At 36.4% G+C, this 113,856-nt stretch carries 108 protein-coding genes, 3 tRNA genes and 4 pseudogenes (1 of these 115 cut by a window edge); 57 read left to right on the plus strand and 58 right to left on the minus strand.

The window, feature by feature from the left end:
* The 7 genes from ccoN to CS842_RS05870 form a co-directional block, all read left to right on the plus strand.
* Positions 1 to 1,549 carry the 3' portion of a cytochrome-c oxidase, cbb3-type subunit I gene (ccoN, locus tag CS842_RS05835; protein WP_103328052.1) on the plus strand. The gene continues 674 nt to the left of window position 1, outside the view, so the window shows 1,549 of its 2,223 coding nt (coding positions 675–2,223); its start codon lies off the left edge, out of view; it ends in the stop codon at positions 1,547 to 1,549.
* A 184-nt stretch (positions 1,550 to 1,733) separates the two neighbouring features.
* Positions 1,734 to 2,612: a cbb3-type cytochrome c oxidase N-terminal domain-containing protein gene (locus CS842_RS05845; protein ID WP_103327899.1), complete on the plus strand. Its 879-nt coding sequence runs from the start codon at positions 1,734 to 1,736 to the stop codon at positions 2,610 to 2,612.
* A gap of 205 nt (positions 2,613 to 2,817) precedes the next feature.
* Positions 2,818 to 3,153: a hypothetical protein gene (locus CS842_RS05850; RefSeq protein WP_103327900.1), complete on the plus strand. Its 336-nt coding sequence runs from the start codon at positions 2,818 to 2,820 to the stop codon at positions 3,151 to 3,153.
* Positions 3,154 to 3,365: 212 nt separating this feature from the next.
* Positions 3,366 to 4,805 carry a cytochrome c oxidase accessory protein CcoG gene (gene ccoG / locus CS842_RS05855; protein ID WP_103327901.1) on the plus strand — a complete coding sequence of 480 codons (1,440 nt, stop codon included), beginning with the start codon at positions 3,366 to 3,368 and terminating at the stop codon, positions 4,803 to 4,805.
* Between the two features lie 5 nt (positions 4,806 to 4,810).
* The gene (locus tag CS842_RS05860; RefSeq protein ID WP_103327902.1) at positions 4,811 to 5,263 is read left to right on the plus strand and encodes a FixH family protein; all 453 of its coding nucleotides are present in this window, start codon (positions 4,811 to 4,813) and stop codon (positions 5,261 to 5,263) included.
* Positions 5,251 to 5,994 (plus strand): sulfite exporter TauE/SafE family protein, encoded by a 744-nt coding sequence (locus CS842_RS05865; protein ID WP_103327903.1) that lies wholly within the window; start codon positions 5,251 to 5,253, stop codon positions 5,992 to 5,994. Before CS842_RS05860 ends, CS842_RS05865 begins: the two co-directional genes overlap by 13 nt.
* A gap of 16 nt (positions 5,995 to 6,010) precedes the next feature.
* On the plus strand, positions 6,011 to 8,275 hold the full coding sequence (locus CS842_RS05870) for an NADP-dependent malic enzyme (protein ID WP_103327904.1): 2,265 nt from the start codon (positions 6,011 to 6,013) through the stop codon (positions 8,273 to 8,275).
* A 4-nt stretch (positions 8,276 to 8,279) separates the two neighbouring features.
* On the opposite strand, the gene CS842_RS05875 is transcribed toward CS842_RS05870, so the two are convergent.
* The 4 genes from CS842_RS05875 to CS842_RS05890 all read right to left on the minus strand — a co-directional run bounded on the left by CS842_RS05875 (position 8,280) and on the right by CS842_RS05890 (position 11,146).
* Complete coding sequence (locus CS842_RS05875) at positions 8,280 to 9,596, minus strand: polysaccharide deacetylase family protein (RefSeq protein ID WP_103327905.1); 1,317 nt, start codon at positions 9,594 to 9,596, stop codon at positions 8,280 to 8,282.
* Between the two features lie 9 nt (positions 9,597 to 9,605).
* Positions 9,606 to 9,746 (minus strand): JAB domain-containing protein, encoded by a 141-nt coding sequence (locus tag CS842_RS08060; protein WP_410468514.1) that lies wholly within the window; start codon positions 9,744 to 9,746, stop codon positions 9,606 to 9,608.
* A 142-nt stretch (positions 9,747 to 9,888) separates the two neighbouring features.
* Positions 9,889 to 10,485 carry a nicotinamide riboside transporter PnuC gene (gene pnuC, locus CS842_RS05885; protein ID WP_241518482.1) on the minus strand — a complete coding sequence of 199 codons (597 nt, stop codon included), beginning with the start codon at positions 10,483 to 10,485 and terminating at the stop codon, positions 9,889 to 9,891.
* Between the two features lie 28 nt (positions 10,486 to 10,513).
* On the minus strand, positions 10,514 to 11,146 hold the full coding sequence (locus tag CS842_RS05890) for a 4'-phosphopantetheinyl transferase family protein (protein ID WP_103327908.1): 633 nt from the start codon (positions 11,144 to 11,146) through the stop codon (positions 10,514 to 10,516).
* A 581-nt stretch (positions 11,147 to 11,727) separates the two neighbouring features.
* Here CS842_RS05890 and CS842_RS07640 point away from each other — a divergent pair.
* From CS842_RS07640 to pgi, 7 genes are all read left to right on the plus strand, one after another.
* Positions 11,728 to 11,907, plus strand: a complete 180-nt coding sequence (locus CS842_RS07640) for an MGMT family protein (protein ID WP_346962754.1) — start codon at positions 11,728 to 11,730, stop codon at positions 11,905 to 11,907.
* A gap of 290 nt (positions 11,908 to 12,197) precedes the next feature.
* The gene (locus CS842_RS05900; RefSeq protein WP_103327909.1) at positions 12,198 to 12,533 is read left to right on the plus strand and encodes a P-II family nitrogen regulator; all 336 of its coding nucleotides are present in this window, start codon (positions 12,198 to 12,200) and stop codon (positions 12,531 to 12,533) included.
* 19 nt (positions 12,534 to 12,552) lie between these two features.
* On the plus strand, positions 12,553 to 13,773 hold the full coding sequence (locus tag CS842_RS05905) for an ammonium transporter (RefSeq protein ID WP_103327910.1): 1,221 nt from the start codon (positions 12,553 to 12,555) through the stop codon (positions 13,771 to 13,773).
* A 1,485-nt stretch (positions 13,774 to 15,258) separates the two neighbouring features.
* A complete protein-coding gene (locus CS842_RS05910; protein WP_103327911.1) occupies positions 15,259 to 16,374 on the plus strand; it encodes an Mrp/NBP35 family ATP-binding protein in 1,116 nt (371 codons plus the stop codon).
* A 10-nt stretch (positions 16,375 to 16,384) separates the two neighbouring features.
* A complete protein-coding gene (locus CS842_RS05915) occupies positions 16,385 to 16,639 on the plus strand; it encodes a NifU family protein (protein WP_410468497.1) in 255 nt (84 codons plus the stop codon).
* A gap of 5 nt (positions 16,640 to 16,644) precedes the next feature.
* Positions 16,645 to 18,471: a 2-oxoacid:acceptor oxidoreductase subunit alpha gene (locus tag CS842_RS05920; RefSeq protein WP_103327912.1), complete on the plus strand. Its 1,827-nt coding sequence runs from the start codon at positions 16,645 to 16,647 to the stop codon at positions 18,469 to 18,471.
* Between the two features lie 33 nt (positions 18,472 to 18,504).
* Positions 18,505 to 20,178 (plus strand): glucose-6-phosphate isomerase, encoded by a 1,674-nt coding sequence (gene pgi / locus CS842_RS05925; RefSeq protein WP_103327913.1) that lies wholly within the window; start codon positions 18,505 to 18,507, stop codon positions 20,176 to 20,178.
* Positions 20,179 to 20,342: 164 nt separating this feature from the next.
* Here the strand turns inward: pgi and CS842_RS05930 are convergent, their stop codons facing one another.
* Positions 20,343 to 20,663 carry a DUF4136 domain-containing protein gene (locus tag CS842_RS05930; RefSeq protein WP_103327914.1) on the minus strand — a complete coding sequence of 107 codons (321 nt, stop codon included), beginning with the start codon at positions 20,661 to 20,663 and terminating at the stop codon, positions 20,343 to 20,345.
* Between the two features lie 3,225 nt (positions 20,664 to 23,888).
* Here CS842_RS05930 and CS842_RS05945 point away from each other — a divergent pair.
* The 5 genes from CS842_RS05945 (at position 23,889) to CS842_RS05965 (ending at position 29,271) form a co-directional block, all read left to right on the plus strand.
* Positions 23,889 to 24,152, plus strand: a complete 264-nt coding sequence (locus CS842_RS05945; protein WP_103327917.1) for an acyl carrier protein — start codon at positions 23,889 to 23,891, stop codon at positions 24,150 to 24,152.
* Positions 24,153 to 24,193: 41 nt separating this feature from the next.
* Complete coding sequence (gene fabF, locus CS842_RS05950) at positions 24,194 to 25,450, plus strand: beta-ketoacyl-ACP synthase II (protein WP_103327918.1); 1,257 nt, start codon at positions 24,194 to 24,196, stop codon at positions 25,448 to 25,450.
* A gap of 50 nt (positions 25,451 to 25,500) precedes the next feature.
* Entirely contained in the window at positions 25,501 to 26,010 is a 510-nt protein-coding gene (locus CS842_RS05955; protein ID WP_103327919.1) for an IPExxxVDY family protein, read from the plus strand.
* A complete protein-coding gene (pyk, locus tag CS842_RS05960) occupies positions 25,985 to 27,430 on the plus strand; it encodes a pyruvate kinase (protein ID WP_103327920.1) in 1,446 nt (481 codons plus the stop codon). Before CS842_RS05955 ends, pyk begins: the two co-directional genes overlap by 26 nt.
* 545 nt (positions 27,431 to 27,975) lie before the next feature.
* A complete protein-coding gene (locus tag CS842_RS05965; protein ID WP_103328054.1) occupies positions 27,976 to 29,271 on the plus strand; it encodes an aminopeptidase P family protein in 1,296 nt (431 codons plus the stop codon).
* A 4-nt stretch (positions 29,272 to 29,275) separates the two neighbouring features.
* Here CS842_RS05965 and gltX read toward each other — a convergent pair whose 3' ends face one another.
* Entirely contained in the window at positions 29,276 to 30,799 is a 1,524-nt protein-coding gene (gltX, locus tag CS842_RS05970) for a glutamate--tRNA ligase (protein WP_241518483.1), read from the minus strand.
* Positions 30,800 to 30,958: 159 nt separating this feature from the next.
* On the opposite strand from gltX, the gene CS842_RS05975 reads away from it, so the two are divergent.
* A complete protein-coding gene (locus CS842_RS05975) occupies positions 30,959 to 31,312 on the plus strand; it encodes a co-chaperone GroES (RefSeq protein ID WP_103327922.1) in 354 nt (117 codons plus the stop codon).
* 24 nt (positions 31,313 to 31,336) lie between these two features.
* Here CS842_RS05975 and coaD read toward each other — a convergent pair whose 3' ends face one another.
* A complete protein-coding gene (coaD, locus tag CS842_RS05980) occupies positions 31,337 to 31,807 on the minus strand; it encodes a pantetheine-phosphate adenylyltransferase (RefSeq protein ID WP_103327923.1) in 471 nt (156 codons plus the stop codon).
* A 90-nt stretch (positions 31,808 to 31,897) separates the two neighbouring features.
* Between coaD and CS842_RS05985 the strand changes: the two genes are divergently transcribed.
* The 5 genes from CS842_RS05985 (at position 31,898) to CS842_RS07005 (ending at position 36,741) form a co-directional block, all read left to right on the plus strand.
* Complete coding sequence (locus tag CS842_RS05985) at positions 31,898 to 33,007, plus strand: PSP1 domain-containing protein (RefSeq protein ID WP_195909916.1); 1,110 nt, start codon at positions 31,898 to 31,900, stop codon at positions 33,005 to 33,007.
* A gap of 119 nt (positions 33,008 to 33,126) precedes the next feature.
* Entirely contained in the window at positions 33,127 to 33,309 is a 183-nt protein-coding gene (locus CS842_RS08065) for a gliding motility lipoprotein GldH family protein (protein WP_430537310.1), read from the plus strand.
* A gap of 154 nt (positions 33,310 to 33,463) precedes the next feature.
* The gene (locus tag CS842_RS05990; protein WP_103327925.1) at positions 33,464 to 35,770 is read left to right on the plus strand and encodes a transglycosylase domain-containing protein; all 2,307 of its coding nucleotides are present in this window, start codon (positions 33,464 to 33,466) and stop codon (positions 35,768 to 35,770) included.
* A 75-nt stretch (positions 35,771 to 35,845) separates the two neighbouring features.
* Positions 35,846 to 35,929 (plus strand) — tRNA-Leu (locus CS842_RS05995).
* 617 nt (positions 35,930 to 36,546) lie between these two features.
* Complete coding sequence (locus CS842_RS07005) at positions 36,547 to 36,741, plus strand: hypothetical protein (protein ID WP_103327926.1); 195 nt, start codon at positions 36,547 to 36,549, stop codon at positions 36,739 to 36,741.
* 118 nt (positions 36,742 to 36,859) lie between these two features.
* Here the strand turns inward: CS842_RS07005 and CS842_RS07270 are convergent, their stop codons facing one another.
* Together CS842_RS07270 and CS842_RS06010 are read right to left on the minus strand one after the other, a co-directional pair.
* A complete protein-coding gene (locus tag CS842_RS07270; protein WP_241518484.1) occupies positions 36,860 to 36,982 on the minus strand; it encodes a septal ring lytic transglycosylase RlpA family protein in 123 nt (40 codons plus the stop codon).
* 1,346 nt (positions 36,983 to 38,328) lie between these two features.
* Entirely contained in the window at positions 38,329 to 38,850 is a 522-nt protein-coding gene (locus CS842_RS06010) for a DUF2480 family protein (RefSeq protein ID WP_103327927.1), read from the minus strand.
* A 32-nt stretch (positions 38,851 to 38,882) separates the two neighbouring features.
* Here CS842_RS06010 and lpxB point away from each other — a divergent pair, with 32 nt between their 5' ends.
* Positions 38,883 to 39,992 (plus strand): lipid-A-disaccharide synthase, encoded by a 1,110-nt coding sequence (gene lpxB / locus CS842_RS06015; RefSeq protein WP_103327928.1) that lies wholly within the window; start codon positions 38,883 to 38,885, stop codon positions 39,990 to 39,992.
* A 217-nt stretch (positions 39,993 to 40,209) separates the two neighbouring features.
* Here the strand turns inward: lpxB and xerD are convergent, their stop codons facing one another.
* The 5 genes from xerD to CS842_RS06045 all read right to left on the minus strand — a co-directional run bounded on the left by xerD (position 40,210) and on the right by CS842_RS06045 (position 43,146).
* Positions 40,210 to 41,148: a site-specific tyrosine recombinase XerD gene (gene xerD, locus CS842_RS06020; RefSeq protein ID WP_103327929.1), complete on the minus strand. Its 939-nt coding sequence runs from the start codon at positions 41,146 to 41,148 to the stop codon at positions 40,210 to 40,212.
* A 622-nt stretch (positions 41,149 to 41,770) separates the two neighbouring features.
* Positions 41,771 to 42,034, minus strand: a complete 264-nt coding sequence (locus CS842_RS06030; protein ID WP_103327931.1) for a S41 family peptidase — start codon at positions 42,032 to 42,034, stop codon at positions 41,771 to 41,773.
* A complete protein-coding gene (locus CS842_RS06035) occupies positions 42,031 to 42,285 on the minus strand; it encodes a hypothetical protein (RefSeq protein WP_103327932.1) in 255 nt (84 codons plus the stop codon). Before CS842_RS06035 ends, CS842_RS06030 begins: the two co-directional genes overlap by 4 nt.
* 114 nt (positions 42,286 to 42,399) lie before the next feature.
* Positions 42,400 to 42,720, minus strand: coding sequence for a hypothetical protein (locus CS842_RS06040; RefSeq protein WP_103327933.1), 321 nt, complete (start codon positions 42,718 to 42,720; stop codon positions 42,400 to 42,402).
* Between the two features lie 6 nt (positions 42,721 to 42,726).
* Positions 42,727 to 43,146: a deoxycytidylate deaminase gene (locus tag CS842_RS06045; RefSeq protein ID WP_103327934.1), complete on the minus strand. Its 420-nt coding sequence runs from the start codon at positions 43,144 to 43,146 to the stop codon at positions 42,727 to 42,729.
* Between the two features lie 237 nt (positions 43,147 to 43,383).
* Here CS842_RS06045 and lepA point away from each other — a divergent pair, with 237 nt between their 5' ends.
* A complete protein-coding gene (lepA, locus tag CS842_RS06050) occupies positions 43,384 to 45,180 on the plus strand; it encodes a translation elongation factor 4 (RefSeq protein ID WP_103327935.1) in 1,797 nt (598 codons plus the stop codon).
* A 1,114-nt stretch (positions 45,181 to 46,294) separates the two neighbouring features.
* Here lepA and CS842_RS08075 read toward each other — a convergent pair.
* The 7 genes and pseudogenes from CS842_RS08075 to CS842_RS06090 form a co-directional block, all read right to left on the minus strand.
* A complete protein-coding gene (locus CS842_RS08075; RefSeq protein ID WP_103327937.1) occupies positions 46,295 to 46,444 on the minus strand; it encodes a conjugal transfer protein TraO in 150 nt (49 codons plus the stop codon).
* 422 nt (positions 46,445 to 46,866) lie between these two features.
* Positions 46,867 to 47,253, minus strand: coding sequence for a DUF4138 domain-containing protein (locus CS842_RS06065; protein WP_103327938.1), 387 nt, complete (start codon positions 47,251 to 47,253; stop codon positions 46,867 to 46,869).
* A 49-nt stretch (positions 47,254 to 47,302) separates the two neighbouring features.
* Positions 47,303 to 47,401, minus strand: a pseudogene (locus CS842_RS08175) (conjugative transposon protein TraN); the annotation flags it as partial.
* 83 nt (positions 47,402 to 47,484) lie between these two features.
* Positions 47,485 to 47,748: a hypothetical protein gene (locus tag CS842_RS06075; RefSeq protein WP_146037475.1), complete on the minus strand. Its 264-nt coding sequence runs from the start codon at positions 47,746 to 47,748 to the stop codon at positions 47,485 to 47,487.
* Positions 47,742 to 48,032, minus strand: coding sequence for a conjugative transposon protein TraM (gene traM, locus CS842_RS06080; protein WP_103327940.1), 291 nt, complete (start codon positions 48,030 to 48,032; stop codon positions 47,742 to 47,744). Before traM ends, CS842_RS06075 begins: the two co-directional genes overlap by 7 nt.
* Positions 48,033 to 49,085: 1,053 nt before the next feature.
* Positions 49,086 to 49,268, minus strand: a complete 183-nt coding sequence (locus CS842_RS06085; protein WP_103327941.1) for a hypothetical protein — start codon at positions 49,266 to 49,268, stop codon at positions 49,086 to 49,088.
* A 91-nt stretch (positions 49,269 to 49,359) separates the two neighbouring features.
* Positions 49,360 to 49,542: a hypothetical protein gene (locus CS842_RS06090; protein WP_103327942.1), complete on the minus strand. Its 183-nt coding sequence runs from the start codon at positions 49,540 to 49,542 to the stop codon at positions 49,360 to 49,362.
* Here CS842_RS06090 and CS842_RS08080 point away from each other — a divergent pair.
* Positions 49,542 to 50,682 (plus strand): annotated as a pseudogene (locus CS842_RS08080) (type IV secretion system DNA-binding domain-containing protein); the annotation flags it as partial. The gene CS842_RS06090 and the pseudogene CS842_RS08080 overlap by 1 nt on opposite strands.
* A gap of 197 nt (positions 50,683 to 50,879) precedes the next feature.
* Here CS842_RS08080 and CS842_RS06655 read toward each other — a convergent pair.
* The 3 genes from CS842_RS06655 to CS842_RS06115 all read right to left on the minus strand — a co-directional run bounded on the left by CS842_RS06655 (position 50,880) and on the right by CS842_RS06115 (position 52,162).
* On the minus strand, positions 50,880 to 51,062 hold the full coding sequence (locus CS842_RS06655; RefSeq protein ID WP_146037478.1) for a hypothetical protein: 183 nt from the start codon (positions 51,060 to 51,062) through the stop codon (positions 50,880 to 50,882).
* Positions 51,005 to 51,256 (minus strand): RICIN domain-containing protein, encoded by a 252-nt coding sequence (locus CS842_RS08085; protein WP_103327945.1) that lies wholly within the window; start codon positions 51,254 to 51,256, stop codon positions 51,005 to 51,007. The genes CS842_RS06655 and CS842_RS08085 overlap by 58 nt, the downstream gene beginning before the upstream one ends.
* Before the next feature lie 591 nt (positions 51,257 to 51,847).
* A complete protein-coding gene (locus CS842_RS06115; protein ID WP_146037479.1) occupies positions 51,848 to 52,162 on the minus strand; it encodes a M23 family metallopeptidase in 315 nt (104 codons plus the stop codon).
* 338 nt (positions 52,163 to 52,500) lie between these two features.
* Between CS842_RS06115 and rplU the strand changes: the two genes are divergently transcribed.
* The 4 genes from rplU to CS842_RS06135 all read left to right on the plus strand — a co-directional run bounded on the left by rplU (position 52,501) and on the right by CS842_RS06135 (position 55,890).
* Positions 52,501 to 52,917, plus strand: coding sequence for a 50S ribosomal protein L21 (gene rplU, locus CS842_RS06120; RefSeq protein ID WP_103327948.1), 417 nt, complete (start codon positions 52,501 to 52,503; stop codon positions 52,915 to 52,917).
* A gap of 20 nt (positions 52,918 to 52,937) precedes the next feature.
* Entirely contained in the window at positions 52,938 to 53,195 is a 258-nt protein-coding gene (gene rpmA, locus CS842_RS06125; RefSeq protein WP_103327949.1) for a 50S ribosomal protein L27, read from the plus strand.
* An 83-nt stretch (positions 53,196 to 53,278) separates the two neighbouring features.
* Positions 53,279 to 53,353 (plus strand) — tRNA-Arg (locus tag CS842_RS06130).
* A 2,105-nt stretch (positions 53,354 to 55,458) separates the two neighbouring features.
* Positions 55,459 to 55,890: a hypothetical protein gene (locus tag CS842_RS06135; protein ID WP_103327950.1), complete on the plus strand. Its 432-nt coding sequence runs from the start codon at positions 55,459 to 55,461 to the stop codon at positions 55,888 to 55,890.
* Positions 55,891 to 56,466: 576 nt separating this feature from the next.
* Here CS842_RS06135 and CS842_RS06140 read toward each other — a convergent pair.
* The gene (locus CS842_RS06140) at positions 56,467 to 57,228 is read right to left on the minus strand and encodes an enoyl-CoA hydratase/isomerase family protein (protein WP_103327951.1); all 762 of its coding nucleotides are present in this window, start codon (positions 57,226 to 57,228) and stop codon (positions 56,467 to 56,469) included.
* A 136-nt stretch (positions 57,229 to 57,364) separates the two neighbouring features.
* Here CS842_RS06140 and CS842_RS07285 point away from each other — a divergent pair.
* From CS842_RS07285 to CS842_RS06155, 3 genes and pseudogenes are all read left to right on the plus strand, one after another.
* Positions 57,365 to 57,841, plus strand: a pseudogene (locus CS842_RS07285) (S46 family peptidase).
* 495 nt (positions 57,842 to 58,336) lie between these two features.
* Positions 58,337 to 58,522 (plus strand): hypothetical protein, encoded by a 186-nt coding sequence (locus CS842_RS07015; protein WP_195909920.1) that lies wholly within the window; start codon positions 58,337 to 58,339, stop codon positions 58,520 to 58,522.
* Positions 58,523 to 58,592: 70 nt separating this feature from the next.
* Positions 58,593 to 59,198, plus strand: a pseudogene (locus tag CS842_RS06155) (S46 family peptidase).
* A gap of 23 nt (positions 59,199 to 59,221) precedes the next feature.
* Here the strand turns inward: CS842_RS06155 and CS842_RS06160 are convergent.
* Together CS842_RS06160 and CS842_RS06165 are read right to left on the minus strand one after the other, a co-directional pair.
* Complete coding sequence (locus CS842_RS06160) at positions 59,222 to 61,078, minus strand: bifunctional lysophospholipid acyltransferase family protein/GNAT family N-acetyltransferase (RefSeq protein ID WP_103327955.1); 1,857 nt, start codon at positions 61,076 to 61,078, stop codon at positions 59,222 to 59,224.
* The gene (locus CS842_RS06165; protein ID WP_103327956.1) at positions 61,078 to 62,322 is read right to left on the minus strand and encodes an aspartate kinase; all 1,245 of its coding nucleotides are present in this window, start codon (positions 62,320 to 62,322) and stop codon (positions 61,078 to 61,080) included. Before CS842_RS06165 ends, CS842_RS06160 begins: the two co-directional genes overlap by 1 nt.
* Before the next feature lie 1,095 nt (positions 62,323 to 63,417).
* On the opposite strand from CS842_RS06165, the gene rnpA reads away from it, so the two are divergent.
* Positions 63,418 to 63,789 carry a ribonuclease P protein component gene (gene rnpA / locus CS842_RS06175; protein WP_103327958.1) on the plus strand — a complete coding sequence of 124 codons (372 nt, stop codon included), beginning with the start codon at positions 63,418 to 63,420 and terminating at the stop codon, positions 63,787 to 63,789.
* A 7-nt stretch (positions 63,790 to 63,796) separates the two neighbouring features.
* On the opposite strand, the gene CS842_RS06180 is transcribed toward rnpA, so the two are convergent.
* The 4 genes from CS842_RS06180 to CS842_RS08090 are packed head-to-tail and all read right to left on the minus strand — an operon-like array spanning position 63,797 to position 65,527.
* On the minus strand, positions 63,797 to 64,033 hold the full coding sequence (locus tag CS842_RS06180) for a hypothetical protein (protein ID WP_103327959.1): 237 nt from the start codon (positions 64,031 to 64,033) through the stop codon (positions 63,797 to 63,799).
* A 10-nt stretch (positions 64,034 to 64,043) separates the two neighbouring features.
* Positions 64,044 to 64,619, minus strand: a complete 576-nt coding sequence (locus tag CS842_RS06185) for a MarC family protein (protein ID WP_103328056.1) — start codon at positions 64,617 to 64,619, stop codon at positions 64,044 to 64,046.
* A 47-nt stretch (positions 64,620 to 64,666) separates the two neighbouring features.
* Positions 64,667 to 65,392 (minus strand): 3'-5' exonuclease family protein, encoded by a 726-nt coding sequence (locus CS842_RS06190; protein ID WP_103327960.1) that lies wholly within the window; start codon positions 65,390 to 65,392, stop codon positions 64,667 to 64,669.
* A 12-nt stretch (positions 65,393 to 65,404) separates the two neighbouring features.
* Positions 65,405 to 65,527 (minus strand): 30S ribosomal protein THX, encoded by a 123-nt coding sequence (locus tag CS842_RS08090; protein WP_103327961.1) that lies wholly within the window; start codon positions 65,525 to 65,527, stop codon positions 65,405 to 65,407.
* Between the two features lie 701 nt (positions 65,528 to 66,228).
* On the opposite strand from CS842_RS08090, the gene CS842_RS06200 reads away from it, so the two are divergent.
* Positions 66,229 to 66,492, plus strand: a complete 264-nt coding sequence (locus CS842_RS06200) for a hypothetical protein (protein WP_103327962.1) — start codon at positions 66,229 to 66,231, stop codon at positions 66,490 to 66,492.
* A gap of 12 nt (positions 66,493 to 66,504) precedes the next feature.
* Here CS842_RS06200 and CS842_RS06205 read toward each other — a convergent pair whose 3' ends face one another.
* The 10 genes from CS842_RS06205 to CS842_RS06250 form a co-directional block, all read right to left on the minus strand.
* Entirely contained in the window at positions 66,505 to 67,731 is a 1,227-nt protein-coding gene (locus tag CS842_RS06205; protein WP_103327963.1) for an aminotransferase class V-fold PLP-dependent enzyme, read from the minus strand.
* Between the two features lie 8 nt (positions 67,732 to 67,739).
* Positions 67,740 to 69,062, minus strand: a complete 1,323-nt coding sequence (gene sufD, locus CS842_RS06210; protein WP_103327964.1) for a Fe-S cluster assembly protein SufD — start codon at positions 69,060 to 69,062, stop codon at positions 67,740 to 67,742.
* A complete protein-coding gene (gene sufC, locus CS842_RS06215; RefSeq protein WP_103327965.1) occupies positions 69,062 to 69,820 on the minus strand; it encodes a Fe-S cluster assembly ATPase SufC in 759 nt (252 codons plus the stop codon). Before sufC ends, sufD begins: the two co-directional genes overlap by 1 nt.
* Positions 69,821 to 69,864: 44 nt before the next feature.
* A complete protein-coding gene (sufB, locus tag CS842_RS06220) occupies positions 69,865 to 71,307 on the minus strand; it encodes a Fe-S cluster assembly protein SufB (protein ID WP_103327966.1) in 1,443 nt (480 codons plus the stop codon).
* A 45-nt stretch (positions 71,308 to 71,352) separates the two neighbouring features.
* Complete coding sequence (locus CS842_RS06225; protein ID WP_103327967.1) at positions 71,353 to 71,682, minus strand: HesB/IscA family protein; 330 nt, start codon at positions 71,680 to 71,682, stop codon at positions 71,353 to 71,355.
* Between the two features lie 591 nt (positions 71,683 to 72,273).
* Positions 72,274 to 73,734, minus strand: a complete 1,461-nt coding sequence (gene rpoN, locus CS842_RS06230) for an RNA polymerase factor sigma-54 (protein ID WP_103327968.1) — start codon at positions 73,732 to 73,734, stop codon at positions 72,274 to 72,276.
* A 3-nt stretch (positions 73,735 to 73,737) separates the two neighbouring features.
* Positions 73,738 to 75,180, minus strand: a complete 1,443-nt coding sequence (asnS, locus tag CS842_RS06235) for an asparagine--tRNA ligase (protein WP_103328057.1) — start codon at positions 75,178 to 75,180, stop codon at positions 73,738 to 73,740.
* 72 nt (positions 75,181 to 75,252) lie between these two features.
* On the minus strand, positions 75,253 to 75,807 hold the full coding sequence (gene frr, locus CS842_RS06240) for a ribosome recycling factor (protein WP_103327969.1): 555 nt from the start codon (positions 75,805 to 75,807) through the stop codon (positions 75,253 to 75,255).
* Between the two features lie 8 nt (positions 75,808 to 75,815).
* Complete coding sequence (gene pyrH / locus CS842_RS06245; protein ID WP_103328058.1) at positions 75,816 to 76,523, minus strand: UMP kinase; 708 nt, start codon at positions 76,521 to 76,523, stop codon at positions 75,816 to 75,818.
* Between the two features lie 1,554 nt (positions 76,524 to 78,077).
* Entirely contained in the window at positions 78,078 to 78,851 is a 774-nt protein-coding gene (locus CS842_RS06250) for a TatD family hydrolase (protein ID WP_103327970.1), read from the minus strand.
* Between the two features lie 128 nt (positions 78,852 to 78,979).
* On the opposite strand from CS842_RS06250, the gene fabD reads away from it, so the two are divergent.
* Positions 78,980 to 79,861 carry an ACP S-malonyltransferase gene (gene fabD, locus CS842_RS06255; protein ID WP_103327971.1) on the plus strand — a complete coding sequence of 294 codons (882 nt, stop codon included), beginning with the start codon at positions 78,980 to 78,982 and terminating at the stop codon, positions 79,859 to 79,861.
* A complete protein-coding gene (locus CS842_RS06260; protein WP_103327972.1) occupies positions 79,862 to 80,779 on the plus strand; it encodes a GYDIA family GHMP kinase in 918 nt (305 codons plus the stop codon). It begins immediately after the preceding gene.
* A gap of 10 nt (positions 80,780 to 80,789) precedes the next feature.
* On the opposite strand, the gene CS842_RS06265 is transcribed toward CS842_RS06260, so the two are convergent.
* From CS842_RS06265 to CS842_RS06275, 3 genes are read right to left on the minus strand one after another with little or no spacing between them, the layout of a single operon-like run.
* Entirely contained in the window at positions 80,790 to 81,362 is a 573-nt protein-coding gene (locus tag CS842_RS06265) for a Crp/Fnr family transcriptional regulator (RefSeq protein ID WP_103327973.1), read from the minus strand.
* 44 nt (positions 81,363 to 81,406) lie between these two features.
* Positions 81,407 to 82,438, minus strand: a complete 1,032-nt coding sequence (gene galE / locus CS842_RS06270; RefSeq protein WP_103327974.1) for a UDP-glucose 4-epimerase GalE — start codon at positions 82,436 to 82,438, stop codon at positions 81,407 to 81,409.
* Between the two features lie 4 nt (positions 82,439 to 82,442).
* Entirely contained in the window at positions 82,443 to 83,555 is a 1,113-nt protein-coding gene (locus tag CS842_RS06275) for a DegT/DnrJ/EryC1/StrS family aminotransferase (protein WP_103328059.1), read from the minus strand.
* Between the two features lie 294 nt (positions 83,556 to 83,849).
* Between CS842_RS06275 and CS842_RS06280 the strand changes: the two genes are divergently transcribed.
* Positions 83,850 to 85,088: a 3-deoxy-D-manno-octulosonic acid transferase gene (locus CS842_RS06280; protein ID WP_103327975.1), complete on the plus strand. Its 1,239-nt coding sequence runs from the start codon at positions 83,850 to 83,852 to the stop codon at positions 85,086 to 85,088.
* A gap of 248 nt (positions 85,089 to 85,336) precedes the next feature.
* Here CS842_RS06280 and CS842_RS08095 read toward each other — a convergent pair whose 3' ends face one another.
* The 5 genes from CS842_RS08095 to serS form a co-directional block, all read right to left on the minus strand.
* A complete protein-coding gene (locus CS842_RS08095; RefSeq protein ID WP_410468495.1) occupies positions 85,337 to 85,450 on the minus strand; it encodes a hypothetical protein in 114 nt (37 codons plus the stop codon).
* On the minus strand, positions 85,399 to 85,623 hold the full coding sequence (locus tag CS842_RS07020; RefSeq protein ID WP_195909921.1) for a hypothetical protein: 225 nt from the start codon (positions 85,621 to 85,623) through the stop codon (positions 85,399 to 85,401). The genes CS842_RS08095 and CS842_RS07020 overlap by 52 nt, the downstream gene beginning before the upstream one ends.
* A gap of 394 nt (positions 85,624 to 86,017) precedes the next feature.
* Positions 86,018 to 86,119, minus strand: a complete 102-nt coding sequence (locus tag CS842_RS08100; protein ID WP_410468510.1) for a hypothetical protein — start codon at positions 86,117 to 86,119, stop codon at positions 86,018 to 86,020.
* An 8-nt stretch (positions 86,120 to 86,127) separates the two neighbouring features.
* Positions 86,128 to 86,367: a hypothetical protein gene (locus CS842_RS08105; RefSeq protein WP_410468533.1), complete on the minus strand. Its 240-nt coding sequence runs from the start codon at positions 86,365 to 86,367 to the stop codon at positions 86,128 to 86,130.
* The gene (gene serS / locus CS842_RS06290) at positions 86,364 to 87,647 is read right to left on the minus strand and encodes a serine--tRNA ligase (protein ID WP_103327976.1); all 1,284 of its coding nucleotides are present in this window, start codon (positions 87,645 to 87,647) and stop codon (positions 86,364 to 86,366) included. Before serS ends, CS842_RS08105 begins: the two co-directional genes overlap by 4 nt.
* Before the next feature lie 283 nt (positions 87,648 to 87,930).
* Between serS and CS842_RS06295 the strand changes: the two genes are divergently transcribed.
* Positions 87,931 to 88,305: a PEGA domain-containing protein gene (locus CS842_RS06295; protein WP_103327977.1), complete on the plus strand. Its 375-nt coding sequence runs from the start codon at positions 87,931 to 87,933 to the stop codon at positions 88,303 to 88,305.
* Between the two features lie 196 nt (positions 88,306 to 88,501).
* Here the strand turns inward: CS842_RS06295 and CS842_RS06300 are convergent, their stop codons facing one another.
* A complete protein-coding gene (locus CS842_RS06300) occupies positions 88,502 to 88,780 on the minus strand; it encodes a hypothetical protein (protein WP_103327978.1) in 279 nt (92 codons plus the stop codon).
* Positions 88,781 to 89,122: 342 nt separating this feature from the next.
* On the opposite strand from CS842_RS06300, the gene CS842_RS07025 reads away from it, so the two are divergent.
* Together CS842_RS07025 and CS842_RS08110 are read left to right on the plus strand one after the other, a co-directional pair.
* Complete coding sequence (locus CS842_RS07025) at positions 89,123 to 89,287, plus strand: hypothetical protein (RefSeq protein WP_195909922.1); 165 nt, start codon at positions 89,123 to 89,125, stop codon at positions 89,285 to 89,287.
* Between the two features lie 106 nt (positions 89,288 to 89,393).
* A complete protein-coding gene (locus tag CS842_RS08110) occupies positions 89,394 to 89,657 on the plus strand; it encodes a phage integrase SAM-like domain-containing protein (protein ID WP_195909927.1) in 264 nt (87 codons plus the stop codon).
* Between the two features lie 245 nt (positions 89,658 to 89,902).
* Here CS842_RS08110 and CS842_RS06305 read toward each other — a convergent pair whose 3' ends face one another.
* The 4 genes from CS842_RS06305 to CS842_RS06320 form a co-directional block, all read right to left on the minus strand.
* Complete coding sequence (locus CS842_RS06305; RefSeq protein ID WP_103327979.1) at positions 89,903 to 90,196, minus strand: phage antirepressor KilAC domain-containing protein; 294 nt, start codon at positions 90,194 to 90,196, stop codon at positions 89,903 to 89,905.
* 113 nt (positions 90,197 to 90,309) lie between these two features.
* Positions 90,310 to 90,564, minus strand: coding sequence for a KilA-N domain-containing protein (locus CS842_RS06310; protein WP_103327980.1), 255 nt, complete (start codon positions 90,562 to 90,564; stop codon positions 90,310 to 90,312).
* Positions 90,565 to 91,143: 579 nt separating this feature from the next.
* On the minus strand, positions 91,144 to 91,440 hold the full coding sequence (locus CS842_RS06315) for a hypothetical protein (protein ID WP_146037483.1): 297 nt from the start codon (positions 91,438 to 91,440) through the stop codon (positions 91,144 to 91,146).
* 35 nt (positions 91,441 to 91,475) lie between these two features.
* A complete protein-coding gene (locus CS842_RS06320; protein ID WP_103327982.1) occupies positions 91,476 to 91,745 on the minus strand; it encodes a hypothetical protein in 270 nt (89 codons plus the stop codon).
* A gap of 1,366 nt (positions 91,746 to 93,111) precedes the next feature.
* Between CS842_RS06320 and CS842_RS06325 the strand changes: the two genes are divergently transcribed.
* From CS842_RS06325 to CS842_RS06330, 5 genes are all read left to right on the plus strand, one after another.
* Positions 93,112 to 94,026: a helix-turn-helix domain-containing protein gene (locus CS842_RS06325; RefSeq protein ID WP_103327983.1), complete on the plus strand. Its 915-nt coding sequence runs from the start codon at positions 93,112 to 93,114 to the stop codon at positions 94,024 to 94,026.
* A gap of 424 nt (positions 94,027 to 94,450) precedes the next feature.
* A complete protein-coding gene (locus CS842_RS07035; protein WP_195909923.1) occupies positions 94,451 to 94,588 on the plus strand; it encodes a hypothetical protein in 138 nt (45 codons plus the stop codon).
* Positions 94,589 to 94,594: 6 nt separating this feature from the next.
* Positions 94,595 to 94,825, plus strand: a complete 231-nt coding sequence (locus tag CS842_RS08115; protein WP_430537319.1) for an ankyrin repeat domain-containing protein — start codon at positions 94,595 to 94,597, stop codon at positions 94,823 to 94,825.
* A 199-nt stretch (positions 94,826 to 95,024) separates the two neighbouring features.
* Positions 95,025 to 95,195, plus strand: a complete 171-nt coding sequence (locus CS842_RS07040; protein ID WP_195909924.1) for a hypothetical protein — start codon at positions 95,025 to 95,027, stop codon at positions 95,193 to 95,195.
* A 1,097-nt stretch (positions 95,196 to 96,292) separates the two neighbouring features.
* Positions 96,293 to 96,547 carry a hypothetical protein gene (locus CS842_RS06330; RefSeq protein WP_103327984.1) on the plus strand — a complete coding sequence of 85 codons (255 nt, stop codon included), beginning with the start codon at positions 96,293 to 96,295 and terminating at the stop codon, positions 96,545 to 96,547.
* Positions 96,548 to 96,711: 164 nt separating this feature from the next.
* Here CS842_RS06330 and CS842_RS06335 read toward each other — a convergent pair whose 3' ends face one another.
* Positions 96,712 to 96,918 (minus strand): hypothetical protein, encoded by a 207-nt coding sequence (locus CS842_RS06335; RefSeq protein ID WP_103327985.1) that lies wholly within the window; start codon positions 96,916 to 96,918, stop codon positions 96,712 to 96,714.
* 911 nt (positions 96,919 to 97,829) lie between these two features.
* Complete coding sequence (locus tag CS842_RS08120) at positions 97,830 to 98,015, minus strand: helix-turn-helix domain-containing protein (protein ID WP_103327987.1); 186 nt, start codon at positions 98,013 to 98,015, stop codon at positions 97,830 to 97,832.
* A gap of 1,787 nt (positions 98,016 to 99,802) precedes the next feature.
* On the opposite strand from CS842_RS08120, the gene CS842_RS06350 reads away from it, so the two are divergent.
* A tRNA-Met gene (locus CS842_RS06350) sits at positions 99,803 to 99,875 on the plus strand.
* A 730-nt stretch (positions 99,876 to 100,605) separates the two neighbouring features.
* Here CS842_RS06350 and CS842_RS06355 read toward each other — a convergent pair.
* Positions 100,606 to 100,995 (minus strand): MDR/zinc-dependent alcohol dehydrogenase-like family protein, encoded by a 390-nt coding sequence (locus tag CS842_RS06355; protein ID WP_146037484.1) that lies wholly within the window; start codon positions 100,993 to 100,995, stop codon positions 100,606 to 100,608.
* A 2,905-nt stretch (positions 100,996 to 103,900) separates the two neighbouring features.
* On the opposite strand from CS842_RS06355, the gene phrB reads away from it, so the two are divergent.
* The 8 genes from phrB to CS842_RS06395 all read left to right on the plus strand — a co-directional run bounded on the left by phrB (position 103,901) and on the right by CS842_RS06395 (position 112,587).
* Positions 103,901 to 105,322 (plus strand): deoxyribodipyrimidine photo-lyase, encoded by a 1,422-nt coding sequence (phrB, locus tag CS842_RS06360; protein WP_103327989.1) that lies wholly within the window; start codon positions 103,901 to 103,903, stop codon positions 105,320 to 105,322.
* A gap of 582 nt (positions 105,323 to 105,904) precedes the next feature.
* Positions 105,905 to 106,555 (plus strand): succinate dehydrogenase cytochrome b subunit, encoded by a 651-nt coding sequence (locus tag CS842_RS06365; protein ID WP_103327990.1) that lies wholly within the window; start codon positions 105,905 to 105,907, stop codon positions 106,553 to 106,555.
* Positions 106,556 to 106,585: 30 nt separating this feature from the next.
* A complete protein-coding gene (locus CS842_RS06370; RefSeq protein WP_103327991.1) occupies positions 106,586 to 108,598 on the plus strand; it encodes a fumarate reductase/succinate dehydrogenase flavoprotein subunit in 2,013 nt (670 codons plus the stop codon).
* 10 nt (positions 108,599 to 108,608) lie between these two features.
* The gene (locus tag CS842_RS06375) at positions 108,609 to 109,379 is read left to right on the plus strand and encodes a succinate dehydrogenase/fumarate reductase iron-sulfur subunit (RefSeq protein ID WP_103327992.1); all 771 of its coding nucleotides are present in this window, start codon (positions 108,609 to 108,611) and stop codon (positions 109,377 to 109,379) included.
* A gap of 452 nt (positions 109,380 to 109,831) precedes the next feature.
* Entirely contained in the window at positions 109,832 to 110,515 is a 684-nt protein-coding gene (gene trmD / locus CS842_RS06380) for a tRNA (guanosine(37)-N1)-methyltransferase TrmD (protein WP_103328060.1), read from the plus strand.
* The gene (locus CS842_RS06385) at positions 110,499 to 110,849 is read left to right on the plus strand and encodes a hypothetical protein (protein ID WP_103327993.1); all 351 of its coding nucleotides are present in this window, start codon (positions 110,499 to 110,501) and stop codon (positions 110,847 to 110,849) included. The genes trmD and CS842_RS06385 overlap by 17 nt, the downstream gene beginning before the upstream one ends.
* A 1,037-nt stretch (positions 110,850 to 111,886) precedes the next feature.
* Complete coding sequence (locus CS842_RS06390) at positions 111,887 to 112,171, plus strand: hypothetical protein (RefSeq protein WP_103327994.1); 285 nt, start codon at positions 111,887 to 111,889, stop codon at positions 112,169 to 112,171.
* Positions 112,172 to 112,377: 206 nt separating this feature from the next.
* Positions 112,378 to 112,587 carry a hypothetical protein gene (locus CS842_RS06395; protein ID WP_103327995.1) on the plus strand — a complete coding sequence of 70 codons (210 nt, stop codon included), beginning with the start codon at positions 112,378 to 112,380 and terminating at the stop codon, positions 112,585 to 112,587.
* Between the two features lie 770 nt (positions 112,588 to 113,357).
* Here CS842_RS06395 and CS842_RS06400 read toward each other — a convergent pair.
* Positions 113,358 to 113,696: a MerR family transcriptional regulator gene (locus tag CS842_RS06400; RefSeq protein ID WP_103327996.1), complete on the minus strand. Its 339-nt coding sequence runs from the start codon at positions 113,694 to 113,696 to the stop codon at positions 113,358 to 113,360.
* Positions 113,697 to 113,856 lie beyond the last annotated feature (160 nt).

Here is a 113,856-nt window from a genome sequence, read left to right on the forward strand (position 1 = left end):
AACGCCTATACTCGGTTTAATGTATTATTATATTCCCAAAGCTTCCGGACGTCCTGTGTTTTCTTATAAATTATCGATCATACATTTCTGGTCACTCATCTTTGTTTATATATGGGCTGGACCTCACCATTTGATGTATACCTCTCTCCCTGGCTGGGCTCAGATGCTCGGGACGGTTTTTTCTATTATGCTCATCGCTCCGTCATGGGGTGGTATGCTTAATGGATTACTTACCCTTCGAGGGGCTTGGGATAAGGTGCGTGATGATCCGATATTGAAATTTTTTGTCGTGGCGGTCACATGCTATGGCATGGCCACTTTTGAAGGGCCTATGCTTGCTACCAAGACCTTAAACTCTATTGGACACTTTACGGACTGGATCATCGCTCATGTACATGTAGGTACTCTTGGGTGGAATGGATTTATGGCTTTTGGTGTTATTTACTGGTTGGTTAAACGACTTTGGAACATCAGGCTCTACTCCAATGCTTTAGCGAACGCTCATTTTTGGCTCGGAACCTTAGGTATTATTTTTTACGTCATTCCGCTTTATTGGGGCGCGGTGGTACAAGCTGAGATGTGGAAAGAATTTAAGCCCGATGGGACCTTGATGAATAAAAATTTTTTAGATACCGTAACGGCTATCGTACCTTTTTATAAAATGCGTTTTATAGGAGGGAGTCTTTATCTCATAGGCGCTTTTATAATGGTTTATAATCTTTACCGTACCGTTAGAATGGGACATTTTATAGCTGATGAACCTGCAGAGGTGGTAGCTCTGGTAAAGCGCTCTAAAAAGAGAAATTCTGGAGAGAAATTCCACGAATGGCTAGAGCGCAAGCCTGTACAGCTCACCGTTCTTTCTTTACTCACAATAGCTGTCGGAAGTGCGGTAGAAATCATTCCTACACTAGTAATTAAATCCAATATTGCTACTATATCAAGCGTGAAGCCTTATCGTGCCTTGGAACTTGAGGGTCGGGATCTCTATATTCGTGAGGGCTGTAACGCTTGCCATTCGCAGATGGTACGTCCTTTTAGAGATGAGGTAGTGCGTTATGGGGAATATTCCAAGGCAGGCGAATTCGTTTATGACCATCCTTTTCTTTGGGGATCTAAGCGCACCGGGCCGGATTTGGGGCGTGAAGGAGGAAAAAGCCCGAGTTCCTGGCATTTTAAACATATGTATGATCCGCGTTCTACTTCTCCAGGTTCCATTATGCCCAGATATCCCTGGTTGATGTATCGAAGATTGAATACTGAAGCGACGCTGGCAAAAATGCGTACTATGATAAAATTGGGGGTGCCCTATACTGATGACGACATTGCCCAGGCATATAAAGATATAGATGTTCAAGCCTCTAAGATTATTACAAGTATTTATAGTGAATCTCCTGATATTAAGGAGCAGATTAACGAACAGCAAAAGCGTGAAGGAAAAAGTTTTGTCCCTCTTGAAAAAAGAGAAATCATCGCGCTCATTGCCTATTTGCAACGCATCGGAACAGATATCAAAGCTCTGGAAGTGAAAACCGAGCAGAACCGATAGATATGATAGGTTTTTTTAAAAAACACCTTGCGCAAGTTCCTTATGCTGATTTACTTCAGTCGCTCGTCCTAATCTTGTTTTTTCTCTTTTTTTGTTTGACTATATTTTTTGTTTATCGAAAACCTAAAGATTATTATAAAGAGGTAAGAGACCTTCCTTTGCAAGAGGATAAAAATAAATTGTTATGAGACCCAGGGTACCCGATTTTATAACCATTCCTTTTATTATTATCGTCATAACCTTTGTATTCTATGTTTTCTCTGGAGGAAACGTCTCTTACATATGGCATCCTGTTTCTTTATCTGTTCTGATTATCTCTTTAATTTTACTGCTGATCTTAGAGGTACTTAATAAGTTCATCTACAATCAAAAACTTAAATTTCTTTCTCAAAAAGAGCGTAGTAAGCTCGTTGAGCAGAACCGGAAGAATTATTTTGTCAGACTCTATAGAAGTGGTTTTTTAGATGCTAAAGAAGAGGAAAAAGATGTGGCAGTTATAGATCATGGATTTGATGAGATATTAGAGCTTGACAATAGATTACCTTCTTGGTGGGTTAATTTATTTTATCTCACTATCATGTTTGCAGTTATTTATTTTCTAGCTTATACGTTTACTGATTTTGCTCATCCTGAAAAGGAATATGAATTGGATTATGATAAACAATTAGCTGAGATACAGGCTTATGAAAAAACACGTCCTCAGATGACGCTCGAAACGGCTCGTTTTGATGAAAATCTCGTAGAAGAAGGTAAGGTGATTTTTAAAGAGAGCTGCGCTACTTGCCATGAAGCTGACGGAAGAGGGAATATAGGACCTAACCTTACAGATGGTTACTGGATTAATAAACAAGAAAAGAGTTTATTTAAAAACGTCTTCCATATGGCATGGTATGGAAGCGAGAACAACCCTACTATGCGTGCTTTTGGAGCATCAGGAGAGATCAAAGGAAATGATATACAGAAAATCGCAAGCTATGTTTATTCTATCAATAGAAATCCTAAAAAACCATCTGACGGGAAAGCTCCTGAAGGCGAAAAAGTTACTTGGGAGGAAGAGCAGTAGTCAAAATAGTAGAACTTTTCTTAAGTTATAAGGCTTATATCCTTGCTATATTTTCGCCATCTTTTTTTCTGCTTGTTCAAAGACCTCGAAAATAAGGAGGTGATCGTGATTTACAAGACTACTGACCGACCTAAGGATGATATGATGATCTAAAGAATTTAATAAAGTATATACCGTTTTTAAAGAACAAAAGGGCTATAAAATCGTGAAATTTCTAAGGTCTATAAATGAAGGTACAAAGTATGGTTATATCATTTTTCCGCATTTGGAAAGCATCGATGATTATTGGGAAGCTAACGAGAGAAGACCTGTGCCAAGAGATATAGACATCACATTCGTTTTAAAGCCTACCAACTCATTCGCGCTGAAGGTCAAAAAATCGATGGCGGCGTTAGTCATGTTATCTTTTCTCAAATTTCCAATTCCCGGCTTAGCGAATTTTTTAAAAACCGTTGATAGCGTATTAGATAGTTTAAAGACCAAGAAAGGTTTTTTGCATGCTAGAGCTTATAAGAGCATTCAGTCTTTTGAAAAAGAATAACTTTATGTAGTTATCACTAAGTTTAAAGATCTTGAAAGCCATGTAGAAGCTTTTCAAGAGAAGGTGGCCGTTTCTTTGATAGCTCGATTTACCCGAATCTATTAAAATGGTTCCTGGGCTATATGAGCGTGTTCCTTAAATATTTGGCATAACATTAGCTAATTATAGATGAACTGCCTGTTGCTGAATTCGAAATTTTCTATATCTTTTTCATGGAATCCGATTTTAATTCTCCCTCAACTACTCAAAGCGATAGTTTTCGTGATCATATTAATACCATGGATTGGAAGGGAGTGCGTAAATGGGTGTATCCGCGCAAGCCTAAGGGACGTTATTATTATCGACGTACTATTCTTAGTTGGTTTTTATTATTATTTTTTCTTTCAGCTCCTTTTATAAACGTCCATGGAGATCCTTTTCTGAAATTTGATGTACTTCGAAGAGAATTTTTTATCTTCTCATTTCCTTTTTATCCACAGGATTTTTCCCTTTTCGCCTTAGTCACGATCATTACCCTAGTGTTTATTATTTTTTTTACGGTGGTCTATGGAAGAATTTTTTGCGGCTGGTTATGTCCTCAGACCATTTTTTTAGAAATGCTCTTTCGCAAGATCGAATATGCCATAGAAGGAGATAAAGGCGCACAACAGCGTCTGAATCGACAAGCATGGGATGAGGAAAAAATTAGAAAAAAATTTTTGAAATGGTCGATTTTCGCATTGCTTTCACTTCTTATGTCACATGTTCTATTCGCTTATTTTTTAGGTGCGGATGTGCTTTTTAAGTCTATAGAGGAAGGTCCGTTTCAAAATGCAGGGGTGTTTTTGATGATCTTTATCAACACTGGAGTTATTTATTTTGTTTACAGCTGGTTTAGAGAGCAGGTTTGTACGTTGGTTTGTCCTTATGGACGTTTCCAGAGCGTGCTGATTGACAAGCACACTATAGTGGTGGCTTATGATTATAAAAGAGGGGAAGGAACTACTGGACGTGCTAAGTTTAAAAAAGGCGAAGACCGCCAGGAGTTGGGTAAAGGCGATTGCATTAATTGCGGGCAATGTGTAGCTGTATGTCCTACGGGAATAGATATACGCAATGGCACACAACTTGAATGTGTCAACTGTACTGTTTGTATGGATGCTTGTGATGATATCATGGATAAGATCGATAAACCTCGTGGGCTGGTCCGCTATACCTCGGAATACAGTATTTCCACGCGGAAAAAATCTCAATTTACTTCTCGTATGTTCGCTTATACGGCTGTTTTAGTGCTGCTGGTAGGTATGCTAGGTGTGCTTTTGGCTTTTAGAACCCCGGTAGAGGTTAAAATTCTGCGAGTTCCCGGTTCTGAGTATAATATTCAGGGGGATCAGATCCTAAATTTTTATGAGTATGCTCTTATCAATAAGAGTTCAAAAACTGTTAATTTGCATTTTAAAGTGCTTTGTTGTAAGGGTGAAATATACTTTCCTTATGATCAAAAACAGTTAAGATTGTTCAAGGGAGAAAACCATCGTGGAAAACTCAGGGTTATTATTCCCAGAGCGGAAATCTCTCAGGCTAAAACAAGTTTGCGTATAGGGGTTTATGATCAGAATGGACGTCTTATGGATATTTACACCACGGCTTTTCTCGGGCCTTTTAAATTTTAGGAATCATGAAAATAAGGTTTCATTGGGGTACAGGTCTTGCTATTGCGTTAATTACCTTTATGGTGTTTATAGTATATATAGCTTTCATTCGTCCAAATGTAGCGAGTCAATTGGTTTCTGATCGTTACTATGAAGAAGAGATGAAATATCAAGATATCATCGATGAGCGCAACAACGCCAACGTCTTGCCTGAAAAGCTTTTCGTGGAAGTCTTACTTGCGGGTATAAAAATCCATTTTCCTAAAGCTTTCCGCACTGGCAATACCACCGGAAAATTTCATTTGTTGTGTCCCTCGGACAAACTCTGGGATGTTAATAAGTCCCTTAATCTGGATGCCCGCTCAGAAGAGCTTATTCCCGCAAGAGTACTTCGGGAAGGCGCGTATGTTCTTATTATCAGATGGAGCTCTGATAATAAAAAATACTTTATGAAACAGCCCCTCGTATGGAAACAATAATTGTAAGTACAGCCTTTATTTTGGGTGTGGCCGGTAGTTTGCACTGTTTTGGTATGTGTGGTCCTATTGCTTTTGCTATTGCTATAGATCGTAATCGAAAGGTAAAAATGCTCTTGCAGAATCTTTCTTATCAATTGGGACGTATTTTTTCTTACACGTTATTGGGTTTGATTTTTGGTATGATCGGTTACGGCTTTTCCATTGCCGGCCTTCAAAGATTCCTTTCGGTAATGCTGGGTATAGGTATGATGATTTCTGTATTCATACCCGCAAGGTTTTTTTTGCGAAACTATTGGCTTAAGCCTTATGGGCGCTTATTAGGTAAACTGCGCTTATCATTGGGGTATTTTATAAGAAAGAAAACTTTTTCCGGGCTTTTTATTGCAGGCTGTCTTAACGGGCTTTTACCTTGTGGTCTAGTCTACATCGCCCTTACTGCTGCCATATCCAGTGGTCAGGTGTTCTCGGGAGTACTTTCTATGCTATATTTTGGTTTAGGCACATTACCTTTGATGTTTACCACAGTTATTTTAGGCAATTTCGTTGGCCTTCAGTTTAAAAACAAAATATTAAAAGTTGTTCCTGTGATAGTATTTTTTGTAGGTGCGTCGCTCTTATTAAGAGGACTTGAACTTGGTATACCCTATCTTTCTCCACCAAAGGGCGCCTTACATTTGCATAAGATGCATGCAGGAAAAGTGATGCCATCATCAGATGGACATTGTCATTAAAAAATAATATTTTATTATGAGTAAAGAAGATCAGCTTGCACAAGAAGCATTAGAGTATCACAGTCGTTTCCCTGCAGGTAAAATTGGAATATCACCTACCAAAGGTTACGGCTCTCAAAGGGATCTTTCTCTAGCTTATTCACCAGGTGTAGCTGCTCCTTGTATGGAAATTTACCGGGATCATCAGAAAGTTTATGATTATACAGCTAAAGGAAATCTTGTGGCGGTTGTTACCAATGGTACGGCGGTGCTCGGACTTGGAGATATAGGCGCGCTGGCCTCTAAACCGGTTATGGAGGGGAAAGGTTTTCTTTTTAAAATATTTGCCGGTATTGATGTTTTTGATATTGAGATTTCAGAGCCGGATCCCGAGAAATTCATTCAAGCGGTTAAAGCTATCGCACCTACTTTTGGTGGTATCAATCTTGAAGACATTAAAGCTCCTGAAGCCTTTGAAATAGAACGCCGTCTCAAAGCTGAGCTGAATATTCCCGTGATGCATGACGATCAGCATGGCACAGCTATTATTTCAGGAGCCGCGCTTATTAATGCATTAGAACTTGTAGGAAAGAAAATTCAAAAGGTTAAGGTAGTAGTCAATGGTGCCGGAGCAGCGGCGATTTCTTGTACTCGTATTTATAAGCAATTGGGTATTAAAGCGGAAAATATTCTTATGTGTGACAGCAAAGGGGTGATTCGTACAGCGAGAAAAGATCTCAATAAAGAGAAGCAGGAATTTGCAGTTGATACTCTCATCGAATCCCTAGCAGAAGCCCTTAAGGGCGCGGATGTTTTTATTGGTCTTTCCGTAGCCGATGTGCTAAGTGAGGAAATGCTTTTGACTATGTCTAAGGACCCGATTATTTTTGCCATGGCCAATCCGGATCCCGAAATCCGCTATGAACTCGCTTTAAAGGCACGTCCCGATGCTATCTTAGCTACTGGACGTAGTGATTATCCAAATCAGGTAAACAATGTATTGGGCTTTCCTTATATATTTCGTGGAGCCTTAGATGTGCAAGCAACCACCATTAATGAAGAGATGAAGCTGGCTGCTGTTTTAGCCCTTGCCGATTTGGCCAAGGCTCCTGTTCCTGAACAGGTAAATATCGCTTATAATCAAAAAGATATTTCTTTTGGTCGTGAATATATTATACCCAAACCTTTCGATAATCGTTTGATTACGCATGTAGCACCTGCCGTGGCTAAAGCCGCAATGGAATCCGGTGTAGCGCGCAAGGAAATTACTAACTGGGATTCTTATAAAGACCATCTTCTTGACAGAATGGGTATAGATAGCAAGGTACTTCGAATGGTACAGAATCGCGCGCGTACCTCTCCAAAAAGCATTGTTTTTTGCAATGGTGAGGAATATAGCGTTATTAAAGCCGCTCAAATACTTAAACAGGAAGGTATCGCCCATCCTATACTTTTGGGAAATAAAAATCGTATAGCTCAACTGATGAAAAGCTACAACATCGATGAGAAATTCTCTGTTGTCGATCCTGAGAAGCAAGAAAGCAGGGAAAAAGTAGAGCGTTATGCACATATTTTTTGGGAGAAAAAACAGCGCAAAGGCATTACGTTTTATGATGCACGTAAACGCATGCAAACTCGTGATTATTTTGGCGCAATGATGGTAGATCAAAAGGAAGCGGATGTGGTCATTACAGGTTATTCAAGAAGCTTTTCCCTTAGCCTTCATCCCATATTAGAAGTCATCGGCAGTGCCCGGAACAGTTATAAAGCAGCTGGTATGATGATTTTACTTACCAGGCGTGGTCCGCTTTTCCTGGCTGATACAGCTGTGATTCCAAATCCTGATTTTGAAGATTTGGCACGCATTGCGCTTATGGCAGCGCAGATGGCTAAGACTTTCGATGTAGAGCCACATGTGGCTATGTTATCTTTTCAAAATTTTTCCTATTCTTCAGAGATCTCTAAAAAAATGGCGCAAGCGGTGGCTTATTTGCACGAAAACCATCCAGATCTATCGGTAGATGGAGGGGTGCAACCTGATTTTGCTTTGAATGAAGCGCTCATGTTGAAAAAATTCCCTTTTTCCAAATTATCCGGAAAGCGCGCCAATGTATTTATATTTCCAAATATAGCCTCCGGCAATCTTACTTATAAATTTATTCGCGGTCTGGGAGATATACAGGTAATCGGTCCGGTAATGTTGGGAATGCGAAAGCCAGCACATGTAATGCAGATGCAATCGAGTATAGAAGAAATCGTACATCTGGCTACTTTTGGGGTGATGGATGCACAACTTAGATAAACTATTATTCCTTGGTGGCTTCCTCTAATAGTTGTTCATAAAGCATTTTCCAACCCTTCCATTTGGGAATTTTATCGGAAAGGGCATCATTTTGCATAACACATATATAGGTGCCTCCGATGGTTTTTACTTCATGCATTAAATCAAGAAGTTTTCGTAAAGCTTTTTCTCCGTTGAGTTTCATATAATATTTTAAGCTTACAGAGGTAGCCACGAAAGGAAAGACTTTAAGTGAAGTGATCAATTCGTTTTTAAGATCATAGAAGAAAAAAGGCGTACAGGTCGCTGCCCGAAAACCCGTATAATCAGGAAAACCCATGGTATAGTCTTCTTCTATGCCGATTTCTACGAGATTTCTATAGGTCTCTGGCAGATGAATGCCAACAAAATGTTGTTGTGATCTTGTGATATTATAATGTAAAATCTCTTCTAATCTTCGTTTTTCTCTAGCTAGTAAATAAGATTTTATACTGGAGGCATAAGAAGTGTATAAGCCGATTTTAGTATAATCAGCTATAGACTTAATCAGTTCTCTGAACTTTCGGTTCCTTATGGAGATATTTTTATCGTACAAATCATAATCCGCTACCAGAAAAAATAGAAAAGTTTTTAGGCGATACTTTTTATGATAATAGATAATATCATCATAGGTGTCCATAGGATCTTTAGTTATTCCCAATAAAGTGCTAATTCTTTCCTTAAGAACTTCCCAGTGAGCGCCTTTAATATCATGTAGTGCGCCCGCTATGTTTCTTACCAGACCTTTGCCTTTATAGGACCAGGTTTGAGAAAAAGAAAGAACGTTTAAGAATTCAAATTTTCTATTCGTATTTTTTAAATCCGGAAAATTTCTTTTAAGTATGCCCAGTATTTCAAGGGTCCATATATCTACCAAAGGTTTGTGAAGGAATTGATTCTTATAGGCCATGCTTTCAGTAGCTGAGAATCTTCCAAAACTATCTGGGATAAAATCTAGATACTCTTCATATCGAGATATAAGGTAGAAACTTGCTGCAAATGGATCAAATTTCATAGCACTTTCCTCTAAATTAACCTTAAAAAAGCATATGGTTTCCTTTTCCTTCCAGACATGTGTGTCTATATCTGATCGAAGTCCTTTTTCAAATAAAAGTGGATGAGCTTCAAAAAATAATTCTCCTCCTAATGGATGATATGTGTAACTGATTTTATATTCGGAATGTGCTATAAACGTTTCTATATTGGAAGTGAATTCTATATCGATTTTTAAAACAGTACCAAAAATATGTTTGAAAATATATTGCACACGTGGAGTAAGCTTATGTATATAAATTAATAGCATGCAATAAAGCTATAAGACGCTATTTTCTAAGAAACTATAAAAACTTTTTTGTATGATGATATGATCGAATAATTGAATTTGCGAAAGATTTGCTAACTTTTTCATTTCCTTTGTTAAGGAATGATTCGCTTTTACTAAATTGTTCTTTATGTATCAATTTTTATAGCTATTTAGGTAGAATACCCAAAATTCTTCATGTCATCTTCAGCCCAGTTTTTTATCGAGGGGAGACGATTGTTTTTGTCTGATGACTCTGTTTTCATAGAAGAGATATAAAACAAATTAAGCGAAATTAAACATTTAAGGTTGTAGTTTTAGCAATTTTTTTCCACACGCAATAACCTCGAATGGCTAAGCAAGTAAATATGATGAACTGTATACTAGTGAAAGGTAATCCTTTAATGAAGTATAAAGGTATTGAGATAATATTGCCTACAATCCAGAATAGCCAATTTTCGACTTTTTTTGATGCCATCTGATACATTCCGGCGAAAAATATTGCAGTCGCAAAAATATCTGCCCAGGCATAGGTGTAGTGAATTTTTCCGAAGATGTAATAAATACCTATTGTAAATAAAAAAGTGATACTCCAATGAAGGGCGGTCTGAAAATAATCTTTTCGACTTGAAAAATTTATAGCTAGACCTTTATCTGAAATATTTTTAGTCTTCCATTTATGCCATCCATAAAAGCTCATGGCTGTATGATAGATGTTGATGATAAACTCTCCATAAAGAGCTGTTATAAAGGTGAGATATACATAAATGCTGGTGCTTATAATTCCGGTAGGGTAAACCCCGATATGAGCCCGTTGCGCTAAGACTACACTTAGAATACCTAAAAACACAGCGATGACTTCCAAAGCAATATTTATTGTGCTGGATTCCATATAAGGTTCTATAAAAAAATCAACGAAGCTACTCATTCTCTGTCTCTGTAACATATACCAGCCAGAAATCATTAATTTTTGTATAGTAAGCTTGATATTCAATAGATTCCGAACCATTTATGATACGACATTGGATAGAATTATCTTCTAATGAAAAGGGCATTACTCGGTAGTTCTCTGAAATATTTAGTAAGCTTCCTCCGTTAATTTTATAAAGACTCTCTTTGATGCCCCAAATGATATGCAGATAATCTGTTTGCCTATTCTTTTTAATAAAGGTAGTTTCTGAAGGATGTAAAAATTTTTTGCTTATGTATAGGATTTTTCCTGCAGCTTCTTTTTCTATATCTATACCTATAACTTTTTCACTTAGCGCCACTGCACCCCTTATACAAGAGTGACTTATAGAGAGATAAGGAACTTTAGCTGAAAAGGGTTTTCCTTTGCTATCATAAAAGATATAGGGATATCCACCAAGGGCATGAAAAGCGCAATAAACAGCTAAAAACTCTTGTTGACGTTTAGGAGAACGGCTCTCATATATTATTTTGTTTTCAACGCTTAGCGGATATTTAAGAAAAATTTCCCTAGGGTCTTCATCGGCCTGCCATACGGCAATTTTCAGAGAATGATTTTTTTTAATAGTTTCTATTAAGGGCATTTATCCAGATATGTCACTAATTTTACTAGTATCGGTAAAGATCCTTAATTTATGTAATACAGCAAAGTAAAAATTTAATTCTCGATAGGTATATACTTTTCTAAAGTATTACATATAAGTTCTTTTTTTATGACCTTTTCTTAAAAGAAAGTGATAAATTTTCTGACGTTTTTTTCGCAGGATTCTTTTCATTAACTAGGTAGATTTTCATGTTTAGCAGATGAGATAGCGCGTTTTCAAAATCCATATTATCTACATCCCGTATTACATTTTGTATAAGTTCTTCTTCTACGCCTTTTAAGCGCAGTTCCTGAACGAGTTTTTCGATCCCATTGTCTGTAGCGCAATTTTCCTTGGATAAAAATGTTCTGTAAAACGTTTTTCATTGAGCAAATTGTTTTTAATCAGCTAATCCGTGACTTCTTTTCTTTGAGATTCCGTCAGTTCATATCTGATTAGTTTTTTATCCACTTCACTGTAACATCTTTCTTGAAAGTTACAGTAACGCGTAAGATATTTTTTAATATCATCTAAGTTTAGAAATTGTTTTTGCATAATGTTTTAATTTTATATATATAATAATATTTTTTCTTAAAGTTTACAATTTAGTAAAGCACGTTTCTTATGGAAGGGTTACTACTTATAGTGCTATTGTTCGTTATCTTGGGAGTAGTGGTGCTGCACGTACCGTGGGATGGTCGTTAAATGCAAGTCATCAAACACAATGGGACATTCCCGAACATCGTGTCGTCAATTATTGAAGTATGCTAAGTGGCAAGTATTATTTTAATCCTCCAGAGCTTGTGGCTTCACTTCTTGAAAGTGAGGGGATCAAAATAAAAGATGATTATGTTGTTTATTTTGATGATTTATTTTGGGATCCTTTTCACGAATAAGCCATTAAAGCCTTGCAAATAAATCTATTTTTTCAATCAAGCGGTAATTGGAAAGCTTCTATGTAATACATTATTTTTTATTAATATTGCATTCTTTATCCCTTTTATTATTCGAAGGTATGTGATTTGCAGGGATCATATTTTAATTTTTTGTGATGAAGAAAGTAGAGGCCATTATAAGAAGGTCGAAATTTAATGAAGTAAAAGATGCTTTATATGCGGTCGGTATTGACTTCTTCACTTACTGGGACGTTACCGGTGTGGGAAATGAGAAGGAAAGCCATCTTTATCGAGGGGTGGCCAGCTCTCGTGATATCCAAAGACGTTATTTATCAATAGTGGTAAGCAGTTCTTTTGAAAAAAGAGCCATTGAAATTATCATGAAAGCTGCAGGCACAGGAGAAATAGGCGATGGAAAAATTTTCGTATCCGATATCAAAGAGGCTTATCGTATCAGAACTGCTCAAAAAGGACCAGATGCGCTTAATTGAAATTAAATCATATTAAAACATGGAAATGCTCTCATTTACCATTAGCAACTTATGGATGATGGTATGCATTGTCTTGGTATTCATCATGCATCTGGGTTTTGCTATGCTTGAAATCGGTTTGACGCGGTCAAAAAATACGATTAACATTCTTTTCAAAAACATGGCTGTTATTATCATCGGTTTGCTTGCTTATACTTTTATGGGCTTTGGCATGATGTATTCAGGTCCGCAAGGTGGAATCTTCCATTTTGGCGGGTTTGGCCTTCGTATTCCATTAAACGCCGGTACCCCTCAATACAACCCATACTACACTTTTTGGACCGATTTCCTTTTCCAGGCTATGTTTGCTGCAACTGCCGCTTCCATCGTCTCTGGGGCGGTAGCTGAGCGCATCAAACTCAGCGCATTTCTTTGGTTCTCCTTTCTGTATGTAACCCTTATTTACCCGGTAGTAGGTTATTGGCATTGGGGGAAAGGGTGGCTCTCAGGAATCGGCTTTCATGATTTTGCCGGCTCTACCATAATACATTCAGTAGGAGGATGGGCTGCGCTTATCGGTATCCTTTTTCTCGGACCACGTATCGGTAAATACAATGGAAAAGTATCTACTATTGAAGGGCATAGTATTCCTTTAGCAACTATGGGCGTACTTTTATTATGGTTTGGCTGGTTTGGCTTTAATGGAGGTTCTGTCCTTTCAGCTGATCCAGGAAAAGTATCCAAGGTGTTGGTAATCACAACTTTGTCAGCAACTTCAGGTGTGGTGGGTGCTTTTTTTAGCTCTTATTTGCTCTTCAGAACCTATGATATTACCATGGTTATCAACGGAATTTTGGCGGGACTTGTAGGTATTACTGCCGGGGCAGATATTATGGGTGTTACAGATGCTCTTGTTGTTGGCTTGATTTCCGGTATATTGGTAGTTTTGGCCATAGTTGGGATTGACAGACTTAAAATAGATGATCCGGTAGGGGCGGTTCCTGTTCATATGGTGTGCGGCTTATGGGGTACGCTTGCCGTAGGTATTTTTGGAGAAAAAGCTGGTTTAAAACAACTATTTACTCAAATTGTAGGTATTTTTTCAGTGGGTATTTTTTGTGCACTGGGCGCTTGCGTTATATTCATTGCTTTGAGAAAGTTCATCGGTCTACGCGTAAGCGAAAAAGAAGAGCACGAGGGCCTCGATATTAATGAACACAGTATGCGGGCTTATCCGGACTTTCGCGCAAATCAACATTGATAAAAATTTTATATATTATAGATATCATGACAGTTAAGTATATCTTGATGGAAAAAGAATTCTTTCTAGAAGGTATATGTGATCCGGAGCGTTTTTAAAGAAAGATCATCTGATAGAATCTTTGGGATTTTTTTGCTCCGGAAATGCAAAAAAATTATGTAAAAAATTCATATACTTTTTTAAGAGAAGCTAAAAATAAACACCATCTTGCCATAATTTTTTAGGCAACTTATATGAAGGTTTTTATTAAGATAATTTATAACGAAAAAAACAGATATCTTTGATATGTAGTTTGAAATATTTTTATAAACTCATGATAACGAGATTAATACTATTAAATCTTTCTATAAAAAAACAAGGATAGTGCTCAAAATAACCCCCTTGCAATTGGGATGCTATAGCTCAGAAAAACCATAAAGCTAAATCATATACAAAAAAGATATAATATAATCTTTTGATGGTAAATAAAAATTTACAATTTAGAGATAAAGTATATAACTTCTTTAGAAGTTTCATTTTTTAAATGACCATACATATCTGTCTTCTTGAAAATTCAATATTATAAAATTGACCGGAGAGTAAAATTAATCAATAATACTTTATTAACATTAGTTTACGTTTTATATTTTTTATAAAAATATAATTTTTTTTATTATCGAAATGGAAAAATTAAAAAAATGGACTTACAAGAAAAGGAAGAAAGGTATGGAAAGAACGTCCAGATATAAAAGTACGTAAAGACGCTGGAATAGACTTTGTATATGACAAAAGTTCTAAAGGCCATCCTTAAGCAATATAAACAGGAATTTAAGAATATAGATATTAAGAAAATTTCTTCGCCCTCTAAAGATTTATTTATAATATAAGGACAAAAGAGAATCAAGAGCAATCTTTGCTAAGATTTAAACGAAAAAGAGATGAGTACAAATCTAAATTAGGATTTATAGAATCAAAAGTTCTAGATCAATCAGAAGAATTGAAAGGTGATTTGATAATAAATCTTTAGGAAATCATGTTTCAGTATCTTAAAAGGTTTAAGGGATTAGAAAATTTTGATATATCAATAGAAGAAAACACTTATACGATCATTGCAAATAATGAAAAGGCTAAAAAGCGATATATAGAGAATTGCTATAAGCAAACAGGGAGAGAATTATAAAGTGCCATCAATAGATAAACTCGCAAAAGACGATATTCAAAGTAATTCCTTGTAATTGAATTCCGATGGGAAAAAAAAGTTAAGAGTAATGCGCTCATTTATGAAAGCCGGCGTAGTAGAATCCTCCACTGGTAAACAAGAAACTCCTAAGTTTGGTTTTCTTCAAAAAACTACGAGCTAAAAAGTAAGGGTATTAAAGTTTAAAACAGATCACATCACCTTCTTTAAAAAAGAAAGAAGTGACTTCAAGTCGCTTTTTTAATAAAATTGAAATATGAATAGCAAATAAATTACTTTGTACATTTGCGTGGTTACCTAGACCAGATATGTATAAAGATCAACTTATAAAGATCTTGCGCGCACTCAAGCTTCCAGGAAGTAAGGACAATATCGTTAAAGACTGCACGCTTGAAGATCTGTCGTTTGAAGGAAATGTCATCTCTATAAAGTTAAATCTTAAAAGTCCGGCTATGCATCTAAGAAAAAAGATCGAGCAGGATATTTTACATATCATACATGAGCGGTTTGATTCTAAAGCACAGGTGAAGTTTCACTCACAGGTAAAGCTCCATACTTTACCTTTAATACGCGGGATGGAGATCTCAGGAGTTAAGAACATTATTGCCATCGCTTCGGGTAAAGGAGGTGTTGGAAAATCCACTGTGTCTGCTAATATTGCTGTTTCTTTAGCTATGATGGGATTTAAAACAGGTCTTCTGGATGCTGATATCTACGGTCCATCTATACCACTTATGTTAGATGTCGAAAGCGCGCGACCTCTCTCGACAAATATAAATGGGAAAGAAAAGATAATACCTGTGGATGCTTACGGACTTTCGGTGCTTTCTATGGGTTTTTTTGCTGGATCTTCTCAGGCGGTAATCTGGCGTGGACCTATGGCTACCAAGGTTTTACGGAAACTCATACGCGATGCACATTGGGGTGAACTGGACTTTCTCATCGTAGATCTTCCTCCGGGTACTGGAGATATTCACCTTTCTTTAATGCAAGAAATCCCATTGACCGCAGTCGTTATCGTGAGTACTCCACAAAAAATTGCCCTGTCGGATGTTCGTAAATCCGTCGCTATGTTTCACATGGAGGCAATTAACGTGCCTGTTTTGGGTATGATTGAAAATATGGCTTATTTCTCTCTTGAAGGACAACCCGAACTTCAGTATCCTATCTTCGGAAATAAAGGAGCTCAGGAATTTGCATCTGAACTTACAATACCCTTTCTGGGTGAAATTCCGATTATACAAAGTATTCGAGAGGCTTCCGATGTTGGTAGACCGGCCGCTTTGCAAAAAAACACCTTTGCAGCTGAGCGATTTATGGAAATTACAAAAAAGACTGTGGAGCAACTCGTGTATAGAAATACATCCATACCTCCAACCGAAGCCCTTCGTATTACTACCATGGCTGGTTGTAAGGCTAAATAAATTTTTTATCATGCAAAAAGAATTACGAGATAATATTTTGAAAGCTCTTGATGAAATCCGGCCTTTTTTGAAAGCGGATATGGGCGATATTGAACTGGTAGATACTGATGGAAAAACTGTTCGTGTAAGACTTCTGGGAAGTTGTGTGGATTGTGCCGTTAATCAAATGACTTTAAAAAGTGGCGTAGAGATGACGGTCAAAAAATATGTTCCTCAAATTGAAAAAGTCATCTCTATAAACGATGATTTTTCTGCGACACCTTAATCACTTTGAAAAAGATACTCGAACAAGTCACCATATTGTTTGCAGGTAATTCCGGAGATGGCATTCAGTTTCTTGGTAGTCAATTTACTCAAACCTCAGCTGCTCTTGGAAATGATATAAGCACCTTGCCAGATTTTCCTGCGGAAATACGTGCCCCACAGGGTACTGTTGCAGGTATTTCGGGCTTTCAAATTCATTTTGGAAGTGTAGAAATATCTTCTCCAGGTGATCTGTGTGATGTATTAGTTGTAATGAATGCAGCGGCGCTCAAAAAGCATATTCCTTTTTTAAAAAAAGGCGGAATCATCATTGCCAACACCATGGGGTTTTCCCTGAAAAATATTCAGCTGGCGTCTTATCCTAAAGAGGCTAATCCTTTAAAAGAATTATCAGACTACAGTGTGCATGAGATCAATATACTGGGTCAGGCACGTGAAATTCTCAAAGACACAAACCTGAGTAAGAAAGATCAGGATATGTCTAAAAATATGTTTGCATTGGGTTTTATCTATTGTCTTTACAGTCGTCCTTTGGGATATACCGAAGATTTCCTCAAGCAAAAATTTCAAAGAAAACCAGAGCTTCTATCGGCTAATTTGAAGGTTTTAAGGGCAGGCTATAATTTTGGAGAGACCAGCGAGATTTTTACTGAGCGTTTTGTAGTAAAGCCTGCTGATATGCCCTCAGGGATTTACAGAAATATTACGGGAAATCAGGCACTGGTAATTGGCTTAACTTCTGCGGCAATGCGAGCTCATTTAAAATTATTCTACTCAGGTTATCCCATTACCCCCGCTTCGGATTTACTCCATTATTTTTCCTCTTACAAAAATTTAGGTGTTAAGAGCTTTCAGGCTGAAGATGAAATTGCCGCCATTACTTCAGCTATTGGCGCATCTTATGCAGGCGATTTGGGCATAACCGGAACCTCCGGGCCAGGTATGGCCTTAAAGCAGGAAGGTTTGGGGCTAGCTTTTATGCTTGAATTGCCTTTGGTGATTATTAATGTACAGCGCGGAGGACCTTCCACGGGTTTACCGACTAAAACCGAACAATCTGATCTTCTTCAAGCTCTTTATGGTCGTAATGGTGAGGCTCCCATTCCTGTGCTGGCGCCCCGCTCTCCTTCACATGCTTTTGAAATGGGATTTCGTGCGGCAAAGATGGCTATAGAGCATATGACACCTGTGATTTTGCTTAGCGATGGCTATTTAGCCAATGGTTCGGAGCCCTGGCGTTTTCCGAAAAGTAATCAACTTGAAGCCATCTATCCACCCTATCCGAAGGAAAATGATACCGAGTCTTATCTTCCTTATCGACGAGATCAAAAAGGTGCCCGGAAGTGGGTATTTCCGGGCAAGGCAGGTTATGAGCATCGAATAGGTTCACTTGAGAAGAAAGATGAGACCGGGGAGGTATCTTATGATGCTAAGAATCATGAAAGGATGGTGCATTTACGTCAGGCAAAAATAGATTATATTCAAAAAGAACTTCCCTTGCAGACCCTCGATTCAGGAGGGAGACCTGGAAAACTTCTGATCTTGAGCTGGGGATCTACTTACGGAACTATTCGCGCAGCCATGAAGGTCCTTTTGAGCGAAGGGTATGCCGTAGCGCATGTCCATATAGAATATCTTTATCCATTGGCAAAGGGTTTGGAAGTTCTCTTAGGAGATTTTGAAAAAGTACTTGTGCCTGAACTTAATAATGGGCAGCTTGTTCGTTTGATTCGTGATCAATTCTTAGTAGATGTCATTTCTCTTCCTAAGATACAAGGCATGCCCTTTACCACAAGTGAGATTTGTGATAAAGCCCGAGAACTTCTCGTCTGAATTTTTATTTTTGCACATCAAATCAGTCTATTTATGTCTTTGAAAAAAATTGACCCCACCCAGACACTTGCGTGGCAAAAATTACAAATTCACTTCAGAGAGATTCGAAAATCTTCTTTAAGGGAGCTTTTCACAAAGGATCCTGAACGATTTGATAGATTTAGTTTGCGTTTTGAGGATATTTTTCTGGATTATTCTAAAAATTTGATCACTTCTAAAACCATCGATCTTCTGCTTGAGCTTGCCAGAGAAACACACCTGTCTGAAGCTATAGAAAAGATGTTTTCCGGAGATATAATTAATAAAACTGAAGGGCGCAGTGTTCTACATACAGCTTTACGCAATTATTCGAATCAACCTGTCTATGTAAATGGGAATGATGTAATGCCTCAAGTTAGAGCAGTACTCGATCAAATGAGAATATTCTCTGACAGTGTTCTTAATAGGGAGTGGAAAGGTTATACGGATAAACCTATTACTGACGTAGTGCATATCGGCATTGGGGGATCAGATCTTGGGCCATATATGGTAGCAGAGGCGCTAAAATATTATAAAACGCTTCTTAAGATGCACTTTGTCTCAAACATAGATGGAACACAAATAGCGGAGACACTCAGAGAAATTTCTCCAGAAACTACCCTTTTTGTCATCGCTTCAAAGACCTTTACCACTCAAGAGACGATGACTAATGCTTTGACAGCTCGTCGATGGTTTCTTAAATATGCTTCTATGGAAAAGCATATTGCTAAGCATTTTATAGCCTTATCCACGAATATTGATGAGGTATCTTCTTTTGGCATTGATCCACAAAATATGTTCCGTTTTTGGGATTGGGTAGGAGGCCGCTATTCCCTTTGGGGTGCTATTGGATTAAGTATTTGCCTTGCAGTAGGTTACGATAATTTTAAAGAATTACTCGAAGGTGCACATGCCCTCGATTGTCATTTTCGCCAAGCGCCTCTTGGAAAAAACCTTCCGGTGGTCTTAGCTCTTTTGGGAATTTGGTATAATAATTTTTTTGATGCCCAAACCCATGCGATACTCCCTTATGATCAATATCTGCATCGCTTCACTGCTTATATTCAGCAAGCGGATATGGAAAGCAACGGTAAGTCGATCAACCGAGAGGGCTTTAAAATAGAATATCAAAGTGGACCTGTTATCTGGGGAGAGCCCGGAACCAATGGCCAACATGCTTTTTATCAGCTTTTGCATCAGGGCACCAAATTGATTCCTTGTGACTTTATAGCGGCGGCCCAACCGCTTTATTCTTTAGGAGATCATCATCAAAAACTCCTGTCACATTTTTTTGCGCAAACCCGTGCGCTTGCTTTTGGCAAAGATCTTACGCAGGTGAAGACTGAACTAAGGTCACACGGAAAAAATCCAGGTGAAATAGCTTTTCTGAGCTCTTTTAAAGTTTTTAATGGTAGTCGTCCGAGTAATTCTATTATTTTTAAAAAGCTTACCCCCAAAACGTTGGGGAGTCTGATTGCCATGTATGAGCATAAAATTTTTGTGCAGGGAGTTTTATGGAATCTCTATAGCTTTGACCAATGGGGGGTTGAACTAGGTAAGGAATTGGCTCAGGAAATTTTTCCTTGTTTAAACAGCGGTGCCCTCTCAAAAGATTTTGATAGCTCTACCAAAGGCTTGCTCAATGAGTACGCGAAAATGGCCCAAGGCAATTCGTTAGAAATTAATTAGCTTTTTATAGGGTGGATAATGAGTCAATATGGCTTTTACTATGGCTTGTATACGCCCATCTTTCTCTTCTAATTCATCCAGGTTGATTCCGCTTCCTTTTCTTTTCCATACGAGTACCACTTTTGGTATCCACTAAATCTATAAGTATATAACCTTTATTATACTTACGGATTTTGTGTGTATCCCAACCGGCCTGCCCACCATGGGCCGTACCAGCCGTACCAGTAAGTCCAGTTGTTGTTGTAAATATTTGCTTTTTCATTTGTGAATGATAAGATATTTATATAAAGCTCAGTCTGAGCTTCTATTTTTTTTAAACCTTTTTCCTCTAAATTTTTGGTAACAGTCTCTATGATGCTCCTTTTATCAAGATCGTTCATTTCTAATTTTTCAAGTCCTTTTTCATGAAATGAAAAGCTTTTGTAGTGATAAAAATAGACCGATTTATCGTAGTTATAAACTGTATATAATTGTACTACAGACATTTAAAATAAAAGCAATAGCATTGTAGAATTTCTGAAAATGTATAGTAAGATTTTTATTTTCCTCTTTGAGGAAAGCTTGTATAATTTATATATTTTTTCCGCATAAAATTCAATTCAGGTAAGATAATGTGATATTTTTTGTTTTAATGATCTTTTTATTGAATCTGAAATCTTAGATATGCTTTTATAGTTCCTTAGAAATAAATTTAATAAGAAAATATGGGACTCTATAAAATTTCAATTTTATAGATCAACTGTATTAGATTATACGAGAGATGAAGGCTTGGTAAGGCCTTAAATCTATTAACATAGCAAGGTTTTTAAAATAGAATCACTTTTTTATCTTCCTGCTTAATCAATGTGATAAACTTTAAGAGGAACTTCCTGCTCTACTTCCAAGTGTTTTTTCCTTTCAGGAGCTCGCACAACACATCTCTTTTTTTTCTATGCAATATTCAAAGGGCGCATTGTTTTTTATATTAAAAAACCTTTTAAATAAAATAAAGGCATATATGCTAAAAGGGTTGTGTTATTTCCTATCAACCTCGGTAAAGAATTTCTTTTAAAAAAAATAGAGTTTTAAAAAAGTTCTTATCTGAAATTTATTAATCTATCGAATAGGAAAATTATGCATCTAGCTCTGCTTTTAGCCTATTTTCTACCGCTCTGTGCAAGTCTTTAAAAAATGATGTTACATTTTCCGCATTCTTTAAATGATTTGTAAAAATCCTTGTTGTTTAATAATTCTTAGTAATTCATAACTATGTAATTTTTAAAATTAATAAAAAGTTATTCTGAAAATTTATAGTCATTAAAAGCTCAAAAATTTTCAGAATAACTTTTTTACTTACACAGTTAACGAGACATTACTACTAATAAAAACGGTTTGAGTCAATTAAATTTTCTTTATATTAACCTTGTTTATGTTAGAGATTTTTATAAATCCTTTTGTGTTCATTGTAATTAAATTATAATTAGGTATAATATAGAGATTGCTATGTCTATTTTTACATGGCGTTTGTATTTGCCCTCTATGGGATAGAAGTGCATGCCATATGAGTTTATCCGATGGATATTTTCGAGTTGATCGGAATTTAATAGAGGGGATGTATTAAATAATAGCGCGAGGGTTTTATAATATCAAGAACACTCTCTTTTGCTCAAAAGGCGAATACTTAAATAAAGGGTAAGCCTGTGATTAGGATGAAAACCACTTCATTCTTTGATATTAAAAGGCTATTTCAAAAATTTTTGTCCACTGCATAGATCGCACAACGTCCTGTAAAAGGTACCGAAAAAACAACTTAATTTTTATTCTTTTTTAGTGTAAAGTTCAAATTTTCCATAGACTTCGTGAAAAATTATAAAAAATCATACTTTTTAATTTTTCACGAAGATATTTGAGAAGAGAAACTCCTAGAATAGTGTAAAATACAGTTTTTTTAAGCTAAAATGAAGCTAAGTTTTGTAAACTTGCAGAGGATGTAATTAATCTTGAAGTTAAAGTATATTAACGAAAAGCTCATTAAAATTAAGCTCGAAGATGAAACAAAGTCATCCATACTTGATTTGATTAATGAAAAAATAGAAAGCGATATTGAAAATCTTAAAAATGAACTCAATATATAGAATCAAGGTTCTGAAAGTGAGATTATTTTGTTTACTGGAATTCAGCATTGTTATGACCAATCATAGCTCTGATGAACATCTTTAGAAGGTAGACAAGTTAAATATAACTAAAAGATAAGATCTTTCAACGTCTTTTTTATTTCTTCTCATTTTTAACATGAGTTTCCTTAGAGTTCTTTAAGAAGAAAGATTTTGGACAAAACTTCCCTCCAGATAAACTTACTACTTTAATTAAAAAATCTTCTGCTTGTTGAAATTTTTTGTAACCCTAGGTTTTATATGCATAGGATATAGATGCTGTGTTTGTTATAAAAGATATAATTCTGAAAGTGACACAACTCTCGGTAACAAGAAAAATAAGCCAATAAGAGGTTTTATTGTGCCACAATTGTTTTTAAATGATTACGAAATAGATATTTCACAAAACGTTTTTTAAAAATTTTATTTTAAATAATTGTTAATTAAAGTACATTTCGGCGTTCTTACCGCAAGAGGGTATATTAAAATCAATATATAATCAACTTCTAGATAGGCTCTTTCAGGTAATCCCTAATGAAAAAGATAATAGCTGTTATATGCTTTTACCATTAAATATTATGATGGAAATTCAGCACCTGAAATTATCGCGGAAAGCACCTATATCATCAATGAAAAAGATGAGATAGTTAAAAAGACACATATAAAGTATTAAGAATCGAGTGAGAAAACGCAAATCATACTAGTTTTAATGTAAAAGAAGGAAAGGTGCGGTTTTTTAAGACGCCACGAACCATTAAAGAATTATGGGGAAATTAGGAAATTTCTAAAGAAGTACCTAAACATGAAGAAACAATATCTGATGATCTTATTAGCCAGAAAGAACCGTTTGACTTTAAGGAACATAACTACTCTTTTTTATTACAGGACAAAAAAACTGATCAATGGTATGGCTTTATTACATATTATGATAGTGGTAAAATACCTTTTGAATAACATGCTCTTTCTTCGGAAAGAAGCAATAAAAATTCAATAGAGGTCACTAAAATTTTATTGTCAATATATAGAATTTTTATTCTGGATTATTATGAAAATAACAATGATACTTTTTTAAAGACACTTATTTGGTGGGGAGCAGGAAAGAATCATGAGGATCACCATCACTATGAAAAAGTGCAATGGGAAAAAACAAAAATCAGAAAAAGCTTAAGACTTTATCTGATCTACATCAGTTAACCGCCTCATCTTAATATATTGTTTGTAATGATGTTTATCAGCCTACTGAGAAATGATCTTCATTCAACTAATGTTCTAAAATTGAGTGGTCCGACATCTATTTGAAAAAACATTATCGATTAAAGATCGGGAAATAATATTATTTATTTAGCTAATGGTATTTCAGGTATGCTTAAATTCTTTGTATGGTATATTTTCACTATATAGAAGACAATATTTTTGTACATAACATTAAATTTGTGCTATTTTTGTATAGATAATGAATCAAATATTTTTCATCTCATAGTCTTTTCAATACCTATCTCAGAATTGAAATTCCTGAAGGGAAAGCGATGTAGTTAATTAAAGTTTGTTATTTTAGCGCCAAATATAATTTTGAAGAACATGTCTGATAACGATATTCAAAAAAGAGTCAAAAGTGTAATCATGGACAAGCTAGGAGTGGAGGAAAACGAGGTGACTCCCCAAGCTAGCTTTACTCAAGATTTGGGCGCCGACTCTTTAGACACTGTTGAACTCATCATGCAATTTGAAAAGGAATTTGGTATTACCATTCCAGATGATCAAGCTGAAAAAATCGCAACTGTTGAACAAGCTGTAGAATTTATTAAAAAAGAAACTGCAAAATCCAGTAAAGAAAGACCTTAAAAAGGGTATTCAATAGAAATAAGTTAATTTTTTTTTGGAAAATGCAACTTAAAAAGGTAGTCGTTACAGGACTGGGTGCACTTACTCCTATTGGAGTAGGGGTGGATGCCTATTGGCAATCGCTTATTCAAGGTGTAAGTGGATCGTCTCTTATTACTTATTTTGATACGGAAGCCTTCAAGACGAAATTTGCTTGTGAGCTTAAGGCATATAAGCCAGAAGATTTCTTTGATAAGAAAGAAAAGAGAAAATTCGATCCTTGCGCTCAGTTCGGCATTATAAGTGCTGATGAAGCTCTTTGCGATAGTGGTTTAAATCTTTCAGAGGAAGATAAAGATCGCATAGGAGTGATATGGGGTTCAGGCATCGGAGGTATTTTAACTTTTGAGCAAGAAGTATCTTTTCATGCTTTAGGTGATGGAATACCTCGATTTAATCCGTTTTTCATTCCAAAGATGATTGTAGATACTACCGCCGGGCTGATTTCGATAAAGCACGAATTGAGAGGACCTAATTATTCTACTGTATCTGCGTGTGCATCAGCAGCTAATGCTTTAGTGGATGCTTATCATTTGATTCAGTTGGGTAAAGCTGAAGTTATACTAGCTGGAGGTTCCGAGGCGGCAATTACCAAAAGTGGCATAGGAGGTTTCAACGCTTTGCATGCGCTTTCCACCAGAAATGAAGATTTTAAAACTGCTTCAAGACCTTTTGATAAAGGTCGTGACGGATTTGTCCTAGGTGAGGGCGCAGCCTGTCTTGTATTGGAAGAATATGAGCATGCTAAAACTAGAGGTGCAAAAATTTATGGACAATTCGCCGGTGTTGGTCTTTCAGCTGATGCTTACCATATGACGGCTCCTCATCCTAAAGGATTAGGAATAGTAAGTGTCATGCAAAATGCACTCAAAGATGCGCAGCTAAAAATTACGGATATTGATCATATTAATACTCATGGTACCTCCACTTCTTTAGGAGATATTGCGGAAATTAAGGCCATTAAAAAGCTCTTTGGAGAGCATACATCAAAAATTAACATCAATTCTACTAAGTCGATGACAGGGCATCTCCTAGGAGCAGCAGGTGCTATAGAGGCCATCGCCTCTTTGTTGCCTTTAACTTATAATAAGATACCCCCTACGATCAATAATTTTGAATTAGATGAAAAAATCAAAGAAATCGATCCGAAGATCAATCTTACGGTGAATACAGCGCAAAAAAGGATAGTAAAAGTAAGTATGTGCAATATTTTTGGATTCGGAGGTCATAACGTATGTCTGTTGTTTAAAAAAATATAAGATTAAGAAAGAATAATGAATACTAAAGGAAGATATCAGTATAGTTTGCTATGGGAAGAATAAAAATCCTGGAAGAGAATTATGATGACGCTGAATTCTCATTAATAGGACTAGTTTCTTCTCAAAAAATTCATAAAATTGCTTACAGTATTAATGATGTTCTATGTCTAAAGCTTTCCAGAGATCGCCAGGAGTCGTATCTTTCAAATTCCATTAAAGAAACTAACTTATTCTGTTCCTCTTTTTTTTATTCGAGAGATCGTGATAATTTTTCAGAGTGGGTATTATTAAAAAATGAATTAAAACATCAAGAAGGAAAAGGGACAGATGCTAGTAAGCTTTCAATAAAAGAGAATCATTTATTCTGTTTTCTAAAATCATATCGTCAATTATTTGATTATTTTCTTGCGCGAAAGGGTATTTCAGAGAAAGATTCGGAACTTATTTTACAAATCAACGCTTCTCAATGGATTGAATACAGTATCTTTCTAGATACCAATTTACTAAAATCAGAAAAAAAAATCTTTTATGACCATGTTTTCTCACTCTATTGCACGTAATAGGACCAAAATCGTCGCCACTATAGGACCTGCTTCTGACTCGAAAGAGGTTTTAAAGCAAATGATTTCTCTGGGTGTAAACGTAATACGAATCAATTTTTCACATGCCGAGCATGATGAAGCCCTCAAGCGTATTAAATTAGTACATGAAATCAATGATGAATACGGTTTTAATACTGCTATACTTGCTGATTTGCAAGGTCCAAAACTCCGAGTTGGAGAAATGAAGGAAAATAGTCTTCTTGAAAAAGGATCGAGATTTGATTTTATTAATCAACCTATTTTAGGGGATCAAACCAGGGCATATATGACCTATCAAAATTTCCCCAAGGATGTCAAAGTTCGGGAAAGAATTTTGTTAGATGATGGGAAATTAGTTCTTGAATGTACTCATACGGATGGAAAAAATGAAGTTCAAACGCTTGTAATTCAAGGAGGAATATTAAAATCCAAAAAGGGTGTTAACCTGCCCAACACTCAGGTATCTTTGCCGGCACTTACCGAAAAAGATAAAGAAGACGCTCGATTTGCTTTAAAAGCCGGGGTAGACTGGATGGCCCTTTCTTTTGTAAGAAAGAAACAAGATTTACTGGATATTAAGGAATTTATAAAAACGCATAGTGAGCGCCCCATTCCCGTTATTGCCAAAATAGAAAAGCCTGAAGCTATCGTTAATATAGATGAAATTGTAAAGCATGCCGATGGTCTAATGGTAGCCCGTGGGGATTTAGGTGTAGAGGTCCCTATGGAAGAAGTTCCATTACTACAGAAAAAACTGGTTGATAAAGCCAAGATAGCTCGCATTCCTGTTATTATTGCTACGCAGATGATGGAAAGTATGCTTGAGAATATTACTCCTACAAGGGCTGAGGTAAACGATGTTGCTAATTCCGTCTTAGACGGCGCTGACGCAGTCATGCTGAGCGCCGAGACGTCCGTAGGTAAATATCCAGTAGAGGTGGTTTTGCAAATGAGCAAGATTATTCAGCACACAGAAGATGATCCAAGGATTAGTGTACCTCACTACAAACTTGTGGTGCAAAGTATGGCGAAAAAATATATTACCGATCGTATGTGTTATACCGCCACCAAACTTGCCGAACAAGCCCAGGCCAAAGCGATCATTATTCTTACACATACCGGATATAACGCATTTCAAATCTCATCTCACAGACCTCCAACGCATATTCTTGCCTACACTGACAATAAGCATATTATTCGAAGACTTAATCTTCTTTGGGGAGTCATTGCTTTTCATTACGAGCGCTTTGTCAATACGGATGAGACTATAAAAGATATTAATAAAATAGCTCTAGAGGGTGGATTCTTAAATAAAGGTGATTATGTAGTAAATCTCTCTACTATGCCTGTGGTGGAAAAAGGCGATAGTAATACTATAAGACTGTCTGAGGTAAAATAATCTTAAATATCGAAAAGAGGACCCTTTTTAGTACTTATCTAATAAGAATATTATATACAATAATTAATAAATCATATTTACAAATCCTCTAAAGTTTAAAAAGTATGCCAAAAGAAATAACAAAAGTTATCTATATCTAATAGTTTAAAAATTATATCTAATATGTACTCTGGTGAGAAATTAACTATTAAGATTCAATAACTTTAAGCCTTTATTAAAAAAGATATAATCTTATAATTTAACGACAAGCTGTCTGTAAGTTATTTACGTTTAAAACTGCAGGTAGTTGATATAAACGATTTGTGTATTAAACAATGATCATAAAACAGAACTTTATACAATGTTCGAAAAGAAATCAATAATATATCATTACTTTCTCATGCTGTAATTTTCAGATGGTTTTTTAATAACACTCTTATATTCTTTTAGATATGAGATATCTACCTTAGATAATGATATTTATTATTCATATAAGCCAATAGATTTATTTCAGATGAGTTCAGAAAACTCATTCAATTTAGCATTGACTCTATTATATTTTGATGATGAAATACATTTCTCCTTCTCAAGAGCTTTTTATTAAAAACCGCAGGAAATTTTGTAAAGAGCTTGCACCAAAGTCGCTAGCGATTTTTAATTCTAACGATATTTATTCCGTAAGTGCCGATAGTACCTTGCCTTTTGCGCAGCATCGCGATATCTTTTACCTTTCTGGAATAGATCAGCAAGAGAGCATTCTGCTCCTTTTTCCACAGGCTCTTGAAGAGGTAAATCGCGAAATTCTTTTTCTTAAAGAAACCAACGATCATATCAGAATATGGGAAGGGCCTAAGCTTACTAAAGAGCAAGCTCAAAAAATATCTGGTATAAAAACTATTTGTTGGCTGAATCAATTTGATTCCAATTTCTATGACCTGATGAGTCAGGCGGAAAATGTCTATCTCAATCTCAATGAACATTATCGAGCTGCACGTGGAGTCGAAACCCGAGAAGAGCGCTTTATTAAAAAAGTTAAAAAACACTATCCTTTACACACCTATAAGCGAAGTAATCCCATTTTACAAAACTTGCGATCTATTAAGGAACCTGAAGAAATAGAGCAATTGCAGATGGCTTGTAATATTACAGAAAGAGGCTTTCGCAGAGTGCTAGGATTTGTAAAGCCAGGAGTATGGGAATATGAAATCGAAGCGGAATGGATTCATGAGTTTCTGCGTCATCGTGCCAATGGTTTTGCCTATGGGCCGATTATTGCCAGTGGCGCTAATGCTTGTATACTCCACTATATCGAAAATAACATGCAATGTCAACAGGGAGAGCTCTTGCTTATGGATGTAGGGGCTTGTTACGCAAATTATAGCGCTGATCTTACACGTACCTTACCGGTGAACGGAAGCTATAGCGAACGCCAGCGAAAAATTTACAAGGCAGTTTTAAAGGTAAAAGATAAGGCGGCGGAGATGCTCATAACTGGGAATAACTGGAACGATTATCATAAAGAAGTTGGACGTATCATGAGCGCTGAATTGCTTGATTTAGGTCTTCTTGATAAGTCAGATGTGCAAAACGAAGAACCTCGATCTCCGGCTTATAAAAAATATTTTATGCATGGTACCTCTCATCACTTAGGACTTGATACACATGATTATGGTATTCTTTCAGAACCCTTTCAGGCGGGTATGGTTTTTACGGTAGAGCCCGGTATTTATATACCGGAGGAATCTCTAGGAATTCGTATTGAAGATAACTATGTCATTCAGGAAGGTGGTCCTCCTAAAAATTTGATGAAGAATATTCCTGTACAAATCGATGAAATCGAAGATTTGATGAATAAGGTATGAAAGATCATTGTGGTGCCCTTTGGATGAGTTGTTCTATTCTTTTAATTGTTTCTTTTTGTCCAAGCATTTCCATGATAAAAAATATATCATTACCCTGCAAATCGCCAACTAAAGCTAATCGAAGCGATTGTATTAGCTTACCAAAGCTAAGATCTTGGGTAGCTGCGAAGTCTCTCAGGTGTTTTTTAAGAATACAAGCGTTAAAATCTTCCCACTTCGACAAATCTGCAGTTAGATTTTTCAGGATATAAAAACTTTCTTTATGCCATGCTTTCTTAAAGGCTTTGGGATCATATTGCAGAGGAGGCATAAAAAAATAATATGCCTTTTCCCATAGGTCATGAACAAAGGATGCCCGATCTCTGACAGATTCCACTACTTTTCGGTTGTATCTTTGCGTTGAGTTGTTTACTTTATATTTTTTTAATTCCTGTTGAAATAGCCTTATCAGCTCTGTCAAGGGTTTTTTCTGAAGATACTGCTGATTAAACCATTGAGCTTTTTCTTTGCTAAAGCGTGCACCGGATTTTCCGACCCGATCGAGAGAGAATAAGTCAATCAATTCCTTTAAAGAGAAAATTTCCTGTTCTCCGCCCGGATTCCATCCCAGAAGTGCGAGCATATTTATAAAAGCTTCGGGAAAATAACCTACTTCGCGGTAGCCGCGGTTAAGAACACCGCTTTGAGGATCTTTCCACTGTAGAGGGAAAATGGGAAATCCCAGTCGATCTCCGTCTCTTTTACTAAGTTTTCCTCCGCCTTCAGGTTTTAAGATAAGCGGTAAATGAGCGAAATAAGGCATTTTCCATCCCATAGCTTCATATAAGAGCCAATGCAAGGGTAGTGAAGGCAGCCATTCTTCACCTCGTATGACATGCGTAATCTCCATTAGATGATCATCCACTATATTGGCCAAGTGATAAGTTGGCATTCCATCAGATTTCACAAGCACTTTGTCATCAAGAGTAGCGGTATTTATTTTAATTTCTCCACGGATCTCGTCGTACATCTCTAAGATTTGATTATCAGCTGGTGTTTTAAAGCGAATCACGTACTGATCGCCCTTTTCTAAACGACTTGTTACTTCTTGTGCCGTTAGTGAGAGTGAATTATCCATTTGCAAACGTGTCTGGGCATTGTAGCTGAAAGTATTTCCCTGACTTTCAAAAACTTTTCTTTTTTTATCCAGCATCTCTGCCGTGTCAAAAGCATAGTAGGCATGACCTTCCTTAACAAGGTGACGAAAATAAGGCTTATATATAGATCTGCGTTCAGATTGTCGGTAAGGTCCATACTTACCTCCATGATAAGGACTTTCATCAGGTGTTAAACCACACCAATTAAGCGATTTTAATATATACTCTTCAGCGCCAGGCACAAATCGTTTCTGATCAGTATCTTCAATGCGCAGAATAAAGTCACCTTTGTATTTTTGTGCCAATAAATAATTATAAAGAGCTGTTCGCAGTCCGCCTAAATGTAGAGGTCCTGTAGGACTTGGTGCAAAACGAACTCTTGTCTTTTTCATAGAACTCATATATTTTTTCTCAAGCGAAATTAAAGTTCACATGCTGCTTTTGCAAAAATATTGAAAAAGATCACTTAACTCTAAAACCCTTAGTAAGGGAAATGAAATAAGTAGGTTGTGTTGAAATTGTTAATTTTGTGTGATGTTTTCTAGTTGTCTATGAGCAAATCTATAAAGAGCCTGATCGTTATTGGAGATCGTGTACTGGTCAAACCCAAAATCAATAATGGAAAAACTGATAGTGGTTTATATCTTCCCCCCGGTGTTAAGGAAAAAGAAAAAATACAAAGTGGTTATGTTATCAAAGTTGGTCCCGGATATGCCATTTCTACAGAAGATGACGAAGAACTTTGGAAAGCCGGTGATCGAAAAGCGCGTTATATTCCTCTACAGGCAAGTGAAGGAGATCTAGCTATATTTTTACTACAGCATTCTCACGAGATCATCTATAAAAATGAAAAATATTTTATTGTCCCACAATCTGGTATTCTTCTCCTGGAAAGGATGGTATAGAGGGAAGCTCTTATGAGCGTTATTCTAATCTTTCAAATTTACCGAAGAAGGTACCAGTCGGTTATACTCACCTCCGTTTCTGATCACATCTCGTACGATGCTTGAGCTAATAAAAGAATTTTCTGAAGAGGTTAATAAAAATACTGTTTCGATCTCATCATTAGTTAATGTTCGATTGGTGTGAACAATAGCTTTTTCAAATTCGAAATCTGCCGGATTTCTTAACCCTCTTAAAATAAAACGAGCTCCTATTTTTTGACAAAAACGAACGGTAAGACCTTGATAAGATATAATTTTTATTTTAGGATGCTCTGAAAAAGATGACTCTACCCATTTCTGGCGTTCTTTGAGAGGGAACATATAATCTTTTTCAGAATTTCGACCTATAGCGATGATGAGGCGATCAAACAAGATTAACGCTCTTGTAATGATATCATAATGTCCAAGTGTTATAGGATCAAAAGATCCGGGAAAAACAGCAATTTTTTCAGGCATGTTGATTTTCTCTGAAATATAAAACTAATAAATAATTCTATCGAGCTTGTTTTAAAAGAGTTAAATTTGCTTTTAAAACTTCTCAGCCAGATGGCCAAAGGATGTGAAAATTGCTCAAAAACCGCAAAATCTGGTTGCAAAAATAATGGAAATTGTCAGATTGACAGTTGTAGTAGATCCTTTACTTTTGATTGGCTGGCAAATATACCTCCCAACTCAGGAGAAAAGTTTAATATTCTGGAGTTGCGTTTTAAAAACGATCGCAAAGGATTCTACAGAAATACTTCTAAATTAACTTTGCAAGTGGGTCAAAAAGTAGTAGTAGAATGTGATAGTGGCTATGATATAGGCACGGTGAACTTGAGCGGAGAACTTGTAAAAGTTCAACTTAAAAACAATCAATTAGATAAAAAATCTCAACAAATCAAAGAGATTTATCGTAAAGCTACAGAAAAAGATCTGGAAGTTTGGCAAGTAGTTAAAGAGAAAGAAATATCCACCTTAGGCAAAGCCAAAGCGATTGTAAAAGAGCGAAAATTGGCGATGAAAATTTCCGACATAGAATATCAAGGAGATGGAAGCAAAGCAGTTTTTTATTATACGGCCGATAATCGGGTGGACTTTAGAGAACTCGTAAAAATTTTCGCAAATATCTTCCATGTTCGTATAGAAATGAGACAAATTGGTTATAGACAAGAAGCATCTAAAATAGGAGGTATAGGATCTTGCGGTCGCGAATTATGTTGTAGTAGCTGGCTTAAAAAATTTAAAGCCGTAAGCACTACTGCTGCCCGTTATCAGCAACTATCAATCAATCCTCAAAAAATAGCCGGCCAGTGCGGAAAGCTCAAATGTTGTCTAAATTTTGAACTGGATGCCTATCTGGAAGCCCTCAGAGAGTTCCCTGATATGAATAAAAAAATCCATACTGAGAAAGATAGTGCTCAGTGCATTAAAATAGATGTATTTAAAAAAGAATTGTGGTACGTTTATGTTCATAATTATTACAAGAGTTTTAGTCTTACCCTGCATAAGGTAAAGATGGCAGTAGAGATGAATCAGCGAGGACAAAAGGCTCCCGCTCTTGAAGAATTGTGTGATCAAAAAGAGGATAGATCACATATAGTCTTTTCGGAATTGGAAGAAAATGATTTGAATCGTTTTTCTGAAAACAGAAAAAACATAAATAAAAATGTTTAGAAATATTTTTTTTGGCGCAGATTTTATGATTATTATAAGTTGTATTTATAATAACTTTATTTTCAGTAATTTAAAGTCCATAAATCCATCAGGATGGAATAAGGAAAAATCACTTGATTTTGCTCTCAAACCAGCACAAAAAAAACTATGATATTTCTCTAACGCTTAAGCATACTACAGATTACGAATTCGACAATATTTTTCTTTTTGTAGAAACTTTTTATCAAGACAAAACGATAAAAAAGATACCGTACAATTTAAGCTTGCTGAAATGGATGGTCATTGGAAGGGTAAAGGCTTAGGTACAAATAAAGTCATAGATTTAGATCTGTAGAATTCTCTTTCCCTTAAAAAGGGAGCTTACAAAATGCGCATTTCGCATGGCATGCGAAAAAATCCGTTAAAAAATATTACAGGTATTTTGTTAACGGTAGAAAATCATCAGCCGTTTAAACCATGAAAAAAAAATCGCTTTCATCTCCTAAAATTATTTCTAATAAGTTCAAAAAATGGTCTCCTTGGAAAATCATGCGTTATTTCTGGATAACCGTACTTTCTACTCTATTGGGTCTTTTTATATTATTTTATATGACCAGCAAGGGCTGGGTCGGTAAAATGCCCAGTACTGAAGATATTGAGAATCCCTCTATGGAGGTGAGCTCTGAGGTATATGATATTAATAAAAAATTACTCGGAAAATTTTTCTCTGAGAATCGCACATTGATTACCTACAAACAGCTACCTACAAATTTTGTAAATGCGCTGATCGCTAAAGAAGATATTCGTTTTAGAGAACACTCGGGTATTGATGGGAGATCTCTTTTAAGAGCGATTTTATTTCTTGGACAAAAAGGAGGAGCAAGCACGATTTCTCAACAGCTTGCCAAATTACTTTTTACAGGTCGCTCAGCCAAAAATAAAATCCAGCGACTTCATCAAAAGCTCCTGGAATGGGTGATGGCAATAGAACTCGAAAGGCGTTACTCGAAAGAGGAAATCATAGCTATGTACGTTAATAAATTCGATTTTCTTAACCAGGCAAAAGGTGTTGAATCTGCTGCGCGAACTTATTTTAACAAGGGTACCGAGAATTTAAATTTGCAAGAGTGTGCCACTTTAGTTGGTATGCTTGAAAACCCACGTTTATATAATCCAAAAATGCATCCTAATACCTCTAAAAGACAAAGAAATTTGGTGCTTTTAAAGATGAAGAAATATCATTTTATCGATGCTCAAGAGTATCAGAATAGCGTCAAAATTCCGTTGTCTGTGAATTTTAAATTACAGAAACATAACTTTGGTTTATTGAACTATTATACAGGGTTTCTTAAAAAAGAAACTCAAGATGCTCTGAATGAGTATGAGGAAAAAAGCGGAGAAAAGCTTAATCTTTATGGAAGCGGTTTAAAAGTTTATACTTCCATAGATGCTAGGATGCAAAAATACGCTGAAGCAGCCATTAAAAAACATCTTTCGCAAATGCAAAAACGCTTTGATGCAGAACAGAAAAAAAATCCTGTTGCACCTTTTGTAGATATCAATCCTAAAAAAAGAGATCGTATATTTTTCGCTGCTGTCCGAAGAACACCGGATTATCAAAAATTTAAGGAGGATGAAATGACAGAAGAGGCGATTATAGAAGAGTTTAAAAAGCCTAGACCTTTGAAAATATTTACCTGGGAAGGTAGCAAAGATCTCTTGATTTCGCCCTGGGATTCTATTAAGTACCATAAGGGTATTATGCAAGCTGGTTTAATTTCTATGGAACCCACCAGCGGTTATGTTAAGGCTTGGGTAGGGGGAGTAGATTTTGATCACTTTAAATACGACCATGTAGCGCAAACCAGACGTCAGGTAGGTTCGGTTTTCAAGCCAATTCTTTATACAGCGGCGATTAATCATCTTCATTATAGCCCTTGCACAAAAATCTCCAGTGAGCAGTTCACTGCAGGAAACTGGAGTCCCCGAAATTCCAATGGAAAATACGGAGGAAATCTTACACTTAAACAGAGTCTTGCCTTTTCCGTAAATACTGTATCGGCGCGTCTTATTTCTCAAACTACTGCTAAGACCGTTATAGATCTTTCCAAAGAAATGGGTATAGAATCGCCCATACCTAATAATTTATCCATAGCACTCGGTTCAGCTGATATAACTCCTTATGAAATGACAGCTGCTTTTAATACTTTCGATAATCATGGAATATATATCAAGCCACGTTTATTGGTTAAAATAGAAGATAAATATGGAAAGATTATTAAAGAAATGAGGCCTTCTGCTCGTGAAGTATTGAATGAAGAAACTGCTTTTATTATGCTTAAGCTTATGCAAGGAGTAGTAGATTTCGGTACAGCTCGACGTTTACGGCAATATGGTATTAAAGCCGAAATAGCAGGAAAGACAGGAACCACTAATGATCAGGCTGATGGCTGGTTTATTGGTATGGTTCCCCGACTTACTACCGGAATCTGGGTAGGCTGGGAAGATCGCTTCGCACATTTTAAAACTCTGGATTTGGGGCAGGGCTCTAGTATGGCCCTTCCTATATGGGCTTACTATATGGGGAGTATTTATGAAGATGTAGATTTAGGCTATAGTCAAGAGGAACGTTTTCAAAAGCCTACCAATATCAATTTTCGTTGGGATGATTGTGATACCAATCAATATGGAGGCTTGCCAGGAAATACCTCTACAAACAGAGACAGCAGCTCTGAAGAAGATCGACATATTAATCAAAAGCACCAAATTGATTACAATGACTAAATAGATTTTATCTCACCGAGATTGTAAAATTGTTTATAATATGCTGTTTTAAAACCTATATTTGCGGGCCCATAAGCCCGGGTGGCGGAACTGGTAGACGCGCTGGACTCAAAATCCAGTGATAGTAATATCGTGCGGGTTCGATCCCCGCCCCGGGTACAAATTAATTGAAATAAATTTCTTTTGATAATTTGAGCTAGTGTTTAAAATGATATATCCCTATATATAATGATTTAAATATGAATTTTTTATAAAACAATATAGTTCGGAGAAAAAATTAAGGATCTTCCGTTAATTCAGCGCATTATTGGTTAGAAATTTTAACAGGAGATATCATTAAGGGATGAGAAAAAGATCATTTACTTCACCTTTAGGAAATTTAATTTGGACAAGGATAAACGTTTTGTAAATGCGTTTTTCAAATATATTTACGATAGCTCGGATAAATTATAAAAGCCTTATTTCAGATCTTCGCGCAGAATGAATTTTTTACTTCCAGATCTTTACCAAAAGAAAAACCATAGAATATACCCGGAAAATCGGTCTTAATCGTATGAGTTACGCTCCCTGGATACCTTATGATATTTCACCTTATGATAATAAGGTTCCTTCTTTTCCCACATAGTGGTGCTGGTGGATAAGTTATTCCGTAAGTATGTCTAAAATTACCGATACGGAGCTCTCCACCCTCCCGGGTGTAATGCATAAAGTGGGAAGATATCACATGGAAAGACACTGTACTTTTAAACTGCCTTGCTCCCTCTCGTAACGGAGATATGTACTCCATTGGAAAAGATCGCTTATACATCGATTTTAATTTTCCGCTTGTGAAATACCAAAGCCCTAATAAAAAATCTTATAAAGGTAAAGGTTCTACTCTGGATATTTTGGTAAAACGTGATGAAAGCACCACTAAATATGATTATTATGGCGCCATCTCAGAGAAATATGGAAAAAGACGACCAACTTGAGAGAGCGAAGAGGTATGCTTCACAGGCGCTAGAGAGATGCCGCATGAGTTCTAAACCTCTGAAATTATAACTAATAATACTCTTAAAAGCTGCCTTACTAAGATCAAGTATACGACTCTTAGGCCCCTTGGCTGCCCCGGCCATTGACGGTAATCACCACGCTTTTTCCGTTTTTAGCATTGATTACTCTAATCTTAGTTCTAAAAGGAAGGGTTTTGTGGGCCGCGGTAAGCTTTTTCATATCGAAAATCTGACTGCTGGCGGTCCTTTTTTCCTGAAAAAACGCTCCGTACTATAAGGCTTTACCTTTTTTTGTTTTTTTATTTTTATCAGAGATTGACTCGTTCCTGACTGAACAGAAAAACGCAAGAAATACCAAGTAAATAAGCTTTTTTACCATGCGGTATAAATTGATTTGGTTACAAAGATAACAAATTGTATATAAATCAATTTTAGCAACTTGTTTATAATAAAAATACAATTAAAAGAATTATATTTAATTTTTAATTCTTGTCTTTATTTAACATAATGATTCTTTCTATATAGTTAGATATTATGAGTTACTCTCATTTGATATCTAATAATAAAAATCCATCTTTTTTCCATGGTGCTAAACTCTTCCAGAATAAACGGACGCTCACTTTTGTTTTGTATCCTTTGACCTTAGAAGGATGTAAACAGGAAAAGTTGCGAAGACATTATATAAGTTCCTAAAAACGACCCTTTACTCCATGAAGCTGCAAGCCTTTTAACACGTGTTGAAAGAAGTAAGATACTAATAAAAAAAGCGTTGACACTTCTGAAATACGTAAAATAAGGCCGTGATCGATATTGGTAAGCGACCATTGGAGCAAGATATCTTTTATTTAAAACACAATATCACTTATACACAATAAATAATAATTTATTTATCGACACTTGATTCTTTTTTTAAGTATTTAAAGGTATTTCTGTGATATACGCTAAAGCGATGATCGATAAGGGTATTTTTATGAGCTCACGTAGGATATCTTTTGTTTTTGCCTAATGGTTGGGGGAATTTTTCATGAATATTTTTTATGTGTTCATCTCGAGAAGTTTTGGCCAATATGGAGGGTGCCATGATACTTGCAAAAATGGCGTTGCTTTTTATATGACAACTATAGGACATCTGATTATAAGAGATAGAACGATTGCCATCGATAAGCAGATGATCAGGTATTTTTCAGTGCTCCTATAGATAAATGTATAGTGCGAAAAGCGGCTTTAAGAATATTAATCTTATCAATCACCGAAGGATCTACAAAGACCACAACATAGTCGATGGCTTCTTTTTGAATAATATTTTTAAGATATCTCTTTGATTTTCAAAGACTTTTTTTTAGAATCATTTAAAAAGGGGTCATGAAAATCTTTGGGTAAAATAACGGCTATCGCAAATACCAGTCTCGCCAAAGCACCCCTGCCGGATTCGTTACAACCGTACTCAAAAATTTTTCTGGTATGCGTTTTTTTAGTGATGATAAATTCAGATTTTTAGGTTTCAAAATTTCGGATTCATCAAAAATAAATGACAGAATAAAAGTCTCGTATTGCCTGTTCCTCCATTTAAGAATGGGCTCTTGATAATGTACGTTTAAATAACGGAACGGTGCTACATTCCTTTCCATACATAAGAGAATGTACCACGGGCTGCAGTTTTTGAATCAACAATGAATAAGCGTTTTCCGGGATCGCCTCTTGAACGCAACCTTTGATGATGACACGGGCATTTTTATAAACTTGTATATCAATTTTTTCGATAATTTCATGATAGAGTATACTTTCGAGTAGCCCGAGCGGGCCACGAACCACTCTGGCTGCATAAGGTTGCAAATAAGTGCTTACCAACATATAAGCCCAAGTTGGAACTATTGCCTTTGAAGAACAATCGAGCGCTACAAACGCATCTGTATATTGTGTCCATTGATGGATTTTGAGTTGTGCCCTGAAGTCTTTTTCGCGCAGTACAAATCCTTGATCAAGCCATGGCTTCAAGTCCAAAAGCATGCGTTTCCCCTTCGGGCGCCATGATTCTATATCAATGGTAACAAGTTTGCTTTGCGCTACTTTGTTAATAATCTTCTCCATGGTTTTTCTTTAAATTTTATATTTGTAAAGCTATGAAATATTACCTGATCGCTGGTGAAGCCTCTGGAGATCTGCACGGAGCGAATCTGATTCACGCCCTAAAGAAAAAGAATTCCAACGCGCATTTTCGCTGCTGGGGAGGAAATTTGATGCAAGCCGCAGGAGCTGAGCTTATTAGGCATTATAAAAATTTAGCTTTCATGGGGTTTTGGGAGGTCATCAGGCATTTACCTCTCATATTAGGAAATTTGCGTTTTTGCAAGCAAGATCTGTTAGATTATCAAGCCGATGTGCTGATTCTCATCGATTATCCCGGTTTTAATCTTCGCGTAGCTTCTTTTGCTAAAAGGCACGGCATTAAGGTGTTTTATTATATCTCTCCACAGGTATGGGCCTGGAAATCTTCCCGGGTACATCATATCAAAAAATCAGTAGATCAAATGCTGGTGATCTTTCCTTTTGAAAAGGATTTTTACGAACGCTACGCTATGAAAGTGCACTTTGTAGGCCATCCGCTTTTAGATGCGCTCGCTCAAAAAAAAAGACCTTTGAGAGAAGATTTTTTAAAAAAATACGCACTTGATCATCGTCCGATTATTGCTCTTTTACCCGGTAGCCGTCGACAAGAAATCAGAGAAATATTACCTATTATGTGGTCTATGCACTCGCGGTTCCCTTCCTATCAATTTGTTGTAGCCATCGCGCCTTCACAAGAAAAAAGCTATTACAAAAACCTAATTGGCGAGAATTTCGCTTACGTAGAAAACGCTACCTATGCTTTATTGCACTTATCGCAAGCGGCTTTGGTTACTTCAGGAACTGCTACTTTGGAAACGGCACTCTTGGATGTGCCTCAAGTGGTGTGTTATAAGGCAAGCTGGTTATCTTATGAAATCGGGCGAAGACTGGCGCGACATGTGCACTTTATTTCTTTGGTGAATCTAATTATGAAAAAAGAAGTGGTCAAAGAATTGATTCAAAAAGATTTTAATGCAGAAAATCTTCGAAAAGAATTGATCGCTATTTTAGATCCACATCGCAGAGAGCGAATTTTGCTGATTTACAACCAGCTGAGCAAAAAACTCGGCGAAGCAGGCGCTTCAGAACGTTGTGCGCAAAAGATTATGAAATTTTTACATTGACCTTCTTATATTTCCGAAATACCAAAACAGCACACCCCATGTCTGTATAGGGATGCCTGCAATAAAACTTATTCCTTTCCTTCCTGTACTTATATAAGAAATTTTATTACCTGATTCTTTTTAAGAAAAGAACAGACACAGACCGTGCAGAGAGAAAACCACCTAGGGTCTGTCAGAGATTTAACGGATTTTGACGGAAACCTCGATTGTAAATACGCTATAGTGTTTTGAGGGCATTTTCCGCAGGATCTATCGTAACACGTTCAGGAAGATATTTTAAAATAGTTTCTCTGAGTTTTTCAGCCGTAACATGTGTATAAAGTTCCGTAGTGATAATACTTTCATGGCCTAATATCTGCTGTATAACCTGTAAATCAGCACCTCTTTCAAGAAGGTGCGTTGCACATGAATGACGAAAAGTATGTGGGCTTATAGGCTTGGAAATACCAGCTTTCGCCGCAAGATTTTTGATAAGCGTAAAAATCATCACACGACTCAATTTTTCACCTCTGCGATTTAAAAATATGAAGTCTTCATGACGTTTCTTAGGAGTTATGGTACTACGCGTATTCTCTATATAATTTTCCATGAGCATTTTACAATGCTGATTAACAGGTATTAATCTTCTTTTATTTCCCTTTCCAAGTACGCTGATCAGATCTTCTTGCAGATGTAAATCCGAAAACTTCAACTGAATCAACTCAGAAACACGCAAACCACATCCGTAGAGCACCTCTAAAATGACTCGGTTTCTTTTTCCTTCGGGTTCATTTAAATCTATGCTGTGAATAATATCGTTGATTTCTTTTAGAGTAAGTGTATTAGGTAATTTTCTGCTTATTTTAGGTGATTCTAAAAATTCACTGGGATTATCTTTTCTATAGTTTTCACTGACAAGAAATTTACAGAAGCTTTTTATGGTAGAGATCAAACGTGCTTGCGTTCTCTCTGAATAACCTGCCTTCACTACATCATAAATAAGTTGTAAAAGCTGTGTAGGAGTCATCATGGCAGGAAGCGTTTTTGGGTGTTTTTCTTGAAAATAATCAGCTACTTTGTTGATATCACGTGTGTAGTTCTCCACAGAATTCTGTGCTAGACATCTTTCTAGTTTTAAATAATTCGTATAATTTTCTATAAATTTTTTCCAGCTCATAGTTAACTTTAATTGAGTTTAATTTAAAATTTGCCTATCATTATTAGTATTAAGCACCTTGTAAAAGACTTTTTTCCGAAAAGTTGATATACCTATAAAGGCTTCCAAGTACAACGCTACGCTTTCGCGATCCTTACTATCTAATTCGGCGGCTCGATTTGATTTTGAAAACATTTTTTTTATGATTTCTTTTCCATTAAATCTTTTCATAAATGTTTTAATATCATACCTCATTAACAATTCTCGATATTTATCCACATATAAAGGTGCCAGGTCATTTAAAATATCAAGAGCTTGAGGATTGTCAAGCCATTTTTAAATTCTGCAGTATCTCTGGGAACAAACATATCCGGATAGATTCCGCCATACGTCCAGGAAAGGCAATTGCTTTTGGAAATCTTGGAACTTAAAAAATCCTTATCATGTGGAGGATTCTTATGCAAAAGTACATATTTGTTAATTTCTTCTATATTTTTTCTATATATATTTTTTCTATTGAAGTGATTTTTCTGAATGCTTTTTCCGATAAGTGTACAGTAAGTGGCTACCGTTAAACGTAGTATGGAACCATCTCCAAGGTTGATTTTTTCTTGAATAGAGGACTTTCTTGATGAGGGACTTCCTATGTATAAGACCTCTTTGATGATCCCTGAACGGCACTTTCTAAAACTTCGCTTGAAGAGGCTAATTTTTTATTAATAAGGATATAAAGATTCCCTTTTTCAAATCTTCCGTTGCCGCTAGCGTAGTAATATTGAAAGTTTCCGATTTCTTCTTTGGTGAAGATGATAAGTTGTCTTTTTTCAAGAAACTCATCAGTAATATTCTTAGCTATATCTAAACGACCTACCGGGTTATTTCTCAGATCGAGCGCCAGCTCTTTCATATCTTTAGCTTTGAGCGGTCAAATTCCTCAAGAGAATGTTTGCCGAAACGACTAAGTTCAATGTATCCTATATAATTGTTTAGCATATAAGCCACTTTAATGATAGGAGTGATGATCTTTTGTTTTTTTATCAAAACGTTTACAAGGGATTTATCATTAAGGATGGTTAATGCTACGATATTAATGTTCCCTTTATTAAAAAATTCTTTAATCTCTCTCTTGAGGGTTCTTTTCTGTGATTTTTTGACCATTTATCTTAAACATCCGATTTCCGGGAGTGTGAGTATATTATTTATTAACACTCTCTTTTAAAACTCTCGTAATCACGTGAATATCCTGAATAAGACGGTATTCCATACCGGAACTCATATATTCTTCTTTGAGAAATTCGCGAGCTTTATCAGACTTTTCTTTGGGAATATAAGTGCTGTGTGTATCTCTAGTTGACCGATAACATGTTGAATTGTTTTATTGATAATTCGATCTCTATTAACTTCTTTAATATATTTAGTTTCTATAAAACTTAGAAATCTCTTAATTTTTTGCTCTTTATCGCTATAAGAAACTTGTGTAACCTTTTTCTTATTGGTTATCACCCAGTCGGTATACCGACCTAAGTAGAAACCTGACATTAATGAAAGAGCGATGAAGAAAGCGCCCACTGAAAAGGCATAAAAATTCTTCATCGATAGCTATTTAATCTCTATCTGTTGCGTTTTTACCTGAGCCTGACGAAGAAATTCTAGACCTGAAAGGTCTCTATAGGGAGTGAGATAAATCACTCTTTGAATACCGCATTGATGAATGAGCTTACTGCATTCACGACAAGGGGAAGAGGTAATATATAAGGTAGCGCCTTTGCAGGAATTTGTGGAAGCAGCTACTTTCAATATGGCATTCGCTTCAGCATGCAGAACATACCATTTCGTATAGCCTTGTTCATCTTCACATACGTTATCAAACCCAGCAGGAGTTCCATTGTATCCGTCGGAAATGATCATTCGATCTTTTACAATAATGGCGCCAACTTGTTTTCGATTGCAATATGATAATTTTCCCCACTCAAGAGCCATGTTCATATACGCGAAATCATATTTATTTAAGGTGTTCATCTGGATGATAAAAAGTTTTGATGGACTTGCTAATGTATCTATTATAAAAAAATCTCAACTTAACTGTACGTTGTAAACTTTTAGTCATTTATTAAAAAGCTGTATTTTAATAATTATTACCATAAGTTAATTGTACATACTAAAATACAAAAATATTAAAAAGCTCTTTTATATCAAATTCTGATTGTCTTTTTAGATTTTTAAATCCCTTAATTTTGCAAAAAATATCATCCTTAGATGAAATTCATTCGAAACTTCTGCATCATCGCTCATATAGATCACGGCAAGAGCACTTTAGCTGATCGACTGCTCGAGCGCACTCAAACCATCAGTGAAAGGGAAAGAAAAAATCAACTGCTCGATAATATGGATCTTGAGCGTGAACGAGGCATCACTATTAAAAGCCATGCGATACAAATGGATTATCAATATCAGGGAACTTCTTATATACTTAACCTTATAGATACGCCTGGACATGTGGACTTTTCTTATGAAGTTTCACGATCTATTGCCGCTTGCGAAGGCGCTTTGCTTGTGGTCGACGCAACCCAGAGCATACAGGCGCAAACGATCTCAAACCTTTATTTAGCACTGGAAAATGATTTAACCATTATACCTGTTTTGAATAAAATTGACTTACCCGGGGCCAACCTGGAGGAAGTGATCGATGATATGGTCGATCTTATCGGCTGCTCATCAGAGGAGGTCATTCGCGCTAGCGCCAAAGAAGGCATAGGTATTGATGAGATTCTTCAAGCTATCATCCACCGAATCCCATCGCCCAAGGGAGATCCTTTAGCGCCTTTGCAGGCAATCATTTTTGATTCGGTATACAATCCTTTTCGTGGAGTAGAGGCTTACTTTCGGATTATGAACGGAGAGATTCACAAAGGACAGAAAATAAAATTTATGGCCACCGAGCGGATGTACCATGCCGATGAAATCGGAACGCTCAAGCTCAAAAAAATGCCGAGAGAAAAAATAGGCCCTGGAGATGTAGGTTATCTTATTTCGGGTATAAAAGATGCTTTGGAGGTCAAGGTAGGCGATACCCTTACGGGAGCGGATCTTTCGGCCGACACCCCTATAGAGGGATTTAAAGAGGTCAAGTCTATGGTCTTTGCAGGTATCTATCCGGTAGATACTAAAGAATATGAAGAGCTTCGTGCTTCTATTGAAAAGCTTCGCCTAAATGACGTTTCCCTTACTTTTGTTCCGGAAGCCTCCGTTGCTTTGGGTTTTGGCTTTCGATGTGGTTTTTTAGGTATGCTGCATATGGATATCATCCAGGAGCGCTTAGAACGTGAATACAATATGACGGTAATCACTACGGTTCCGAATGTTTCCTATAAGGCTTTTTTGAAAAAATATCCTCATAAGTCCTTCTGGGTCAACAACCCTTCGGATATGCCTGATCCTTCAAATCTGGAAAAATTAGAGGAACCTTATATCAAAGCCTCGATCATTACCCTATCGCAGTATGTAGGAGCAGTGATGTCTTTATGCATTGAAAAGAGAGGACTAATTAAAAATCAGTCTTATCTCACGACGCAGCGGGTAGAGTTGATCTTTGAAATGCCTCTGGCCGAGGTGGTTTTTGATTTTTATGACAAGCTTAAAACCATTTCCAAAGGCTATGCCTCTTTTGATTACAGTCCCCTGGATTATCGTTTTTCCGATCTGGTTCGAGTAGATGTGTTGATCAACGCTCAGCCCGTGGATGCCCTTTCGGCTTTGGTGGATCGAAGCAACGCTTTTTATATAGGAAAAAAAATGTGTGAAAAACTGCGAGAGCTCATCCCAAGACAGCAATTCGAGATCCCCCTGCAGGCAACCATAGGAAGCAAGGTCATCGCCCGAGAGACCATTAAGGCCCTTCGAAAGGATGTTACGGCTAAATGTTACGGAGGGGACATCTCGCGAAAGCGTAAGCTTCTGGAAAAACAGAAACAGGGAAAGAAAAAAATGCGGCAAATCGGTAAAGTCGAAGTGCCGCAGTCAGCCTTTATGGCAGTTCTCAAGCTCGGAGATTGATCATTTAAGGCTAAGCTGTTCCTTTTGCTATACGATTTTCACTTTCTGAATTTCTCACCAGAGTAGCAAACGTATTCTTTTCTTGTATATTGAGACTGTTTTCTAGTTTATTTCTTTCACCTCCGGGAAGAGGTACTTGTTTCAGCGGACCGATAAAGATTCCTGCCTATCTACGCAAAAGTTCCTAAAAAGTCTCTTTCTCTCTTCCGATAATAAAATTCTATAGGAGGGGGTGTTACCGTTCGCAACAGCTCTAGCCCCGTCGAAAGTATAGTCCAGAGCGCCTTTTTTCTTTTGTTGATTTTCATCAGGTTTTTGACAAATTTTTTTTTGAGCCTTTATAAGCAGATTTAGAAAGATTTACGGTAGTTCAATCAGATATCGATGCTGGACGCTTCAGAACATTAGTTGTTACTGTTCCTTTTGGATGACTTCTGGCTTTTGCTCTATAGAGGTTCTTTTTGCCGTTTGTAGTCCAGTAGAATATTGATTTTTAATTGATTTCACAGATTTTTGATTCTATTTCCTTTGCTGATCTTTTAATTTATCTATTATACCTATACCACCTCTAATACCCAAATCCACAAGATTAATCAAACCCCAAATAAGCCAATCTACCTCTTTTCCAATTTTCTTAATAACTGGATTTTTACTTTTTTTTTATGACTTATATCCTCGAAAGCTTTTAGTATGAAATACCAAAGACTATTTTTTTTCTCAGATTCTCTTTCTTGAGTGTTTGCAGCATTTAGAGATTGAGATTCTTCTTTAGCTGGATCTTTCCTTTTTAAGGCTAGATTTTTGCTTTCCAAAAATGTTGTAGTTCTTATTTTTAGTAATTTTTATATTTATCATTTTAAACTTCTTCTTTCAGAGAATCTTATCCCTTGAGAGCAAATATATTATCTTATATTAAATTAAAAAAGAAAACTAAATTAACATATAGTTAACTATTAAAGAAGCTTATCTTATTATAAAAGCTTGAGAAAAATCATCGCTCTGCTTTTTGACAGAATCTTATGGGAATGCTCTTGATTTATCGTTTTTTTTCTCTGTCTTCTTAAGTTTTTTTTACATTATCCCTTTGCGAGGTTTATTTTATGTGGAAAATTCTTTAATAATTAAAGATATATTTTATTCCCATTCCTAAGTTCATATAAAAATCTTTCAGATCGGATTTTCTCATATAACGTTCTCTGGCGTTGAGGATAAAAATCCAGCGATCGCTTAAAAAACTCCGTTTCAGTCCCTGAAAATCCGCCATATAAAAAACGATCCTTAAGCGTGGAATTATCTATGGTGTTTTCATAGCCCGCGCTCGCTCCGATTCCTAAACTAGGAAACACATCTTTGTCGTGGTTTTCCTATACAGATATCCAGTAAAAATATCCCCGGAATACTGTTGCACCTTATACAAAAGCTCCCCATTTTGGTATTTTTTTACTAAAATAAGCACCATATGTCTAGCAATTTCTGTTAGAGGTGTATATTTGATACTGCTAAATTTAAATAATAACCACGAGTGGTCTTCTTTTTTTAAGAAATTTAAAATTATCTAAAAAAACCTACGCTTAGCTGCCATTCGATTTAGCTGCCATTCGATCTGCTCGGGCAGATAACGTTACGCCTGCATGGCTTGAGCACCCCAGGATAAAAAAATAGATAAGGTCCATATGAGTTTCTTTATCATTTTATAAGATTAGCATTGCTAATATCATCATTAGCTACTGAAAATTTCATATATAGCCCGCTATTTTTCTCAAACATTTCTATCTCTAGATTCTTATCTTGAGGAATGGTGAATTCCTGCAAGGAAAATACCATTTTCACGCGCTTTTTCCCACTTATTGTATCTATATCGGGAAGTTTAAAAAGGGGTTGCATTTCCATTTCCTGGATGGCAGTTTGGTTGAATACTTTTTTATCTCGCATATAGAATTTAATAAAAAAAATATCATAATTAATATGTGATTTGTTTTCGATATTAAAAGAATAAAATATTACATCCTCTTGGATATAAATTCCCTCTAAAGGAAATACAATATCAAAGGCGCGCATTCCCAGATGTTTCATCTCACGATTTTTTTCTTAGTCTCGGGAAAAGATATATTAGTACTGGCCTTCACACCCTGAGGACATTTTCTACTCCCTTAAACTTATCGGCGATAACATCGCCGCTTCCTATATCTACTGATTGAATGCCTGTGGAAAATATAAGACTGAAAGTTTTTGATAAGTCACCTCAAGACGAAAGGATTTAAGCTGTTAAGTATCTTTAAAATTAATCTTGTTTTTTCCTGTATCTCAAAGTGAAAATAATAATAGTGCAATAATAAATATTTTATGGTAAATGATTTTGATTATAATCCATGGTTTTAAATAAATTTTATAATTGCCTTTGATATAGACCTTGGTGGTGCGAAGGCTTCCATTGACCAATGCTTTTATTCCTGAAACGGCGGAAGCCATACCTATTTGCGTGATCCACTCTTCAAATGTGGACGGCCGAGAAAGAAAACCTCCTCCCACTTGAGGGACGGGAATGCCGTCGAACGTCTGGCTCAACACATTTTTGTAGCATCCTGCGCCATGGCACCGGGCATAGCGATACCTTCCAGACCATCCTGATCGTATATGGATAAATTAGAAGAAAGTATGTCGTTTTTATAACGAATATTTGCAATGGAGATATCCAAACGCTCATTCGAAAGCCTAGCTGTTCCATATACAAAACTATTCTTGGGAATAACTTTTCCCTGCACGTTAATATCCGATAAAAGGCGCAATTTCACCGTAGACCCATCTACGATGGTTTGATCCTGATAGACTACCGTCGGTATGGCATTTCGCACTAATTGCGAACTCTGAGAACCTGCAGTGTAAAATTGATTTTGCTTCCTCCCTCCTGATAGGGTTCTTCAGAATCAGGATATAAACTCCCGATAAGTTTTTTTTCCGCGCGGAGACTTCAAAAATCTTTTCCGTATTTTCTTTCACCTTATCTGTGGTTTTTTCAGAAAACACCGGGGTGGTTTCTGAAAGGCTTTTTTTGGTATTTTTCTCCTTAGTATTGCTTGAGCTTTGTATGATACTTGCGAGATGATCGAGTTTTTCGTTCGTTGAGGAAGAAGGAGTATAACTATCTAAGGGAGTAGCTTTTGATTCTTTATTCGGTGAATCATAGAGCAACGCTAATTTTTATCGAATTCATCATTCCCTTCGGGGGCTCTGGTTTTTGAGCTTTATCAATGAGCTGACCGATGAATTTACCAAGATCTTTGGATCTTTGGAAAAAGAGGAGATTCTTTTTCCTGAATAATCGATGGAAAAAGACGTTGACTCTTTATCGGATTAGAGGTCCGACTAAAAATCATAAGCTAAATACGTCAGAATCAAAATATAGAGCGCTATAATGATCCAGAAAACAGTGAGCTTTTGCTTTTGTGAACATTTCTATTCATATCTCTCAAAAAATTCCCTAAATCCGTTGCTAAAGAAATCACTAAAAATTTTCAAAGGTCTTTTTTTGAATTAATTATTTATCTCTGATTTTTGCATTGATCGAATCACATTATAAAAATTACCGCTGAACGGAACTTATGGGGTCGTTATTAAACACATTCCATCTTTCCATTAAAAAACTATGCTGGTTTGTTATCTGAGCAGCCAACATTTCTGAGCCAGTTTTCAGTAATTAAATTTCTCTCGATAGTAGCGCTCGACGATATGATTCTCTACTTGGCATAGGTTTTGGTGTAATAAGGGTGCTTATCAAAATTTACCTTGATACTATCGATAGTAATTTCCTGGTTCATTTTACTTCTGATAAGTATATTGCAACCTTTTAAATTCTTTCCTGGCGCCTTCATCGCAGAACTCAAAGGCATGATTTATATTACGCTGAATCACTTCGCGATCGGGAGGTAAAGTAAAAAAAGCTCATGGAACCTTCTTACATGATCACGCGCCTCTACCGACCTGTTCTGATTGATATCTTGCTCAAGGGTTAGTAATAAGTGACTGCTCTGATCGAGCACGTAGATTTTCTGACGCACTTTTTGCGTAGCCTCATAGAAAGGGGGTGACATATATGCATATAAACCCTACGAGCAGAGTGTATAGGATCGTAAACAGCCGAATTTTCTTGAAAGAAGACTCTAAGTTTTTAGACTATTAAACTTACATAATACTTATTTTATGATCATTTTTTTGAGCCGCCCGACTGAGCGGCGCGGCCCCCGAGCCTCCGCCCATTTTAGCGGCCGACAGACACCCTATAGCTAGCACCATCGGACCGACTCTTGAGGCAAGACCTCCCAATCCTGTCGCCTCCGCTCTGCTGGGCTTGTTCAAAGCTGCCACCGCTGCAATCTATTGCTTCCGAATATGTCGTGAACGCCTATGGAAGTGCTTATACCATCATGCTGAATCTCAATAAGAGCTGGATTCAAAAGTAAGGGGATTTCTTTGTGGAATCGCAAATTAATTTTTTCACCTCTATCATCTGGTTTTTAAAAATATATGAAAATATCAAGTATTTCGGTTTCCCTCACATCATTGAGTTCCTCAACCGAAAATATGACTAAATATTTCCTATACTAGACACCTATCCTGAACTAGAAAACTACGTCAAGTTTTTTATTGCCTCCTACGAAATCGATGTGATGTAACAACTCGAAGGGCAGATCGCCAGTTCACGTATTCCTTTACCGCGTCTGGCCTCGGCTCAGCTCTATTGGATGATGAGCGGAAATGACTTTATTTTGGATTTATAATCCAGAGGCGCCTAAAATCTTATGCGTGGGCAACAATCCCGATTGTCAAACCATCTACGGAGCAGCCCTGGATTTGTTCAACATGCGCATCGTAAAGCTCATGAATAAAAAGCATAACTTCAAAAGTTTCATTATCATCGATGAGTTACCCACTATCTATTTTAAAGGTCTTGACAACCTTATCTCCACAGCCCGAAGCAATAAGGTAAGCAAATTACCTGGGCTTTCACGACTTTAGCCAGTTAGAGCGCGATTACGGAAAACCTGAAGCCTCGGTGATCTATGAATACGGTGGGAAATATTTTCGCCGGTCAGGTATAAAAGAGAGTGCTCGTCAGTCTTCGGAGGGCTTCGAAAAGATTGTTCAAAGACGTCAGTCGATATCCATCAGCATGGAAATCACCTCTACAATTATCTCTACCCAGTTCGATCAAATTGATTCCGGAGAGCAAAATATCGAGCCTCTCGCAAGGCTTTTTTGTAGGTTTGGTAGCTCTGATAATTCCGGTGAAGGAATTAATCAGAAAGTTTTTCATGGCAAAATAGTAGTAGACGCCCAGGCCATTAGTAAAAAATAAGCATCTATGTGGATATTCCCGAGATCACCAATTTTAAAAATGAGCAAGGGAAAAATCGCATGGATCAAATTATCCGGGCGGATTATATGCAGATCAAAGCAGATATAGATGATATGATCAAAAGGTTTTTTGCAGCTTCTTCCTCTTAAGTAAATTATCATTTGATAAAAATTTACTAAGGATTTGTGACTTCACAAAAGTCACGCAACTCTTTTCAATGATTTTTGAAAATCATCGCCCTTACCACGATAAAATAATTTTCCGGATCCAAAATATATGGATATATTTATTTAGGAAGTGTAGTCTTGTCGCTATCAAAGTACAGAATCTTGATAAGCTCGGCTACCTACTCGGAAGAAAGAATTTTTAATTCGGCCTCCGAAAGCAAAAGCTTTTTCTTTTCATCATCAAAGTTTGCATCGCTGATCTGTTGTTTAAGATGTTCAAAGCGCTCGGATGTCATTTTTCCTTTCAGATCGCGATTTTCAGTATCGCCATAGAAATCTTTTGTAGATTTACAGGGATACACCACTTCTTCATATCACTCTGATTTGATCTCCACTGATGAACATTAGCTCCGTTCTGATAGAGCGATTGACTCACATCTAAAACTTTTCCGCTATGCTTGGTGGTAATTTTATAATAAGGTTGATTCTTTTCTACAAGGCACTCTATTATCCACTTTTGCGTATCAGTATCGTTCCATTCCCATTGATGAACGATTACGCCATTTTATTTTCCTGAGTTAATGATTTACATGACTTTACCTCTATAGAAAGCGATTATTTTATAAACAGTGTTTATTGAGCTATTCTATATGCTCTATAAGCCATTTTTCCCCTTGTGTAGTGTTGGGCCTCCCATAAATTGTACGTTAGCGCCGTTTTGCCTTCCGGCGCTACTTACATCGATCGTTTTCTCAGGGAAACTTAACGAAACGATTTTGTAAATTCCTTTTTCAGGCAGCGGACAAAGAGAGGTTTGCTCTTTATAAGGTCTATTAATATCAGTTTTTTGAAATTCCTGATCATGTGGGTCAGCTTAGCTTGCGCAGGGAAAAAAGATCTTTGCGGATAAGAAGAAAGAAGCAGGGCAATTACAAGGTATAGCCAAAGTATCTTATAACTGTAAAACGCTTTTTTTATAGAGTTAGTATAAGTTTTACTTCGAATCATTTGGGACACATAAAAAATGAGAGGAGAGATATAATTTTAATATGTCATTTATGTAATAATAAACTTTTTGTTTCTTCTTTTTTAAATTTTTCAATCATCAAAAAAACAAAACGGATAAGGATCAATATTGTAATAATTTTTACGTATGATTATAACGAAAACACGGGCCGGTTGTTTCTCCTGTAGCACCCACAAAACCCAGGATATAAACCTGTTTGATCTTTTTCTCTTTGTATACATTTACCCCCTTAAGATATCCACAAAGCATTGTAAATCCGTAAGGATGCTGAACGCTTATGTAAAGTCCCAAACCCACTCTTTGAAAGTTTATCTTCTCAACCCGGCTAAACTTCTGTCCCATAAGCAGCGGGGATATATATCCCATTGTGAAATCGTACCACTCCTTTAATAAGGTGCCGCCTGTAGCCAAATTTTGAAGAAATATAAAAATCACTTATCCGGTGATATTTCAAGGGGAAAATAGAAGGAATGCGTTGTATGATAGACTTATTCCAAATAAGTAAAATTTAAAATGGAGACGATATGTTTATAGGATTTTTCCTGCTTAAATAAAGAATCAAGGGGGGGTTCGAAAGTAAAGGCTGACTTATAGAAAATAGTAAGATTATTACAAAGGTAATTTTTCTCATAAGCCCGTAGCGTAGACCCGTAGAATTAAATATTTTTTAAGCACGTATCACTCAAAAAGTGGATCTGAAAAACAAGATCGAAAAATATATATTTATTTATAAAACCAAAGTCGTATATTTGCCCTGCAAAAAATAAGGATTAATGTACGTAATTGTGCAAATAGCAGGGATGCAATATAAAGTTTCCCAGGGTCGTTTCGTGTATGTGCCTCGTCTGGAACAGAAAGAAGGAGAAGACATCATTTTCAATCATGTTCTTTTTCTTGATCAGAACGGCAACATCACTATCGGTGCTCCGGCTATAGAAGGAATGCAGGTAAAAGGCAAAATCCTTGCACACCTCAAAGCAGATAAAGTAACCGTTTTTAAGAAAAAACGGCGAAAAGGATATAAGCTCAAACGTGGACACAGGCAACAGCTTACCAAACTGGAAATCGTTTCCATAGGGACCACTACGAATAAAAAGAAAGTCTCGAAAAAATCTGTTTCTGAGTCTTCCGAAACAGTAAATAAGCAAGATCTTGAAAACGGTGAAATTTCATCTGCAGCTAAGGTTTAATAGAGAAAAAAAACATCACTATGGCTCATAAGAAAGGAGTAGGAAGTTCTAAAAATGGACGCGACTCGGAAGGTAAGCGTTTAGGAGTAAAAATATTTGGCGGCCAACAAGCGAAGGCTGGAAGTATTATCATCCGTCAGCGTGGCACTAAGCATCACCCTGGAAACCGGGTTTTCATGGGCAAAGACCATACGATACACGCTGCCGAGAACGGCCTTGTAAAATTTGAGAAGAAAAAGGGTCGTTCCTATATATCTATTATTCCTATAAAACTTTAAATAGGATATTTCTAATCGAAAGTTTTATCTATCTAGGATTGAATTAGCTAAATTATAGCGATATCCTCCTGGTTTTTTATTTTGGCTGGATAGCTCAGATTGGATAGAGCAGCAGTTTCCTAAACTGTTGGTCGTGGGTTCGAATCCCACTCCGGTCACTACTTATACTATGGCTATTGTGCATAGATAAATCACTTTTTAAGAAAGCCAAGCAAAGATTCGGTCGATGCTCCCTAAATATCTTACACCTGCTTAAATTCGATTCTTAACAGCCGATTCAAGATAGATGAGTCTTAACGGTTAAACCATAGATGAAAGACAGAATTATAACCACCAACATGACCACGCTTAGCTTTGCATTTCAAAAAGAAACTTCTTTGTTGTATGGTATTACTTATATACCGGGGCTCCTTCACGAGGAGCTATGCCTATTCTTCTAAGTAATAGAAGTCATCTTGCACGCTCAGAGAAAGAATCTCAGACTATCTTTTTTTTAAAGCACCTGTTAAAAAGTCAGGAATTTGGTCTTTTACGTATGAAAAAAGCTAATCTTCAATAATCAAGTATGTTTGATACTAGAATCATAGGACTTGGCGCAACAGGGGTCAGCTTTCTCGGTAATATTCAAAACTAAACTTATAATTTCAGGGGAAACAAATTTAGAATTACCGTTTTTAATCCTCCATCCAGTTTTACCAGAGGTAAGGCTTTCGGTGATGCTGATTCTCTTCATAAAGTTAATACCCCGACATGGGATGAATGTTTCCTCTGCTACTCCTGAGAAATTCAGCTATTAAATAAAGAGGAAAACCGATATAAACCCTATATTACCCGGAAAAACTCACTTACTCGCAGTATATTAAATATATTTAGAGAAATATCATGAAAGCCGATATTCTGTACATAACAGAGTTTATGGAAAATGTAGTGGACAATTTCTACCGACGCTCAAAGTTTTACCGTCCATACCTCCGGAAGTACTAAGGTGACGGTGCAAAAGGTCGTTATGTGTTTGGGGTCTCTGCAGGCAGATTCGTTTGCTGATTTATCGCAAAGACCCGGCTTGCTCTGTCACTATTCTCAATATAATCATCTCAATAAGGAAGAAATCCTCACCACCGGCAGCGGAATGAGCGCTGTTGATTCGTTTGTCTACGCGTACAATCACGATAACAAACTAATCCATATGTTCTTACGAAACGACTATGCTCCAACATGTGCCACCCAAAGTCATCGTTATATTCCCCGTCATCTTAACTAGCAAGCTATTCTTAGCGCTCGGAAAGGTTCGGTACTCTCTGCTTTTGCGCATCTTTTGCAACGTGCAAAAACATATATGGGAAAGAGGAATGAATACGAAGCTACTATGGAGTTGCTCAAAAATGGTAAACAATATGAATATTTTTGCTACCTTAGCGCATGCGCGGAATAATCAGATTTTATCTGGCAGGACTTTCTGGTTTCTACGCAAGCCTAATATGAACAGGCTCTGGAGCGCAATGATTAATAAAGAAAGAAGAATATTCTTCTCACACTGGGAAGTCTGGGAAGTCTGGGAGGTCTGTAAACATCCGATTTATCGCTAACACGTATTCTATCAACCTCTATTAGCTTAAAGAAGCTAGCTACAATGGCAGACTTCGTCTGCATCAGGTGATCTGTGCTCCGGCATAGCATGAAGTTTCTTTCATATATACACTTCCTCATTAGGAAGAGCTTAAGACACGACGTTTATGAGATGCAACAGGTGGTGTTCGTGATATAACGAGGATAAATAATCCGCTTATATAAAAATTGCTGACGCGAGGTTTAATCGAAGTGAACCCTTGTGTGGGGAATCGCCATTAACACTCTAAGCATGCGCTTCCAGATTAAAAATAAAGATGTACCGAGATTGTATAATACCAGACCCCCTAAACAATGGCTGCTTGCTTTCAACGAATGTTTATGGTTCAATGCTATCTGCGCTGAGCAGTGAGAGCATTGAACTAGGAGATCTCGCGTCTTTCAATTCATCAAAAGAGTGTAAAATGATCATATTTTATCCATATTGATCTACGTAATAAGTGGATGGATACTGGGAAAGTTACCCAGGTAAGGTAACGGCAACTATTAAAAAGCAGGCGTCTAAACTGTTAACAACAATTATTATCCCTGTTGTTATAATCTGGAATATATCGAGTCACTCTAAGAGCATGGGAAGAATTATTATAAGTACCATGGTAATTATATTGATATTGCTAAAGTTTGGTGGTATAATCTAGTGGAGAGCCGATCAAAAAGCTCTGTTTTTGGAAATTCAGTAGCTGCCGGCATGCTCTCTGGAGAAGACTTTAACGCGAAAAAACTTCTTTTTTTTCCTGCAGTGCTCGATACGATTTTCGGAGTATTGCTGATTCCATTTAGCAACGTATTCAAAGCTGATTTTGAAGATATTTATGATATTACAGAATTTCTTATGAGTTTTCTGGGAATGATCATCCTTGAATTATGGCTATCAAAAGAAAGCGTAACCATTAACGATTTCCGGGATGGATTAATACCTTTCCTTTCAAGGATACTGGTAATTATTGCTTTGGTTTGTTTGATGTTACTATTTTTCCTGTCGGAAAATCTGGATGTACTTACAGAAAGTAGCGCTACACTTTACCTTATCTGTTTACCGCCACCGGCAGCTAACATCGTCGTAACTTGAAATCAATTACCTTGGCACGGGAGATTCGAAAAAACGATCGTTTGCGGTACTTTTCTAAGCAGTGGTGATTCTTTTACTACCTCACTTTTTAAAATATCTTATTCTCGTTACTGCAATAGCTCTGTAGTTTTGAAGTTTTTTATGGTAAAATGACTGATGGGAGCTAATTTTGAAAGAATTAAAACAAATTACAAAACTAGAAAACACTTATCGTTACCTAAGTGTGCATAACAACCTCAAATGATTTTTAAGGATAAAGAATACCTCAAAAAAGATCTCCTTACACTTGCCGATCATATAATAGCTCATATACGAGATTAAAATTCATAAAAACAGAACCTTAAGCGGGAGATAAAAAAGAACTTTAATAAATCGATCCTTTTTTCGTTTTATCAGCCTCTGATCAGAGGTTAAATGAACCTTACCCAAAAGACCTGTTACTTATAAATTCTGAAAAGAAATGAGATTTGTAATATTACCTTAAATATAAATTGGGAAAATGAATTGATAACACTCGCCAAGCTTTTTATATCCAATGTCAAAGAACTAGATTTTGCAGCGCGACGGATGATTTTCTTAAGAGATTTTTTCTGCAAGCAAGTTTTTTTGAACGTCGGGTCTTAACGCAAGCTCGGCACTCAGATGCGCTCTGTGCTGAAGAAGTTCATTCCAGTTAGAAATATCTCCGTAATAAAGAGATTTTATCTTGGCTATAGAAGAACTATGATAGGAAATTAAACGATCAGCATATTCTTTCAGTGCTTTTGATAAACTCTCTTTTTCATCAAGAATATGATTTACAAGATTTGCTTTTTCACACCATGCCGCATCTTTTGATTCATGGGGGTTAAGGGCAAGTTTCATAAAATGAGCTCTTCCCATACGATGGGTAATAAGAGGTTCTATAACCAAAGGTGCTAAACCTATAGAAAGTTCGCTTAGCCTCACCGAGGCGCAGGGATGCGCAATGACATAATCACAAGCTGCTAATAAGCCTACAGCTCCTCCGATAGCTTTACCGGAAAAACCTGCTAAAATCGGCTTCGGGCATTTAATCATACTAAGAATTAAATGAGAAAAGCCCATGAAAAATTCTATACCCTCTTGTAAATCGGAAACACGAGCGAGCTCATCAAGAAAAGCGCCCGCGGAAAAAACATCCGATCGAACACTTTGTAATACAGCTAGTTGTATGCTCGCATCCTGACTTACTTGCTCAATAGCTTCCCTAAAGTGTTGCAATTGCTCAGAAGAAAAGGCATTGGCCTTAGGATGAAAAAATTCAATCCGGGCAATACCTTCAGAAGAGAAAAGCTGAACATAGGGCGGCGCATCCATAATGCAAAGTTACTTTTTCTTACCCTCATAATAAGATAAATAGTTATTTTTATTATAAAGCCAATTCCAACCATGAAGGAGGCTATCGTAAATTTCGGAGGCTTTTGCGCCGGAGAAATCGTATCAGATAAAGGATTTGATATTCACTAATCACCATTGTGGGTATGGAGCCATAGCAGATCTTTCCACTGAAAAAGAAAATCACCTTAAGAAGGGTTTTCGGGCGCGGAATTTTAATCAAGAGTTTCCCGCTTAAGGTTTATATGTTCAATTTCTCGTTAAAATGGGAGATGTAACTGAGCAGATCAAAGAAAAGCTATCTTCTAAATTTTTAGAAAAACGCATAAGAGAAATTATTGAAAGCGAATCTAATAAAATGAGATAAGAACTTGCTGAAAATGGAAAGTATATTGTTGAGGTGAAATCCTTTTTTAAAGGAAAGGAATTCTACTATTTTATCTACCAAAAATATACATATATACACCTGGTAGTCACACTTCCTACCTCCATAGGAAAATTTGGAGGAGATATTGACAACTTCGAGTGGACACGCCATACAGGAGATTTTTCTGTATTTAGAGTATGTGCCGATAAAAATGGTCAGCCCACTTGATTATTCACCAGAAAATATTCCCCTTAAATCCAGGAATTACCTGCCAATCATCCTAAAGGAACTAAAAACCAGGTAATATTTATTTTAATCGTTCTGGGATATCCGGGATCTACCGAGCGAGATTGCCTCTCATGGGGGAAGAGAGAGCAAGCTCTTAAAGTAAGCTATTCGAGCTGGATGGAGACCTCTCAAGGTATTATGAAGGTAATAGAAAAAACATATGGACGTCTTCTCAAAGGTTCATATTGATTATGTTTCGGACTATGCACGGCTTGCTAATTATTGGAAAAATCGTATTGGTACGATACAGCAATTAAGAAAAATAAAACTTCCGATAAAAAAGAACATTTGAAAGTTGATTCAAAAAATGGTATTCTTCTGATGAGTAAAGAAAAAATCTTTATAAAGATGTATATAAAATGTTTCATACTTATTATAAAGAAAGCAATGAAACTAAATGAAACTATAAGATCACAACTTTAGGCTATGTTTATCATGCGAAGTACCAAAACCAGTGCATTTTCCAGAGATTTATTGAATATTATTAAAAATTCACCCCAACGAGCTGATGAAAAAAAAGAAAAGAATTTCGAAATCTTTCAAAAAAAACTGGATGACTATTTTTCAAAAAGAGACTTAAATGCTGAAAAAGATTTAATTATAACACAACTCAAGCTCTAGGTGATCTCAAAAAATTCGCTGATCAGATTTTTTCCACAGGTCCATTTCATTCTAAGTAATATTTGATGAAATTTTTAAGGAAGGAGCTTTATCACTTGGTACTCGAGAAGATAAAAAACGCTCTAAAAAGTTTGAGGCATTGAAAGAGCAATATGACACAACTTATCGTTTCCTTGTGAAAGGATTACAAGAGATGGAGCCTAAAAAATCTATTTATCCCGATGCAAATTTCTCGATGCGACTCAGCTATGGTCAAGTCTATCCGTTGCCTACTAACTTGAAAAACGACGCAAAAATTAACTATTATACTACTCTAAATGGAACCCAGCTAAGTAATAAGCCAGGCGATGAAGAGTTTGATCTTCCACCGGATCTTATTGAACTTTACAAAAGGCAAGATTATGGACCTTATGCAGATAAAGAGGGATTTACCGGTAAACTTTCTTACAAAATAACCATATTACCGGAGGTAACTCCGGCTCGTCCCTTCTTAACGCCCAGGGAGAGCTCATCGGCTTGGCATTTGATGAAAACTGGGAAGCTATGAGTGGGGGATATTGCTTTTGAAAAAGAAATCCAGCGCGCCATCGCAGTAGATATCTGTTATGTTCTTTTCTTAATCGAAAAACTTACCAAAGCCAATTATCTGATAGATGAACTGAAAATCGTGCAATAAAAGCTGCTTGTAAAAAAAAGCACCTATGGACATTGTGAGTCTTTCATTTCTCTTTCTCTCTTGAGAGAGGATCTTTTTTCTGATTGCGATTTTTTCTTCTCAAGAGAAGATTGAAAATCTTCCATAACCGGCTTTACGGTTTCTTGTGGGATATCTGAAATACGTATATACATCAAGCCATCGGTAGCGTCATTGAATTTAGGATCTACATTAAAAGCTACCACACGGGCATTTTGTTTAATATACTTTTTAATTAATACTGGAAGTCGAAGATGACCGGGCTCAATCTCATCTATAAGTTTATCAAATTTGTTGAGATCTGCCTTAGATTCATCAAAAATAAACTCCTTATCGCTTTCTTTAAGACGAACCTTATAAGCATTCTTTGGACGAACATACTGAGCTACAAAAGGATCGTAGAAATGAGATTTCATGAATTCAATCATAACAGAAATGGAAAAATCGGAAAATTGATTGCTAATACTCACTCCGCCAACTAAGTATTTGTATTCCGGAAAACGCAAGGTCATATGAACTATACCGCGCCAAAGCAAAAACAATGGCAAAGGTTTCTGTTGGTATTCTTTGATCAGAAAAGAACGTCCCATTTCAATGCTTTTGCTAAAAAAGGGATATAATTCAGAGTCAAAATCAAAAAGACCGGATAAATAAAATCCCTTAATACCGTATTTATTAAAAATCTCTTTGCCAAATCCAAGTCGGTAAGCCCCGACGATTTTTTCAGCTTCTTTATCCCATACAAACAGATGATGGTAATATTCATCAAAGTGATCACGATCCAATGCCTCATTCGTACCTTCGCCTACTTCACGATAAGTGATTTCTCTCAAACGCGCAATTTCATTAAAAATATTTGGAGCCTTGGAAGCGAGCGTGCAAAATATCTCATAATTGCTGCTGGTAAAAAGTAAATCCTCAGCATAGAGTCCCGAAAGATTCTTTTTGATAAGTTCCAACGGAATACTTGAAATAATCTTCTTGATTTTTTTTTTATTTTTATAAAGCTGCTCCTTAATGGCAGAAGCTGGTAATTTTTTCTCATAAATATTAGCCAGGACATAGGTTTTTTTCCTTAGAAAATCCGACACCTCCTCGATACCTTTCATCTCTGCTAGCTGTTTGGGCAATATAGGCTTACCTATACGCATACGTAAAGTTTTCCCCTTTTGCCGAAAAACCTCAGAAGGAAGCATAGCTGTTCTTAATTTACCGTTTAAAGAAGAAAGTCGATAAAACCAAAGACTATTGCGACCGTGAAAGTATACAGGAATGACCGGAACCTGAACTTTCATAAGCATCTTTATAGCTGGTGCTTGCCAGGCTCTGTCGGTAATCTCTCCTCCTCTTTTATGAATTTGCGAGACCTCCCCGGCCGGGAACATTCCCATGGGATGTCCTTTTTTAAGATGTGAAAGCGCACTTTTGATTCCACTTATACTTGAGGAAATTTCTTTATAGTCCTCAAGAGGGTTCACCGATAGCACGTAAGGCTGCAGAGGAGCGACTTTATTAAGTAAGAAGTTAGCCATTACCTTAAAATCTGGACGTTCTTTTGAGAGGATTTTTATTAATAGAATACCGTCAAGCGCTCCTAAAGGATGATTGGAAATAGTGATAAAAGGACCATTTTCAGGAATGCGCTTGAGATCATCCGCGTGTACGTCATAGTTAAGCTGAAATTTATCGATCAAAGCTTGTAAAAAATCCTGTCCTTTGAGATGTTTACAACTCTCATATACCTCATTAACACGATTAAGTGATAAGATGGACATAAGGGAAGTGATCAGAAAATCGCCTAGCTTGCCGTATCTTTTTAAACCAAGGGCTTTTTTCAGTTGTTCTTGTGTAACTAATTCCATTATTCTTCTACTACCCATTGTGCAGTATCTGTAGTAAGCTGCCTCAATAAAATATTTTTGTTTGATGAGATCTTTGTCATAGATTCTGCATCATAATGCCTTAAGGTATAAAGAGAAACACCTCTGGAAATACGCATTCTATATTGGTTTTGCCATTTCTCGAGAAAATGTTCAAGGTGCTTGAAAGTATCCTCGATACATACTGAAAAGCTTATGGCCGAGCTCTGCATTAAGTTAACCTTAATAGCAAATTCAGCAAAAATTTTGAAAATCTCACTGATGTTATGCTCAGCGATAAAAGCAAAATCTTTGCTTGAGAATGATAAAAGCACCTGATTCTTCTTAAGAATATAACAGGGAAGCATAGGAAGCAACATAGGGCCCTTTTTAACAGAGGTTCCTGGCTGTTTAAGATTCAAAAAAGAACGAACGTATAAGGGTATACTTTTATCCTGGAGGGGTTGAAGGGTTTTAGGATGAATTACTGAAGCTCCGTAATAAGCTAACTCTATAGCTTCTTCATAGGAGAGTTGCTGCAAGAGTTTTGTCTCTGAAAAATAACGCGGATCTGCATTTAATACACCGGGCACATCTTTCCATATAGTCTGACTCTCGCCATCTAGGCACCATGCGAAAATGGCTGCTGTATAATCTGAGCCTTCCCTACCTAAAGTGGTGGTAAAGCCATTAAAATCTGATCCTATAAAACCTTGTGTAACATAAAAGGCGTCTTTTTTTAAAATTCCTATCCTTTTAGCTGTCTCTTGCCAGTCGACGTTTGCTTGACGATAATTAACATCGGTTTTTATATAGTCTCGAACATCCAGCCATTCATTTTCTATACCTATAAGTCGAAGATATTCGCTGATGATTTTTGTAGAGATGAGTTCGCCAAAACTTACGATTTGATCATACACAAAATCATAACTCGGTGATTTATTCCTTTGAAAAAAAATCTTTATATCGGAAAAAAAAACATCAATCTCTTCAAATATGGAATGAGTCGATAAAAACAAGGTTGTGGTGATTTGCAAATGATCTTGAGCAATTTGCGCAATACTTGCATCAATATCTTGTTTCGAGAAATACATCTGCACTAGCCTCTCAAGAGTATTAGTAGTCTTTCCCATAGCTGAAACTACCATCAAAATATTCTTATATCCCACAGTTTTCAGAACTGTAGCTATATTTTTTACGCTCGCTGCATCTTTTATAGATGCGCCCCCAAATTTGTAAACTTTCATCTCGAGTAACCTGGATTTTAAGCTATTTTATCTGCATTAAAACATATTTCAAAATTCGTTCAAAATTTATAAATTCAATTCAATAAAAAAATGTATTCTATGCTGTGTTCGTTTCTTTAGAAGAGATCTAAATTGATTTATTATTTGACCCTTCATTCTCATTACTATAAGAAAAACTATACCCCTAAAGAATTTATAAAGTAAATCAAAACGAATTTATTTCCCCCACAGGGGAGCTCTCACAGCCTTTAGTTCAATAACTAATTACCTGCTAAGGTAATCAATCGTAAGGTAAACCGAAATACCAATAATATACATTGGTAAAAGTGGTGTAATGAATATACACGTCGAAACTCAACAAAAATCGATGAATTTGCTTAATAATGTGTTTATTGAAGCTCTTATAGAGAAATGTAGTATGTGGCATTACTTCATCAGCAAGAGAGTGAAAATTTTATTGCTGTATAAAGGCTATTCCAAATTTCTTAAAAGAAAATATGTAGCGTTAATAGATCTATCGAACAGATCTGCCAAGATTTATGCGAACATTTTTTCCATCTATAAAAAAATAAGTTCTAAAGTAAAAGAAGTAAAGCTTAAATATTTTTTACAAAAAGCTTAAGAGAAAATTGCAGCAGGCTATATCATCTACTGCTCATCAACTATGCTAGATACACCATAGACCATGAAATGAACAAGTTTACCTTAAATCCTTCGCTAGGTACATTTTAATTTATCCGATTCTCGGATGCAATTTATGAATGAAAGTTAAATCTACTCTATTAGATATAGGGAATTACAGAGATTTCTCAAAAAATGAGTTAAAAAAGCTTACATGTGCCGCCTAAAGGTAAGTTAAGGCTGCTCTGATCGAGTGTAATTCTATGGCTTTTAGCCGAGCAAGCTGGTGGAAAGGTTTCTGAAGGACATAGGCGAATACTAGATTTCAGCCTGAAAATCTTCACCAACAAGCTCCTTTTTTTGTGGATGTTTCAAAATTGTATAGAAAGCAAAAGAACTTATGCAACCTTAACGAGGTTTATATTCTAAGACCATTTCATTTTTTTTAAGAAAAGGAACTAATTTTAAAATATAATGATCAGAAACCATCATTTTAAGAAATACGAACGCTTAAAAAGCAGGCAAAAGATGATAGAGATCTTCAAAAAAGGTCATATTCTACAAACTGAGGCCTTAAAAATGATCTATCTTAAAAATGTACCTGAGCAAAAGGACACACAGATAGGCGTATCAGCGCCTAAAAAATTTGTCAAAAAAGCTGTAGAGAGGAATCAAATCAAAAGGCGCCTGAGAAGCGCTTATAGAATTAACAAGCATCTTTTGAATAAAACTGAGACAAATTATTCTATATTTTTTATCTGGATGGATAAAGAGTTGCTCGATTTTCAAAAAACAGAGCAACTCGTTAAAAGAAGTCTTTTTTTTCTAACGCAGGAAAAGAGATGATATTTTCTCAGAAAAAGCTATCATCAGCAATTTTTTTTCTTTGCAAAGTGTTTTTCTCTCTAAACTTAGCAAGCAATAAATAAATGACAACTAATAAGAATCCACACAGAGCGATAAGCGAGCCCAACCAACGCCTTAGAGAATAAATGTCGGCCGGATCTTTTTCTTCATCGAATATCAGATATATATAGAACCCCGCTAAGAAAACAAAAGCGCAGAGCAGTATATACAAAAACTTTTTCATAATTACTTTTTCAGGTCTGAATGAGCTTGTAAGCATTAGCGGCAAACATTTTCACGGCAAAGGCTAAAAGTACGATTCCAAATACTTTTTTAAGCACATTTAAGCCATCTTTACCCATTTTTCGCGCTACAAAATCAGATTTCTCAATTACTAAATAAGCCACTAACATATTCATAACTAAGGCTATGATAATAACACTAAGGCTATAGGCAGCTCGAAGGGAAATCAAGGTGGTTAAAGAACCAGGGCCGGCAATCAATGGAAAAGCTATAGGAACAATCGAAGCCTGCGCGCTTTCAGAGGTTTTATGAAGTTCTATCCCCAGGATCATCTCCAAAGCGATAAAAAAAAGCACTATAGAGCCAGCCACGGAAAAAGAATTCACATCGATCCCGATGATAGTTAATATGGACTGACCTAAAAAGAGGAAAGAAAGAAAAATGCATAAGCACGCCAAAACAACTTTCTTCGAATCGATAAGATTTCCTTTGGTTTTAAAATTCATGATAGTAGGAGTATTTCCTATAATATCAATGATGCTGAAAAGTACCATAAAACAGCTCACACATTGTTTGATCCACTCCATATAATTAATTATACTTGCGTAAAAAAGCGCCATTGAAGTTAAAGATTTTAAATAAACGAAGAGTTTTTTCCTGTTATTACTTTACTGAGCAAGTTTTCGCGTCGATATTTGCGAAACAGCTGAGCAACTATCTGAACACTCTCTTCACAGCGTTGTACAATATTATTCCACTGTTTTCTTTTCTCATAATACATATGATATACTTCATTTTCCTTTACACCCCTATTATTAGGAATATGAAAAACTTCCGCTAATAGCTCTAAAGATGTAAAATATCTGCAGTCTCCAAAACGCCAGAGGTCCATAGTATCGAGATATGTGCTTTCCCATGGTTTTTTACCTTGTAAATCAAGAACATCAGAAATCTGGAGATTGTTGATCAACATGCGTCTGCAAAGAAAAGGAAAATAAAACTCTTTAGCATTATGCGCACAAAGAAAATGCTCTGAAGGGTTGTAATGTTTATTTAACAAATCGATGAACTCTGCTAACAGTGCCGACTCATTATCACCATAGAAACTCTTTACACGAAATGCATCTGTGCCTTGGATATAGCCACAAGAAATACAAAGAACTCTAGAGAATTCCGCCCATATAGCCGCTCGTTCCATGAAATATTCCTCTACTCTGCGCTCTTCTTCCTTTATATGAGCGATTTTATTTCTGAAAATTCGCCTCATAGTCTCGGAAAGCTCTTCAAAATGAGCTACCACAGGAACTGTTTCAATATGGACAAAAAGAACGGATTCAGAAGGAATTTTAGCAATCCTCACTATTAAATAAAATTAATTTGCAGCAGTCTGATCAGTCTTTTTCTTGCGTCTTAAATTTTTTTGACTTAAACGAGTACTCCCATAAGTACCTCTGTTAATTTTTCCGTGACGGGTTTTCTGATCCCCCTTTCCCATAATCTATTTATTTTTGTGATTTAGAAATAGTTGATTTATTGTATGCACAAAGTTAAAAAATATTACATTAAAGAACTTCACCAAGTTATAAGATTTTCATGAAAAAAGCGCTTATCATCGTTGATGTTTAAAATGATTTTATAGAAGATGGAGCGTTGCCCATACCAAAGGGAAGTGACATTATTTTTGAGATAAATCAAGAACAAAAAAAATTGATCTGATAGTGGCTACGAAGGATTGGCATCCGTCTGATCATAAAAGTTTTACTCCGATCAACCTAAAAAAAAGCATTTAAAAGCATTCTTTGGCAAGGGAAAGAGCAAGCATTTTGGCCTGAGCATTGCATACAGGGTAGCAAAGGTCCAGATTTGGTCGAATCATCTAGACACCGGGCTGTGCGAGCTATATTTAGAAGGGGCATGCATCCGGAAAGAGGTAGCTATAGTGCATTTTGATAATGCACATCTTCATGCTACAGACCTGGGTAGTTACTCAATAGCTTGGGAGTAGAATCAGTTTTTATCTGTGGATTGGCCGCTGATTATTGTGTATATTACACGGATTAGGATGCTAAATTTGGTATTCAACGATTTTTATCTATGTCACTTAACAAGATATATCGATAAAGAATACTATTTATTAAAAGCTCTTGAAAAAATGAAATCAAAAGATATACATCTGGAAAATAAAATGCATTAATTATGGAGTCTATTATCGATAAGCTAATTAATGATATAAACGCCTTTGAAGAAAGATTTAATTTTTCTCAAAATCAAAAAGAATTAATTAAGATTTTAAACAAAGAACTTCCAGAAAAACTTCATAGAAAAATTGGAAAACTCTGTTTTAAGTGTCTTGAAAGCCCTCATATAAGCACGGAGGTAAAAAAACTGGCAAAAAAACGTCTTTTCAAATTACTCAAAAAATATCCCAGAATAGCGGAAAATAATAAAAAACCCACTTAAAATTCTAAATTTTCAGGAAATTAACATTTTAGAGGCTTTACCAACGGCATCACAAAGTTTTTCAACTTCTTCCAGCGTATTATAAACAGCAAAGCTCGCGCGTACTGTTCCCGGGGCATTTAATACACGCATAAGAGGCTGTGCGCAGTGATGCCCCGTACGTACTGCAATACCCATTCTATCGAGAATACTACCTACATCAAATGGATGAGCGCATGATAAATTAAAAGAGGTTACGGCTGAACGCAACGCTCTATTGGCATAGAGCAAAAGATTAGGTATCTCTTGTAAAGATCTGTTTGCTTCATCGAGTAAATAAGTTTCATATATCTTAATACGTTCCATGCCTATATGCTCTAAAAAGCTAAACGCTTGCTCCCAAGCAATAATACCGGCGATATTAGGCGTACCGGCCTCTAGCTTAAATGGTAACTCTGCATAAAGCGTTTTTTCGAAAGAAACTTCTTTAATCATTTCACCTCCTCCTTGCCAGGGGGGAAATCGTTCTAATAATTTTCTCTTTCCATAAAGCGCTCCAACCCCTGTAGGTCCATACATCTTGTGAGCGGAAAAAGCATAAAAATCAACACCTAACTCGCGTACATCTATCTGACTGTGCGAGATGGCCTGAGCGCCATCTATAAGCACCCAGGCACCTTGTTCATGTGCTTTTTTTATGATTTTCCTTACAGGATTTATCACTCCCAAAGCGTTGGAAACATGGTTAACCGCCACTAGACGTGTTCGCTCATTTAAAAGCGTGTCGAGGCATTCTAAATTTAAACAAGCATTACGATCTATAGGTATGATGCGTAAGCGCGCTTTTTTGCGTTGACAGAGCATCTGCCAGGGAACAATATTCGAGTGGTGTTCCAATTCAGAAAGAATGATCTCATCTCCTTCATTTATGAAATCACTTATAATTACAGAGATTAAATTAATAGATTCGGTAGTACCTTTGGTGAATATGATCTCCTGTACGTTCGAAGCGTTAATAAACTGACGAAGATGCTCCCGACTTTGCTCCATGGCTTCTGTAGCGAGATTACTGATATAGTGAACGCCGCGATGCACATTGGCATTTATAGTAAGATAGTACTCATCTATAGCATTAATAACTGCTGAGGGTTTTTGGGTAGTAGCTGCATTATCCAAATATATCCAGGGCTTTTGATAAACCTCTTGACAGAGGATAGGAAAATTAGCACGAATTTCAAGAATTTCTGATGGTGATAGCATTTTAAGTGTTATAAAGCGAATTCAAAATGCACATTCAATTTTTTACCTATAAGCTCGTGAATATGGTTTTTCAATTGTGGAATAGGAATATGCTCGAGCACCTCCCTGGAAAAAGCAAACAAGAGTTGGGCACGAGCTTGTTTTTCAGGAATGCCTCGCGATCGCAAATAAAAAAGAGCTTGCTGATTGAGTTGCCCTACCGTGCAACCATGGGAGCAGCGGACGTCATCGGCAAAGATTTCAAGTTGCGGCTTTGTATTTATGGTAGCCTCATGAGAAAGTAAGACATTATTGCTCTGCTGAAAAGCATTGGTTTTCTGCGCTTGTTTACGCACCGTAATTTTTCCATTGAAAACCCCTATGGATTTGTCGTCAAAAATACCCTTATAAATCTCATGACTTTGACCATTAGGATGTGCGTGCTCCATCAAAGTGTGGTGATCTACCAAACTCTCTCCCTGCAGAATACTAAGACCGTTGAGATGTGAATGTACTTCTTGATCGCGTTGATAAACATGTAGGTTATTTCGCACAAGCTCCCCTCCAAATGAAAAGGTGCCTATTGAGCATTGACTTCCATGATCTTGTGAAACAAACGTATGATCTATCAAAGAGGCCTGAGGTATATCATTCTGAATTTTGAAATATTCCAAATGGCTATAAGCATTAGCATAAATTTCGGTCACTGAATTGCTTAAAGGGGAATGATTCCCCAAGGCATGATGACGCTCTATGATTTGCAAATGAGCGCCCTTTCCCAAAATCATCAAATTTCTGGGATGAAGCAAAGTATGGTCAGCTCCCCTACCGGTAGAGAGATACAAGATTTGAACAGGCTTTTCAACTAAAGTCCCCTCAGGAATATAAATATAAGCTCCATCTTGCGAAAAAGCTGTATTGAGCGCACTTAGACCCTCCTGATTCGGAATCAATTTAGAATAATAATTTTCTATGACTGATCCATATTTTTTTAGAGAAAGCGCATGCGAGAGTACACAAATATCTTTATCCTGGTGAGTAGTTTCAGAGAGCCAGGAACTATACACTCCATCTACAAATACCAGGCGAAAACTATCGAGATCATCCAAAAGATAAGGTTGTATATCCTTACGTTCCACTGAAGTCTTCTGAGGGGCAAAAATCGTATAATCTCGCTTAAGTAAAGGCATAAGATGGGTGTATTTCCATTCCTCGTCATTAGGCATTGGAAAACCTCTTTTTTCGAACACATCAATAGCCATGCAGCGAAGCTGATGAACATACCTATTGACAGGAATCTGTGTTTCTCGCTGCGCGATATAAGAAGATATGATTCTGTCTTTCAGATCCATTATTGAAATTTTTTTACTTCTTTTTTAATCCAGTCATAGCCTTTCTTCTCAAGCTCCAGGGCAAGTTCCCGATCACCTGATTTAACAATTTTCCCTTGATAAAGTACATGCACGTAATCTGGTATAATATATTTTAAAAGACGCTGATAATGTGTGATGATCAAAATTGCATTGTGACTACTTTTTAGCGTATTGACACCTTCTGATACTATTCGAAGCGCATCGATATCCAAACCCGAATCGGTCTCATCAAGAATGGCTAGCTTGGGCTCAAGCATGGACATTTGGAAGACCTCATTGCGTTTTTTTTCTCCCCCCGAAAAACCCTCGTTTAATGAACGAGAAAGAAAGTTTTTGTCAATTCCTAAGAGTGCTGATTTCTCGCGAATCTTTTTAAGCATTTGAGCTGCCGACATTTCTTCTAAATTCCTGGCTTTCCTAGAAGCATTCACAGCTGTACGAATGAAATTGGTGACCGATACTCCAGGAATCTCCACAGGATATTGAAAAGAGAGAAAGATGCCCAAGTGCGCTCTCTCCTCCGGAGAGAGACCTGAAATGTCTTCTCCTTCAAAAAGGAGGCTTCCCTGCGTTAGCTCATACTCTTCTTTACCAGATATAATTGAAGAAAGCGTACTTTTTCCCGAACCATTAGGACCCATAATGGCATGAATCTCGCCCGATTTGATTTCGAGATTAATTCCTCGAAGAATATCTTTTCCTTCTATACGGGCATGAAGATTGGTGATATTTAACATAATGAATATTGTAAAGGGAAGCTTAAGGGGAAAAATATTTTGTATTATCCCACGGATCCTTCAAGAGAAATTTCTAAGAGCTTTCTAGCCTCGACAGCAAATTCCATGGGCAGTTTATTGAGCACTTTACTACTGAAACCATTTACGATGAGAGCTATCGCTTTTTCATCGTCTATACCTCGTTGATTGCAATAAAAAATCTGGTCTTCACCGATTTTTGAAGTGGTAGCTTCATGTTCTATCTGAGCTGAAGGATTTTTCACCTCTATATAAGGAAAAGTATGCGCTCCACATGAATTGCCCATAAGTAAGGAATCGCACTGAGAAAAATTGCGGGCATTTTGAGCTTTTGAAGATATTTTCACTAAGCCACGATAACTGTTTTGAGAGTTTCCCGCAGAGATTCCTTTGGAAATAACAGTGCTTCGCGTATTCTTTCCTATATGAATCATCTTAGTGCCAGTATCGGCTTGTTGAAAGTTTTTGGTCAAGGCTATCGAGTAGAACTCACCCACAGAATCATCTCCTTTTAAGATACAAGAAGGATATTTCCAGGTGACAGCTGAGCCAGTTTCCACTTGTGTCCAAGAAATCTTAGCATGTTTTTCACAAAGTCCGCGTTTGGTAACAAAATTATAAACGCCGCCTTTTCCGTCTTTATCTCCAGGAAACCAATTTTGTACAGTGGAATACTTGATTTCAGATCTTTCTAAGGCGATAAGCTCCACTACAGCAGCATGAAGCTGATTTTCATCACGTTGCGGAGCAGTACACCCTTCAAGATAACTCACATAGGACCCTTCATCAGCAATGACCAGAGTCCGTTCAAATTGCCCCGTTCCACCTTCATTTATACGAAAATAAGTAGAAAGCTCCATTGGGCAGTGTACCCCTTTAGGAATATAACAGAATGAACCATCGGAAAAAACGGCTGAATTCAGAGCTGCATAAAAATTGTCCGTCCGAGGAACCACAGTTCCTATATATTTTTTAACCAATTCGGAATGCTCGCGTATTGCTTCGCTGATGGGGCAAAAAATTATACCTTTTTCAGCCAAAGTCTCTTTAAAAGTAGTAGCTACCGAAACTGAATCCATTACTATATCGACAGCTACACCGCTCAAGCGCTTCTGCTCTTCTAATGAAATACCCAGTTTTTTGAAAGTATCGAGCAGATCAGAATCTACCTCATCAGAACTATTGAGTACAGTTTTTTTTTTTGGCGCAGCGTAATAGCTGATATCTTGAAAATCAGGTTTTTTATAACGAACATTGGCCCATTGAGGTTCTTTCATATCTTTCCAGACGCGAAAAGCTTCCAATCGCCATTGGACCATCCATTCAGGCTCACCCTTTTTTTCAGAAAGAGCTCGAACGACACTTTCGTCCAAACCTTTAGGAAATTTATCAGAGTCAATCTGAATATAAAAACCATATTTATAATCGGACTCGGTGACTTCTTTAAGAATTTTATCGTCTTTACTCATGAAAGCTTTTTAATGTCATGCGGAAAATACAAGCTAAAATCTTACTCAAGCAGAAAAACTCTCGCCACAACCGCAAGTTCGCGTAGCATTTGGATTATTGAAATAAAAACCTCGACCGTTCAAACCTCCAGAGTATTCAAGTGTGGTACCGGCTAAATAAAGAACACTTTGTTTGTTAACAAGAATCTTTACTTCACCTTCTTCAAAAATCTTATCTTCTTCAGTTTTTTCTTGATCAAAGGTAAGCTCATAAGAAAGTCCGGAACATCCTCCATTTCTCACTCCAAAACGCACGAATGAGGCAGCAGGTGATAGTCCTTCTTCTTTCATCAATGCAATTAATTTTTCTTTGGCTGGCTCAGATATATTTACCATGATTAGAATTTTTAACACACAAAATTAGCACTATTTAAGGATTTTTCGATATTTTTGAAGGAAAAAAATCTAGGAATATATTCATAAATCAATTAAATATACACAATAGTTATTGTATAAATACTATTATGATTTTTATTAATATTTGGATGGATTTTATATTTTACAGCAACTATTGAAAATATTTTTTATATACTCATAAGTTTTGGCACACAGAAATAAATCATTAGCGCTAATACTCCAAATTTCTTAACTGAATTATAAATAAGCAAAAGAAGTTTCTTTTCATAATGGTTTTAGTAAAAATAAGGCAGAAAAATATAAATACTTTATAATTAATCTACATTCTAATAAATAGATTTAAAATTGCTCTGAATATCTTATGCATTTGAGTTTCTTATAAAAGGAATCTGTCATTAAGTGTGATAAAGCAGAGTTAAAATAAGAGTGTTTTAAGAACTACGAGCTACATAATGAAAAAACAAGAAGGCAATTAAAATGTTTATAGATTAACGAAAGAGACTTTTCAAAAAAAAAAAAATAAATAGTGTAAATATTATAAAAATCACTATAATATTTGCATGAGTTGTTTTACTGCAAATGCCTGCGCAGCCTGGCCACGGGAATATGAAGTTGTTCTCTATATTTTGCTACAGTACGTCTAGCTATGCTATATCCTTTTTTCCTGAGAAGTAAAGCCAATTTTTCATCGCTAAGAGGTGATTTCTTGCCTTCTTTACTAATGAGATCAGCTAATATTTTTTTTATCTCAATGGTAGACACCTCTTCTCCTTCTTCATTGGTCATACCCTCAGAGAAAAAATCTTTGATAAGAAAAGTACCATAAGGTGTTTCTATATATTTACTACTTACTACCCGAGATATGGTGGAAATGTCCATGCCTGTATAGATAGCGATATCTTTCAGAACCATAGGGTGCATTTTTTGTTCATCACCGCTCAGAAAATAAGCTCTTTGATAATCAACAATGGCGTTCATAGTTAATAACAGCGTATGCTCTCGCTGTTTAACAGCATCTATAAACCATTTAGCCGCATCGAGTTTTTGTTTGATGAAAAGAACTGCATTTTTTTGATGAGATGTTCTAGCGCCTTCCTGATAGGAACGCAACATATCGGCATAAGAAGGCGCTACTCTAAGTTCAGGAGCGTTACGAGTGTTAAGCGAGATTTCGAGTTGTCCTTCTACAATACGCAAGACAAAATCAGGAATGACTTGTTCTGTGGAAAATTGTCCTCCCTCATATATTTTACCAGGTTTAGGATTAAGACGTTCAATTTGATGAAGTATCACACGAAATTCCTCAGCACTGATTTGAAAACGCTCCTGAATTTTCTCGTAGTGTTTTTTTAAAAAAAGATCAAAAGCCTCGATAAGCAGATGCTTTGCCAGTACGATAACAGAAGATAAGGGCTTATTTTCAAGTTGAATCAATAAGCACTCTCTTAAATTTCTAGCTCCTACCCCATAAGGGTAAAGTTTTTGTACGACATGCAAAAGTAGATGTTCTATTTTATTTACATCCACGTGTAAACCAACTGTGAAAGCCATATCATCTGAGAGATTTTCCAGACTCCTACGTAGATAACCATCGTCATCTAAATTTCCTAAGATGAAATCAACTATAGCAAGATCTTCTTCACCTAATTGAAAAGTATGCAGTTGTCCGCGCAAATGATCAAAAAAACTCTCGGTTGAAATAGCTGAAAAAGTTTGTTCTTGCCAATCTGCACCCTGATGGTTCATACGCGTTTTGTAATCGGGCACTTCATCATCGCCAAGATATTCGTCAATATTGATATCAGAGGTATCTATAATTTGATCCCCTTCGCACTCATCAAAAGGAGCAATATCTTCATTAGTAGGCTCGCTTTCCTCATTATGACCAGGTTCAAGTGCAGGGTTTTCCTCAAACTCCCGATCAATGTGCTCTTCAAATGCCAGGGTGGGAAGCTGTATGAGCTTCATCAGCTGTATTTGTTGTGGGGATAGTTTATGTTGTAGTTTTTGCTGAAGACGCTGCTTTAACATTTTTTAAAACTCTGCGTTCTTAGGTGTACGCGGAAAAGGAATGACATCTCTGATATTGCTCATCCCTGTAACAAACTGCACAAGTCGCTCAAAACCAAGACCAAATCCACTATGTGGAGCTGAGCCGAAACGACGGGTATCGAGATACCACCAGAGTAGTTTCTCATCAATATCTAATTCCTTCATGCACTTTAGCAAGATCTCATAGCGCTCTTCGCGCTGAGAGCCACCTATGATTTCTCCTAAACCAGGGAAAAGGACATCCATAGCGCGAACGGTTTTTTCATCTTCGTTCAAACGCATATAAAATGCCTTGACAGCTACCGGATAATCAAATAAAATTAATGGAGCACGAAAATGTTTTTCTACCAAATATCGTTCGTGTTCGGATTGCAGATCCATTCCCCATTTTACAGTATGTTTAAACTGTCCCTTTTTATGAGTTTTGCTAGCTAATAAGATTTTTATGGCTTCGCTGTAGCTAAGTCTGATAAAAGGCATTCGATTTACAAATTCCAGACGCTCTACAAGAGTGTTTTCCAATCTGTCATGTTTAGGTTTTTGCTTTTGCTCTTCTACAAAACGTTGATTGAGAAAATCCAGATCTTCAGTGCAATGCTCCAAGATGGTACCTATGAGGTATTTCAGAAAATCTTCGGCTAGATCCATATTTTGTGAGAGCTCATAAAAAGCCACTTCCGGCTCTATCATCCAAAATTCAGCCAGATGTCGTGAGGTATTGGAATTTTCAGCACGGAAAGTAGGTCCAAATGTATAAATCTTACCCAAAGCCATGGCAGCACTCTCCCCTTCAAGTTGACCTGAAACGGTAAGATGAGTAGAACGTCCAAAGAAATCCTGACTTTCATCGATTTGACCTTGACTATTGCGGGGAAGTTTCTTTAAATCAAGGGAAGTTACACGAAACATTTCTCCGGCGCCTTCGGCATCTGATGCGGTGATAATAGGTGTGTGTACATATAAAAATCCGCGCTTATGGAAATATTTGTGCACGGAGAATGCCAGTTGATGACGTATCCGCATCACAGCACTGAAGAACTTAGTTCGAAAACGCAAATGAGCTTGCTCGCGGAGTTTTTCTAGGCTGTGGCGCTTAGGTTGCAAAATAGTACCTTGCAAGACCTCTGGGGAGGTCTCACTGTATATTTTAATCTTCTCGGCAAGAACTTCGATGGTTTGTTCTTTTCCTCTGCTTTTGACAACAAGGCCGCTAATTTTCAAAGCAGCACCTATGGTGATTTTCTTTAAAAATTCTTCGGAAAATTTGCTATCCACCACCACCTGCAAATCCTTTATAGTGGATCCATCATTAAGTGCAATAAAACGATAACTTCGAAAAGCCCTTACCCAGGCATTTATAAGTACTTTATTTTCAAGAAAGGATCCACCTCCCTCAAGCAACGTCTTAATGGAATACGTCTTCATACATAAAATTGTCAATAAAAAAGAAGCTCCGAACACTGCCCTGATGGCTTAGCTTCAGCCAAAGGTTGGCTATCAAACCGTAAGGATTTCTCTTTCTTTAAAAGAAAATAACTCATCAGTTTTTTTGACAAAAGCATCGGTAATTTTTTGAATCCGTTCTTCAGCAATCTTGAGTGAATCCTCAGGCAGAGCTTCGATTTTTTTTAGATGCTGATTCGCTTCTTTTCGAATATTTCGTAAACTCACCTTACTAAGCTCTTTCTCAGCTTTAGCTCTTTTAACTAATTCTTTGCGACGCTCCTCAGTAAGAGGAGGAAGATGAATAAGAATAGCTTCGCCATTACTCATCGGCGTAAATCCAATATTAGCATTAATGATCGCACGATCGATTGCCGATAACATATTGCGCTCCCAGGGTTGTATGCTTAAAGTCACGGCGTCCATAACACTAATGTTGGCCACCTGATTCAAAGGGGTGGGCACGCCATAATATTCCACCTTAACTGCCTCGAGCATATGAGGGCTAGCTTTTCCAGTGCGAATCTGCGAAAAAGCTTTCCTGAGGCGCTCAAGAGATTTCTCCATTTCCTCTTTACCTTCTAAAATAATTTCTTCAAGCTTTTCCATAAAATGATTTATTTTGATACTAATGTGCCGATATTCTCGCCGGCAAGCACTTTTTTAAGATTGTTTTTTTTGTTCATGTCAAAGATAATTATAGGCACATTGTTCTCACAGCTTAGGGTGAAAGCAGTCATATCCATAACATTCAATCGTTTGTTATAAACATCTTCAAAAGAAATATTCTCTAGCTTCTCGGCATTGTGATTCTTTTCCGGATCTGCCGTATAAATCCCATCCACACGCGTGCCCTTTAATATGACCTCAGCACCAATCTCTATCGCGCGCAAGCTAGCGGCTGTATCTGTAGTAAAATAAGGATTACCGGTACCTGCCACGAAAATAACCACACGTCCTTTTTCTAGATGACGAACCGCGCGCCGTTTAATAAATGATTCAGCTAGCTGTTCCATGCGAATGGCCGTTTGTAAGCGGGTATCCACCCTAAGATCTTCAAGGGCCCATTGCAAGGCCATACCGTTTATAACCGTGGCGAGCATTCCCATATAATCTCCCTGTACACGATCAATACCATGGTTGGATCCGCTCAAGCCACGAAAAATATTTCCGCCGCCAATAACAATAGCGATCTGAGCGCCCATTTCCACGACTTGTTTAACTTCCTGGGCATATTGATACAGACGTTTAGGATCTATTCCAAAGCTTCCTTCTCCCGTCAGAGATTCTCCACTAAGCTTTAACAGCGATCTTTTATATTTCACCTGAGAAATTTTCTGCAAATATAATCCAAGTGTACTTTTTTATAATTAGAGGGTTAGATAAAAGTCTGAAAAATAATATAAATCAAAAATATTTTATAAAATTATCTGCAATCTGATTGATTTTTAATCAAGTAAATTCTTATTAAGCAAGAGGTTCAGACTTTACATGTTTCAGTTAAGTCAGCGAAAATTTATTTTTCTCTTAAGTGCATAGTTTTTTTATTCATTTTCTTAACCATCGGAAAAACAGATGGAAAATATCAGGAAAAATACTTTTTGATGTATATTCTTTCAAAATAGATTTTTTTACAGAAAGATAGCACTCAACGATATCTTAATTAAAAGCAGAGATTTTCTTAGATGAAGATTCTTCAGATAATTTTTTAGCTTTTACCGCTAAGGAAGCTGCGATGAAGATGCCTCCTCTTCCACAGTCAATCGATGCTCATATTCAAAGATTTTTTTCTCGATAGTGTGCCACATCAAGCAATTCAGTTTGAAAAAAGTCAGGTCCTATAGCGCGAAAACTTTTAAGTGGGAAGAGTAGTTTTTAATATCTTATCCACTCCGGAAATATGACCCCCAATGCCAACGCCTGTAATAAAATAATCAAAGCATTCTAGAAAGTATCTTATAATTTACTGCGCAATACTGCGTCGATGAATATCTCTATTGATAGGATTATTTCATTCAAGTTTTATTCAGACCTTGTATTTCAGTATATACCTTCTTAAGGTGTATATGAGGAGTATTACCAATATAATATAAATATTAGCCGCTTTTTCAGACCTCACACCGGACTGCGCCTTCTTTAAACCTTCTTATCCATCTCATCAATGTTTCTTTCATGATATTTTATACTTTCTAAACTTGTCTAAATTCATACTCTTTTTCCGAAATTATCGCTTGCTGTATTCTCTCTTATCACATGTTTCCTTAATTCTGCTTTACAAGCTAATCGTCTCTTCATTTATTGCTTTGATTGTTTGCGCCATTATCCTTACTTGTTATTCGTATTTCTACTTTCTACTAATTTAATAATATGATATCCTCTCTAGCGCATTCTTATTCACAATGTTGGGTATTATAAAGATTGCTACAGTTTTTTCACCTACTTTAAGCTCTCTTCTATTATAAGTTGATTGATCTTAAAAATACTTGTTATTAAAAGAAAGTCTTACAAGCGAGCAACACTAGCCATATAAAAGTAAATTATGATACAATTTTATTGTAAGATATAGGATAACTTCTTTTTAGAAACCTTATCTATGAGGATTAAACACGACCATAAACTAAGTCTGAAAAAGACTAAAATCAAGGCAGAAATCGACAAAAAAATCTTCTTTTAAAAAGAATACAAGTTATTTTGAAAAAGGTTTTTATGTATAAACAGAGCTGCACAAGGAGATTCATCCTTATAGTAGGATGGATTATACTTAATGTACTGATTTACAAGTTGTAAATAAAAAAGCAGTGAATTAGCGATCATTTACTGTTTTTGTTTATAAATTCTTACTATTTTAAATAGATCATCTACCTAAGAGATGAGCTTTTTCATACACCTCCAAAGACCTTACGAGCATTTGCGCTAGTAATATGAGCCAGTTCTTTTTCTTCAATGCCATATACTTCTGCAAGCTTTGAAAGGGTTCTCAATAAAAAAAGAGGTTCATTTCGCTTACCCCTGTAAGGAACTGGAGCCAGGTAAGGCGCATCGGTTTCGAGAACGATATGCTCGAGAGCGATGCGATGCAGAAAACGATCAGTACTGTTACTTTTAAAAGTAACTATTCCTCCTATACCCAATTTCATCCCATAGTGGATCGCTTGCTCAGCCTGCTCGAGAGTTCCTGTGAAGCAATGAAAAACACCTCTTAGTCTCGGATGTTTTTCTTGTTCGAGAATCTCAAAAACCTCTTTGAAAGCCGCCCTGCAGTGAATAACAATAGGCAAATCAGATTGTTTAGCTAGATGGATCTGATGAGAAAAGGCTTTTTGTTGTTCTTTTAAAAAACTTTTTTCCCAGTATAGATCAATACCTATTTCCCCTATCGCAGAAAAACTACGTTCGGACAAGAAAGTCTTAATAAAAGCTAATTCAATTTCCAGAATATCAGGATGTACATGACAAGGATGTAAGCCTATCATAGGAAAGCAAATTCCTGGGTAAAGACGCTCAAGATCTAAGATCAAAGAAAACGTCTTGCTATCCAGCGATGGTAGATAAAATTGCTGGACGCCGGCCTTCAAAGCATTTTCTATAACTTTATAACGGTCAGAATCAAACTCTTTAAGGTAAAGATGTGTATGGGTATCTATAAGTTCCATATTAAAGTTTTTTATTTTACGTCATAAGCAGCATCATAAGCAGATATGCTAGGTAAAGATAAATAACACGACCTTGATTATATTTAAAACAATTAATTTTGGATCTCCAAGTACACGAAAATCTCTTAATGAAAGCATATATCTTTCCTGGTCAAGGCACTCAATACTCTGGTATGGGTAGGGAACTATACGAAAATCCAAAGGGAAAAGCTCTTTTTGAGCGAGCCAATGAAATTCTAGGTTTCCGTATTACGGATATCATGTTTAAAGGCAACACTGAAGACCTCAGACAAACCCATATTACCCAACTATCTGTATATCTTCATTCGGTTATCCTGGTAAAGACACTAGATAATTTCGCGCCCGGTATGGTAGCGGGACACTCGCTGGGAGAGTTTTCAGCATTAGTAGCTGCGGGCGGCTTAGATTTTGAAGCAGGTCTGGAACTGGTTTATCAAAGAGCAATGGCTATGCAAGAGGCTTGTGAGCTCGAACCCTCTGGTATGGCCGCTGTATTGGGACTAGAAGATCAAATAGTAGAAGAGATCTGTAAAAATACCCAAGGGACAGTGGTTCCAGCTAACTACAATTGCCGGGGACAACTTGTGGTTTCTGGAGAAAAACGAGCTCTGGAAAAAGCTTGTGAAGCCATGAAAAATAAAGACGCTAAACGAGTGCTTATGCTTGCCGTAGGAGGGGCTTTTCACTCTCCTTTAATGGAGCCGGCACGAAAAAAATTGGCCGATACTATTAAAAAAACTTCCATTAAAAGACCATGCTGTCCGATTTATCAAAATGTACATGGCCAAGGATGCGAAGATCCAGATATTATAAAAAAGCATCTTATCGAGCAATTAACCGCGCCTGTAAGGTGGCGGCAATCTATAGAAAAAATGATTGGCGAGGGAGCAAATATATTTATAGAAACCGGTCCTGGAAAAGTATTACAAGGACTCGTTAAAAAAATTCATCCACAGTTTAAAACTTGTTCAGCTGAGCCAACGCTATAGATGAAAAAACAATTTTATAGCCATGGAAAAATAATACTCAGCGGAGAATATGCGGTGCTCGACGGGGCCTGGGCGATAGCCTTAGCTACCCGAAAAGGCCAAAGCATGGAAGTTGAAAAAACAAATAACAGGCATCATTTGCATTGGAAAAGCTACGATGAGCATGGAGAAATATGGTTCGAAAGCATCTTTTCGAGCCCTTCTCTGGAAATACTTTGTAGCACTGATTTACAAATAGCAGAAATACTTAAGCAGCTGCTTTTACAGATGCAAAGATGTAATAAAAATATTTCTTTAAAATGGACGGGCACTCTGGTAAAAACCTACCTGGAGTTTCCAGCAAGTTGGGGCTTAGGTAGCAGTGCTACTCTTTTATCAAACCTTTCTCAGTGGCTTGAGATAGATCCTTATAAGCTCTCGGATAAAAGTTTTGGAGGCAGCGGTTGTGATATTTCCTGTAGCCTTTTAGGTCAGTCTATTCTTTATCGTCTGCAATCGTCCAAGCGATATATAAAACCCATACGATTTGAACCTTCTTTTTCTGAAGAGCTTTTTTTTCTTCATCTTAACAAAAAGAAAAACACTAGATCGGCCATTTCAAACTATACTTCAAAAAAAAAACATATCGAAGCTATCAGAAGATTATCTGATATTTCTTTAGCTATCGTGCATTGTCAAGATTTTGACAAGTTTAAAAAACTTGTAAATGAACATGAACAAATAATCGCCAAAATATTGAGTGTTTCTCCATTAAAAAAAAGTTTATTCAAAGACTACCCAGATACAATAAAAAGTCTTGGTGCCTGGGGCGGAGACTTTGCATTAATTACACGTACAGAGAATATGGAAAGCTACTTTAAAAGCAGAGGATATTGTACACTTATTCCCTTTAAAGAATTTATTTTAAACGAAAAGTAAAGTTAATTCCTTACGATTCTATGATATTATGCCGTAAACGGCTTAAAGTTTGCGGAGCCACACCGATATAGGCGGCGATTCTACCTAAAGAAACTTGTCGAAAAAGTTCTGGTCTCTTATGAAGCAATTTTAAATAACGCTCCAGGGCAGGATCTTTTATCAAGCACTTTTCACGTTCGGCCTTTAATATAAATTGCTCCTCCGTGATCTTTCTTATGATATAATTTGCGTAATCTACACGCTCTAAAAATTCTTGCATTAGATCATAACTCATGCAATCAACTTCCATATTAGATAACGCAATCAGTTTCATATCGGCGGGCTTTCTCGTAAGAAAAGACGAATAAATAGAAACAGGCTCTCCCATCATTTTGAATTCCAATACATATTCCTTTTTATTTTTTTCTACCATTACCATGGACATGCCTGACTTAATATAGTATATATAATTCTCCACCTCGCCGGACTTAGTAAGGATTTCATTTTTTTTGAAACGTTTGGAAATAATTTTCGATTCAAAATATTTCCAATCCTCTTTAGAAATAGGATGATATTTTTCAAAAAAACTTTTAATATTTCTCATAATTACAAGTATAAATTTTACAAAAATTCTATCATTTAATCTAACTAAAACTTTTCTTTATCACTTGCTATTTTTTTCTCCCAGGCCCAGGCAGTTTGCAAAGCCTCTTCCAAAGAAATTTCCGCCTTCCAGCCCAATTCTTTTTCGGCAAGCGAAGTGTCAGCATAGGCAGCTTCGATATCCCCAGAACGTCTATCAATAATTTGATAATCAAATGATTTATTGAGTATTCTTTCAAAAGCTTTTACTACTTCAAGCACAGAATGACCCCGACCTGTTCCTAAATTAAATACTTCAAAAGAAGAACGATTTTTACCTCTCAATAATCTACTTAAAGCGGCTACATGAGCTTTTGCTAAGTCATATACATGAATATAGTCACGGATAGCTGTACCGTCTTTCGTATTATAATCACCTCCAAATATAGAAAGTTTAGGGTGCATTCCTATAGCTGTTTGTGTAATGAAAGGCACCAAATTCTGAGGAATGCCTAAAGGAAATTCTCCGATTTTTATCGAAAGATGTGCACCGATAGGATTGAAGTACCGTAAGGACACAACCTTTTTAATATGTATATTTGCATAATCTCTCAAAATTTGCTCACTCATCTGCTTGGTAGATCCATAGGGTGATTCTAAAGGTTTAAGCGGAGCATCTTCTTTTATGGGTAATTTATCAGCCTGTCCATATACAGTACAGGAAGAACTAAAAATAAAATTATCTAATCCCCGTGCTTGAAACTCTTGCAAAAGCTGTATGAGTGACACCAGATTATTATAATAGTATTTTAAAGGAATTTTTACACTCTCTCTCACTGCTTTAAAAGCCGCGAAATGGATAATTCCATCAATAGGATGAGTATCGAAAAATCTCTTAAGAGGAATTAGATCTGTTAAATCAAAACATTCAAAATCAGGAGATTTACCGGTAATATCAGTGATCTTTTTCAAAAAACTTTTGTCGGAATTTGAAAGGTTGTCTACAATTACTACTTCATAATTATTTTCATGCAGGGCAATCACCGTATGTGATCCGATATATCCTAAGCCTCCTGTAACGAGTATACGTTTATTCACTTGCTTAATTAAAAAATGAAATCAATTCTGAACCTATATGTTCTATATGCTCTTCTGTAAGTTCAGTGTGCATAGGCAAAGAGAGTACCTCATCTGTAATTCTATCTGTAGTATCAAAGGCACTTTCTGGATTTCGCCAGCTTCTATAAGCTTTTTGACGATGAAGTGGCACCGGATAATATATCGATGAAGAAATTCCCTTTTCATTCAAATATTTGCGTAAAGCAAATCTTTTTATAGCAGGCACAAGAAGTGTATATTGGTGAAAAACATGTGTAGACTTCTTATCTCTATAAGGTATTTTAATAGCAGGACAAGTCGATAGTATAGAATCATATCGATCAGCTGCCTTTTTTCTGGAAGTATTGTATTCATCGAGATAAGGCAATTTTACTCGCAATACAGCGGCCTGAAGACTATCTAAACGAGAATTGATGCCTAATTCGTCGTGGTAATATCTTTTATGCATTCCATGATTAACAATAGCGTGCAAACGCTCGGCGAGATGCGTATCATCTGTAAAGATAGCGCCTCCGTCCCCATAGCAGCCTAAATTTTTAGAAGGGAAAAAAGAGGTAGTACCTATATGCCCCATAGTCCCCGCTTTATAAATGCTCCCATCTGAAAATCTACAGGAAGCGCCTAAGGCTTGCGCCGCATCTTCTACTATAAAAATTTCATACCTTTCAGCGATTCTTAATAAAGGTTCCATATCCACACATTGCCCGAAAAGATGAACAGGAACGATTGCTTTAGTATTGGCGGTAATAGCTTTTTCCACAGCGCTTACTTTCATATGAAAGGTTTTCTCATCAATATCCACCAATACAGGCGTGAGCTTCAATAGCAGAATCACCTCTATAGTAGCGGCAAAAGTAAAATCAGTAGTAATTACTTCATCGCCTTCTTTAAGGTCCAAAGCCATAAGTGCTGCCAATAGAGCGTCTGTCCCACTGGAACAAACTATACTATTTGAAGTACCTAAATGATGAGCTAATTCTTCAGAGAAAGCTTTTACTTCGGGACCGTTGATATAATTGCAAGAACGTACCGTTTCTAAAATTGCGTAATCGATCTGACTTTTTATTTTTTCATATTGACCCTTAAGATCAACCATCGGAAAATATGCTGTAAACATCAAAACGAAATGTGAAATGGTGGCAAATATACAAATGATTTATATTTACAATTCTCAAAATCTTAAATTATTTTAATTGCATTGCAAACTTAATAATTATTTTACTTGAAAATAAATTCAATACATATTAATAAAAGTTGCTTTTTATACTTAAAAATAGATTAAAATTATAAATAGTAAATGATTTTTTCTCTTTCAAATATACTGACATAAATATTTTTATAATTCTCTTAGATGTAAAGAATTATTATAAAAATATACCTTTAACACCTTATGTTTTTTTTATATAGTTTCTTCACTCATTTATTAAAGATCGGACTCTGGATAATGACTCCTTTCTGGTCTAAACTTCGGAGGGGATGGAAGGGAAGGAAAAACTTAATTGCAAAGCTTCAAAAGCATATAAATTTATCAAACGAAACGATTTGGTTTCATTGTGCTTCATTAGGAGAATTTGAGCAAGCAAGGCCTTTGATCGAAAGGGTACGTAAAGAATTTTCTCATTATCATATTTTACTGAGTTTCTTTTCTCCTTCCGGCTATGAAATCATGAAGAATTATGATCAGGCATATTATGTGTGCTATCTCCCTATAGATACTCCCAAAGACATGCGTAGATTTATAGAAATCAGCCGAGCTGTAGCTTTGATTTTGGTCAAATACGAATTCTGGCCGAACATGATTTCGCAAGCTTATAAAAAAAGCTTGCCTATATATAGTATCTCCGCCGTATTTAGAAAAAATCAGCTGTTTTTCAAGCCTTATGGCAAATTTATGAGAAATATTCTAAGAAAAGTTACTCATTTTTTCGTACAGGAGGAAAACTCTAAATTGCTTCTAGAGTCCATTGGCATTAAATGCGTTACTATATCTGGAGATACGCGTTTTGATCGCGTAATACAAGTGAAAAATTCATTCAATCCATTACTTAGCATAGAAAAATTTAAAGATAAACAACTTCTTATAGTTGCCGGAAGCACATGGCCCGATGATGAGAGGCTTCTGATACAATGGATAAAAACTCATGAAGGTAAGGTCAAGTTTTTATTAGCTCCTCATGAGGTTCATCCCTGGAGAATCGCTCATCTAAGATCACAGCTTTCAACGAGTCATATAATGTATTCTGAGATGTCAAATAAAGATCCAGAAAAATGCTCTGTCATGATCCTTGATTGCATAGGTTTGCTCACGCGTAGCTACGGGTCAGCAGATATCGCCTATACAGGCGGAGGCTTTCAGAAAAGCGGGATTCACAATATTCTTGAAGCCGCTACTTTCGCAATACCTGTGCTTTTCGGACCTGTGCATCATAAAGTTATTGAGGCAAAGGCACTTCTTCAATGCAAAGGTGCCTTTGCAATAGATAATATTGAAGACTTAACGATCAAATTAGATCAATTGATCAAAAACCATTCTCTTAGAAATGAAATGGGTAGAAATGCACAAAAATATGTCCAGGATCAAAGAGGAGCTACAGAAAAAAACCTGCGTGCCCTAAAGAAAAAACTCTGAAGGACTATTTGGCTGCAGAAAATACGCCATCGCCTTGGCGAGTATCCCTTTGAATAAGCGTGGCCTTTACCAGCCGTAGCCTGCATCATCATCCATCTCCAGAAATCAGGTGCCCGCCACGGATCATGATCGGTGATAGCCATTAAATATGAACCGATTTTATCAGATTCAGACTCTTGTGATCTTGAATAGCTCAATATAGTCAATCCAGCTACCGTGGGATACATCCACTGAAAAAGACCACTCTATTAACCATTGCCAAGCCCAATCCTTCCTAGGATCTCCCCAAACTGCACCAGCTGCTGCTGACTCATTCGTTCAGCTCCATGATTGACCAAAGCATACGCAACTTCATGACACATAACCATAGCAATCCCAGTTTCATCTTTGTAGACAGGAAAAATACCCTTGTAAAAAAACTACTTCCTACGGGCATACACCATACGTTGATTTGTTGATCATCTAATAAGATTAAAGTCCCGACGGTAATCCCTGATGATATCTGCTCCTGCTCGGCAGGATATTTCTCCACCATACTGAAGTTGCTGGACGCACGCGGTTCCTCGCTTAATACAATTTTTGGAAAGCACCTCGTCGTATTTATCGAAACTCATGGGGAAAATCTGCGCGTTCGAGACAATATTAAATTGCTTACGACCTCTAAGAGGAACGGTATTACAAGAGAAAAAGACGAAAAGTAAAACAAAGGTTATCTATTTCATAATATTAAATTTAATGATTTAAAAAATCGCTTCGACCACCTCATAAACATTATGAGGCTTGCTCATGCTGTAGTAGTGAATCAACAGCACACCTACCCGCTTAAGCTCTTTGGACTGATTAATAGCTCATTCTATACCGATATAATATATGCTTTCATCATTTGGAATAGCTACATGAAGATGGCAAGTATATTGTACAATTGAGATTTAGAAGAGTGGGCTTAATACCCCCGGGATGACCGATATATCTAATCCCTTGAACTGGCAATGGGTCGTGAAATCAAAATATTTCGCATTGTCAAAAAACATCTGCGTAACTACATAACCAACGCCGTTTGCAACTTTTTCCGCTTTTGTAAAAACTCCTCGTAGCAAACCATTATAGTAAACTCCTCGTGATGATAAGTAACATCTACAAAAGAAAGATTAAATTCCATTAGGGGATCTAATGCATAAAAAATATCAATAATATTATATCCTTTTAAAGTGGGAAGAATTTCAAAAGAAAATAAGGTTTTCTTAGCACGTGAAATATGCTCTGTAACTTTCACAATCAAGAAATAGGAAGAGTAATTTTTTTAAATCCGGCAAAGGAAACAAGTGCCTCAGGAAGATCTATATAATCTTCAGATTGATAATTTTCAAGAAGACTTGCTAGAATACGTGGCAAGGCCAATGCGCTTGCATTTAAAGCATGACAAAGCTGTATTTTACCTGCTTTATTTTTGTAGCGCAACTTGAGTCGATGGGTTTGGAAATTGGTGCAATTGGACACTGAACTTACTTCAAGCCAACGGCCTTGCACAGCTGAATATACCTCAAAGTCATAGGTCATAGCGGAAGTAAATCCCATATCTCCCCCACAAAGTCTCAAAATACGAAAAGGCAAATTCAAAGAATTTAACAAGCCTTTCACATGTTTTACCATTTCTTCCAAAGCCTCATAGGAAGTCTCAGGTGTGGTGATTTGAACAATCTCTACCTTATCGAACTGATGCAAACGATTCAGACCGCGCACGTGCACCCCGTAAGAGCCAGCCTCGCGCCTGAAACAAGGAGTATAAGTAGTGATCTTAAGCGGCAATTGCTGCTCTTGCAAGAGCTTATCACGAAAGCAATTCATCAGTGGTACCTCACCTGTAGGGATCAGGTAAAGATCATCCTGGCTTACATGATACATCTGGCCTTCTTTATCGGGCAACTGTCCGGTACCCTGAGCTGAGGTGGCGTTGACCAAATGAGGAAGGGCATATTCAAGATAACCCGCATGGGTATTATAGTTTACAAAATACTCAATTAAAGCACGCTGTAAACGCGCGCCCTGACCGGTATATACAGGAAAGCCCGATCCACTGATCTGTACGCCTAGCTCCCAGTTAATCAGTTGAAATTTCTTAGCCAGCTCCCAGTGGGTAAGAATTCCTTCTTTTAAAGAAGGAAGTGCGCCCTGCTGATCTATAATTTCATTATCCTGCGCCGAACGACCCGTTTTGACCAGTTCATGCGGAATATTAGGAACCTCAAGCAAAGCCCGTGAGAGCCACTGTTCATGTTCAAAGAGCTCATTGCCAAGCCTAATTATTCTCTCCTTTAATATTGCGGAACTATCGCGTAAAACATTCGCCTGTTTTTCTTGATTGTTTTGAAATAATTTACCAATTTCCCTAGAAAGCCGATTGGACTCTGCCAGACGTTCATTGTACTGAAATTGTATGCGCTTTCTCAATTTGTCAAACTCAAGAATTTTATCAATCAAATCAGTTTTAGAAAAGTGGCGTTTTTCAAGACCTTCTAAGACTTTTTCTCGGTTCTCACGGATAAATGAAACTTGTAACATAAGGGGAATCTTGCTTAAATACGATAAGCCTTCAAATATACGTTTTTTAAAAAACGATAGATTTTATTAGCCTATTTCATCCGTTCGGATAAAAAATAATAAACTTATTATAAAGTATAATGTAGACATACAATACCATAAAAAATATAATAATTATATTATAATAAATTATATAGTAACATAGAGTGTTAAATAGATCGATTAGAGAGGAGAGATATTACTATTTACTTAATTCATATTTTTAGTAATATTACAAGATATTTTAAATTAAATTTAATATTCTATGAAATTTTCACCTATTATAACCATCGTTAGCATTGCTTTTTTCGTAAGCAGCTGCGCTACACTTTTTACCGGAACTTCTGATAAAATCAGCTTTCAATCGGAGCCGCAAGGCGCTAAAGTTTTTGTAAAGGGCATAGAGCGCTGCACTACTCCCTGTAGGGTTTCTATCTCGAGATCTTTAACCACCACAAAAGCTCAGATGAGCCTACCGGGCTATGAGAAAAAGATTTTTGAACTTACAAGGACTTTTAATGGCATTAGCCTTCTTAATTTTTTTGGATTCATCGGCTGGGGAGTAGATGCTGCTACGGGAGCTGTGATGAAATATGATATAAAAGGTTATAATTTTGATATGAATGAAAAAACAAACTAAACAAAGTTTACTATAAACCCTCTTTTATATAAAAGAGGGTTTATAGTATTGTTAAATACATACTCGTTTGAATAATAGAATTTTCAAAGAAGTTCAGTTTTTTACTGCTGTTTCTGCCAGATTAACTTATGATAAACTATCTCATTTTCTTTTAAAGTACCAGAATTAAAGGTTTTGATTACTTCCTTTATCTTGATCATAATCTATAATATAAAAGGTTCTTTTGCTTCACTCTCAGTGAGCTCAACTGTCTTTTTAATGAATGCCCAAAATTTTCCAAGCCATCCCACCATTCTCCATAAGGAGCATATTCAGCTTCTTTAGTTTCTTTTTCTTCTTCTGAAAATTCCAGTAAATATTTTTCATTTTTTGCCTGAACCTTGTACTTTGAGTTATATCTACCAGTGGTTTGCCAGGAAGTAAAATTTTTTGAAAGACATTTTTTCCTTCCCTCTTGATCTCTTATCGCCCCCATTGAATCTCTATGTGAGAGTAAATAAAATGAAACTTAAACGAATATTTATATTACAAATATCCTCTAAAACGTAATGTTTAAAAGTATATTCCTATATTCGTTCTGTTCTTTTGAGAACTTTGACAGTTCTTTTAATTATCTGTTATTCGTGAGAATAAAGTGTAAATGGCAAGAGTATCTTATTGGGTTCTGAGCAAGAAAAATCCGTCGGAAATTTATTTAAGATTTATTCAAGTCGCTAAGTTCGATGTTTTTATCAAAAAAACCTCTTTATTAACCCTAAACACTGGGATAAGAAAAAGCAACATGTAAGAAACTATAGCCTCGGCTCATCAGAAGGATTTGATCAACGACGCTCTTGAAAAGCTTTCCGCTTATCTCTTTGAATGCATGAATGAAGATCATATAGCCGGAGGTATTATCGATAAATCGTGGGTAAAAAAAACGGTCTCTGAGTTCTTCGGCGGATCTTATGAAAAAGACAAAGCTATATCTGTGACGCAATGAATGGAAGAATACATAGAGAAACTCCCACTTCTGATCAAGAAGGACAACCCCCCCCTTTCTCCCCTTTCTAAAAACACCATATCAAGCCATAAAACTACCCTAGTCAATCTTAAAGGCTTTTCAAGAGTATAAGAACATACAGTTAAAGTTCACCGACATCAACCTTGCCTTTCATAAGGAGTTTATAGAATATTTAAGAAAGCTTAAAAAGCTAGGTAGTTCAAGTGTATGGGAAGCTATTAAAAACCTCAAAGCCTTAGGTAGAGTAGATAAGCTTGAAGGTCACAGGGTGCATGAAGAGTTTGAGAATCGCGAGTCCTCTCCCAAGAATTTCTTGTTCAAAAGCGGAAAGTGTTTACCTGAGCAATGAGGAGATAGAAAGAATTTACGCTCTGGATCTCTCAACAGGGTAAGACATTGAAAGATCCGAGCTGATCTTAGAATTGTTGCGCTTTAAGGAAGCCTGCTAAGATGAGATATTTTTACTTCTAACAAATAGAAGTAAAGGGTAATCTCATTTACTGAAAACGTTTCTTGTTCATGGAAACGCCAAAAAACCTTGATTTGCTCTATATAGTTCATTGCTTACATTGCCTTTTGAGCCGATAGTTTTCTTTACCTTTCTTCTTTGATCATCTCGTGTATAAAAAATTCTCTTCCTTTCTTTATCCATACTTTATGCAGGCTGGTCTTGGGTTGACCCCGCTCGTCGATATAGGCATGGGTTTTGGTATAGCCCCTGTTCTGATACTTTTGATATAAGAGCCAAGAGTCGCGTCTGTATTGGATATTATTCTCGTGAAGAAGCTTATTGAGACCCTGCACGCTCATGTCGAGCTCCTTGGCTATCTGATTGAACGTGTATATCTCCTTGATTTTCAGGATCTTATCGTAGTACTCTACCTTGATCGGTTACTTTTTTAACTCGCCGCTCTGCAGATCCACTCTCTTTTTAAGGATCTCTATGGCCGAAAGTATGGTAAGGTCTTCATCGCCATTTCCTACAGAAACGCTAACTTGGGTTAGAAGTTCTCTGATCCCATATGGCGAAGGACGGGTTGAGCTACCTGGCGAACTCCATGGCTACTTCCTCGTGAAAGAAAATGGGTCTGATCGTCGCCACCTTTTTTAATCTCCATAAGAGGTTTATGAGCATTCCAAAGATTTTCGGAATGGATTTTCTCAAGGGATTTGAGGTATCTGCTCGCGCTTTTTAGTTTGATCCAATCGTGAGGTTCCCTACCGAAGGACTTAGCCATCTGAGTGGCGTTGATCATGATATTTCCGCTTCATTTTAGAAAAGTGATCTCATTGCCTTAGTAGTTAAATACATTATTGTTCATCTTATTGCTATCGTGGTTTATGACTTTTATTTTCTTTTATTCCTATCCTTATCCATCCACCACAGGATGCAGCCCGCGATAAGAAGGGATAAAAGCGTCAATACAGTGAGGTTCATAGCTTCTTGTTTAAAGGGTTAGCGTTTCTTTTATGGGCATTTTACCGCTCTTATATGTAAGCTCTTCCAAAGTCTAAGGCTTCTTTTCTTTTTTGATCTTACGTCGAGTTCGCCGCGGCTTGCGCTTTTCGTTCGATGACATCCTGCATCTCCTCTATCGAGTTGTAAGCCCAGAAAGACCTCGGGAACAATATATCCTCGAAAAGAAAGCTGCTGCGCGGTATCTCAGCATCTGGCTCGGGCAGGGTTCTTCCACTTGCTTCCGGGCTTGTTATACCAGTCCTCGGTCTTAGCCATGGTGATAGTGATGATCGGACCTTCGAGCTTTTCTCCCGTGGAGAGTTCCGAGCACTACACCCTACATCCGTAATTATCACTTGCTTCTTCTGAATTCATCTCATAATGAAAGACAGGAAAACCTACCGCATCGGTTGAGCATGACGATGATAAAAGCGCTTGAAAAGCAAGGCTTTCTCGAGATGATGTACATATTCTGCATGACCATAAAGAGAGAGAGCCCCAGGCGAGCGGACATTTCTATATCTAAAAGGATGTTGTCTATATTGCTCGAAAAGGTTTTAGGGATCATATCCGAGCTGCTCAGGGATTTGGTCACCCTTTGCTCGTGATCAAAGGAAGAGGAATTAAGGAACGGGCTCAACTCCGAGAAGTTGTCTTTATAGATGTTTTGCATATGCATGGCTTGTATGTTTTTTTTAAGTGGAAGCGTTAAAAAAATCTATAGGTTTTGTTGATATGAGCCCTTGCTCTTTTCATGTGAAAGAGTAGAGATAAGCTTCTTACAAAAGAAGGCTTCACGTAAAGACCTCTCTCAAGGTATTTTTTGCAAGAAGAAAGCTCATCGCTTTGCTTTTTGAGCTTAGCGGAAATCTTTTCGTTATAGCGATTGGTGAGCTCACCAATCGAGATTTGGCAGGACTCTATCTCTTTGATAAGCTCCTTAGCCTTGAGCTCTGTGCGGCTTTCCTTTTTTATCATGACTTAGTTTTTTTCTTTAGAGCGGTATTTATATCGTTTCTTTTATAGCGTACCGTATTGCCTATTATCCCGGGATAAGAAACTTTTCTTCTCCACTGGAGTATCGATGCAGAGTTTCCGTACTTACCTTTAAGAGATTGGACGCTTCCTTTGGGGTCACGAATTCCTCCTTTTAAGCCTGCTTCTCTCTATGGAGCTTCTCCATGTTTTTTGATACTCCAAAAATGACATCCCTAATCAGATCGTTTGGATTCACGCTGACAAACTGTATCATCGAGACATTTTTATTATTCATAATTTCCTTGTTTTGTGATTTGCAGTCTTAGATGTAGGGACTTTTCTATTTCGTAGAGATTCGAGAGGGTGGGGCATATGAGGAAGAAGGTCTCGGTGGTCTTTCTCAGATCTTTTACTCTCCTTTCAGAGCACTCGTTTATAGCGTATCTACTGTTTTAATGGCTTTTATGTGCGCCTTAACTTCATCTCTTCTCCTTTTAAAAGCGGCGATCTTTCTTTGTATCTCTTTTTGTATCACTTCCTGAGTGAGGAGTGGTGTTTCTAGGGCTTTGACGTCTATGATGATTTTGTTTTTATTTAAAGTTCATTTAAAATTTCTCCTTTGGCGTTCTTATCGATATTTACGTGCTTTTCGATGAGAGATTCGAGATCTTTCTTATGTTCTTTACTGACTAATGTTTACGGGGATAAATACCTTCGATCTCCCCCATAGCCTCTCAACGGAAACTTTTACATCTCATATTCTCTCCTGAGAGATCGCGTTTATAAGAGATCCAAAGTCACAAAAGAGCTTTTTCGGCGCTTAACTTACAGAATTCTTTTAGGCTTTGGTAGTAGATTACGTTATCTCCGTTGATCCATCTCTTTGATGGAAAAAGAAAGAGATCCTTAGTAAGGATCCTTTCCTTTAAGAAAAGCACAAGATCTTTCAAATCAAGGTCTTGCAACTTTGTTAACTATTTGTCAGTCATGTTATTTAGGCGATATAGAACTATATAGTATATGTTGTACATCTATAAAGTTTACCGCCTTCAATTCGGCTTTACGCTCAGACCTTATTCTTTTTTAGGCTTTCACATCTTCTTTTTTGTAGTAGATTCTGTTGCTTGTGGTGGATACAGATTTAATATATCCTCTTCCTTTGTAGATATCTAAGATCTATGAGCTCACCCCGAGATTTCAGTCGTTTGCTTTCTTATCATAACATCGTGCTCTTTCAGTTTTTAACTGTTTTGTTCTGATGGTCCTATAGTGCTTACCTTAGTTCGCTTTATTCTTATAATGTCCGCTGTGGTGAGTAGTAAGAACAAGACAAATATATAAAAGTATTATTTAAATAAAAAAGTATATGGGTATTAAATTTCAAAAAAATATTAGCTCCGTCAAGAGAAGAATACTAGAATACATTGATTTTAAATTAATTAAAAAAAATGATTTTTTAAAAAAAATAAAACTATCTGCTACGAATTTTCACGGGAAAAACGCAAAAAGTGAATTAGGTGGAGACAAAATATTCGAAATTTTAAGATGTTTTCCAGAAATTAGTCCTGAGTGGCTTATTACAGGAAGGGGTAACATTATTCGGAAATTAAGAGATGAGAAATTAATAAACGTGGAAAAACACATTAATGAAAATACATTATTTCAGGGTAAGGAAATCAAAATCGAGAAATCGAGAAATCAAAATAATTTTTCATTTTCAGTAAGATTAAATTCTATTCTGAAAAACTACAAAGTTAGTGGTTATAAGCTATCCAAAGAATTTAATTTGGCTGAATCGACCATCTCAAATTATAGAAGTGGAAAATCTTTCCCTGCATCTGAATTTCTAATTAAGTTAGGAGAAAAATACGAAAACTTAAATTTAAATTGGCTAATAACAGGTGATGGTCATATGTTAAGAGAAAAGGAATCTCACAAACAAAATGAGGATTCACCTAAAATTTTGAGAGAGTTATCTCATGAAGAATTTATAAACTCACATAATCACAGTAAGAAAGAGATAGAGCTATTAAAAGAAAGATTAGTGGAAAAGGATAAGCATATAGATGATATAAAATCCTCTCTCGAACGTCAGGTAGCTTCCCTGCAGTCTAACATGGATATAATAATCAAAGCCAAGGACGAGTTGCTCAAGGCAAGAGAAGAAGTCCTGAGAAACAAAGATGAAGTTATAGCCATACAGAAACAACACATTAAAGAGCTTAGTAGAAAAAAAATAAAATCATCGATCTTAGCAACCTCTCTGCCGCTGAACAAATAACGGTAGAGCGAGAAGGAAACACAATGGTAATCAAAGAAGCTAAAAAAATATCTCCCTCTTACTCAGCACGTGACACACCCCGCCTATCTGGGCGTAAGTAGTCGTTTTTTTCATATATAAAAAATCATACCTATCAAGGTATATCCTAAAGGATATACCTCCATTAGCTTAGAAAATCTTCATTTTTAGTCTTTACTCTCTTGTAAAAAGTAGAGGTGCATTATACTTAAGCGGTGTTATATAACTATTTATTAAAGAATCTCACGGAGATATATTCTTTAAAGTATTGCATGATAACTTTTAGTATTATTTTAATATATTAATTTGAGAATCTTCATATCCTTTTGTGCTTAATTAGTTGAATACAATTAAATAGGATAGATATAAGGCAGAGAAATATACCTTAATTTAAAAGTTAATTTTTATGAGAAATATTTTACTATCTCGTGCGTTAACGGTATTGTTTTTGTCTTATGATGACAATTACGAGAGTCAAAAAATAAAACCAAGCGAATCGGCTCAATTTGAACTTGATAAATATGGGAAAACCCAACTTCATTAGGTAATAATCAATAGAAATACAGAAGCTACTAAAGAACTTATAGAAAAAGGGGAGTATATCAGTACTAAAAATAAGTACGGCTACACTCCACTTCATGTGGAGGCTTATCGAAATGATAAAGAAATAGTTAATGTTCTTATATCTAAAGACGCCAATAAAAAGACTGAGGATAAAAACGGAAAAATCCCTTATAATTTAGTAAGCGATCCGGAACTTAAAAAGTTTCCTGATCCATAACAGGATTTTATCCGTTCTCTTGTAGTTATTTTTTCCATTAAAAGAACCCTGTTTTCTTCATAAGAGAACAAGGTTTTTTGTTTCCTGAAGGTGTTCTTTTACAAGAAAGATCCGTTTGTTCTTATTTGTTGATAACTTTTGCTTTTTGTTAAAATGTGATTAAGAAGGATTTTTTCGGGTATTATACATCAAATACGATTTGATATCGGCGCAGATTGTCGATGGGAACATCTCGCTAAAAACCCTCCTTGAAGGAAAGAAAATCCGTGAGCTCAACTGGTCAAACGTGGAGTTTAGCTCGGATCCGGATAAATTTATCGGGACCTTTTCCAAAACCGTCGATTATATCCATGCCATAGGTGGACTATGAAGCGAATATAAAGTTCGATACCGACCCCACGTCGTGACCACTTACAACACCTCCTTCGATATCTTATCGAACGTATGGGAAAAATTCTTCATGTGAGCATAAGCTCAGCTCGCGTTATATGGACAAAAACGATCCGATAAAGAGCGTTGAGTTTCTAAATACCATCGGTTTACCCCTACTAAGGGTTATTTGCTGAAAGAGGTTGGTAAAGATTCGCGATACGATCTTGAGTACTACATGGATGATCGTCGTGACACAGGATGGAAACAATCGTTAAACCCATACGTTAAATCTTCTTGCTCTCTGAACCCTTAATAAGGGTAAAAAAGGAGGCTACTCTAAGTTTAACAAGGGCTTATATTTTGAGCGCGGCGACCTGCTGAGGACGCAAGGATGTATTGAAATTCCTTTGGATAGCGGACAATATTCTTGTGACCTTGATCCTATAAGATCAAACTGGGCACCAAGATTCCTCCAATGAATATAGTTTTAAAACAACTTATAAAAAACGTGTGGCGGATTTCTCCTTTATAGATATCTATATCCCTCCCGAAACTACCATATATCTGAGATCAAAACGATGGGATTGTGATAAATCCTTCCTCAAATGGTATCTGAATATTAAGTTCAAACCCCCTCTTCCGGGGATTATTATAATTATTCAAACTTCCTTAAAAAGGATATTTACTTCTATAAGTTATTCAAAGAACCTTACAACTATAACGATATATATTAAGAGATATATCGAAAGCTCAAAACGAGATCTATCGTTTGGGCAAGGAAAACATGGCGAAAACCATCGAAGAGAAGTTTAGTTTGGAAGACCAGATGTATGAAAAAGAGCAAAGCTTGCTTGATAAAAAATATAGAGCGAAAAAGATCATCCAAAAGAGTACGAGCGTGATAGCTTAAACATCGATATAGAACATAAGGCATAAAAGGCGCAGATCGCCATGGAGTATGTCAATAAGGATATCGAGCTTTTCGACCTACAACATAAGGTTCGATTAGATAAGGAAAAGACCCTTACCAAAGGACTAGTTAAGGAAGAGTAAAAGCCTCTAGATGAGATCTTTAGAGATAAAAATTTTCTTTGGATGAGCAAAAAAAAGGCAGGAGGGATAACGGAGAAAGACTATGCTATCGAATCGCTTAAACTTGATCAATGGCTCGCCGGGAAGAAAAAAGTCTTTAACGACAATCTGATCGAAAAGGAGCACATCGACGCGCAAACCAAGCTGAGAACCAGAAAATATAAGCGAGAAAATGAGCTTTTCCTGAAAAAGGCGGAGATCGAGATTGAGAAGCAAACGGCATTAGAAGCGGCCAAACAAACATATGCCGATAAATAAATCATAGAGGATAAATTATAAAGCTACCACAGAGGATGCCGAGAAGGAACACGCCGATAAAGAAGGCGAAAAACTCAACGCGCACCTCTGACCATGGCGGCCAACACAACAGGGGCGCTCCGTTGGGGATTTAGGCAAAAAAACCGATGCGGGTAAGGCCGACGCTATCGCTCAGACCACCATCGCCACATATCAGAGCGCCATGGAAGCTTACAAATCTTTATCAGGCATATAGGTTCAGCCTTGGCAGCAGCCGCGGCTGCTGCGGACACCGTCACGGGTATAGCTGCCGATACTTCCGATATCAAAAGTAAAGCTTGATCTCTGGGATCGGACAGGTTCGGCCTATAAGAACCCCGCTCGGGCGGCATGTGGTGCCTTAATTATCCTTAAAAGACCTTCGCACGCGCAAGGGGGCGTCGATCTTTACGATAGTTCGGGAAGAGCGGTGGTAAACGCCGAAGGAGACAAGAAGGTAGTCATTATCAATAAACGCTCCTCGCGCCTTTTATAGGATCTGAGCTTCTTGAATCAAAGCACAGAGGGATATCTGCTCAAATCAGGCTAAGTCTAAGAGCCGAAATAGATACCAAAGCCTTAAAATAGAGACCTTAAGAACATCGCTTAAGCCTGAACTCATCAGAGAAGTCATCAAAAAGGCTTTGACACAACTAAGGTGGTTCTCTTTACGGATTAGGTGAATAAGCATATTAAGGAAAGTGAGCATATCAATGAAATAAGCCATGTTTAAAAACTTCCGTAGGCAAACATTAAAAGCTCAAGCCACCTGTTTAAATAAAATACGCCATGTTTGAGATAAAAAACATCTTGGATGGCTAGAAGAACGATTTTAAAAAAAATCCTTTCTCAGAAAAGATCGCCAAAGAGAGCGCTCTGCAATGCACTCGCTATCCAGAGGCTGGATACGATAAGTTCTTTAGCTGGATCAAAGGCGATTCCATCGCCGAAAGAGGAATGGTCTGTGCCCTCTGCGGAAACGTTTAAGCGCTTTACCTTCTTATCTCTGAAAGAGAGAAACTTAACTGCGATGTTCCGGGGGCACCTGCTTTTCGTATCATTTAAATGACTTAATGGATGTTTTACGTTAGTTTTGAGGTAGTCGGTTCAGATCATTGCATTTCAATACATACCAACCGAAAAGACTTTTATATCATGGTGTCTTTTTAAATACCATGAGATGCGAAGATGCCCTAGATGATAGTTTTTACGTAAGTAAATAATCTTTTCGTCAATATGAAGCGCTATTCTGATCTTTGTATTTTCAGGGAAGGGTTTTTTTATTGATCAAAGTGGTTGCTCCTTTTTCTTCATAAGCTCTCTTCCAATTGTAATATCTATCCCTAGATATACCAAAGTATTTACAGGTTTTGAAAATATTCGCCGTTTTCTTGGCATGGTCAAGAACTTTTATATTCCGACGAATATATGATTGCTCTTTTAAATTCATATCCTTTAGAATTTTGATTGACAGGCTACAAGCTGTAGACCAATATTCCCCAATGGACTATATCTTTATAGTGAAAATGTGGTGTTTGTGGAGTGAAAACTCAAGAGGTTTTTACTCTTTTAGAGGGTCGTCTGTATCCTCTCTGTGTCACGCGAAATCATTTTTGAATTATGAAAACGAAAAATGTGACGCAAAAATATAAACTGAGGAAGAGGTTATAAAATGTAAAATTTTTATTCAAATTTTTCAAGCTGAAACCATTTGCGCTTTGATTAAAATAATTTTAGATTAATCCTTTCCTTTATAAGATCTTATAGTTAGGTAACAGGAATTTTCATCCTTACATTTTCTATCTTTCACTTCAAAAGAAACTGTCCAGAACAGTATTATTATTCCTAATCATAGCAGAAGCGAAATCAGGATCAACCTCAGAGCAAGCTTTTTTAAGGAACAATTGAGCCATTTTAAAACTTTCAGAATGAGCAGAATCTGCAGAGACTCTACCTTCAGAACTTGCATTTTGCTGGATTATTACCTTATAAGCAAGCGATTATTAAAAATAAGTGTAAATTTTTAATCATAATATCTATATTATATTTTTATATATTTAACAGAAAGTTTTTTCCTAGAAAAATAATAACTGTCGAGTTCATCATCCATAAAAAATTAATTTCAAATACAGCAGATTTTTCGCGATATGTTTTACTAAACATTTATACACGAAAGAATCTGTGACTTTTTGCGTATTGACTTCATCAGATCCGAAAGAGAATCTAAAACCTTACTAACTGTTTTGAGATACCGTAGAACGTGCCTTTAGTTACCAACTTACTGAGAAAAAAAGATTTATAAATGTGTTGTGCTCTATTATAAATATGCAATTTAAGCGTATCCAACTTATTAAATCGACTGTTAATTGATTTTGTACATATAAAATTACGGATTAAATTATCTGGATCATTTAAAAATCAGTTACCCCATACTTTTCCTTCATGACTATAAAGAAAATTAGCGAAAAAACATTTGTTCAAGAGACCAGATTCTCTTTAGCCGACTCTGACAAAACATAAATAGAAGAGGAACCGAAAACAAGTCAAGGTTATATAAAAATTAAATAATAATGCAAATCAAAGCTTTCAGATACAGGCTGAGCGCGAAAATAAAATTCGCGAAGGGGTTTATTTATATAAATTTTGTTTTTAATCTTTAGTAAAACGAGTAAGATTTAATCTTACATTTAGTTGATAAGAAAAATTTCATTTGCTGAAACGAAAATAAAAAGGCACTAAAAAACAATTAACTTGAGAAGTTAAAGAAAATTTCAAATCGGGTATAAAACTAAAGAGAGATCACGTTTAATATTCTGAAAATCAATTTCAGAATAAAATATTCGTTTTCAATTTATTTATAATAAGATTATGAAATTTTTCGATCTAAATAATTGATGAAATTCAAAATAATATCTTATTTAAAAGATCTTTGAGAAGAGTAAAGCATGAAATTATCAATTCTCAATAGATCAGAATTTTATGAAAATAGCACTTAATCCAAAGAGTCTCTTTTATAAACTAGCTAAAAGATTAAACCACTTATTAAAAAGATAAATCTTCACGGAACTTAACTATTTCATTTTTTATAAAAAGTGGCCGAATCTGCAGATTGCAATACAATATAAAACGCTTTCAATAGTTTTAAAAAAAAGTGAATTTCAGATCATAAATATTTAATGAAGATAGAATGTTTTTAAACTTTTAATTCTATTAAAAATGATTATATTTGCCCCATATCGCGGGATGGAGCAGTTGGTAGCTCGTCGGGCTCATAACCCGAAGGTCACAGGTTCGAGTCCTGTTCCCGCTACAATTAATTTTTATAATCGTCTCATCTTTAATACTATTAAATTTGAGGCGGTTTATTTTGATAACACTTAAGGAACTTGCTCTTAGTAATAAAATCCGAAGTCATCATACTTCAAAATGATTTTCAGCACTCTGTTATCTAGAAATTTTTTCTGTAAAAAAATTCCTGGTTAATAGCTTTATCAATCAAAAAATTTTCTAAATCAATGAAATCTATATCTAGACTTCCGGGAGTAAATGTTTGATATTTTTTTCAAGTTATTTTCCCGCTCTATAAAAAACAGCAAGCTGAGCTCGTATTTATAAAGATTAAAAAGAATAGACTTATTTTAATCCGTCTAAAATCACACAGCCAATCATTATTCGTATTTCTTCATTAAGAATAAGTGAAGAAAAATATTTCTATAAGAGATAATTAAGTTTATTAGAAAAACAAGATTAAATTTATTGAGGGTGAGATTATTTTTTAATAAACTTAGATAAATAAATGAAACAAGGGTTTACTTACTGTGATCATATACACTGCGCCTTATAAGGCATCAAAATGTTTATAGATTACTTATTTTTATCTTTAGCTACATAAATTTTCTCTTTTTGAAAGTCTTCTCATTGCTTTCAGGATTTTTTTATAACTCACAGCAAAATCATGCTGTGAGGTTGTAACAGATTAACACCAACACAATATGCGATTATATTTGATTCCCCTCTTAAGCAGAGTAAAATAAATTATTCTATCTACGAATTGTATCATCTACAGTTAATATTATCTTTCCGATACAATTATTCGAAAGCATCAAAACGTGTTCCCGATCAAAATCTTCAAGTACAAAGCAGGAATGTATTTTAGGGTGTAACCTACTTGATTTCAGTAAGGGAAGCAATTGATTTTGTATTTCTTTAGATAGCTGCGCTTTTTCCTTTATCGCAAGAGGATGTAGAACAGATCCCATTATTGTCAAATTTTGAGTAATGAGATGACCCAGATCGATATTCCCTCGGTCATCCGACCGGAATCGATTAATACAAGAGATCCCACGCGCTTTAATATTTTCTAGGTTACGATCGAGGTAATCTGGTCCTGCCATATCCAGAATAAGATCAATACCTGTATTTTTCATCATTTGCATAGTAGCTAGGGTATAGTATTACACAACCCGAACCGGCCCGCCTGATAGCCTGAATCTTTGCCATGTTTCTTACCGTAGTGATGAATTTCGCCCCGAATGCTTTGGCAATAATTTAGTATGGTTATATTATTCATACTCCTCCGTTTCCACCGTGAATTAGTACAGCATCATTGGATTTTAGCCCGACGAGTTTTATAAAATTGTACCACATCCTAAACCCATGATTTAGGAAGCGCTTCGGCGATTTCATACGATACGTCATCTGGTATAAGCATGCTAGTTTGCTCAGGAGCTAACACATAAGTAGCATAACCTCCCCCCCCTCTGAAGAAGCGATATTACGCGATCTTCCTTTGAGAAACGACTTACTTTTTCTTACATCTACTACCTCACCTGATATTTCAAACCTAATACCTCAGAGGCCTCCAAAGGAGGGGAGATACTGTCCCTGACTTTGTTCAATATCAGCGCGGGGCTCTTATGGCTTTTACTTTTATAAACAATTCACGATCTTTAGGAGATACCACGGATGCTTTCCGAATCCCATGAAATGGGCAGGGATCTACGGTAGTATGAACTAACCGGTAAACTGAAGGAAGCAGGGCATCTTCTTTTCTTTCATATCATTCTCATTTATATCTTAATTAAAGTAGCTCCCCAGGAAAAGCCAACGGAGCTGGAATCCAGAACTCAATAATCATCAGACCTTATCCTGGAGTGCTCCCAACACGATTTTAATCCAAAAAAATGTCCGCCTACTCACATTTAAATAGTTATTTAAGTGTCACAATTTCTCCAAAAAGACGAAAAAATTTCCATTTCAAAAATCGAGGCATATTCAAAAATCGAGGCATAAAATTAGCTTCTGCAGGTTTTTGAACCTTGAACCTATAAACCTTTTTTATCTTTAGTTATATTTATGAGGTCTTTTTTAAATATTTTTTAGTCGAGTTTACTAAAACTAAAACACCATCATACTTAATAAATACCATTGGACTTAAAAGTTTTTTTAACTTTTAAACAAATATCCCTTTTTAAAAAGGAGCTCTTTCCTGCGTCAAAGTGATTCCTCGAAAAGGTTCTTCCTATAAGATAATTCAACTGACTTATCCTTACATTCAAAATATTTTTTCATCTCTTCTATTTCTTTATCAGTATCAAAAAAAAGCTAGATATAAATTCTATCATTCCGTATGTGCTTTGTATTTTGTTTTCAAAATATCTTTTTGTTAAATTATTTTCATTCTTTGAGAGATCAAACTTCAAAAAAATCAATAATCTCTTCGAATTCAAAAGCTTCGTAAAAGAAGCTCTTTTCCTTCTGTATACACAAAGTCAAACATTTTTTTAAATCTGTTACTTCCTCATCAAAGGATACTTTTGCGTCTTTTAAGTAATCTTTATCGCTTTTCCTATTAATTTATTTTTGAACAAGATGACTCTATTGATTAACTTGACGGTTAAGAGAAACTATATTAGCAAAGAGCTCGACAATTTCACATATACCAGGGAGAGAAGTTTTGATGCTATACTATAATGAATTAAACTTGGATCGATAAGGAAAGATCTGATCTTCTGTTTTGTTCATCAACAAACGAGTGACCATCTCTTCTTTAGAGAATTCCTGTTTAGAGAATTCCTGATATTTCGCGGGTTTAGCTTTCCATTTTTTCAGAAGTTTTTTAGACAGACTATCCTTGCGTTCATCATAAGTTTCTAACTTAATAAGTCTATTTTCTGCATCTTCTATGTTAGTAATTGTTGGTGATAGCTCACTATATCCTCTTGATTTTTCATAAAATAAATTTTTAAAAAAAAGAGTACTCTTTTTTTTAAAAATTTATTTATTTTTTTATACTTTTTTAATAAAAATATCTTCTTTTATCTATTATGTTTAATTATTAATCAGTGAATTACGATAAAAAATTCCAAAGAAATTATAAGGAAATGTAAATATTACTAAATATTAAATAATAATTTAAATTATAGTTACTTACTGACTCTTAACAAATTATTATATAACAATACTTCTTCATAAATCACCTCTATTTTTTTACAATAGCGTAAAGATTCAAATGAGAATTTTCCAGAAAAAAAGGATATTCCGGTATTGGTTATAATCAAGAGTAGTACTACTCTTGAAACTAAAGAGCAATAAGAAAAAACCTATAGACAGAGTTGTCTTAGCTTTAAACTGGGCACAGAAATTTAAGTTCTATCTGATAAAAGTATCAGATAGAAGAGGATTCTGATTCTAAGTATTATTTTAACATCTTTTTGAGCAGCAAAATCAAATAGGTTTTTTTTATAATAAAGATCGATTAGTTTTTCGCTCTCGGTAGCCTTATGAGACTTAATAACTAGCTTTATTCATCATTTATCTTTAAGATATATCTAGCGGGATTTTTTACTTTATTATTTTTAATATCCATATATGGAGCTTGCTCTTATAAAAACCTTGAAAATCTATGTATTGTTATTCATGATAGCCATATGAAGTGGGGTTCCCTTTTATATTATCTTTATCATTTAAGTCAAATTATGATCGAAAAAATACCTAAGCTTCCATGGCGCGATAAGATTTCTGAATAAAACCGTCCACACAAATTTTATTATTCACTAGCTGAGCAAAACCGCGATAAATAAGAATACAGGCAGACAAAATCAGATAATTAATTTACTTATATATTATTTAATATAAAAATGATTATTTATAATACATATATTTTTTAAAATTACATGAATCAAAAAATTCTCATTTTAAGACTATTTTAAATATTAGATGTTGAATCAGAATTATACTTTTGATCCGGATTACCCATTAATTATAAAGTTCTTTTATTTATTGATTAATTGATTTATAAATAATTATATTTACAAATAAGCCAAAACATAAAATATGACCACTCGTTTGATTTGGTTTCGTAACGATCTCCGCATTACCGATAATAAAGCTCTGTATAAAGCTTGTTCTGATAATCAGGTAACAGTAAAATCGACTTTTATCGCCACTCCCAAACAATGGCATAAACATCATATGGCGCCAAGACAAGCCAGGTTCATTTATGAAAATCTCCTGCATTTACAGCAAGCTCTAGCAGAGATTGGAATTCCATTGATCTATCATCAATGTGAGGATTTTAACGCTTCTGTCGAATGGTTAAAAGATTTTTGCATAAAAGAGCAAGTAAAAGAAATTTTTTTCAACTGCCAATATGAAATCAACGAATATAGAAGGGATGAATATTTAAAGCAATCGTTAGGAGATAAAGTTATCTGCCAGGACCATCATGACAGTGTCTTACTACAACCCGGGACTGTTTTAAATGGCAATTTAGAAATGTATAAGGTATATACTCCCTTTCGAAGGGAATTTTTACTAAAATTAAAGGAATCCGATACTCGTTCTCTAACCTCACCTAAGGTACGTAAGAGCGGTGCGATAAAAATCGAAAAAACGATACCTCCTTTTGATTATCCTTTTACAAAGGTGCATGCAGATTTCTCTTCCGGAGAAAAATTCGCTTTGCAAAAACTCCGAAGATTTTGCCATGAAAAAGTAAAAAATTATGCTGATCAAAGAAATTTTCCAGCAACCGATGGCACGAGTAAACTTTCTCCTTATTTAGCTATTGGTGTTATTTCCCCAAGACAATGTTACAACCGATTGCTTACGGAGTTTCCCGATGTATTAGAAAATCCAAAGAGTGGAGCTTTTAGCTGGTTAAATGAGTTGATATGGCGTGAATTTTATCGTCATTTAATTGTAGCTTATCCCTTTTTATGTATGGAAAAACCATTTATAAAATGGACTAATAAAATTCAATGGAGTGATAAAGAAGAGCACTTAAACGCATGGCAGGAAGGTATAACAGGTTATCCCATTGTAGATGCTGCCATGCGGCAGCTCAATACAATGGGATGGATTCACAATCGTTTACGAATGATCACCGCCAGCTTTTTGGTCAAAGATCTTCTTATCAATTGGCGCTCTGGTGAACTTTACTTTATGTCACAGCTTTTGGATGGAGATCTGACAGCTAATAACGGAGGATGGCAGTGGTCTGCTTCCACTGGAACCGATGCGGCACCCTATTTTCGGATTTTTAATCCTACCGCCCAGGGAGAGCGTTTTGATCCAAATGGAGTTTTTTTACGTAAATGGCTACCTGAGCTTAAGGAAATCCCGGATGAATACATTCATAATCCCGACTATTGGCTGAAAAAAAATGGATTTAAGTCTAATTATCCTTTACCTATTATAGATCATAATCAAGCAAGAAAACAGGCATTAGCTGCTTTTGAAGCGGTTAAGGAATAATCTTTATATTCCTATATATGCATATAGCTGTTACCTAAAAGCAATAGATAAAAAGCAAAATACTAGGCTCAAAACAATTTATTAAGAAATACTTTATTGTCTGGCACAAAAACCATTTTTTTCTCTTTACCAAAGACTTAAAAAGATCGAGCAAAATATTGACAGCGGCAAAAATCAAATTGGTTAAAGTATCATACTTTTTGTAGAGTGCTTTATTGCTTAACTAACTATAGAGTAGCTTTAGAAGAATAACCACGAAGAGAAAAGGTATGCTATAGAGATAAACAACCTCGTGGTTAAGAATAGCTATCCATAAATATACAAATATCCGAACCTCGGAATTATCAAAAATATTTTATTAACAGTAATTAACATTTTATAAAGAAATGCTAAAGATATTTGAGCTCTAAAAGTATATTTTTGGCTAATGAAATTAGCTGTGTTTAAGGATAAATAAAGATCCACATAAAATCACTTTATTAAGAATTGTTCTAAAAAGTAATGTATTCTGATAAATACTTGTAATCTACAATGCCTCATCCTAAATTTGTTTGTCTTTTTTTAAAGCAATAGTACGTAATAATGGAACAGTCTAAGTTTACCGCTTCTTCTATAGGAAAGAAATTTTTAATGGCCGCTACCGGCTTTTTTCTTATGGTGTTTCTTTTGGTACACTTAAGTGTTAATCTTTTCCTTTTTGGCGGTAAGCAAGCCTTTAACGAAGCGTCCCATTTCATGGCTACTAACCCGTTGATCCAAATCTCCCAGTATATTCTCGCGGCAGGTTTTATTGCTCATATTTTTTTTGGCATTAAGCTTTACATACAAAATAAGAGCGCGCGCGGAAAAGTAACCTATGCGGTAAATCAATGGCAGGCACATACACCTTTTAATGCGCGCACTATGATCTATACAGGTCTTTTGATATTATGTTTTTTGATTTTGCATTTAAAGGATTTTACCATTCCCATAAAAATCGCTGATACCCGAAGGTTCACTCATTATGAACTGGTTACAGAGCATTTCAAAAATCCGATCTATACAGTTATTTATCTGATTGCCTTTATATTATTGGCCATTCACCTTAGTCACGGTTTTCAATCGGCTTTTCAATCCATGGGAGCGCGTCATAAGAGTTACACACCTTTTATTGAAAAACTCGGCGTGCTGTATTTTTGGTTTATATCCCTGGGTTTTTCAACTATTGCCCTGTGGTTCTTTTTTAAACAATAATCCCTTATAAGTTCCATCTATTTTCATAATATGAGCAGATTAGACGCAAAAATTCCCGGGGGTCCTCTGGATGACAAATGGAAAAACCATAAGGCCAATCTTAAATTAGTATCCCCCAACAACCGTACCGGTATCGAGGTGATCGTCGTAGGAACAGGTCTTGCAGGAGGCTCCGCCGCCGCTACCTTAGCTGAGCTGGGCTATAAGGTCAAGGCCTTTTGTTACCACGATTCTCCACGCAGGGCGCACTCTATTGCCGCGCAAGGAGGGATCAACGCCGCAAAAAATTATCAAGGAGACAATGATTCGGTCTATCGGCTTTTTTACGATACCATCAAAGGAGGAGATTACCGTTCGCGAGAGGCCAATGTGTACCGCTTGGCTCAGGTTTCAGCCAATATCATCGATCAATGTGTGGCCCAAGGGGTTCCCTTTGCTCGCGATTATAGCGGTTTACTTGATAATCGCTCTTTCGGAGGGGTTCAGGTCTCAAGAACTTTTTATGCTAAAGGTCAAACAGGCCAACAGCTTTTGCTGGGATGCTATTCAGCTATGTCTCGTCAAATCGGTAAAGGACGCCTTCAGATGTACCACCGTCATGAGATGCTTGATTTGGTGATCATCGACGGGAAGGCACGCGGTATTATCGCGCGCAACCTGATAAGTGGTGAAATAGAGCGCCATTCGGCGCACGCGGTAGTCATCGCTTCGGGTGGCTATGGAAATGTCTTCTTTCTCTCTACCAACGCTATGGGTTCGAACGTGACGGCAGCCTGGAAGATTCATAAGAAAGGCGCTTTTTTTGCCAATCCGTGCTATACGCAAATTCATCCTACTTGCATACCCGTGCATGGCACCTCTCAATCAAAGCTTACGCTTATGTCTGAATCCTTGCGTAATGATGGGCGTATTTGGTTGCCTAAGGATCAACAAGAATCTATAGCTATCCGTCAGGGAGGAAAAAACCCCGCTGATCTGATTGAGCAGGCTCGGGATTATTATCTTGAGCGTCGTTATCCTTCTTTTGGAAATCTTGTTCCCAGGGATGTAGCCTCACGGGCGGCTAAAGAGCGCTGCGATGCAGGTTTCGGTATAGAAAACAATGAGAGTGGAGAAGGCGTGTTTCTAGATTTTTCAACCGCTATTGAGCGATACGGACGAGAAAAAGCTCGTGAGCTGGGAATTCAAAAACCTAAAAATGAAGAAATTTTACAACTTGGCGAGAAAGTGGTAGAGGCTAAGTACGGTAATCTTTTTCAGATGTATGAAAAGATTACCGATCAAAACCCTTACCGAACCCCGATGAAAATTTATCCGGCAGTTCATTATACTATGGGAGGTATCTGGGTGAATTACAATCTCATGAGCACCATACCGGGCTGTTTTGTGGTAGGAGAGGCAAATTTTTCAGATCACGGAGCCAATCGTTTGGGCGCCTCCGCCTTAATGCAGGGCCTGGCAGATGGTTATTTCATATTGCCCTATACTATTGCTGATTATCTGGCAGAGGATATCCGAACAGGCGCTGTTCCGACAAAACATTTTGAATTTGAAACGGCTGAGCAAAACGTGTACGATCGCCTGAATTTTTTTGTTAAAAATCAAGGAGGTCGACCTGTCGATTACTTCCATAAAGCTTTAGGACGAATCATGTGGAACAATGTAGGAATGACGCGAGATGAAAAAGGACTCCTTGACGCTATAGAAGAAATTCAACATATTCGAAAAGAATTTTGGAGTGATGTGTGTGTCCCGGGTGCCATCGATGAGCTAAATCTCGAACTGGAAAAAGCCGGACGCGTGGCTGATTTTCTTGAATTGGGCGAGCTCATGGCTAAAGATGCGCTTAACCGCAAAGAATCCTGTGGAGGGCATTTTCGAAAAGAATCTCAAAGTGAAGAAAGCGAGGCCTTGCGCGATGATGAGCACTATGCTTATGTAGCAGCATGGGAGTATCAGGGAGAAAACATCAAGGAAGAAAAACTACAAAAAGAAGATTTAAATTTTGAGTTCGTGAAGCTTAAAACGCGCTCTTACAAATAAAAAAAAACTTATGACATCGAACCGCTCTCTAAGTTTAAAACTGAAAATATGGCGACAAAAGAACTCACAAGAGCCGGGTCGTTTTGAAGGTTACCGGGTAGAAGACATCTCGCCCGAGAGTTCATTTCTGGAAATGCTCGATATCTTGAACGATCAGCTCATTCGACAAAATAAATCGTCTGTAGCTTTTGATCACGACTGCCGTGAAGGTATCTGCGGAATGTGTTCGCTCTATATCAACGGTCAGGCGCACGGCCCTGATCAACTGGTGACCACCTGTCAATTGTATATGCGTCGTTTCAAAAACGGCGATACCATCTATATAGAGCCTTGGCGCTCGAGAGCCTTTCCGGTGATCAAGGATCTGGTGGTAGATCGATCGGCGTTTGATAGGGTAATAGCTTCTGGAGGTTTTGTGTCGGTTAATACTTCAGGTAATACTATAGATGGGAACGCCCTACCGATTCCCAAGGAAGATGCGGACAAGGCTTTTGATGCGGCCGCTTGCATCGGGTGTGGTGCTTGTGTGGCTACCTGTAAAAATGCCTCTGCTATGCTCTTTGTATCGGCTAAAATCTCTCAGCTCGCCTTGCTTCCGCAAGGAAAAGTAGAAGCCAAAAGACGAGCGCTTGCCATGGTTAGGCAAATGGATGAAGAAGGTTTTGGAAACTGTAGCAATACTGGCGCTTGCGAGGTGGAATGTCCCAAAGGGATTTCGCTGGAGAATATCGCCCAAATGAATCGGGAATACCTCAGCGCATCGATACAAAACGAAGACTGACGGCTTTAAAAATTTAGCTCTCAGTATGGAACCTCTGTTTTCTTTAACTCTTTTGTGAGTTTTTATTCCTGTCAAGCTATAAAAATTTTCCTGTGTTTAGTTATGTACTAATCCTTAGGTCCCCCTCAAGAGATCTTTCTCTGTAGATCTAATATATCAATAGGTCTTTCTTTTGAACGTATATTAGCCAGGTATAACTCGCTTTTGCTGCGTGTAAAGGCAATATCAATTTTTCAATGCTTTCTATATTTTTAGATGGAATGGGTTTTTTAAATCACATTCTTCGAATCCTTTTTATGCAAGAAACTATAAAATACTCCGGCTATATTTCCTTTGTAAAGGATATAGGCTAATGTTTTTTTGAAAAAATCTTTTTAACTATAAAGTATATCCTCGAATTAATCAAGAAATTTATATATTATAAATTCTAATTTATTATGGACAACTCACCTATGCGGATAGATATTCTAACGCTGCTTCCCGAGCTTTTAAAAGGTCCCTTTGACGCTTCGATTGTTAAAAGGGCTTTGGAGAAATCCTTAGTGGAGATTCATATTCATGATTTGCGTAGCTATGGCTTGGGAAAGCATCGACAAGTGGACGATTATCCTTATGGTGGGGGCGCGGGTATGGTGATGCGTATAGAACCCATAGAGCGCTGTTTAGAAAAACTTCAATCAGAGCGTACCTATGATGAAATTATCTTTATGGCGCCCGATGGCCATCGTTTTTCACAGGCGCAGGCCAATGAGCTCTCCTTAAAAAAGAATCTCATTATTCTTTGCGGACACTATAAAGGAGTAGACCAACGCGTACGCGATTACCTGATCACACGAGAAATTTCTATTGGAGAATATGTGCTTTCAGGAGGCGAAATCCCCGCGGCGGTGGTGACAGATGCTATCGTAAGGCTGATTCCAGGAGTTTTAGGCGATGAAACCTCGGCTCTTACTGACTCCTTTCAAGACGGCTTATTAGGAAAGTCTGTATATACGCGCCCTTCGCAATACAAAGGCTGGGGTGTGCCTGATATACTCTTATCGGGAGATTTTCAAAAAATTGATCATTGGTGTTATGAACAATCCTTGCGACACACCCGGGAGAGAATCTCAAAAGCCCGTGAGGATACACGATAGAATAATACTGCTAAATACAATACTTTTAGATAAATTTTATCCTGACAAAACAAGAAAAAACACACTTAAGGATTTGATTAAATCAGCTGAAGATCTCTCTAAAGATATCCCGGTGGGTATGTTCCTGAATATTGCAATTAAAGTTTTGGAAGGATTAGAAGAGCAAGAGACTTATGATAAATTAGATTTGAAAAAAATCAGCAATTATTCCTTTAAGGAAAAGAATAGGAAATCTATACTGAAAGATTTTAAAGATACATCAGGGGATGTAAATCGCTGCGATGATTTGGGTATAACACCATTTTTAGATATATGCGCTTCCAATTTATATTAAAAGGCTTATAGAGAACCATAAAGCTGATGTAAATGCTAAAAATGGTACAGGCGATACCCTAGTTTTCGATGTATCAGTTATAGGTAAAAAAAATAATTTTTTAAATTATCTTCATAAAAAAGGCACTGATTTTAATATAACTGATTTAAAGGGAAATACCATTCTTCGTGCCATAATAAGAGAGCATGCACCTCTGATCTTAAGGATAACAGGGATTTATCGAACACTTTTGAGTATATGTTGAAACATGGAGTTGGCCCTATGAAAAAAAATCAAGAAGGCAAAACGTTTCTGGATCTGGCAAAGGAGAGGAATAAAAAAGATTTGATAAATCTAATTGAAGAGTTTGAAAAAAAATAAACATTTAAAAAACCTGAAAATAAAAGAACAGATCCCTCCTTAAGACCATACCTTCTCTTGTTGATATTCTAAAGATGAATAAATTCACTTCAGCCCAATCGCCTTCGTTTAAGGAGATCTTCAGTTTGAAACGTAAATGATCTATTTTAATCTCTTTATTGACGAAGTATAGTCCTTCTTTTTTTAAAGAAATTTTTTCTAATCTTTACTCCTCAAAGGAGGTTCATTCATAATCATAACTCTATTTCCATTATATAATTTCGGTATTTCACTTAATAAAACAGCGAGATACATTTTTATTTAGGGTAAAAATCCTTATAAATCTTTTTAAGATAGCTATTCAATTATTAAATATTATTAAAATATATCTAAGATGTAGATATTTTCCCCCATAGGCTTTATCTATTTTTAGCGTGAAATCAATTCATCTAACTATGGAGAACTCTTCAGAGCGCGAGGAAAAAGAAAGAAAATCTTTTAAGTCATGGTTTAGAGTGTTGAATTCCTTCAAAGCTAAGGTTGTAAAATTACCTGAGTCTCTCTATAAGCGCTTGACTAAAAAAGAGACAAATTCCCATAAAGAAAAATAATATATTCCTAAGAATGAAAGATTGTCTTTACCGGCGCTTTAACCGCTAAAAGAGAGGTTTTAAAAATTTTCCGTAAGGATCCCGGTGGTGAATCTTTCAATTGATAAAGATCAAATGGCATATTCAGAAGAATATACCATTAAAGAATATTTAATTAAAAAAAAGAAAATCTCAAAAAAAACTCTCTTGCCCATAATTACAGAAGAGATAATTTCTAATAAAAACTTAACTATAAGTGATATTTACGTCTTTTCCTATCTTGATTTAAATGATTCCGCTAACATAAAAGATCCTGATCGGCTCAAAATTCTAAAGAAAAAAACGGTATACGACCCTCAAGCAACCAAGTCTCTGCTGAGCATAAAGTTATAGAATATTCAAAAAATTCCTTAGTTCTTAAAGAAGGAACCTATGAGCCTGATTTAAACTATTCATCATTTTTTTTCGCCTCGTCCGGTTTAATTGAAAATGTTTCGCTGAAATTCTCCGAAATACATACTCTTGAAAGCATCATTGATGATAGAGAAAATACTCAATTGTTTTACAAATCAAAGATCACGGAACCGCAGGGGATAAATATGGAGTATTATTCAAACCCTGATAGCTCTGAAAAAGAGCCTATCAACCTTATTGATAAAAATGATATTATGATAGTTAATATTCCTCCAAATGAAGACTTCCTTCTTCACGCTATAGCTACTCATTATTTGCTTGATGTAGCTGATAATGAACAATCTTTCACGGAAAGATTCATAGTTTTATTTGTAAAATCGCAGGAGGTATTATGACTCGTTAAAGAAATTACGCGAGCACCTGCTTGATTATAATCCTTACAGGGTGCATAGAAACTCTATTTATAAAGGGGAAAGTTCATGGATTTACTTAATTGATAATTTTCGAAATTATATCGTGGATTATACAGATCAACATCTTCAGGAATAAAAGGATTTTATATGCGTTAACCATAGAGAGGATTGCAGCGCAAAAGATCTTAATAGCTATTTGAAAAAAATGCATGTATCTGAAACCTTTATGGGAAACGTTGAGATCAAGCGGCAATCGAGCTTTTAAATCACCCTGTAAGGGTAACATGAGGAGGTATACATCAATATATAATAAAAGCTCTATAGAAGAGACCTATCTATCTGCGCCATATAGGAGAATGTCACTATAATTCCGAATGGAAGGTCGTTAATTTTTCTTTACAGAAGGGCAGTGTTCAAAATAGTTCATCCCCAAGTCAGTTCAAAGGGAATGGACTCACAGTGTACAAAAAAACAAAGAATAATCTCTCAGATGTAAGATCAATCCTATGTTTAGTGTCATATTTTTATCATGAAATAGAAAAATTTCACCCCAAATAAGCGTTTCAAAGGAGATCGTAAAAAAGTAAGCGCTTAAGCTTAGCTACTAAAAAATGCAACGTTTTAATAAAATGTAGGAAGATGCCTATCAAAGTTATTTAAACCTCTGATAATAAGGATAAGTAGGGAAATAAAATAGAGAATGGGAATATCTTGGATAAATCATTTGTTTATAAATTGTTTTATCCTTTCATTTATGATATATCTTCAAATTGATCTTTTAGCCTTACGAGTTCTGCGCGAACAGCCTCTAGTCTATGAATCACGCTGACTTCTTTGATTAATTTTTGATTGGTGTCTATTATGTGACGCGCTCCTTCAAGTGTATAACCACGCTCCTTTACTAGATGGTAAATAAGTTTGAAGTTTTCTATATCTTTCTTAGAAAAACAGCGATTTCCTTTCTTATTTTTTCTTGGCGTAAGGATATCAAACTCCTTTTCCCAGAAACGTATAAGCGAGGTGTTAACATTAAAAGCAGAGGCTATTTCACCTATGGAATAATAAAGTTTATCAGGAAATTCTATATGCATATTAATCCAGAGAGCGATTCATTTTCGTGGCCATAGTAAAAATCCGCTTATACTCGTCCGGGCTTAGATCATTATAAAAATAACCCAGTGGATCCACTTTAATTCCTTCTTTAATTACTTCATAATGAAGATGTGGGCCTGTTGACAGTCCTGTGCTTCC

This window comes from Bacteroidetes bacterium endosymbiont of Geopemphigus sp. (assembly GCF_002904345.1).
Classification (GTDB): domain Bacteria; phylum Bacteroidota; class Bacteroidia; order Flavobacteriales; family Blattabacteriaceae; genus GSPS2-BC2016.

Bases quoted from the DNA above. Each gene is read 5' to 3' on its own strand.
- lpxB (WP_103327928.1), top strand. From the start codon at position 38,883: ATGAAATATTACCTGATCGCTGGTGAAGCCTCTGGAGATCTGCACGGA.
- rplU (WP_103327948.1), top strand. From the start codon at position 52,501: ATGTACGTAATTGTGCAAATAGCAGGGATGCAATATAAAGTTTCCCAG.
- CS842_RS06300 (WP_103327978.1), bottom strand. From the start codon at position 88,780: ATGGGGGCGATAAGAGATCAAGAGGGAAGGAAAAAATGTCTTTCAAAA.
- CS842_RS06035 (WP_103327932.1), bottom strand. From the start codon at position 42,285: ATGGTCAAAAAATCACAGAAAAGAACCCTCAAGAGAGAGATTAAAGAA.
- CS842_RS06335 (WP_103327985.1), bottom strand. From the start codon at position 96,918: ATGCCGCCCGAGCGGGGTTCTTATAGGCCGAACCTGTCCGATCCCAGA.
- CS842_RS06320 (WP_103327982.1), bottom strand. From the start codon at position 91,745: ATGATAAAAAAGGAAAGCCGCACAGAGCTCAAGGCTAAGGAGCTTATC.
- CS842_RS05945 (WP_103327917.1), top strand. From the start codon at position 23,889: ATGTCTGATAACGATATTCAAAAAAGAGTCAAAAGTGTAATCATGGAC.
- CS842_RS05930 (WP_103327914.1), bottom strand. From the start codon at position 20,663: ATGTCTGTAGTACAATTATATACAGTTTATAACTACGATAAATCGGTC.
- sufC (WP_103327965.1), bottom strand. From the start codon at position 69,820: ATGTTAAATATCACCAATCTTCATGCCCGTATAGAAGGAAAAGATATT.
- pgi (WP_103327913.1), top strand. From the start codon at position 18,505: ATGTCTTTGAAAAAAATTGACCCCACCCAGACACTTGCGTGGCAAAAA.
- ccoG (WP_103327901.1), top strand. From the start codon at position 3,366: ATGGAATCCGATTTTAATTCTCCCTCAACTACTCAAAGCGATAGTTTT.
- CS842_RS08075 (WP_103327937.1), bottom strand. From the start codon at position 46,444: ATGGCGGATTTTCAGGGACTGAAACGGAGTTTTTTAAGCGATCGCTGG.
- phrB (WP_103327989.1), top strand. From the start codon at position 103,901: ATGACCACTCGTTTGATTTGGTTTCGTAACGATCTCCGCATTACCGAT.
- CS842_RS06040 (WP_103327933.1), bottom strand. From the start codon at position 42,720: ATGAAGAATTTTTATGCCTTTTCAGTGGGCGCTTTCTTCATCGCTCTT.
- CS842_RS06260 (WP_103327972.1), top strand. From the start codon at position 79,862: ATGAAAAAACAATTTTATAGCCATGGAAAAATAATACTCAGCGGAGAA.
- CS842_RS07005 (WP_103327926.1), top strand. From the start codon at position 36,547: ATGTACTCCATTGGAAAAGATCGCTTATACATCGATTTTAATTTTCCG.
- CS842_RS05990 (WP_103327925.1), top strand. From the start codon at position 33,464: ATGAAAAAAAAATCGCTTTCATCTCCTAAAATTATTTCTAATAAGTTC.
- CS842_RS06265 (WP_103327973.1), bottom strand. From the start codon at position 81,362: ATGAGAAATATTAAAAGTTTTTTTGAAAAATATCATCCTATTTCTAAA.
- CS842_RS08120 (WP_103327987.1), bottom strand. From the start codon at position 98,015: ATGAATTTAAAAGAGCAATCATATATTCGTCGGAATATAAAAGTTCTT.
- CS842_RS06355 (WP_146037484.1), bottom strand. From the start codon at position 100,995: ATGATGAAAAATACAGGTATTGATCTTATTCTGGATATGGCAGGACCA.
- sufD (WP_103327964.1), bottom strand. From the start codon at position 69,062: ATGGATCTGAAAGACAGAATCATATCTTCTTATATCGCGCAGCGAGAA.
- CS842_RS06085 (WP_103327941.1), bottom strand. From the start codon at position 49,268: ATGTCACCCCCTTTCTATGAGGCTACGCAAAAAGTGCGTCAGAAAATC.
- CS842_RS06185 (WP_103328056.1), bottom strand. From the start codon at position 64,619: ATGGAGTGGATCAAACAATGTGTGAGCTGTTTTATGGTACTTTTCAGC.
- CS842_RS05915 (WP_410468497.1), top strand. From the start codon at position 16,385: ATGCAAAAAGAATTACGAGATAATATTTTGAAAGCTCTTGATGAAATC.
- CS842_RS06315 (WP_146037483.1), bottom strand. From the start codon at position 91,440: ATGCAAAACATCTATAAAGACAACTTCTCGGAGTTGAGCCCGTTCCTT.
- CS842_RS06030 (WP_103327931.1), bottom strand. From the start codon at position 42,034: ATGAAAGAGCTGGCGCTCGATCTGAGAAATAACCCGGTAGGTCGTTTA.
- serS (WP_103327976.1), bottom strand. From the start codon at position 87,647: ATGTTACAAGTTTCATTTATCCGTGAGAACCGAGAAAAAGTCTTAGAA.
- CS842_RS08095 (WP_410468495.1), bottom strand. From the start codon at position 85,450: ATGTGTCATGAAGTTGCGTATGCTTTGGTCAATCATGGAGCTGAACGA.
- CS842_RS06180 (WP_103327959.1), bottom strand. From the start codon at position 64,033: ATGAAAAAGTTTTTGTATATACTGCTCTGCGCTTTTGTTTTCTTAGCG.
- CS842_RS05910 (WP_103327911.1), top strand. From the start codon at position 15,259: ATGTATAAAGATCAACTTATAAAGATCTTGCGCGCACTCAAGCTTCCA.
- CS842_RS05955 (WP_103327919.1), top strand. From the start codon at position 25,501: ATGGGAAGAATAAAAATCCTGGAAGAGAATTATGATGACGCTGAATTC.
- CS842_RS06010 (WP_103327927.1), bottom strand. From the start codon at position 38,850: ATGGAGAAGATTATTAACAAAGTAGCGCAAAGCAAACTTGTTACCATT.
- CS842_RS05905 (WP_103327910.1), top strand. From the start codon at position 12,553: ATGGAAATGCTCTCATTTACCATTAGCAACTTATGGATGATGGTATGC.
- coaD (WP_103327923.1), bottom strand. From the start codon at position 31,807: ATGCCTGAAAAAATTGCTGTTTTTCCCGGATCTTTTGATCCTATAACA.
- fabD (WP_103327971.1), top strand. From the start codon at position 78,980: ATGAAAGCATATATCTTTCCTGGTCAAGGCACTCAATACTCTGGTATG.
- CS842_RS05965 (WP_103328054.1), top strand. From the start codon at position 27,976: ATGAAATACATTTCTCCTTCTCAAGAGCTTTTTATTAAAAACCGCAGG.
- CS842_RS05870 (WP_103327904.1), top strand. From the start codon at position 6,011: ATGAGTAAAGAAGATCAGCTTGCACAAGAAGCATTAGAGTATCACAGT.
- CS842_RS05860 (WP_103327902.1), top strand. From the start codon at position 4,811: ATGAAAATAAGGTTTCATTGGGGTACAGGTCTTGCTATTGCGTTAATT.
- CS842_RS06200 (WP_103327962.1), top strand. From the start codon at position 66,229: ATGGAGTCTATTATCGATAAGCTAATTAATGATATAAACGCCTTTGAA.
- CS842_RS06310 (WP_103327980.1), bottom strand. From the start codon at position 90,564: ATGATCAACGCCACTCAGATGGCTAAGTCCTTCGGTAGGGAACCTCAC.
- CS842_RS06330 (WP_103327984.1), top strand. From the start codon at position 96,293: ATGAGCAAAAAAAAGGCAGGAGGGATAACGGAGAAAGACTATGCTATC.
- CS842_RS06225 (WP_103327967.1), bottom strand. From the start codon at position 71,682: ATGGTAAATATATCTGAGCCAGCCAAAGAAAAATTAATTGCATTGATG.
- trmD (WP_103328060.1), top strand. From the start codon at position 109,832: ATGCGGATAGATATTCTAACGCTGCTTCCCGAGCTTTTAAAAGGTCCC.
- CS842_RS06160 (WP_103327955.1), bottom strand. From the start codon at position 61,078: ATGGAATTAGTTACACAAGAACAACTGAAAAAAGCCCTTGGTTTAAAA.
- CS842_RS05875 (WP_103327905.1), bottom strand. From the start codon at position 9,596: ATGCTATTAATTTATATACATAAGCTTACTCCACGTGTGCAATATATT.
- CS842_RS08090 (WP_103327961.1), bottom strand. From the start codon at position 65,527: ATGGGAAAGGGGGATCAGAAAACCCGTCACGGAAAAATTAACAGAGGT.
- CS842_RS06205 (WP_103327963.1), bottom strand. From the start codon at position 67,731: ATGCTATCACCATCAGAAATTCTTGAAATTCGTGCTAATTTTCCTATC.
- frr (WP_103327969.1), bottom strand. From the start codon at position 75,807: ATGGAAAAGCTTGAAGAAATTATTTTAGAAGGTAAAGAGGAAATGGAG.
- CS842_RS06280 (WP_103327975.1), top strand. From the start codon at position 83,850: ATGTTTTTTTTATATAGTTTCTTCACTCATTTATTAAAGATCGGACTC.
- CS842_RS05845 (WP_103327899.1), top strand. From the start codon at position 1,734: ATGAGACCCAGGGTACCCGATTTTATAACCATTCCTTTTATTATTATC.
- fabF (WP_103327918.1), top strand. From the start codon at position 24,194: ATGCAACTTAAAAAGGTAGTCGTTACAGGACTGGGTGCACTTACTCCT.
- CS842_RS05985 (WP_195909916.1), top strand. From the start codon at position 31,898: ATGGCCAAAGGATGTGAAAATTGCTCAAAAACCGCAAAATCTGGTTGC.
- CS842_RS06065 (WP_103327938.1), bottom strand. From the start codon at position 47,253: ATGAAACATCTGGGAATGCGCGCCTTTGATATTGTATTTCCTTTAGAG.
- pnuC (WP_241518482.1), bottom strand. From the start codon at position 10,485: ATGGAATCCAGCACAATAAATATTGCTTTGGAAGTCATCGCTGTGTTT.
- lepA (WP_103327935.1), top strand. From the start codon at position 43,384: ATGAAATTCATTCGAAACTTCTGCATCATCGCTCATATAGATCACGGC.
- CS842_RS05975 (WP_103327922.1), top strand. From the start codon at position 30,959: ATGAGCAAATCTATAAAGAGCCTGATCGTTATTGGAGATCGTGTACTG.
- CS842_RS06140 (WP_103327951.1), bottom strand. From the start codon at position 57,228: ATGGATGCGCCGCCCTATGTTCAGCTTTTCTCTTCTGAAGGTATTGCC.
- CS842_RS05900 (WP_103327909.1), top strand. From the start codon at position 12,198: ATGAAGAAAGTAGAGGCCATTATAAGAAGGTCGAAATTTAATGAAGTA.
- CS842_RS06250 (WP_103327970.1), bottom strand. From the start codon at position 78,851: ATGGAACTTATAGATACCCATACACATCTTTACCTTAAAGAGTTTGAT.
- CS842_RS07020 (WP_195909921.1), bottom strand. From the start codon at position 85,623: ATGGTGGAGAAATATCCTGCCGAGCAGGAGCAGATATCATCAGGGATT.
- sufB (WP_103327966.1), bottom strand. From the start codon at position 71,307: ATGAGTAAAGACGATAAAATTCTTAAAGAAGTCACCGAGTCCGATTAT.
- CS842_RS06045 (WP_103327934.1), bottom strand. From the start codon at position 43,146: ATGAACACCTTAAATAAATATGATTTCGCGTATATGAACATGGCTCTT.
- rpoN (WP_103327968.1), bottom strand. From the start codon at position 73,734: ATGTTAAAGCAGCGTCTTCAGCAAAAACTACAACATAAACTATCCCCA.
- rnpA (WP_103327958.1), top strand. From the start codon at position 63,418: ATGATCAGAAACCATCATTTTAAGAAATACGAACGCTTAAAAAGCAGG.
- CS842_RS06325 (WP_103327983.1), top strand. From the start codon at position 93,112: ATGGGTATTAAATTTCAAAAAAATATTAGCTCCGTCAAGAGAAGAATA.
- CS842_RS06400 (WP_103327996.1), bottom strand. From the start codon at position 113,696: ATGCATATAGAATTTCCTGATAAACTTTATTATTCCATAGGTGAAATA.
- CS842_RS05890 (WP_103327908.1), bottom strand. From the start codon at position 11,146: ATGCCCTTAATAGAAACTATTAAAAAAAATCATTCTCTGAAAATTGCC.
- gltX (WP_241518483.1), bottom strand. From the start codon at position 30,799: ATGAAAAAGACAAGAGTTCGTTTTGCACCAAGTCCTACAGGACCTCTA.
- CS842_RS06295 (WP_103327977.1), top strand. From the start codon at position 87,931: ATGAAATTTTCACCTATTATAACCATCGTTAGCATTGCTTTTTTCGTA.
- CS842_RS07035 (WP_195909923.1), top strand. From the start codon at position 94,451: ATGAGAAATATTTTACTATCTCGTGCGTTAACGGTATTGTTTTTGTCT.
- CS842_RS06395 (WP_103327995.1), top strand. From the start codon at position 112,378: ATGGAGTATTATTCAAACCCTGATAGCTCTGAAAAAGAGCCTATCAAC.
- CS842_RS06365 (WP_103327990.1), top strand. From the start codon at position 105,905: ATGGAACAGTCTAAGTTTACCGCTTCTTCTATAGGAAAGAAATTTTTA.
- CS842_RS07270 (WP_241518484.1), bottom strand. From the start codon at position 36,982: ATGAAAAAGCTTACCGCGGCCCACAAAACCCTTCCTTTTAGAACTAAG.
- rpmA (WP_103327949.1), top strand. From the start codon at position 52,938: ATGGCTCATAAGAAAGGAGTAGGAAGTTCTAAAAATGGACGCGACTCG.
- xerD (WP_103327929.1), bottom strand. From the start codon at position 41,148: ATGAGCTGGAAAAAATTTATAGAAAATTATACGAATTATTTAAAACTA.
- CS842_RS05865 (WP_103327903.1), top strand. From the start codon at position 5,251: ATGGAAACAATAATTGTAAGTACAGCCTTTATTTTGGGTGTGGCCGGT.
- CS842_RS06375 (WP_103327992.1), top strand. From the start codon at position 108,609: ATGACATCGAACCGCTCTCTAAGTTTAAAACTGAAAATATGGCGACAA.
- CS842_RS07015 (WP_195909920.1), top strand. From the start codon at position 58,337: ATGCGAAGTACCAAAACCAGTGCATTTTCCAGAGATTTATTGAATATT.
- CS842_RS06275 (WP_103328059.1), bottom strand. From the start codon at position 83,555: ATGGTTGATCTTAAGGGTCAATATGAAAAAATAAAAAGTCAGATCGAT.
- CS842_RS08100 (WP_410468510.1), bottom strand. From the start codon at position 86,119: ATGTTTTTTGACAATGCGAAATATTTTGATTTCACGACCCATTGCCAG.
- pyk (WP_103327920.1), top strand. From the start codon at position 25,985: ATGTTTTCTCACTCTATTGCACGTAATAGGACCAAAATCGTCGCCACT.
- CS842_RS06370 (WP_103327991.1), top strand. From the start codon at position 106,586: ATGAGCAGATTAGACGCAAAAATTCCCGGGGGTCCTCTGGATGACAAA.
- CS842_RS06165 (WP_103327956.1), bottom strand. From the start codon at position 62,322: ATGAAAGTTTACAAATTTGGGGGCGCATCTATAAAAGATGCAGCGAGC.
- asnS (WP_103328057.1), bottom strand. From the start codon at position 75,180: ATGAAGACGTATTCCATTAAGACGTTGCTTGAGGGAGGTGGATCCTTT.